We start from the raw sequence: 115,343 nt of genomic DNA, 5'->3' as shown, positions 1-115,343 counted from the left end.
AAAATAATGCTTATGTCAACAATAACGGGCGGTTGCCAATACGGAAATTACCCAAAAAACCCATATGAAGCGTTCTTTGACGTATTGAAAAACAGGAAAGAAAAAGTTGAAAAAACGTTTGAAGTTACTGTAAACATTGTATTTAGGGCTCATATCGGCTTAAATACCTATCCATTTAGAAACTAGGATTGAAACAGGCTCTTAAAAGTAAATCAAAAACGGGATATTGTTCTTAAATACCTATCCATTTAGAAACTAGGATTGAAACATCAATGCGGTAAGTACCTTATCTAACGGTACAAAGACTTAAATACCTATCCATTTAGAAACTAGGATTGAAACGTGCCGGCTGGCTTAATGCGCTTAAAATAGTCTATCTTAAATACCTATCCATTTAGAAACTAGGATTGAAACATGTTTTTGGATTAAGAAATTATAACTCAATTTTCGGCTTAAATACCTATCCATTTAGAAACTAGGATTGAAACAAACAGAACGATTCTTTTTCAAAAAGATTCGTTTATCTTAAATACCTATCCATTTAGAAACTAGGATTGAAACTCATTACAAGAACCGACACCTATAAATATGACGTTCTTAAATACCTATCCATTTAGAAACTAGGATTGAAACGAAGGATATCATTGATAAAAAATTTACCACATCCTCTTAAATACCTATCCATTTAGAAACTAGGATTGAAACTTACGCCCGAACACAACGTTACCATCCGCATCTACGCTTAAATACCTATCCATTTAGAAACTAGGATTGAAACAAGTATACGCAGCAGAACTTCATAGGCATACACTACGCTTAAATACCTATCCATTTAGAAACTAGGATTGAAACAACGAAAGCCCATAACTTAAAAGTGGCATTGGAGATCTTAAATACCTATCCATTTAGAAACTAGGATTGAAACTTATTATCTCCAATGTTCTTGATTTTAACAATCTCCCTTAAATACCTATCCATTTAGAAACTAGGATTGAAACCCACATCCTGTGGCTATATCCAGTTTTTTCCAAATTCTTAAATACCTATCCATTTAGAAACTAGGATTGAAACTTGATGGAATGGCTGACGCTAATTATGGACATACGTCTTAAATACCTATCCATTTAGAAACTAGGATTGAAACAAAGCAGCTACGGTCGTGGGGTCTACCACTATCATCTTAAATACCTATCCATTTAGAAACTAGGATTGAAACGTTATAACTAGATCACCTTTTGTATTCTCTATAAAGCTTAAATACCTATCCATTTAGAAACTAGGATTGAAACAGTAATCGATAAACTTATTACACCATTCATCTGGTGCTTAAATACCTATCCATTTAGAAACTAGGATTGAAACAGCGAAAGGGTCATAATACCCGACGAGCATAAAAAGCTTAAATACCTATCCATTTAGAAACTAGGATTGAAACTAAAAACTTTTTCTGAAACGCTATGCTTTGTTTTGCTTAAATACCTATCCATTTAGAAACTAGGATTGAAACTTTCCCTTCAGGTCTTGCAGGCTGCGTACCCTAACGCTTAAATACCTATCCATTTAGAAACTAGGATTGAAACACGAGAATAAACTTACTTTACAATCGTGCTTTTGAACTTAAATACCTATCCATTTAGAAACTAGGATTGAAACGAAAAAGCTTCTTCTGATGTCTTTGAAATAACCGGCTTAAATACCTATCCATTTAGAAACTAGGATTGAAACAGTAAGGCTTTGAAATCCCCCTCCGAATAGGTCACTCTTAAATACCTATCCATTTAGAAACTAGGATTGAAACATAATCGATTCGGCAGAGCCAACAACCGAGGAGTTGCTTAAATACCTATCCATTTAGAAACTAGGATTGAAACAAGGCAAAGATGAAAGAAACAACTACGAAGGTTTGGCTTAAATACCTATCCATTTAGAAACTAGGATTGAAACAAATATACGCAGCAGAACTTCATAGGCATACACTACTTAAATACCTATCCATTTAGAAACTAGGATTGAAACAGGAGACTGAGGAATATGTGAACGCACGTATTGAAGCTTAAATACCTATCCATTTAGAAACTAGGATTGAAACAAAAAGCAAATTAATTTCTGCATCATATTTTTAAGCTTAAATACCTATCCATTTAGAAACTAGGATTGAAACATTCTATCGATCATACCAATAGCTTCCTGAATGCCGCTTAAATACCTATCCATTTAGAAACTAGGATTGAAACTTGTAGGCCATTACCTTAAGATTGTACGCGGCCTTCTTAAATACCTATCCATTTAGAAACTAGGATTGAAACTTAATTGGTCGTAGACAAAACGTATTACCTTTAGCTTCTTAAATACCTATCCATTTAGAAACTAGGATTGAAACAGGTATGAATGTCAACGAAAAGGTATCCGGGTGGATCTTAAATACCTATCCATTTAGAAACTAGGATTGAAACACCCCCTCGAATATCTTTAGACGTTCCTCTGGCGTGCTTAAATACCTATCCATTTAGAAACTAGGATTGAAACCTATAAATGGATTTTCAGACAGAAAAGCGGTAAACGCTTAAATACCTATCCATTTAGAAACTAGGATTGAAACATGACCCTGGTCTTTTTGGTAATCAAGAACATTTTTCTTAAATACCTATCCATTTAGAAACTAGGATTGAAACATTTAATAGAGAGCATACCATGAAAACAGGATTAATCTTAAATACCTATCCATTTAGAAACTAGGATTGAAACGCTGATGCCTTGGCAATTGCGGTGAACAAGGTCAAACTTAAATACCTATCCATTTAGAAACTAGGATTGAAACTGAGATTGAAACCGGAGAGAAGGTCTTTTCCGAAACTTAAATACCTATCCATTTAGAAACTAGGATTGAAACTGGCTTGAAGCCTTTCTACCTCTTGGGACACAAGCGCTTAAATACCTATCCATTTAGAAACTAGGATTGAAACGTTGACGAAGGACATATGATTAGTAATGGAAATACACTTAAATACCTATCCATTTAGAAACTAGGATTGAAACGAGCAGTTTTGGCCATTTCCTCTATTTGACCCCAACTTAAATACCTATCCATTTAGAAACTAGGATTGAAACCCATTATGGTATACGCTATAATTTAATGAATCCAAATCTTAAATACCTATCCATTTAGAAACTAGGATTGAAACCTATAAATGGATTTTCAGACAGAAAAGCGGTAAACGCTTAAATACCTATCCATTTAGAAACTAGGATTGAAACCATCTACACCTTTGAGTATAGACCCTGTGGTAGGATCTTAAATACCTATCCATTTAGAAACTAGGATTGAAACTCACTTCCAATAGCTAGAGCAATACCTAACAATACACTTAAATACCTATCCATTTAGAAACTAGGATTGAAACACGGGGGTAAAAAACAAACAACCATGAGCATAGCAAGCTTAAATACCTATCCATTTAGAAACTAGGATTGAAACGCTGCATCAGCTATCATTGTTTGAATAAACATTAAACTTAAATACCTATCCATTTAGAAACTAGGATTGAAACAGGCCAAACCGGTTGCGGCAACCGCACCGCCAATAACTTAAATACCTATCCATTTAGAAACTAGGATTGAAACACCAAAGCATAGTAATTCAAAGCATTTCTATTTTTCTTAAATACCTATCCATTTAGAAACTAGGATTGAAACTTTTAAATTCGTCTATGGTTGTAATTCCGTCCGGGCTTAAATACCTATCCATTTAGAAACTAGGATTGAAACATATCAAAAATTATTTTTCCATCGAGAATAGATTCACTTAAATACCTATCCATTTAGAAACTAGGATTGAAACATGCTTTTCAGGTTTTTATAGTTCCCCGTAAGGTTACTTAAATACCTATCCATTTAGAAACTAGGATTGAAACTATGAAATCTTTAGGCTTGTCGATAATCTTGAAATCCTTAAATACCTATCCATTTAGAAACTAGGATTGAAACAATAAATAATTATACTAGGTAAACCTTTGGTAAGTACTTAAATACCTATCCATTTAGAAACTAGGATTGAAACAATTTCTCTATATATTCACTTAGTCCAGTAAGAATTCTTAAATACCTATCCATTTAGAAACTAGGATTGAAACAAAAAGTTCTTTGGCGACAATAAAATGTTCTGGGGCTTAAATACCTATCCATTTAGAAACTAGGATTGAAACAATGAACTACTTCAAGATATCGGATTATAATATATCTTAAATACCTATCCATTTAGAAACTAGGATTGAAACAGAATCTTATTGGCACAAGTCACGGTGACGGTGCTACTTAAATACCTATCCATTTAGAAACTAGGATTGAAACAGAATCTTATTGGCACAAGTCACGGTGACGGTGCTACTTAAATACCTATCCATTTAGAAACTAGGATTGAAACAACCTTTCATCGAAACACATCTTTGGGAAAAATGGTCTTAAATACCTATCCATTTAGAAACTAGGATTGAAACAAAAGTAATTTATTCATCTTTTGTTTGTTTTAGCTTCTTAAATACCTATCCATTTAGAAACTAGGATTGAAACACGATGGCAGGAACAGGGATAAACGCAAAGGCTTATGCTTAAATACCTATCCATTTAGAAACTAGGATTGAAACAGATATGAATTGACCATTAAGGGATTATTTTTTCCTACTTAAATACCTATCCATTTAGAAACTAGGATTGAAACAAATTTTTGTCCGGGTTTATGGTTATTAGGAAATAATCTTAAATACCTATCCATTTAGAAACTAGGATTGAAACTCGCAACGTGGCATACATCTACACGTTGCAACCAATCTTAAATACCTATCCATTTAGAAACTAGGATTGAAACCTAAACTTCCTTCCCCGCTGCTGTTTAAATTGGTTCTTAAATACCTATCCATTTAGAAACTAGGATTGAAACACAATTGACTTTCACCCAACATTAAAGCGGTTTTGCTTAAATACCTATCCATTTAGAAACTAGGATTGAAACTGCTTATCGCCGTATCTATAACGCGCACCAAATTGCCTTAAATACCTATCCATTTAGAAACTAGGATTGAAACTGGTATTGATTAGCGGTTTAGGGAAATAGGCCTGCACTTAAATACCTATCCATTTAGAAACTAGGATTGAAACACATATTGTGAGGATTCCATTTTATCCTTGCGCGACTCTTAAATACCTATCCATTTAGAAACTAGGATTGAAACCATCCACACCTTTGAGCATAGACCCTGTGGTAGGATCTTAAATACCTATCCATTTAGAAACTAGGATTGAAACTGGCCTGTTCCTCCATACCTACGTGGCATTCTGCCTTCTTAAATACCTATCCATTTAGAAACTAGGATTGAAACTGGAATGATAAATACGGGCAATATGATGGACTAAAGCTTAAATACCTATCCATTTAGAAACTAGGATTGAAACTTTTCTTAGCCAACTCTTCACCGTTCATAGCGGTACTTAAATACCTATCCATTTAGAAACTAGGATTGAAACGCCATTTCCTAGATTCTTAGTGTTAGACATTTAGGATTAATCCATTCCTTGTACAAGTCGCACCAAAGCTGGACAACACTTTATTCTAAAATGATTAATAAATATAATCCGGTAACGCTCTTTCTAGCCATGTAATTAAATCGATACAAATAAGACCATAAAAAGCCAAAAAATGAGTGCAAATTGAGTGCAAATAAAAAAGGCTCCAAAAGGAAAACTCTTGAAACCTCTATATTTACTGGTGGAGAATACCGGATTCGAACCGGTGACCTCTTGCCTGCCAGCCTTGAATTTCACATTCAACTAAATTCAGAATATTTTATATATTATTGATTTTCAATTATTTACAAAATATAATATTTTTTGAAATCATATGATTTCGTTTGATTTCAAGAAAAAGTGTGCAAAAAGTGTGCAATTTTTTTCCTAACTTCTTACAAGATTAGACCTTAAAATGGCCGTTGTAAGACTGACTTTAGATACTAGAAATAACTCCAAAAGGAAAGATGGTACTTTTCCTATTGCTCTTCGTGTTCATCATAGGAAAACTCGATTTATAGCTCTTGGTTTGTCTACTTCCATAAATGGATGGGATGATAGAAATGGTCGATTGAAAAAATCAGATCCCTCTAACAAATACAAAGATTACGATTCAATCGAAGACGAACTTCACGATAAATTGCATCTTGCCAAGAAAAAAATTAAAAGCTTTGGGAGTGATATTTCAAAAATCGATGTGGATTATCTTGTTAAGGAAATCAAGCTTTCTTGGGATAGTGTAATCGATACACCTGAAAGACATAGAATAAATAACGGAACAACGTTATTGGAGTGCGGAACCAAAATCATAAACAGAAAGCGACGGATGAACTCTCCCTCCACCGCCGAGTGGTATGATAGCTGTATAAAAAGGTTTTTAAAGTTCAATAACACCAAGGATATTCGGCTTGATGAGATAACTGTAAGCCTTCTGCAGGATTATGAAGTGGATTTTGTAGCTAGGGGAAATAAACCGGGCACGATCAATTCCTATATGAGAGGTATACGGGCACTTTATAACAAAGCCATCGAAGAGGATGAATTTGTACCCATGAGAAACCCTTTTTTAAAGTACAAAATACCTTCTAGTAAAACGACCAAAAAAAGAGCTACATCTAAAAACAACTTTTTGGAAATAAGAAATTTACGCTACCCCAAAGATTCTATCCTTTGGCATGCCAAAAATTATATTTTAATCATGTTTAACTGTAGAGGTATGAACTTAATAGATTTGGTCAAACTAAAATTGAAAAATATCGAAGGTGACAGGCTATATTACGGGAGAAGTAAAACAGGTGATCCGCTTTCGGTTAAAATAACTGTTGAACTTTCAGCGATTTTAGACCATTATACTTTAGGTAAGAATAAAGAGGATTATCTGTTTCCTATTAACTATGATGGAAGTACAGAGCATTATGAAAAATATAAATCTATTCGCAGACGTGTGAATGAACGGCTAAAAATCATTGCAAATGATGCAGGTATTGAAGAAAAATTTACTACCTATACGATACGTCACTCTTGGGCTACCATCGCCAAATACCTTGGTGTTTCGACAGAAGTTATACGCGAGGGGCTTGGTCATAATTCTATGCGTACCACCGAAGTTTACCTAAAAAGTTTTGAGAATAAAATTTTGGATGAAGCCAATGAATGGATTGTTGCCTAACATTGACACTGTCCCACTAAATGTGTGAGGTCTAGATTATTTATTAATGCTATCATTAATAAATTCAAGTTCTTCAGAAGTCAATAGTATTTTATTTTCTAAATTTTTATAACTAGTTATATTTTCGTAAAATGGCTTTTCAAGGTCTATTATTTCTGAGTTTTTTATTGATTTACTTTTATAGCTTTTGGTTATAAATAATTCCTGTCTGATATCAAAAGAATCAGTGTTTCCAGAATAACTTATAGTGCCTAATAACTGAGATTTGTAAGAGCTTAAATTATAAATACTGTTATTAATCTGTTTGAAGTTCAACTCCATAATTTGCCGTTGTGTCTGTCCGGTATATTTTGTCCGCTTTCTTTCGGAATATTCTTCGTATGAAAAATTATTATAATCAAGGATAAATTTGAGGTAAATAATAGCACCCTTTTCATCAAAAATCAATTCACTTTTGTTTAACGAAGCTATTTTTTCATTATTATCAAAAACGTCTGAGGTGAAAATAACTTTAGTGGAATTTTCGTTCTTAATTAACTTATCAATATAAATTTCATTACAATAATCCAAGAGATATAAAATATAGTAGTTTAGATGAAATGTTGGGACAAGGCTTTTATTTTCAATAAATCCTGCTTTTGACAGAGTAGAATCATTAGAGATTTTAGAATAATCTATTTCAACTAAACTAAATTCACTTTGCTTATTCAAGTTCTTTTTAAAATTGTATTTATAGTCTTTGTGCCACCATTTTAACTGCACTTGTATAAGTCTCGCCAATTTATTGTTTGTTCTATATACTTCCTTATAAGTACTCTCATTAGTTATTGCCAGAGTAGGGTAATATTTGCTATAATTCTCAAAGGTAGTTCTCAATTTTTTTTTCAAATCAAAATTAGTCACAATCACTTCGCTGAGTGTATTTTCTTTGGGAACTAAATAAATAGTATCAATAGTAGATAAATTTTCATATGATACCCTGCTCGAAGAATAGTTGATATGGCTAAAAGTCAACGAATCCTTTCTTAATTCAATTCTAACTTTTCCGCTAGCATTAGTAATTGAACCTTCATTTAGTTTCGGGTAAAAAACGTTTACTAAATCAAGACCTTCGCTAGTCTCGGAGTTTAATACTACCAAATCTTTTGTTTGGCTGAAAATTCCAAGATGAAAAGCAAAGGCTAAATAAAAAAAGAATTTCATCTTCATAACAATTTATTAATTTAATGACGGTGAATTATCGAAGTAATTCCCCGTCATTGTTAAACTAAACTGAAACTATTTGATTCCTAATTTGAATCCAGCCTCCATTTTGCCATCGCTTGTTACTTTGCCATTGATTTCAGCTGATTTAATCCAGCCCATCTCATAGCGCTTTTCTAAGGCTTCAACCTCAAAAATTTCCAAAACTTCGTTTTGCATATTACTAAAATTAATTATTAATAAAAAACCTTCTTTATGTAGGCATCAGCTTTTTCCTTTTTGTAAATGTTTAAGTCAATTGTTATCCTGTATTATATCAGTTTGCTTTCAATGGTCCTCTCGCCTTTAAATTAAACTTTAGTCGAGGTATTTATTATTCAATCTCACCATATGCTTCAAGGTCAGCCCTGTCCTTTGCCGATACCAAAGCTTTAGCCTTCCAACCCATCTCAAAACGCTTTTCAAGTTCTTCTACTTGAAAGTTAACTAGTACTTTGTTTTGTTGTTTCATTATATTTAGTTTTAACCGTTAATTAGATTTTTCACCTTAATTACAAACTTTTCAATCCTGAGTCATTTACCATTCGTTAATTGGCTTATCAGATAATTGGTAGTCACCACCGACCTTTTTTTCTTCCCCAACCCATTACAAATCTTTTTTCCAATTCTTCAATTTCAAATTGATTTACTATTTATCGTTCATAAATATTTCTTTTATTGTACTTAATTACTAACGTAAATGTAACTGCAGCCACTGCATAATCCTTGCAGTTACAATTTTTATATAAGTAATTTAGAAATTGTAGTCTTTACTGATTAGGATAATAGTTTCATTTTTGCAATTTGCTTCCGAATAGAACCAAAACAGAGCTTTATGATAAGCGAGTAGAACATTAGAGGGACGATTAATTCTCCGTATTTGATCAATGAAAATTCAGAACTAGGATCAAAAAGACTCCTTAAAAAGTTATAGGCATTTTTGGGAAAATCAAGCAAGGAATTAGGGTTTTCAATTAAGACATAATATAGAAATAGGCCTATAAAAACGAAACTCACAGAGCCATAGGCAAAGAGAAATACATCTTTGACCTTCCATTGAATACGTTTTCTAAGAAAAATGAATTTAAAAATATCCTTTACTTTATTAGCTGAATGAAAGAACAGATTCGGCTTATTCGTTAAGTCAGACAACACCCAATAGCCGTCACTCCTCAAAAAAGGGTTGAGATTAAATAAAGTGTATAAACAAACCGTAATTGCGACAAGTAATAATATGTTGTTTCCCAATAAAAAAGCTATTAGACATAAAATAGAACAAAAAACAAGTTCAAAATACATGCCCGATATGTTCACGATAATACGCTGTCTTTTGCTTAATCGCCAAATATCGGTGACATCTGCATAATAGACAGGAGTAAACAAATAAAATCCTCCACCGATACCGCCATGTTTAGCACCGTAATAACTGGCCGCAGTAGCATGTCCTAACTCGTGAAACGTGACACTTGAGGCCATTACAGAAAAAAAATAAATCATGCTATTCTGAAGATTAAATGACTCAAAAAGGCTATAATTAAAAAACAACAATGATGATATGATTGCTGTCGATAGACAAAGAATTAAAATCACATATTTTCTTTCGAATAAGAAGTGCAGTTTACTTGTAAGCTTATGAACGATCTTTTCTGGGAAAATGATAAAACTTAAATTCAAATAGGATGGTTTTTCATACCCTTTGATTTTTTCAGTCATACCTTCCAAAATACCATACATAGAAAGTTTTTCGTAGAGTAAGTCGTGAATTGTAACTACATTTATTTTTTCTCCAAAGGAATCAAAAAAAGATTGTGAAAGTTCATTTAAGGTCTTTTTACCATCTACCTGGCATAATAAATTGTACACTTTATTATTTATTTTTAAATAGTGTCGGTGTGTCCTATTGCTTAAAATAAATTCGTTTTCTGTGAGTCTGTTATATTCTACATCATCTGAAAGCACGGGTATTAAATCACTATAATTAGTTGACATTACATAATGCTTTAATGACAAATGCTGTCGTTATCGTTTTACTTTTATAAGGCTCTTGGGCTTTGGGTTTTATGAAATTAATAGCTTCCCAATAACCACTAGGGTGTTGATTTGTTTTGAGATAATCAATTGCCCTTACAACAGATTTGTGGTCTTTACTAAAAAATAACTTTAGAGACAGTAGGGCGAAAGCAGTTGTAAGGGCATCTGACTTACCGCTATCTAACATAGAAAAACCCCCATCCAGATTTTGTTCCTCTAAAATATATTCCAATCCTTTTTGAATATAAATCGAATGTTGCTCATCATATTCATTCAGCAATCTCAGACATACATAGGTACCATAAAAGTTACCATAGTACCATCTACTTTCCCAAAATCCTAAATGATTTTGATTTTCTAAAATGAACGATATTGCATTTTTAATTGTTGATTCATATTGAGTTGAATCATAGATGGAAAGCGCGTAAACAAAATTTGCGACCACTTCTACGTCTGGACCTTTTCCCCATTTTGTAGAGTTGAAATTTTCTTGTTTCTCTTGTAAAACATTTCTATTTTGTTTTGGCACAATCCAAGTTTCAATACCACCCGATTCCGTTACCCTATCAGATAAGGTTAAATCGATTGCATTTTGGCAGTAATTTGCTATATGCTTTCTATTACCTGACTTGATAAATAGTTGCATTATTTGCCCAAGGTCATCAATATCAGCAGCAATTTCTTTTACCTTGGGGAAATAGGACCAAGCTCCTATAGCATCTGGATTTCGTTGCCCAATTAAATAGTCACATTCAAAATCGAAAAAGTCAGCAACATTAACCTTATACTCCTTACAAACATCCATCAAACAATCATTTAACATAGCTCTCTGAAAAACGTCTGAGACGTGTACCTGGTCATAATTCTCAAAGCCTTCTTGATTACTTAAATACATGATATGCTTTAAATCAGAATAATTTTTCAAATAACAGTCTTTCAAATAATGAAGAGCATTCTTTACCATTTTGTTTTGAACATTATCGTAGTTAAAGAAGTTGTATAATCCATATTTGTTATCCTTTATTTCTATTCTTCTCTCAATCGTTTTAATATAACCCACGGTAATATCAAGATAACTTTCAATGGTCTGTTTCATTTCAAAAATCACTTCTTTCCATTCACTATCTCCTTTTAAATCTTCTATGATTTTAATAGCTTTTTTAAAGTATGATATTGATTGAGTCATGATTTTTGGTCCCATACCGTTAATAAAAAGTAGCTTGTTCAGGGTTCTAATGTCGCCCTTGTATTTGTCATGGTAATTCTCATTCCTCTGTTGATAAAGTGCCCAATTGAATTGTCCTTTTTCAAAATCTTCCTTAAAATCCTTAACATCGTCATATAATTGAAACCCAACTGAAAAATAGTAATGTGATTTTAACAAAAGCCGATATAGTTCATCATCTGCTTTATTCGAAAGCAGATATAAACAATCGATAGCCACCTTACCGAAAGCCGCTTTTTTATCAGCTAAATCCTCATATTCGGTCAAGCTTATATTTGAATCGTAATCAAGTTTTTTCTCAATTTTTACTGCTGTGAAATACTCTTGTCTTCTTTGATTCCAATATTTCCAAAAATCCGAGTCCTTCCCATAAACCGAAGTCAGCATTTTAATCGTTTCTTCTTGCAAAAGAGTTATCATTGGAAAATTGGCAAACTCTTTATCATCGATTAAGGAGTCGGTCAATAATGTGGAATGGTAATAAAAATAACCAGCTTTCGATAATTGATTTATTACTTCCGGGTTAATGTCTGTAAAATACTTAGCGAATAATCGCGGGTAGTTTTGATAAAAAACCGGTGAGCTATCTTCTTTTACTAACGAATTTATATCTATCATAAATTTAAAATTTTACAAAGAATTTAAAATTTAGTCGTCTTAATTTTATCAGTTTGGACAACCACTTATTGACGTTTTTAATGATTCCTTAAATCAGAAAAATTCCATTTTAGGCAAAAACAAAAGATATATTATCACAGTTTACAGTTAGAAATTCACTAATTGTAGCAACTTTGATTCAGATTAATCTGACTGCCCATCGTATTCAAAAACTTATTTTTGATCTGGAAGTTCACACTCGCATGCATCTTCTAGAAGTAACTCAAGCCTACGTCCCCAGCCCATTTCAAATCTTTTTTCAAGCTCCTCTATTTGAAAATTTTTTAATACTTCATTCTCTTTTTTCATAATTTTACGTTTACACTATTCCAATAATTTCCTTTTACGATTTGTATCGTTATCTCTAACGGTAATCTATTTTATATTCGCAAACATATTATCTCTCACTGCACTAACCTTGCAGTAGAGCTTTTTGTTAAATCTATCCATGAAAATCTACAAGATAAAATGTGCCAAAAAATCATTCTTTACGAGAGCTTCATTTGTAGTTTTATCAAAAAAATATACCCAAAAACATATATGAATTCTGACAAAAAAATTTACTTTAAATAACTTCCGTCAAAAATTTCAGTGGTTTCATTCTTGCTGACTATTAATACAGATATATTCACGGTAAACCGAAAATCATCGTAGTAATAATAAGTTTTTCGACTTCTGTCGTAACATATGCTCGCCTTATAATCCTTTAAACGATCTATCAAATTATAAACCAACCTTTCACTTATGTACATTCTTCTCGCAAGTTCCTTAGGGGAGCCTGTTTGCTCATCTTCAATAAGTAGGTGAAGTTGTTGTAGGCGCTCTAGATTTTTGATGGAAATAGACATAAATAAGCTGAGAATATTTAAGTTCGATTACGAAAATGCTCATTACTTATTTAGTATTCTATCAAAAAAAAACGCTATTTATAAATTGCAATCGTCATTTATAAATAGTGACTTTTATTTACCAATGTTTGAATTGATTTGGAATTATGTTTAACAAAAGGCTTTCCGCAGAAATCTAGGTTGTAAATAATTCCAAAAAATCATTCTATTTATAAAACACTGAAAATCATCTTTTTATATTTTATAGTTTTTTTTGACATTTATAGTGTTGGTTTCCCAAAGTGAGCTTTCCTCTTTTAATATACTTGGATATGAAGAAGAGAATAAATTCTATAGAAAAATTTGAGAAGCAAGTCTTGAATATTGAAGAACGGCACCTAGATATACAAAATACATGTGAACAAGTTGTAAGGCTTTCGAGTAAGTTTCTTTCAGAAAAGAAAACAGAGATTATCGCTTCCGGCTTTGACTCTATTGAGGAGGAAATAAAGTTTTTTAAGAATGATAAACAGGTAGTACTTACTTCACTACTTTATTATTCTGAAGTTTACGAAATAAATTCTAAGCTTTCATTATTGACCGATGATTACAAGCATAACTTTTTAAATGAAAAAATTGGTGTTATTAATAAATTCTTTCTAAAACATTTTGAGTTTATTCAATATGTAGAGACCGGAAGAAATTATTTAGACGAATTTTATTTTACTCGAGGCCATCTTGATTATTTAATATGTAAGAATCAAGAACTTGAAATATTAGATCCTAATTTTAATACACCTAAGGACAGGCTGTTAGCAAAGATTATGGCTAATAAAAAAATACTCTCTTTTTTACAAAATGAGCAGAAATTTTCTAGAAAGGTTTTGACGAATTCAAATAAAAATATAAAATGGACGTCTTCTAAAACCTCTTTGGTAGAGCTAATATATGCTTTGCACAGTGCAAGGGTAATAAACAATGGCAATATTGGGATTAAACAAATTACTCAAGCCTTACAATCCACCTTTAATATTAAAGTTGGTGATGTTTATAGAATTTATAATGAAATTAGGTCAAGAAAAAAGAGCAAAGCGAAGTTCTTGAACGAATTGGAAAGTGCTATTTTAAATTCGATGGATTCTCTAGAAGTCTAATATTCTCTGTCAAGTTCGTTAATAGTAAAAAACAGCATTCTTGAATAATCTTCTAACCAGTCAATGTCATGTTCTGCATTAATCTTAACATCAAGCAAATAAGGTTTTTCATGATTTTCAGTTGAAGATTGTAAGAGAGCAATAAGTTTCCCGCCATCTGATGGAGGTACTAAATAATCATTAAAACCAATAATGATATATGTGCTAGGATATTTAATTCCTGAAGAAAAATTTACAACAGGATCCATTTTCAATAAATCTTTGTAACTCTGCTCCTCTTTCACAGTTCCAAACTCAAATATATTATCAGAATCATCAAAATCTTTCATTGACTCGATTCTTATTGGATTCAATGACGGTAAAAATCCTGTAAATACTTTGTATAGGTCCGGTCTACTATTAACTGCCATTGCACCTGCAATACCACCTGCACTATTGACGTTTAGAGCCAGATTACCCTTATCTACAAAACTATTTTGCAATAAAAATTCGCTACAATTGATTAAGTCTTTCCATGAATTTTCCTTCAAAGATTTCATTCCTTGTTCGTGCCAATCAGGTCCTTTTTCACCCCCACCCCGTACATGTGCGGTAACATATATGTTTCCAGATTTTACAAAGTCCGCAATAGATGGATGAAACCAAGGTTTTTCCAGAAACCCATATGCCCCATAAGCTGTAATAATTGCTTTGGTATTATTAGTTTTTTTGAAATCCTTATTTTTTATAATACTTAAAGGAACTAACTCTCCATCATGTGATTCTACCTCAATAATCTCAGTAACAATATTGTCAAACTCTGGATATTCAGCGAGCATCCCTAGCTTATCTAAAATCAAAGTGTCTTCCTGTACCTTGTATCTAAAAGGGTTAGCAGACCAAGAAGATAGATTTACCCATAAATCACTTTGGTAGGGTGATCTGAAATCAAAAGAAATTTCTCCAGTCACTTTAGGAAGAGGAATCTTCTTTTTGAAACCGTCATCATTGGCTTTATATAATTTTTCAGATACACCATTATTGGATACAGAAAAATATATACCGCCTGATGTTACCTTAAAGTTTTGTAGTTGCTCGCCTCCTGAACTTTTATATATAACAATAGGATTCTTAAAGTCGGGGTTCTTTAGGTTTGTGTAGCACAATTCAAGGACATTATTATTTATTCTTTTATAATAATACTTGTGGTCTTTTTCTATTCCATAATCATATAATACTTGGTCTTGCTCTTGAAATAATAATTTCCAATTTAAATTATTACTAAAAAAATCATCTGCAGTTATGTAATAACAATCCCAGTGATTTGAAGCATTACCAATATAGGTAAACAAATAATTACTCTGTTCGGATCTAAAAACAGGAACCGGATAATATTCCTCACTGAAATTTAAATTATTTGATTTATTCTTAAAAATTGGAATAGTTTTGTGTTCATTAGAATTAGTGTTTACATATGCTGTATAGCTATTTCTATCGCTATTCTCATTGTTCAAATCTGGATATTTGATAAAAAGTATGGACTCATTGTCTGGAGACCAGATTATACCACCTGCCTTATTCGGTTTTGTATTAAGGATGGGGTTACCAACAATTTTACCAGTAGAGGTATCCAAAATAACGATTTCATTAAAAAAGACGTCTTCTTTGCCAAAAGCCAGGGCCAATTTTGACCCATCGTAAGATGGTTTATAATATTCTATATCATATGTTCCATCCTTGTAATTAATAGATTTGTATATGCTTTTTTCAGTATTTGTTAAGGTGGATTTTTTAATTAAATTTAATATGGGATTATCTCCTTCATATATATAGGTTAGAAAATAAACGTTACTATTTTCATCATATTTAAGATCATATGCGTAATCATATTCTCTATAATATAGGGACTCGTGGTGTTCTTTTAATTCTCCATATTTAGGGTTATTAAGAAAATATTGTTCAGCAATCGAATCCTGAATTGTAAACCAATTCTTAGATTCTTCACTTTTGAAGTTTTCAAGATTTGAAAAGTTATTAGTGTAAGTTATATCAAAATTTGTGATGCTTTCAACAATGTTGTTTGTCTCTGGATAGTCAAAGGTTTTTTGTTTTTCACAGTTGTAAAGAAAGACTATTATTAACAGAGAGAAATAGGGGTGTTTCATACTTCAAATATAAGAAACCCTATCAAATTGATAGGGCTAATTAATATACCATTAAGTGGACTATTTCTTTTTTCTAGGTGGTACAGGACTGGGAGGCCTTTTAGGCATTTTCTTAGGATCAATTGGGCCACCATCCCCACCTCCTTTAATCATTGATAAATTCGTAATTTCAGAATTTTCAAAATGTGTTTTCATTTGTTTCATAATTCAAGGTTTTTAATATTGTCAGTAATTTAATGATTTGAATTAAAATTTGATTCATTTAGATTCTGCAATTTATAAATTGCGAGATTTTATTCCTTTTAGAAACATATAAGGAGTCAAACCAATTTTTTCTTTTAATGCCCGCGTAAAAACATCTAAAGAATTAAATCCAAAATATTCTGCAAGAACGATATTTGATTTAGTGCCTATGAATTCAGGATTCTCCTTTAAAAAATTTATAGCGTACGTAATTCTTAAATCTTTGAGATAACTCGAAAAATTTTGTTCCTTAGTTACATTTACGATCCTACTTAGATAAGTACTGTTAGTATCAAGTATTTTCGAAAGCTTTTGCAAAGTCATTTCCTTATCCAAAAAGCCCTTTTTCTCTTCCCATTGCTCCAGACCAGTAGTTATATTATAATAAATATGTTCATCTAAATCTAAATCGTTTCGAATTATGTTATTCGATATTTTCGGTACTATTCTTTTTGATAATACAGATTTTAATCTAATTTCAATAATTCTATTTCTATAAATAAGAAGTGAGATAAGCACTAAGAAAGCTGCTAAAAGAAGGATAAGCCATTTTTTGAGGAGCTTTTCACGGTTTATTTTAACTTCCAATTCGGATTTAAGGTTTTGGAGTTTCGGTAAATCAAATTGTGATTTACCGATATTTCTGACATTTTTATACCTATTAAATTGGATACTATCGTAATGAATCAGTTTTTTTAAATATTCTAGTTCTCTTTCTTTATCATTTTGATTTATAGCATCCGATAGTAATGTTTGATATATATCCTTTACATTATCCAAGCTTTTTAATTCGCTTCCAATAATTGAATCTATTTTTTTAAAATAGGCAAGCTTACCTGTTTGGTTTTGTAATTTTTCCTCAATATTTCCCAAATAATAGTATATATCAGCCTTGGACATTTCGGGCATTGTTTCAACATATTTTTGCAGAGTGTCTCTAGCGACTAAAAATTTATTATCATAGTAATTTATTTGAGCTCTAAAAATGCTTAGGCTATTTAAAAGTTCCTTTTCATTTATTTTTTCTGCCAATATGATTGCATCTTTTGTGGTAGTCCTTGCAGAGTCTAAATATCCAATCTCCAAATATCCTTTTGCTAGATTTTCCATTGTGACCAATCTTGTATAGTCTGCACTTCTTATACTTTTATTATTATTTGCCAAATAGATAAGTGCTTCTTTATGTAGTTTTAATGCCTGTTTTTCTTCGCCATAACTAACTTTTATTGATGCTATACCATTCAGGCAATCAACTGTTTGCTCATAATTTTTAGTTATTTTGGATAAATCATATGACTTTATTAAATTGGAAAGACTAGAATCTATCTTCCCATTTTCGTAATAAATTAAGCCTTTCATATAATAAGCAGTGCCAGGCAATAAATAATTAATTTCCTTTTCTGAAATTGTTATTGCTGAATCGGCGTATATAATCGCTTTCTCATCCTCTTCGAAGAACATAAAATAGTAATACGCCCATGATAACTCCTCTAAATTATTTTCAGATTTAGCTTTTTTTAAATGAACATTTAGCACGTTTCTAATTGAATCAAAATCATTATTTGAAAACAACTTATCTTCTAAATCTCTAAGAGAATCATAACTTGAATTCATATCAAGAGAAACAGAGTCCTGTTTTGAGTATAGAAAAGAATTGTTCAAAACAACAAGTAAAACAATCAACACTCTTTTATATTTCATCGATGATTTTTTAACAAAAAACTATTGCTGAATATTTTCCCAAATATTTCTAGCTCCGTAAAATATTCTCCTTAAAAGTGATACTTCCTCAAGAATTATTTTTGCTTGGCCTAACATTTCCTGTCTAAATTCTATTTCCTTTCCAAAGGATGTGGTCAAATCTGGAATGGAAACATAAACGGAATAATAAACCTCTTCTCCCTTTTTAGGAGTTTCCGAAATGGCATTTACAGTCCCCCATAAATGTCCCCATTCGTGGAATGGATAATTATCTAGTTTTATAATAACTTTTTGACCTAGTCTAAGTTTTGCGGAATTCATAACTGGAACTTTACATTTTCCTATAAGCAAATTTCCACTCTCCGGTACTATAGTTATTATGTGCTCTCCTTCATTAACATTTTGGTGATTTTTCCAAATATCAAAAACCGTTACTTTTCCAGAAACAGGAGTCTTAAGTGTGTAAATATTCTCCCATTGCTCTATTTTGCTCTTTAATTCTTGTCTTGTTAGTTGTAGTTCAGAATTAAGGCTAGAACTATTTGAATAATTTTTATTTAATGATTCTTGACTGAGATTTTTTAGACTAAGTGTATCCGCTTTCAATACTTCTATCTGTTCTTCAATTTGACTTACATCATTTTTAGAGATAATTAACTGCTGTTCAAATTCATCCAATTCTTGTTTGGAAATAACTCCCTTTTTAAAAAGTCCGAGTTGTCTTTTATACTTTTCATTTGACAACCAATAATTTCGACTAGCCGAAACTGAACGTCCCTGTTTTATCTCTAGTTGTTTTTTCAATTTAAGAATTCTAGACTTTAAATTATCACTTGTAAGGCTGTCTTCTTTAAGGTTTAAAAACAATAAATATTCTTCAAACGCTTTTAAAAAACTTTGATAAGAATAGTGTATATCTGTCTCCAATTCAAGATTACTTGGGAATTCCTGAAACAATTTTTCTACAGTACTGAACAATACTATATCGTTTTGTAATTTTTCTTTTAAGTAGAAGATATCCTGATAATTTGACGAATTTTCTATTACTGCAAGAATTTCGTTTTCATGTACATTCTTTCCCGATTCAAAATTCTTATATACTAATCTTCCACTTTTTCTGCTAAACAAATCAATTGGAGGGTTCTCACTGGTTACAAGAATTTCTGCATCTAAAATTTCATTATATCTGAAGATTCCGGCAAAGACAAAAATCAGAAAGAAAAAAAGAAACGTAAACAATGTCCCCCACCTTAACATCCAACCGGGAGGACGACTTAAAAAAGAATCTTCAAAATTTTTGTAGTTAGATATTTTCAAAATAATCCATTTGATTTTGTACTAATTCCCAATATACTGACTTGTTCTTAATCAGCGATTTATGATTTCCTTCTTCGACTAATTTTCCGCTATCTAAAACTATAATATTGTCTGCATTTCTAATTGTAGATAACCTATGTGCAATTATGACCACAGTCTTGTTTTTATAAAAAGACTCTAAATTTTTGAGAATATTCGTTTCATTAATTGAATCCAAAGAACTGGTTGGTTCATCTAAAAAAAAATAATTTGGATTCTTATATATTGACCTTGCTATTAAAATTCTTTGCTTTTCGCCACCGCTCAAACGAATCCCATTATTACCAACTTTGGTTCTAAGTTTGTATGGAAGATTTTCAACAAAATCTTCGAGCATGGAATATTTAATAGCTTTTTTTAATTCTTTTAAGTTTGTTGGTTGTTCTGATTTTGATTCGGTAATATTTCTTTCGATGGTATCGTCAAAAAGCCTTCCTTCCTGTAAGACAACGCCGCAAAGTTGACGCCATTTTTTTATGCTTAAATCATTTAAACTATGATTACCTACATATATACTGCCCTCAGTTGGGGGATAAAAGTTCAATAAAAGCCTAAATAAGGTAGATTTCCCAGAACCGCTATGCCCTACAATCGCCGTCACCTTACCTCTTGGTATTGATAGGGAAACATTTTTTAAAGCATAAGGTGTTCCGGGTGGTCCATACCTAAAGGAAACATTTCTAAAGATAATAGAATCATGGTCTGCTTTTAAATCATTTTCCTTGTAAAATTCTTCAGGTTTCTCTTGGTATACCTCATATAATCTACTTGCAGATAGTTCAGCTTTTTGGTAATCCAATAAAAAACTCATCATATTATTCAATGGCACATTTAGTTGTCCTATTATAAATTGAATGGCTAGCATTACTCCTAAACTAAAAGTACCCTCAATTACTGAATATGCAGATACAAATACAATTACAATGTTCTTTAATTCATTTAAAATTTGTGCGCCATTCATCTGCATATGGCTTATTCGTAGATTCGAGGACGTTACCTTAAATAACTTCAATTGTGTTTCATACCATTCTTTTTTTCTTCTTTCTTGTGACCCATTGACTTTTATATCTTCTATTCCATAAATTAGTTCCAAAATTTTTGATTGGTTCTTAGCACTGGCTTTAAAATAGTCTTCATCTAAAAGAGCCTTCTTTTTCATAAATGACAACGACCACAACACATATACAAGAGAACCAAAGAAGAATACTCCAAATATTAATTTGCTGTAGAAAATAAGAACTAAACCGAAAAGAAATACGTTGAGTATGTCAAATAAAAAAGTTAAAGACCCATTGGTTAAAAATTCTTCTATTCTCTCATTATCATTAATTCTTTTAACTAAATCACCAACACCTCTTCTTGTAAAAAAAGAAACTGGCAAGAGTATAAGTTTTGTAAGGTAATCGGACATCATTCTAATATTGACACGCATCGAAATATGGAGAAGAATCCAATCCCTAAAAATCTCAATTAAGCCTTGAATTAATATCAGAAAAACTTGACAAATTAAAAGAATTTGAATGAATCCCAAATCCTCATACTCGATGCCATAATCAACAATACTTTGGGTAAAAAATGGCAAAGCAAGTTGAATAATTGAGGATACTAATAAACCTAATATTAATTGACTTAAAAGACCTTCAAAATTGAGAAAATGCCTTATTATTTGCAGTAAATATTTACCCTTTTTACCTACATTCTTATTAAGAAAATCATGTGTTGGCTCTAAAGTCATAACTACCCCTTTTTCGCCCTCGCTATTCCATTTTTTCTTAAACTCTAGAAAGTTTAAATCATATTTACCTCTGGCCGGGTCGGATACGTATACTTTAGACCTACCAATTTTATATACAGTAAGAAAGTGATTGCCCTCCCAGTGGACTATACATGGCAGGTTAACCTTAGTTTCCAAATCCTTCCAGGAGACAAAAAATGAAAAAGTTTCGAATCCAATTGTTTGGGCCGCCTCTTTAATTCCTGCAAGTGAAACTCCCTCTCTATCAATATGAGAATGTCTTCTTAAAGATTCTAAGGAAACCTCTTTTCCATAATATTTAGCAATAATTTTAAGACAGGTAGGCCCACAGTCCATAGAATCCAACTGTCTAAAATTTGGAAAAGACTTTCTTAACATTGGTTAATGGTTGGAATTAGCTTTCTAAATATATATCAAAATAGCAGACCTACAAGAATACTGCTATTTTTCGCACAAATCCTCGGTGTAATACACTAATTCAAAACTTCTAATAGATTTTTGTTTTATTTTATTTTGTTGAAATATCGAAACCCCATTCAATTCTTTCTTGACGGTGTTTATATTAATTTAAAATGTTAAAATTTCACCCAACTTGGGTGAAACTTGTGAAATTATTCCATCAGTATCAACCAAATTTGTATTGAAACCAAAGTATTTAAATTGATATGTAATATCCTCTAAAATTAACACTATGCCAACAAACATAATTACTTCGGAAGATTTAAATCTGTTCAAAGAAGAGCTTTTAGTAGAATTCAAGCAACTTCTTATAAAATATGAAAAGGTCACTATTGACAAATGGATAAAATCCAATGAAGTCATGCAGAAACTCGACATCAGCCCCGGAACACTGCAAAATTTCAGAATCAATGGCACTATTCCCTTTACAAAGCTAGGAGGGATAATTTTCTATGATGAAGAAAAAATCAATGAAATCCTAGAGAACAATGAAGTAGACTTTAAAAAAAGAGCGGCATGAAAATAGCAACATATAATATCCAAAACATTTTCTATCGGCATATTGACTTGGTCAATATGGAATACGAACAAAAATTCGAGCGTTGGAAAGACGAATTTGAAAGCTTGCTTGGGAAACAATACCGAAAAGATCAGGACTTTTTAAGAATGCGCGAATTAGCTTACTTAATGAGACTTCACAATTTAGCACGAGGAAGCACTAAAACCATAGAGTCTGATTTCTTTAACAAATCTGAATCCGTTTCTAAGACCGGTATAATTAGTGATGATTGGCAGGCGAAGGAAAACACATGCACTGTTCCTATTCCACTCAAAGCTTTGGCCAATAAAATCAAGGTCATTTCAGACAATAATCCCGAAGTTCTTTTGCTACAAGAGGTTGAAAGTAGAGCGTCTCTTATCAAACTGAACGAGTTAATCTATAAGGAGAAACTAGAACTAGGTTATAGAGAAATAATACATCTTGATGGAAATGGTGGAAATGGTTTAGGTATGGGTATTATGCTAAAGGATGGTTATCGAATCAGAGCTATACAATCGTTCTCTAGTGAAAGGGACATTGATGGAAGTTTCCTTTTCACAAATGACCTTCAATCCTATAAAGTGGAAACGCCTAAAGGTCAATTCATTTATATTCTATGTGTTCAACTCTCATCTGATTCAGTAAAAGAAAATATTGAGAAAAGAACCCGACAAGCAAAACTGGTTTCGGAGGAATATGAAAAATTACGACTAGAAGGAAACGATTATATTATGGTTCTAGGAACCTTAAATGCACCAAGGTACTCTAAGTCTATTTCTCCAATTTTTAATACGGATATGATAAACATTTCAGAATTATCAAATTTTGAGGCCGAACTGGATACCGGAATGGATACCGGATACTATAGAATGGGTGCATATCGAAAAGGGGTAAATGTTGAACAGCATGACTATTTACTTGCATCGCCTGGACTATTTTCGAAAGTAAGCGGGAGCGGAATGAACCGTAAAGCCATGTGGCCTACAAAAAGACCGATTTGGGAAACCTATGAATCAATTCAACAGGAAAGAGATTCGGCGAGCGAACATCCTTTATTATGGGTATCTCTCAATTTGAACCGATCAACCTCTGCGGCTAAACTTAGTGCATAAATATTTTATAATTTCACTAAACAAATAAGGATTTTTTATTTAAAGTAAGTCGTCAAAATCATATCATTTATTTACGTTTTGACGACTTCTAAATTGAAAATGATTTACTAATTACAATTTCGAATAACTTCAGATACCTCCTTATAGACTAAGACCACAATACTTTTGATATTACCTATAGCTTCAAACCATAGTTCTCTCATAACTCTTATTTAAATGGACATTAATATGGATAAAGCCAATGCCTTCCTGTTTTGGCTGTCATTTAAATAGTAGGACTCACTTGAATTGGACAAATACCCAAGCTCTAATAGAAGCGCAGGACAGTGCTCTTTTGTTTCCCTTAAAACCTGAAAATTGCCCTGTTTAGGTTTTCTAGTCTTAAAACCAAGGTCCTGATTTAGCTCATTCAAAATTATTTTCGCATACAACAGAGATAATTCATTACTATCATAGGTATAGATTTCTGCACCTTGTATGTTAGTATCATTTAAATGATTACAATGCAGCGAAATGAAAACATCAGGTTTTAGATGTTTGACGAGCTTGGTTCTATCAGTCAATGAAATCAAGGTATCCTTTCTCCTTGTCAAATAGATGTCATATTTGGATTCCAATAAACTTTTGTTCCAAGCTATCATATACCGGACAATGTCTAGAACAACATCCTTTTCCTGAAGCCCACCTTCGGAAACAGTACCTGAATCGCTTCCCCCATGCCCGGCATCAAGAACAACAACTTTGCGCCCTGTTTGTATGGTTTGCCCTATAGTTTTGTTGTTGCTTAGCATCAATCCACAAATAAGAACGACTATTCTTGCCTTCATCGATTCATGATTTTCAGATTCTTCATTGAGCAATATTCAACGAATCTTCCAAAACCATAAACTTCCATCAAAAATTAACGCTATTCCTAGTTAATTTTTAGGAATCCTTCGGCAAAAAGTTCATTCCACTTCTACATTTCATAATAATTAATCACAGGCCGGAATCGTTTCGACCTTAAAATTATCAGTTATGAGAAAAGCTAAAAGTCTAACGCTGGCAATGCTTTTAATGAGCCTTGCCAGTTACGCACAGGTCGGTGGAATCGAGGATTCCGTAAACGATGTATCGGATACTATCCGTGCCATCTTTCCCATTATCCTTGGGGTCATCTTTCTAATTGGTTTCCTATTTAATGCGGGTCACTTCTTTGGGGAGAACGCGGACCTCAAAAAAGGTATTACCAGGGTACTTGTATTTGTACTTATAGCAGGTGCCGTGGTCGGCATTTTTACCTACCTCATTTCAATAGTCGTGTAATGTAATGACCCGCATCGCGGGATTTGATTTAAAAAGACTATGAAAACATATGAGGTTTACCGGAATATTCGCAAAGGAGCATTGATATGGGGTCTGCCCATATCGCTCTTTGCCCTTTTGATTGTGTCTGTCGTAGCCTCGTTATTGGTCATCATCTTTTCTTTTAGCCTGATGATTGTCCTCTCACTGTTTATTTGGAATGCTTGCCTCTTTATCGGGCTCAACAAAATGAGCAGTAGTACCCGACTCTTAAATGTTCGAAGAGTATTCCCTAAAAGTATCAGCAATAAAAAAGATAATATCCTGAACCATGTCGAAAATCAATATCTCTAAATATCATCCGATAACGGACATCAAGGACCATTTGATATTCTCAAACAATGGGAATATCGTGGCCTGTTATCGTGTAGAACTTCCCGAAATCTATTCCCTTTCGGAAAAGGACTTTGAGGATATGCACGGCAATTGGTTTCAAGCTATCAAATCCTTACCCGTAGGTACCGTTGTACATAAACAGGACATCTACTTCAAGAGATCTTTCACTTCAGAAAACCTGCCCAATGATACCTTTCTTTCGAAGGCTACCCATGATTATTTCAAGGGACGGCAGCACATGGAACATCATGGATATCTGTTCTTTACCCTAACCAAGAATAAGCAGCTCAACAATCCGAAATATGTTAACCCTTTCAAAAAGGTGGATGCGAAAATCCCAGAGGTTTTACAAGAGAATCTGCAGCGCTTCAAAGCTGCGGTCAACGATTCGGTTTCTTTTATCAATAACGGGAGGAAGATTTCATTGATACCGCTCAAGAGCCATGAAATCATTTCGATGAGTTCGGACTACTTCAATGGCTATAATGACGGATTCGATACAGCAATCGAACTTGGAAAAAAGAACATCCAGATTGGAGAACACCATTTTGATGTACTGACCGTGAACAGCGAAAGTTGTTTCGGTGAAAAGGTACAGACCAGTAAGATCAACGAACGCTTTACGTCCGACGACTTTATCTTCCATCAAGGGTTCATCGACGGTCTTGGACTTTCCTTGAATGAAAGTCATATGGTCAACCAGATTATCTATCTGGACGATAAGCAAAAATGGCGCAAACTGTTGGACAAGAAAATCGAGGAACTGAACAAGAGCTCCAACTTCGGTTCACAAAACAAAGTGGTCCTGAAGAAAATCCAATACATCCAAGACCAGATTAACAATGATGATAGTTCCAGGATTATTCGTGGACACTTAAATGTTATCTACTGGCACAAGGATGAAAAACAGCTTGAAAAAATCGCATCCAAGATCAAGACCGAATTCAAGGAATTGGATATCGTTCCCTATTACCCAAGCAGCGAGGAACGAAAAAACTATTTTCTCAATAGTTATTGCTGTTTCTCGTCCAATTTTTCCAACGAGGACCTATATGTAACCGATTTGAAGCATGGACTTTGCATGCTGATCAACAACACGAATTATAAGTCGGACAAAACCGGTATCATCTTCAATGACCGGGAGCATAATATTCCCGTATTGAAAGATGTCTGGGATGAGAAGAAGAAACGAATCAAGGCTCGGAACTTTGCCATTTTCGCACCGACCGGGGAAGGAAAATCATTTCTGGCCAATAACATCCTTCGTCAGTATTTCGAAATGAACGTCCGTCTGGTCATCATCGATCTCGGGGGTTCATATACCAAGTTCGCTCAGTTATACCCTGAACAGTATACTGTACTGCGTTATGAAAGTGGTCAAAATCTCGGAATAAATCCATTTTTTATAACAAATGGTGACGATGTCACCCCTGAACGGTTGGAAGACCTATCCGTATTCCTGTTCGAGCTTATCGCATCGGACCTCAAAGTGACCAAGGCACAATCCGTATCCCTAAAAAAAATCCTTCAGCATTACTACAAAACCGTTTCCAATGCCCATTCGTTGGAGAGCTTTTACGGGTTTATCCGAAATAATCGGGAACAACTTTTGGAAATGTTGGGAATTGATAAGGCCTATTTCAATATTACCAACTTTTTGCACATCCTATCCGAATATGTGGAAGGTGGATTGTACAGTTTCCTCTTTGAGATGAGCGAAGACCAATCCTATAAAATTGAGGACAAAAGGCTCATCGTATTCGAACTGGACGAGGTAAAGGACAACAAAGAAATCCTGTCGGTAATGCTCAAGCTCATCAAGACCGCTATCCAACGGACTATTTGGAGGAACAAGGAAGAAAAGGGCATCATCCTTTTCGATGAGTTTGCCAAGCAACTCAAATTTCCCAATGTACTGGAGAGTGTGGAATTCTACTATCAGGCTATCCGAAAGCAAGAAGGTGCAATCGGCATCATTTTACAATCCATAAATCAATTACCGGACAATTCCACCTCCGCCAGTATCCTCGAAAACACCCAGGTTATTTATAGCCTGAACAACGAAAAAGGCTATGACGAGCTTATTAAGAGACTCAATCTTTCAAGCCACGACTTAAATCAGCTCAAATCCATTAAGAACGATTTGACAGGGGAGCGGAAGTATACCGAGATGTTCATCAAGATCGGTAAGGAAAGTAACATCTTTCGATTGGAAGTGCCGCCAGAAGTATTTGCGGCCTACCTCACCGACGGCTCCGACAACGAGACCATAATGGCCCTTTTTAAAAAGCATAGTGATATGGAATTGGCAATTAAAGAATTTTCACGGCTTAAAGCCGCATAGTCACAATAGAAAAAAGTTTAACAAGAAGTCAAGAATATTCGACTTCACAAAACCCAGAAATCATGAAAATTGGAATCAATAAAATAATACTAACCGCAATCTTAATCATAACAATGGGAGCTAATGGCTCCGCCCAAGGAATGCCTGTTTATGACAATATCAACTTTATCTCTTTTGCCAAACAACTGTTAGAGGCTGGAAAGCAGACCTCCAACATTATTAAGACGATGAAGTTTCTAAAAAAGCAAAAAGAGAACATTGAGAAAGTCAGTGCTGCCATTGAAAAGCTAAAAGCAGTGGAAGAGCTCATTCGAAACAACAAACGCCTGTATAATATGGTTCAAGGAGATTTAAGGGATATCCTTAACTCCCCCTATATACAAGCTGATGAAGTTACCCGAATATCGGACTCTTTCAATGCTATTTTGGACCAAGCCACAGAGGACTTGGAATTCATCAATGAAATCCTGTCCAGCGACCATTTGAAATTGACCGATGGGGAACGAATGAAAGCTATTCGAGCGCATCAACGGGAATCTCAGGAAATGGTATCCGAGATCGAGCGCAAGACACAAAGGTATCGCGACATCATCGCCTTCAGGGAGATGCAGGACAAAATCAACAATAGAAAAACGAACTATTAGAAAATGGAACTGATAATTTTCTTGGGTATTGGCCTTGAATATGTGGACGCGGTCTTTGAGACAATCAAAGGCACCGATTTCTCCACCTATACCATTCGTGGTATCAAGGTCTTGGCCGTGCTTTTCTTTTTGGTTAATATCCTGAAAAAATACAATGAGGGCCTCGCCAATAAAGAAGGGTATTCTTGGGGACTTTCGCCAGGGGATCTGGCAAAGAACTTTGTTATCGTACTGCTGGTCATTTTCTCGACCCAAATACTTGGTTTTTTCGATGGGATTTTGGTCGCTGTTGAAGGGCAGTATCGGGACACGGCACCCGCCCTAATTCCCTTGCAGCTAAAGGACATTCCCATTGAGGAAGATGTCGGGGCATTCGACGCGGCCAAAAAAGCTTGGGCCATGTTATACGAAGCATTGGTGACTCCGGTATTCGGGATAAAGATGTTCAGCTTTTTCATTGGCCTTGTACTTTGGATGATAGACCTATTTATCTATCCACTGTTCTTGGCAGAGCGGTACTTTCTCTTAGGCATTATGCAGGCCTTTTTTCCATTGGTCATCAGTTTGGCCGTTTTTGAAAAGTTCCGGTCAATGGCATACACCTTTTTCAAGCTATATGCGGCTGTCTATATGTTGGTGCCTGCATTCTTTCTGGTTAACATTTTCGTGAACCAACTCTATTCAGAAATCAATGCCAATTTCTGGACCAACCTTTGGGGAGGTCCGACCGGCAATACTACCATAAAGATATTAGTCGAGGCAGCTACCATCGGGTTTATAGTCTTTTTGAAATTCAAATTGTATAAGCGGGCAACCACATTTACACTTAGGCTTTTTACACAATAGGGTCATAGGCCCCTTAAAAAATAATAAAATGAAACTACCCTATAAAAATATATACGATGTACTGAAGCTGAACCGCTATATAACCATTGTGGTTACGGTTACCGCACTGCTATCCTCTGTTTTCTCGGGAGTTATGGTATTCAATATGTACCAAAAAGCCATGGATAGTGCCTTTGCCGTAAACACCGACGGTTCTATTATTCCGCTGAAGCTCGTATCCCAAAAGGAAAATCTTCAGGTCGAGGCATTGTCGCATCTGCAACTGTTCCATGAATACTTCTACGGAATCGATGACAGCAACTATGAAAGCAATCTTGAAAAGGCACTTTGGCTTGGAAACAGCACGGTCGACAATGTCTATCGCCAGAAAAAGGCCGATGGGGTCTATAATCGGATATTGCAATATTCTTTGGTCCAAAAAGTATTGAGTGTTGAATCACAAGTGGATTTAAGGGCCGAACCCTATCGCTTTAAAACTATAACCGTTTTTGAAATCAACAGAGGGTCTGTAATCGACCGCTATGAAATGGTCTCAACAGGTGGTCTTATTACCGTAGACCGAAACTATCCCAAGAACACACATGGATTGCTCATTACCGATTATTTCGAGAATTCCCTAAAGAAGATAAAAGAACAGGAGTGAATTGAACTTAAAAACGAGCTATGAAAATAGATAAAAAGAAAATTGTGTTTGCGGCGGTCATCGGAGTGGTCATCTTATTCATTATCGGTTATTCAGTTTTTATTTTGGGTGCGGATGATGAAAGTGCCAACGAACTCCAACAAACCTTAGTTCCCGAACTGGAAGAGGGCAAGAATATGTATTCTTCAAAAAAAGTTGCGGTGGATGCCATAAAAAATGAAAGGGAACGAATTGCCCCCAGTATTTATGACGAACGTTTCTTGGATGAATCGGGAATATACGATGAAGACCTTTTGGACAAAAAGAAACAGCGCATCGTGGATAGTATATATCGTATCGGTCGTATAGATTATTCACAGGATTCCGCAGCTTCGGGAAAACGAAAACCATTACGTAAAAAGCGAAGAAAGAAAAGTGAGGTCATCGATACAAAGGATACTATCTCGTCTCTAAAGGAGATGGGCTTGGAGCATCAATTGTTCTTTGCGGTCAGTCCCCAGGTTTTGGCGGATGGCACTGGCGAGTCTTTGATAGTCGAAATCGATGGGGAACAGACCATAAAGGTCAATGACCGACTTCAAATGCGTGTAACCCAAAACACGACCCTTCAAGGTTTGGAGATCAAAAAAAACACGCTGCTCTACGGAATCGTAAAGTTCCGGCCTAACCGGGTCATCCTGAATGTGGAAAATATAGAGGGAATTCCGCTGAAGCTAAAGGCCTATGATAATGCTGACGGATTGGAAGGCATTTACATACGAAACAGTTTCCGTGGCGATGTGTTCAACGAGGTCTTGGGCGATGCGATTGCAGAATTCAATATTCCAGGCGTTCCGGATGTTTCAGGGGCGGTCAATACTGGGGTAAGTGGAGTGAAAAAAGTGTTCCAACGCAATAATCGTAACGTCAGGGTTACGGTCAACAATAATTACAAACTCATTTTAAAACCGAAGCTATGAAAGCCCATAATGGGTGTTAATTCTAAAAAAATAATTATGAAAACAAGTACAGTAACAATTATGACTCTTATGACATTTCTTTCAAGTTTTGGTCAGAAGACAAAGAAACTTGATACCATTTATGCCAATGAAAAAATGAACCTGGCCCTTTTCTTCCCTGCGAACATCCGTCAGGGAATCGTCGGTGCAAATAACTTTGTCTTCAGTTACAATAGGGAGCGCGCTCAACCCTTGGGGCTTTTAAAGGCGACCAAAGGAAATCAAAGCAATCTTCTAGTAGTTACCATCGATGGTAAGGTATATTCATACATCGTCAAGTATGCCGATTCATTGAAGGAGCTTAACCGTTTTGTTTCCTTTTCAGAAAGTATCGGGCATGAGCATCAAAGGGAGTCTCTCGTCATTCGCGATACCGTAAAACTGGATTCCAATATGGTCGTACACAAACAATACCCAAAAGCGTTTTTGGTAGAATCATCAGAAGCAATGCTCAAACAACCGGAACGAAAGAATATTTTCAAGAGAAAAGAAGGTGTTTCATTGGCCATTAAGAATATGGTCTATTTCGAGGATTTGGTCTTTATGCAGTTCGAGATTAAGAACGAAACGGGCATTGATTTTGACATTGACTATCTGAAAGTAGCGATGGTCATCGGTAATGAGAAACGCAGAGCTTCCTATCAATCCGTACCGCTTAAGCCTCAATATGTTTATAAAATGCCTAAGAAAACAAGGCATGCGGAAACTTCCAGGTTTGTTTATGTACTACCGAAATTTACTTTGGGTGATAATGAAAAACTACAACTGAGCCTAAAAGAATTAAAAGGGAATCGGGAATTGATACTTAGAAGAAGATTATAAGTAAATCGAGTAGGATCAAAAATCGATTGCCAATTCTTCGTACTCCACCTTCTCGATGATGTCCGGTCTATCGCTATCGGCCTTATGCAGGTCTTTGCTGATGGGCCAAGTTTTAAATTCATAGTCCGGCAGATCGTTGTCCAAAATATCGATCAGGTCGTCTTTGTCATGGCCGTCCTCTAGCCAGTATTCGGCTTCGCTGTCCTCAAGAACCACCGGCCTTCTATAATCGCCATGTTTATTGCTAGGTTGATTATGTATTTCCTCGAACAGGGGGGTCGCCTTTTTCGTAAAAATGGAGAATGTGACCATTTTATCTTTGGTCACATTGTAAATACCTGCCATGTTCATCGGTTTATCCTCGGTTCTTCCAAAGTAGAAAGGAACCTTAAAAGGCTTTCCTTTGACTTTTACCGGGGTCGTATGCGGCTCGAAAAAACCATCTACGGGAATTATGCAGCGTTTGGTAAAAACATTGTTGCTGTACATATAATGATCGAAAACATCCTCAGATCTGAGATTTAATCCGCCATAGGCCACACGGTTTTTCTTAAAATATTCTTTGTAATCAGCACCTTCGGAGGTAGAAGGCATAATGCCCCATTTTGCAGGTATCATATGACCCTTTCGCTGTTGGGGAAGAATCCACATATTGGGGTGTGCCCAGCCGTTGGCATGATTGTATATAAGTTCGTATTCTTTTTCTTCCTGTTCCCCTAACAGTCTTTCAATTTCATAATAATCCTCTAGCTCTCTGACCTTTCTTGTAGCTCTCGTACTGTAGCACATAACAAATCGTGTTTATTTAAATTTCAATTTACTGAAAATTGTTAAAGTTTTAAAAGTATAAAAAATCATTAATAAATTTGGAATATTTCCATATTATAGGAATATATCCAATTTATGTTTGTCCACAATATTGTTTTCAGAAATAATGACCGATTTGCAATAACCACCCTTTTACGGGAGATAGGCGAAAATACCTTAAACCATAACTGTTGGAACAGGAAGCTCAACAAGCCAAGACGTCTGAATCAATTCTTTTTGGAGGCCAACGAGCACGGAACCAAGCTAAAATATAGATACCCCAAAAAAGGAGTTCATACCATTATGGAAGTCGATAAATATGAACTTCCCGAATGTGGATGGATTAGGGTAAAAGTCAAATGAAAAAGAACACAGATGTTAGGACCATTCATATTGGAATGCGAAAACTAGACTTGATCGAAGGGTTGACTATCAAGAAGTATTTACCGGAAGGAATACTAAAGAGGGTTCATACGGCCATGGATGATCAGGGAATGGAATGGACAGATGAAATAATCGAAGATTGTACTATGGTTATTTCTAATACTGGGCAGATTTCGATCATGCACAAATACGATGCCATACGATTTAAAGGCTTATTGCTCTTTTGTTTTATGGACGAACCCAAACATGATTATAGGTTTTCTTTTCCTTTAAAGCAGTTTCATATAGAATACTATACAAAAAGAAAATATTGAAAGTATTACTAGAACGATTTAACCACCTTTTTAAAACTCTTTACAAAAAGCGGATTTTGTAAAGAGTTTTGTTTTTTTGATGTGTATTCCAAAGAGGTTCATCTGTAATCAAAAACCATGTGCAAGAGGCGTAATGTAAAGAGTTATAAAAAACAGAGGTTGGGACTATCTTCAATAACAAAATATCGAGTCTTATCATTATATTCAACACATTACTGAACAGTATATCTTCTTCTTTGTATATCTAAAAAGTAGTCCTATTTTTACAAGAGCACCAACCAAAGACTTTCTTGAACGAAAAACAAACACGTATAGAATTAATTGATAACCACCTCAAAACAGCAGGATGGAATGTCAATGACTATACTCAGGTTGTTGAGGAATATTCGGTGATTTCGAAAGCAAAAGAACCTTCGCCAGATTATAATAATGCGTTTAGTGATTATGTTCTTTTGGGTAAAGACGGCAAGGCACTAGCTGTTCTAGAGGCAAAGAGAACTTCGAAAGATGCAGAATTAGGAAGAGAACAAGCAAAACAGTATTGCGAAAGAATTGAACAAGAAACAGGTGTTTTACCATTCTGTTTTTACACCAACGGATTGGACATCTACTTTTGGGATGTCAATAACTACCCTCCTAAAAAAATCATTGGGTTTCCTACTCGTGATGATTTAGAGCGTTACGATTTTATTAGAAAACGAAGAAAACCACTTGCAGCTGAATTAATCAATACTATCATAGCAGGAAGAGATTACCAAATACAAGCTATTCGCGCGGTAATGGAGGCCATTGAAAAGAAACGCACAAAGTTTCTTTTAGTTATGGCTACCGGAACAGGTAAAACCAGAACTTGTATCGCATTGACAGATGCATTAATGCGTGCCAGTTGGGCGGAGCGGGTTCTGTTTTTAGTAGACAGAATTGCATTGCGCGAGCAAGCACTTGAAGCATTCAGAGAGCATTTACCGAACGAGCCTACTTGGCCCAAACGTGGTGAAAAGTCTATTGCGACGGATAGAAGAATTTATGTTTCTACCTATCCTACTATGCTCAATATTGTAAAGGATGAAGAGAATTCCTTGTCTCCCCATTTTTTCGATTTAATTGTAATTGATGAAAGTCATCGTTCCGTATACAACACCTACCAAGAGGTGTTGAACTATTTCAATACAATTACATTAGGACTTACAGCGACTCCGACGGATGTCATCGATCACAATACTTTTCAACTGTTTGAATGCGAAAATGGCCTGCCAACCTTTGCTTATTCCTATGAAGAAGCGGTAAACAACATTCCACCCTATCTATGCAATTTTGAGGTGATGAAAATTCATACCAAATTTCAAGATGAAGGTATTAGTAAGCGTACGGTTTCTTTGGAAGACCAAAAGAAATTATTGCACGAAGGCCGTGATATTGAAGAAATCAACTACGAAGGTACACAGCTGGAGAAATCCGTGCGGAACCGAGGGACGAATGCGTTGATCGTTCGCGAGTTTATGGAAGAATCCATTAAAGACCCCAATGGAGTACTACCGGGTAAAAGCATCTTTTTCTGCCAATCGATTCAACAAGCGCGGCAAGTAGAAGAGATATTCGATAAGCTTTATCCAGAATATAACGGAGAACTGTCTAAAGTTTTAGTGTCCGATGACCCTAGAGTGTATGGTAAGGGAGGCTTGTTGGACCAATTCAAACTGAACAACATGCCCAGAGTGGCGATAAGTGTGGATATGCTTGATACGGGTATCGATATTCGCGAACTCGTTAATTTGGTCTTTGCGAAACCTGTATTCTCCTATACCAAGTTTTGGCAAATGATCGGGCGTGGTACGCGTTTGTTAGAACCTACCGATATGAAACCTTGGTGTGTTGAAAAAGACGTTTTTCGAATTCTGGACTGTTGGGATAACTTCGAATACTTTAAACTAAACCCGAAAGGGGTGGAGAATAAACCACAAGTACCTTTACCGGTTCGCTTTGCAAGTCTGCGTATTGATAAAATAGAACTTGCGCTAGAACTTGATGAAATTGACATCGCCTTGAAAGAAATTGAATTGTTCAGAACACAGCTAAAAAAATTACCTCAAGATTCTGTTGCAATCCAAGACGCGCAATCTGCCCTATTCAAGGCCAGAAAAGCCGAGTTTTGGGAAGGGCTGGATGCTAAAAGTTTTGAGTTTTTACGGAAAATTATTTTACCCTTGTTCCGAACGGTTTCGCAGGTGGTTTTTAAGGCTATGCGTTTTGAAAAAGATGTTTTGGAAACCTCTTTGGTGCATTTGGAAGATAATGCCGAACGGTTGGAAATTCTAAAGGAAAACATTCAGGAACAGGTGTCAATGCTGCCGCAATCCGTAAATACAGTAGCTAAACATACCTCCTATATCAATCAAGTTTTGTCAAACAAGTATTGGGCGATAGTCAACGATACCGAATTTGATATACTGTCCGAAAAACTGGCGCCCTTGATGCGCTATATCGACCGCCGCCCTGTGGGGAACGGAATGGATCAGTTAAATTTATCCGATATCGTAACCACCAAGGAGTTTATCGAATTCGGCCCACAGCACGAATCGGTCAGTATTTCGCGCTATCGCGAAATGGTGGAACAAAAGATTGCTGAAATACTCGACCGAAACCCCATCCTCCAAAAAATAAAAAATGGTGCGGATGTCTCTCCGGAAGAAGCAGACCAACTGGCCGAAGAACTGTATTTAGAAGATCCACATATTACCGAAGCCCTGTTACAAAAAGTATATAAAAATCAACGCGCCAGTTTCCTGCAATTTATAAAGCATATTTTGGGCATTGAAATACTGGAAAGTTTTGATGCCACCGTAAGTAAAAAAGTAGCCGATTTTATTCAGGAGCATACAACGCTGAGCACAAGACAAATTGAATTTTTAAACCTTTTACGGGATTATATCATCGAACGTGGCCAAATTCATAAACGTAATTTATTGGAAGCCCCGTTTACCGTTATCCATCCGAAAGGAATACAAGGTGTATTTAACCCAAAAGAAATTAAGGAAATCGTAACCCTAACCGAACAATTAGTAGCATAATGGAAAAGGATATAAGAAAACATTTGATAGAATTGGCAAGACTTCGTACCACTAGAAGTTATTCCCAAGTGAATGACGTGTTAATGCTTGGACTTGATTTCTCCAATGATTATCATCGTAGTTTGGTTGGTGAATGGTTAGGCAATATATCTGCTCATGAATTCGAAAAAGGAAGACCTTTGTTAAGTGCACTGGTAACACATAAAAATGGCCAAAGAGAGCAGGGCGATGGCTTTTATAAATTGTGTGCTGATTTGTTAGGGAAAAATTGGGAGGACCTAAAAAAAGATAAGGAATGGGAAAATGGGGTGATTGCCAAGTGCTATGAGTTTTGGCTAGATAAAGAAAACTTCAAAAATTTTGAAAACGATTTTAAATGAGCCTGTTACAACATAACCCGATAATCAAATCACAAATTCAAGAACTCTGGAACAAGTTCTGGAGTGGGGGTATCTCTAACCCTTTAACCGCTATTGAGCAGATTACTTATTTGCTCTTTATGAAGAAATTAGATGAAAACGATACTGATGCACAATCAAGGGCAGAATTTACAGGCGACCCTTTCACTTCCCGTTTTAAAGGAGAGTTTCAATTACCTAATAGTGACTTAAAAATTGAAAAGCAGCAATTACGTTGGAGTGAGTTTAAAAGATTGCCCGCAGAAGAAATGTTGCAAAGGGTACAACAATATGTTTTTCCATTTATAAAAACTTTGGATACAGATGATTCCCCATTTGTAAAACACATGCGGAATGCTGTCTTTATCATTCCTAAACCTTCTTTATTGGTTGAAGCTGTAAAGATTATTGATGAGATCTATGATGAGATGGAAAGAGATGCCTCTGAAAAAGGGCAAGATTTTCAGGATATCCAGGGGGATGTTTACGAATATTTATTGAGTGAAATTGCCAGCGCCGGTAAAAACGGACAGTTTAGAACTCCTCGCCATATTATAAAATTATTAGTAGAATTGGTTTCTCCAAAATTGGGTAACCGTATTGTAGACCCAGCCTGTGGTACAGGTGGTTTTTTATTGGATGCTTATCAATATCTAGTTACACAATTAGATAAAAAGAAAGGTTCTCGAGAGACCGATGAAGACGGATTTATACGATCTAGCAAGGCTTCTAGATTTAATGAGAAAACTAAAGAAATTTTAGATCAAAGCCTACAAGGCTATGATATTGACCAAACCATGGTGCGCTTAGGACTTATGAACTTGATGATGCACGGTATTGAAAGCCCACAAATAGATTATACCGATACACTGAGTAAAAGCTATAATGAAAGTAGCCAATACGATGTGGTCTTGGCCAACCCACCTTTTACTGGCAATATAGATAAAGGTGATATCAACGAAAGTTTGCAACTAGGTACAACGAAGACTGAACTGCTTTTTATTGAACGTATTTACCAAATGTTACGTATGGGTGGAACTGCCGGTATTGTTGTGCCCCAAGGCGTGCTTTTTGGAAGCGGAAAAGCATTTAAGGAAGCCCGTAAATTAATGATTGAAAAGAGTGAATTAAAAGCAGTCATAACGGCTCCTAGCGGTGTTTTTAAGCCCTATGCAGGTGTAAGTACAGCATTATTGATATTTACCAAAGGCGGTGAAACAGAAAATGTTTGGTTCTACGATATGCAAAGTGATGGTTATAGTTTAGATGACAAACGGGCCAAATTAGAAGGTTATGGAGACTTGCAAGATATTGTCATTAAATATAAGAGTGCAAAGCCGGTGTCTGAAAATGATAGGAAACGCAACTATTTTACCGTACCTAAAAAGGAAATTGTTTCAGAAGGCTACGACCTAAGTTTTTCACGTTATAAAGAAGAAGTATATGAAGAAATTGAATATGAAGAACCCGAGGTAATTTTAGAAAAACTGATGGGAGAAAATGGTTTGGAAGCTCAAATCTCTAAGAAGTTGAACGAATTGAAAGAGTTCTTTTAATGAATTATTCTAGCATAGTAGACTTAATAAACGATAAAATATCAGGCGAATGGGGCAAACCATCTGAAAAGGACAATGATGTTTTTGTAATTCGAACAACCAATTTCACAAATTCTGGTAAGATTAATTTTTCAGATATTGTTAAAAGAAATATAGACGAAAACAAGGTTTTTAAAAAACACCTTGTAGATGGTGATATTATCATTGAAAAATCTGGAGGCACTCCAAATAAACCAGTTGGTAGAGTAGTCTATTTTGAAGATCCAGCTAATGGAACATATTTGACAAATAATTTCACAGCTATTTTAAGACCTAACCCTAACAAAGCCTTTCCAAAATATCTCTTATATGCACTTTTAAATAATCATTTAAGAGGTAAAACTTTTAGATTTCAAAACAAAACAACTGGAATTGCTAATTTAAAACTAGATAATTACTTAAAAACTAAAATTTTCTTACCAAAATTAGAAGATCAAAAACGCATAGCGCAAGTCCTTACCGATTGTGAAGAACTCATTGCCAAACGCAAAGAAAGTATTGCTCTTTTAGATGAATTATTGAAGAGTACTTTTTTGGAGATGTTTGGAGATCCAGTTAAAAATGAAAAAGGGTGGAAAACAAAACGGCTTAATCGGTTTGGGAACTTTAAAAACGGGTTAAACTTTTCAAAGAATGAGAAAGGACACATTATTAAAAGTCTTGGAGTAAGCGAGTTCAAAAGTCTTTCTACTATTTATAAAACTGAGTCCTTACCAACAATTAGTGTATTTAAATATCCTTCTAAAGACTATTTTCTTAAAAATGGAGATTTGGTATTTGTTCGTTCTAACGGTAACAAAAAATTAGTTGGTAGGTGCATTGCGATTTATCCAAACGATGAAAATGTAACCTTTAGCGGGTTTTGTATAAGATTTAGGCTAAAATCTGAAAAATTGAATTCTATCTACTTGACTTATCTTTTTAAGAATGAAAATTTTAAAAACCGCATGCTTAGTAAAGGACGAGGCGCAAATATTACTAACCTAAACCAAACAATATTAGGCAACCTTGAAGTGGTATTACCACCTATTGATATGCAAAAGGACTTCGAGCTTAAAGTACATAAAATTGAAGATTTAATAAAACTACAAAAAGAACATTTAAAACAACTACAAAACCTTTACGGTCGTCTAGGTCAAGATGCTTTCAAAGGAGAGTTAGATTTGAGTAAGGTGGTTTTAAGGGAGGAGTTCTCCATAATAAAAGAAGTAAATAATATTCCTGAAGTTCACAAGTCCGAAGAACAATCCAAAATAGTGTACCAAGATAAAATTACTCTTCCTCCCATTACCGATGAGGAAGCGGAAGACATTAAATGGGAAAAGTTTGACCCAGACAAACCCCTGAAACTTAGAATAGAAGATGTCAGTTCAGAGTTTTTAGCAGGCCTTATAAAAGAACGTTTTAGAAAACATCATTTCTCAATGGAAATGTTGGTTAAGTGCTTTGAGGAAGAACATAAAATGGAAATAAGCTACTATTCCTCCGAACAGCTTAAAAAGAAACCATATCTGCATGAGCGCCAAGATTTAAAGAAATTTATTTTTTCTGCAATAACTTCGTCAAACCAATCTAATCTAAACCCATTTTTAAAATTAGAGCAGGTTTTTTATGATGCACAAAAAGAGAATTTCGATTTAAAACTAAGCGCAAGAGATTATAAGGTATTTAAAGAAAAAGATGCGTATCAGCGTTCTGGTATCTATTTTAAAATAGTTGAATGAGGATAAGGAGCATTGAAATATTAGGTAACTCATTTCGGAGCTTAAAACCAAATCAACGCTTTGAGTTTAATAACTCTAAGGATACAAAACAGCTTTCTACCAAGATTTTTGCAGGTTTAAATGGCAGTGGAAAATCTAATTTTCTTGAGCTCTTCTCTGAAGTCTTTTATTATTTAGAATTATACCATTTGCCTTCTGCTTCTGAAGAAGATAGACTAGGTAAAAGCTTTGGGTTTATTATTGAATATTATTTGCCATATGTTTCTGTGCAAACTGGTATTCATAATCAAGATGAAGAGCAATATTTAGTAAGGATTTCAAAAAAACTTGGAGAGCATCCAGAGTTTTCTTTACATTTCAATAAGGAAAAAGATTCTCGGAGAGTAGATTATACTGGGCCGGAAGGTGAAACAAAAGACATATTACCTAAAAAGGTAATCGCGTATACTTCTGGGCAAAATGAGTTATTGAGCAATCCATACCATAAGGTTCGATATCATTATTTTAAACAGTTAGAGGGTGATAAACAAAAAGGACCAAACCATAATCCCATGGAGAAAAACACCCTGTTTTTCATGGATTATGAATCAAATTTCTCGGTGTTTATTTGTAATATGCTGCTAGCTAAGAAGGTTAATCTTGACTACTATAAAAATATACTTGCCGTTGAAGGTCTCAACAATTTTAGAATTACCCTCAACCTTATTGATTATAAAAATAAAAATGTTGCCTTAGGTTATCGCCTGCAGAAAGAACTTCAAAGTTTAAAACTATGCGCAACAACGTACTATGAAGAAGAAAGTAAAACAGGTTTCATATCTAAAGTTATATTAGATTATAAAGTCAACCAAGCGACGATAGAAGCTTTTAAATTTCATTTCAAAAATGCTTTTGATCTATTCAAAGTCTTTTATGAATTTGACACACTCAATTTACACACGGTTCCTGTCATGACACGTAAATTGATAATGAATGCCCATAAGACTTTGAACTTATCAGACGAGATGCCAAAGGTTGACCCATCAAGTCTAATATTTAGAATAGAAAAAATAACTGTTGATAAGATTATTGATAGGGCAGAAAATGAAATTAAAGAAATATTTTACAAATCGCTTTCTGATGGGGAACATCAATTTAGTCAAGTAATTGGGTCCGTTTTAATGATGGAAGAACCAGGCTGCCTTTTTCTTTTTGATGAGCCAAATACACATTTTAACCCTATGTGGCGTGCGAAAATGATAAGTATTTTAAATAAAATTACCGGAGTAGAATTTGATAGTAATAAACGAGTTTCTCGAGTGAGGCAACAAGAAGTCATTTTAACTACACACTCCCCATTTGTTATTTCAGACAGTTTTAAAGAAAATGTTTACAAATTTGAAAATGGAATATTTACAAATCCTGAATTACAAACACATGGCAGTTCGATTACTTTTTTATTAGAGCTCATTTTCAACAGAGATATTTCAATTTCTGATTTTTCCAATGAAAAGTTGATTCAATTGAAAGAAAGCTTGCAAACTAAGGAAGACATAGCTAGAGTTAAAAGAAGCTTATTAGAATTCGGAGAGTCGATTGAGAAATTCGATGTGTATAGCTATTTAATGGAAAAAGAAGAAGAATTTAATAGTGATGACGATAACCTAATGCCACCACCAACCAATGATTTACAGTTACAATAAAATATCACATAAAATCACCGGTTTTCATAGGCATATTAGTTATGTTTTTGAGAAAATATTCAAACTAGATTTAGCAATCTATGATGAAGAAAAATTAATTCATCCTGATTTTAAAAAAATTGTCAGGGATTCTAAAAAGAGGTTAGAAGAGCCTCTTAAGAAAATAGTTGTGGTTTACTACTACCTTCCGTCATCAGCCAAAATACAGTTAAAAGACGCTTTTACTGTAAATAACGATATTAAATGCCTCACCGACAATAGTAAATATCTAGTGCCCTACGAAGCCTTACATCCGGCTATGGCAGATATACTTAAACCTTTTTTAACCTCTCTTTGGGATGAATATCCGCTTGTCAAAGCAATGGAAACTGATTTTGGTTCTGTTAAATCGCATTATAAGGATTTAATAAGTAAATCTATATATGGAGGATTTATCTGTCCTTTTTGTGGCTTAGAAAAGTTTGATCCTCCAGAGGATAAACATAGGGAAGCATACGATCATTATTTGGCAAAGGCAAAATATCCATTCATATCTATAAACTTCGATTTACTATTTCCTACATGTCATAAATGTAATTCAAAAGAAAAAAAAGACTTAGATGTTTTATACGATAACAAAGGAGTAAAGCGTAGGGCATACAACCCCTACGATGAAAAATTAACTCCAGATTCGCTGCATATTTCAATAATTAAGGAAGAACCATATGAAAAGTCCGATTTAAAAACCCTACTTAAAAGGGTAAAATGGCATCTAGAAATTAGAAGAAATGCTAAAATTGACCAAGAACTAGAAACTTGGTTAGATGTCTATCGTTTAAATGCGAAATATAAGTTTATAATCAAGCAATACGAAACGACATGGTTTGAAATTCTTGAAAAACGTTTTAAAAGAGCACTGGAGCGACATGAAGATTTTGAAACATTCAAAAAGGAAGAATTAAAAGAGGCTAAATACATGATTACCAATTCGACAGGGGGAATACTTAAGTACAGCTACTTTAAATTTCTTCTAGAATCAGAAAATATCGAAAAACGATTGTATCAGTGTGTTCGTAAAATCTCATAAACTTAATTAAGGATGAATTTGTACCAATTACAAAAGAACGAGCTAAAAGAAATAAAAAATATTCCTTTCAAATTAGAAAAGGACATTCAAAAATTGGTAGAAAACAACCTCTCTGCTCTTTTTGGTTTAGAATTTGTCAAATCAGAATTTCAATTAAATGGTCTTCGAGTAGACACACTAAGCTTCGATGAGCAAAGTAAATCCTTTACCATTATTGAATATAAGAAGGGGAAAAGCTATTCGGTTATTGACCAAGGTTACTCCTACCTATCACTTCTTTTAAACAACAAAGCAGATTTTATTCTCGAGTATCAAGAACAAACCAATAAATTACTAAAGAAGGGAGATGTTGATTGGAGCCAATCTAAGGTTATTTTTATCTCTCCTCAATTTACATTGTTTCAAAAACAAAGCATTGATTTTAAGGATTTACCCTTTGAATTATGGGAAATCAAAAAATATTCTAACAATACAATTGTTCTTAATCAACATAAGTCTTCAAGTCAAGCAAGTGTTAAGACAATCACCTCAAACGATGATATTACCAAACAAATTAATAAAGAAATTGTAGTTTATACTGAACAAGATCATCTTGATAAAGGTACAGATGAAACAAGAGAAATATATTCGCAATTAAGAGACCGTATTCTAGACCTTGGAGAAATTGATATGGTACCTACAAAGTTTTATATCGGATTCAAATTAAATAAGCGGGTCATCACTGATTTGGAAATTCAAAGAAAACAATTAAAAGTAAGAATTAACCTAAAGGCAAGCACATTAGATGACCCAAAAGGTTTATTTAGAGATGTTTCTGATGTTGGTCATTGGGGTATTGGTGATTACGAAGCAGCTATTAAATCAAATGATGATTTAGATTATCTGATGAGCCTTATTAAGCAATCATATCAATTTCAGACAAAGTAACTTCTATACGTACAGCATGCAGCTAACTAAGACCGACTTTATTCACTACCTGCAATGCCCAGAGAGCTTGTGGTTCAAGAAAAATAAACCAGAGGACTACCCAGAGGCTGAGCAATCCCTTTTTCTAAAAAAATTAACCGAAGAAGGTTATGAAGTAGAGGCCTACGCTGCAGCATTATTTGAAAATCCTGTTGATCTACCTGAGTTCTTATCAACCACGAAAACCAAAGAAGCATTAGCCCAATATGCTACGGTTTTTTTACAACCCTCTTTTAAAACAGAAACAGGCCTATACGCACGAATAGACATTTTGGAGAAATTAGAAAATGATACTTGGCATTTATATGAGGTAAAATCTTCATCTAAAGTAAGCCGTAGTAAAAACCATGATCACGTTTTTGACCTTTGTTTTCAAAAAAATGTATTAGAACAGAATGGGATATCAGTTGTCAGATGCAGCGTAATACATGTGAATAGCAACTATTTAAAGCAAGGCGAAATTAAGCCTAAAGAGTTTCTTGCAATAACAGAAGTAACTCAAGAAGTTGCAGAAGTTTATTCTACAAGTACATCTCAAATAAACGATGCAATAGACTTACTTTCTAAAGAATATTTAGAGTTGAAAAGCTGTTCTTGTCTTTGCAAGACAAGAACAAACCATTGTGATGCATTTTCGATTTTTAATCCCGGGGTTACAAGCCCTTCAATCTATGAGCTAAAGCGAATTTCAGAAAAAAAGATAACCAATCTAGTGATACAAAACGCACTAGGTTTCAAAACAATTCCCAAAGATTTTGAATTATCTACATATCAAAAACTACAATTAAAATCATTTGAGCAAGGAAAAGCCATAATTAATACAGAAGGAATACAGAATACATTGGCCAAACTTGAGTTTCCTTTGCACTTCTATGATTATGAGGCTTATGGTTCTGCAGTACCCAGACTGAATGGTACCAAACCTTTTGAACAGATTCCTTTTCAAGTAAGTATGCACACCCTATCTGAAAATGGGGAATTGACCCATTTTGAATATCTAGCCGATACTTTAGAGTTTCCATCAACTATGATAGAACAAATGGAACAATTTACGGACAAGCAGGGAACCTTTGTTTCATGGCATGCCTCATACGAAAATAGCGCGAACGACCGTATGATGGAATGGATGCCCAGGTTTAAAGAATATTTAACCTATATCAATAAGAATACCTTTGATTTAGAAAAGCTATTTCAAAAAGAATATGTTGATTATCGTTTTAAAGGGTCATCATCCATTAAAAAGATACTTCCTGTTTTGGTACCAGAATTAAGTTATGATACCCTTGAAGTAAAAGATGGAACCATGGCTATGGATACTTGGGGTAAGATTGCTTTTAATGATACTAACAAAGAAGAAAAAGAGCAAATACGCCAAGACCTTTTGGAATATTGTAAATTAGATTCTTTAGCGATGGTTGAAATTTTCAACTACTTAAAAACTTTATGATATAAGAAACGTTTGGGATTTTTATATGAAATAGAGTTCCACTTTTCATCTCCCATCATATTTTTCATATCTATCCAATATTGTTTTTCTGTCTTTTGATTGCTAACCACATAAAAGTCGGTTCCAAACAACACCCGATCTTTTATTTCAGGATTATTTAATATTTCAGATAATAGATTAAGATATTTGTTTTCATGGGTAGTATAGCTAATGTCCGTGTAAACATTATCAAACTCAATTATCATAGAACTTATTAAGCTAAACCATTCCGTATAGTGCCAATGCCTATATAGATTCGTAAGGTTTAAGAGATCCTTTTTTAAGTTAAGCCCAACAGTAGGGTTATTAAAAATTTCATTTGCTTCTTGCTCGCGATCTTTAGCCAAAAATTCGTCCCAATTTTCTGATCCTCCATAATGAGCCAAATTTATTTTTAAATTACTTAAATCTCGTTTAAGGCCTTCTTTGGAATAACCAAATAGCAATTGAAGATGTTGGTATTCTTCCAATTCTAGAAGACTTTTCAAATATTCTGGTATTAGTAAACAAGTATAGTTGAGTGGATGGGTAAAGTTGGCCTGAAAATCTATATTCCTAATTTGTTGTAATCGTAATTTTTCAGGGGGTTTGGGCTGGCCGTTCTCATCATTAGAAATTACTTCTTCAAAAATGGGATGTCTATCCCACTCCACTTTTTTATCGCCTCGATAAAAAATGGGTCCAACAGAACAATGGGTGGTTATAGGTATTTCGTTCTGCGCACAATATAACCAAAGGGGCAAAAGCTTTTTATCAAAAGGGTAATAACCCAAAGCAGGATAAATTTTTATGCCACATGCTCCATCATCTAAATATGTTTTTAAACGGCAATTTTCAAGTTTAATTTCGTCAGGGCTACTATCATCATATTTAAAGAATGGGTCAATTTCAGTTTGTTTCTCTATTCGCCTTGGGTCAACAAAAACAAAAGGAAGAAGAACATCTTTATTTTTACTAATGTTTTTTAAAGCTATTAATTCATCCATCTGTTTGAGATAGGAAACAGGAACTATATCGGCATCCATATATTCCATATCCATGGGCAGGACAACAAATTGAGTATTGGGAGGATATTGTTGGGTAAGTTTTGAAAAAATCCCACCTTGAGAGTTGTAATTAGCGTACCGCAAAAGATTTTCAAACCGAAGTAAATATTCTAGCCTATCCTTTCCAACTATTTTAATAAATCTACTTTTTAGCATTTTCCAAAGTCCATTTCGGACAAATTTAAAAGTAAGCGCAATTATAAAAAGTAATACTAAAATATTCCAAGTGCTTTCTATGGGATAGGTGATGTAATCAAACGGAACTAAGACGTACCCATAAATAATTTTGCCCGCAATGGTTTGAATAAATAGAGGTTTGATTGCTTGAAGAAAGTAATAAACAAAAGCTACCCAGGTTAATATTTTTATAAGCAATAAACCATATTTTAAAATTGGGTTTCTTTTAATTTCAATTCTATTTTGATAAGTACTCCATCGCTTATTTCTTTGGGTATAAGAGTAATGGCCCTCAGGTGGTTCGTAGTACTTTTTCAACTTACTAATCACCTTTGAAGTCTTCAACCATTTATAAACGGGTCCCGGGACAAATTGACGTGCCAAATGTTCGGGCACATGGTCTTTCGTAAAAATATGGGTGTGAGCGTTAATAAATCCTGATGAATGCTTTGATTTTGTGTTCATCTAGTTGTTTTGTGATTTTAGACTGGGTGCGACCTTTAATTTAATGTGGCATTCCAATTTAAATCCTTAAGTCGTTGGTAAAATTGAACAATAGAATCCGGTGATCTTGTTGACATAAATTCATCCTGTTTTGCAAACAATATGCTACGAAATTTGATGGTAAGCTTATTTCCTGATGAATTATTGACTTCAGCCGACCACCCTGCCCCAATTTTAGGAATGACAGAAGCTGGTGCAATTTCTAAGGATGCATTTTGCGTTCCCTTTTCTGAGGTGGTAAGATTCAACTCAACCGTAAATTCTGAGGGAACTAGTCCATTATACTTGGTAGTCTCTAAATTTCCTGCATGATTTAAAGCATTAATAATATCTTCAATTCCCTTTTTTAAAGTAATTGGCTCAGTTTGTTTAACATCATAGGCCTTGCAACTTGCCATAAAAATTATAAAACAAAAAATAATTGACTTCTTCATTTTGATATGTTTTGGTTATTAAACTAAAGATAAGAATGTTGTGTAATAAAAAAATAGCCACTTGTGGGTATTTTAGTTCATGTAAATGGTGTCTGACCTACTTAAAACCGATTATATTCTTCAGCATGAACCTCAAAAAGTTATATAAACACAGAAAGTAACATTCAACAATTCTATAAAAACAAGATAAGAATTCTTCATTTTCCTTTAGAATTAACTCCATTAAAATAGGAGATATTTGAGTTCAATTTTTCTATTAGAGCCTTTTTTATTTTCCACATTGAACAATACAACAGCATATTAAGAATATGACAACTCTTTACAAATTGCACCTTTTGTAAAGAGTGTACAATTTGATTTTTTGATACTATTCTTTTAGAACCTCTTTCACCTCCCGATGAATCTTCTCAAAATTCTCCTGAAGTTTTTCCTTTAAATTCCGTTCCGGTAATGGCAATTGCCTGATAAGTTTTGGTGTTTTAAACTTTACCTTTTTATCCTTTCCATCTGCCAAAACCACAAAAGCACCTTGTTGCAATCCATAGAAAACGTCGGCGCGAGTCTTTGCCACTTCACGCTCTCCCTTGGTGACACGAGTATCAAAGTTGAGGTTATAGCCTTTGTTCACACTCTTGGTCTCCTCCTTGACGATTTCAAAAAAACGTTCATAGTACTTGGCGGTGTCAGGGTCATTGGCCTTGCCGAAAAACTGATAGGACAGATTGGCCAAAATTGCCTTACTGGCCATAGGGCCATAAATCATGTCATTCTGGATCTTATCCTGCAATACATAGACCGTGGTAATATCGTAGCTACGTAAGGTAGCGGGTATACGGTGCATATTTAGCAATCGCAAAGTCGCCGCTTCTTCCATCAATAGAAAAGAAGGGTTACGATGGCGGACGCTCATCTGTTTCGTAATCGTATGGATGATGGTCGCGATAACCGGAGAAAGAGACGTTTCGATTTTCGGGTTATTCACAACCGAAACAACCGCCAAATTATCCTTGTGATTGATGTTCAGATCGACCTCATCTGCAGAAAGTGCCATAAAGATACGTTGGGTACTGATCTTTTTGAAAGCATTGGCCAAAGTACTCTTGACCCCAGCCGTCTGCCGTTCGGAATCCACACCACAGATAAAGGCATCCGCCATAGCTTTTGACGTGACATTGTCGGATAGGAACTCAATAAGTTGTGACGTATTTAGATGTTGATATAGGGCGATCAAATGGGGCAGGGTACAAAATTTTTCAAAATCGGTTTTCAAACGCCATATCATTCCCCCGACCAAGCCCTCCACGACATCATTAAAAAATCGGGTAGTGGCGTTCATATTGTTGTCCTTTTGTTCCAAGAGATTTTCCACCAATACCCTAGAAAGCTCGTTGACACTTTCCTCGTCGGGCAGGTATCTTGGCGCAATGGGATTGACCCTTGAATGAATGGTATCGAATGAAAGGATAAAGAAGGGAATATCACATTGACTGAATAAGGGGTAGGCCATTTCGGTGATCTCAAAATCCTTGTAGTCATAGATGACCCCACTAAAGTTCCACTGGCTAAAATGATTTAAAAGGGGATAGACTACGCTTTCTGTTTTGCCACTTCCCGCTGCTCCGATAATGGCAATACCCCTACGGATGTTTTCCAAAAGCAGTTTCCCTTTTGAGACTTGAAGCTTGACCCGGTACCTACCATTGGTATTCGATTCGCTCTCCTTGGGAAAGAATACATAAAAGAGAATATTGACAAACAACAAGGGCAAAGCAATGAGTAGCAGAACCAAAAGGAACTGCTTTTCATCTGGGGACTTTGACCAAACCCAAAACAATCCAAGCCCGATCCAAAGGATATTGATAAAGAACCCTTCCTTGATGAAACGGACCAAAAGAAAGCAAAGGCCGCTTCCAAAGAGAAGGGTTAATAACATCACACTACTAAAATTTAATTCTTCCATGGCTTTGATTTAAATTCCTATTGATCCCGATTCGATGGCCCGTTGCATTCCCCGTCTTAATCTGTGAAATACTTTTAGGGCCAACTGCACTTTATTCGTTGGAATGGCCGGAATGTGCATTCCCGATTTTGAAAGTAGTTTTAGGGCGAGGGCTTTTTCGTTGGTGGGCAGGTTTCCCAAGAGCATTCGAAACATAGCGGGATTTTTGATCAAGGTTTTCTTGGCGGTATAGGTTTCCACAAAGTTGCGGTCATAGCCAAAAACCCTATCAAAGGTCTTTTCGGCCTTTTCGAAGAACTGATCTCGATGAAAACCCCGTTGTACCTTCTTACCATGCATTTCAACTTCCGAAGCCTTGTACTTCGATCCAGGGGAAAGGCTAAAGGTATTGGTCACATCCTTGCGGCTAACGATGATATGTATGTGGGATTGATTGCCCTCTTTTTTCATTCCGGCCACAATCATCTGGCCATTAATCTGATAGGGTGCTGAAACTCTCAAAGAAGCGATTTCCTGTTCCAATTTTTTAATGTTTCCTTTCAATTCCCCACGGGCTACTTTTCGGATATTGTTCTTTAATTTGGCAATCTGTTTTCGGTAGGGGGCATTTTCCAGCACTTCTTTTTCAAAACCCCGATAGGTGCGTTCGTGTTCTATTTTGACGAAATATTTTATCTGATCGACTGTTACCAGTTTCTCTCTATAAAAGGATTTGGCGTAGTCCTTCATTAACTCTCTAGTATAGGTTTTTAAAGCTTCGGTATTATTCACAATTTTTTTGAGTTCGCGTTGGCTCGGACTGACCACGATCGAATAAAATTTGGGTTCGGTTTTTTTGAGTTTTGCGGTATTGGCATCGATTTCCGAAATGACTTTGTCTGGAGAAATCCGGTCTTCAGTTTGGTTAAAAAAATGTTTCTGATTTTCTTGTTCCAGACCTTCGTTTTCCTTTTCGAGATAGGTAACATAATCCGCTGCACTGTTCGAATAACTTTGACCTAGTTTCTGTGGTGTGATTGCTATATACATATGACTAATTTTTTAGACCCCTTTTGAATCGGGCGAGTTCTTCCCTAGTGATTTCCAATTTTAAAAAGTCCTTTCCAAAACGGTTACTGACCAGTTCGACCCGTTCCAAAACATACTTCAATCGGTCCCGAGTTTCGGATAATTTTTCATGGGTTCGGTCATGGTCGATTCTTGAAACTATGTTCTTTTCAGCTATGGATTTTTGTTCGGATTTAGTAACCTTTTTCGGTTCCAATAATTTGGGAGCGTACTTTTTGATTTCCTCTTTAAAGAGGGATTTCAGCATCGCCTCGATATTCATTATGGGAACGTTCTGAGACTTCTCGACGGACTTGATAATGGCGATTACGGCATCGATTCGCTTGCGGTTTTTCTTCTGTCCGGCAATTACGTCTTTGCCAAAGCGTTGGTGGGGAGAGTAGTTGTGCCACTCAAAAAAGTCCATCATTACGGTCAAGGTTTCTGCATGGGAGCGGGCTACCTTTTTAGAGAAAGCACGAAAGCGTACAACAACCTTTGCCCTTATGTTCAAAGCCAGATAGTCATACTTGTATTTGTTTTTCACTTTCATTTTACAACAAACTTTTTTAATGTTTTCAGGGCCTGCCGAATGTTTTGCAACAAACTTTTTACCTATTCCTAGACCGAATTAAGGCCTAAATCATCGATAATCATTTCATTTTCAATGCATTGAAAAAGAAATCAAACATTATAACACCGCTTTAGCGTGTTATCCTCTTGCTATTCCTTTTTCCCCCGAAGGGGTCAAAAAAAATACCTTTCCCTTAAGGTAAAGGCTCTTATAACTACCAGGCTTGAAACACGGTTTTTTAAGAATGAGAAAGATTCATTTTTAAGGAATCCATATTGAATATGGGAAAGCGTTGCATTTCCATAAAAGGAAAAGGGCAACTTTGACAAGTCGCCCCGATCGATAAAAACCTCCTTTCATTAGATAGTGAACATAAATTTGTAATTGTAAAGGTTATTGATGGCCTCCTCTTCCAAAATTTCTTGATAGTCCAAATGATTTTCTTGGGCGTACCTTTTCATTTCAGTACCGCATTTTAGTGTCACTTCTTTCTTGGATTGCTCCATCAATTTTTCCTGTGTATCTCCGTCCAGATTATTGAAATTCAGACGTACCGGTATATCTATATTGATGTCCATTGCGTTTAATCTTACATCAACCCGTTATCCGCAAAACTGTAGTAGTCGCCATTAGGTACCATAATCAAATGATCTAATACTTTAATGTCCAGAAGTTCGCCGGCCTTTTTAATTTTCTCCGTGATGTCCTTATCGGCCTGACTAGCTTTCAATGTTCCACTGGGATGATTATGGGTCAAAATGATCGCCACGGATAATGATTTTAAAACCACTGCGAACAAGATTCGTATATCTATTATTGTTGAGGTAATTCCACCTTTGGAAAGTTGATAGATACCCTTCACTTTATTGCTGTTGTTCAAGAGTATGACCTTAAAGGATTCATGTACTTGAATGGTCTGTTTGTCCCAATTTTCGAACAGCAAATCAGCAGCGTCTTTCGAGGAATTTATCTTTGTCCAAAAATGACAAGGGATGCGTTCTTTATAGCTTATTCGTATTTCGTTAACTTTGTCTTTCATTACGTATAATTTTAGGATTATGGGTATTAAAAAAGAGGGCAGAACTTTTGCGAGAGATGCCCTCTTTGATTTTAAACCGTTTGCGAATTAGGCTACTTTATTTTCAGAATTGGAACCCAATAACATGACTTCATTAATAACCACTTCGGTTATATAGCGCTTCTCGCCTTCCTTGGTTTCATAATTTCGAGTTGTTAATTTACCATCTATAGCAATTTGTTTGCCCTTGACGGCATACTTTTCCACGATTTCGGCTGTTTTGCCCCATGCTACGATATTGTGCCAGTCCGTACTTTGCACCTTCTCGCCTTTTCCGTTCTTGTAGTTCTCATTGGTGGCCAATGAAAATCGGATTACTTTTTTACCGCTTTCTAAAACCGTCATTTCGGGATTGTTTCCCACATTGCCGATTAACTGAACTTTGTTTTTAATGGTACTCATAATTGAAAAATTTAGAATTAATACTAAGAACTGCCCGACTATCGGTCAGCCTTTAAAATCGATTTACTTATTATATTTAGAGCGTTTTCCTCTTTTTTGTTTTTTAACTTTTGTTCTGTTTCATTTTTGAGGATTTGATATGATTTCATTATTTCCGTTTTCGATTTACTTCCCATAGAGCCGTCGCGTTACCTTTTTTTGTTGCCCCGGACTTTCAATATTCGGGGTTGGTAAGGCGTATAAATAAGAGCGAGGCACGAGCCTGGTTTATGCCGCTGTCCAAAAACGAATGTTGTTTATTTGCTATCAAAAAAAGGGGTAAGGTGGCGGGTCGTGAAGTACTTCGAACACCATACATATTGAAATTTCAAATCCTCTTGAAACAGAACAAAATGCAAACAAGGAAATTCCTATCCAGCGGACTTGATTTTGGATTTTTTGGAGATTTATTCGGTTAGCAAATTCTTCTTGGGTTTTCTAAAATTATTAAAGGAGGTACTTAAATCCATAATCGTGTCCAAGATTTTGGAGTGAAGCTTATTCACCGAAATGGAGTTTACGGAATGTAGGGGAATGTGCTGAACGGTAATTCAGAAGAAAGGTAGTATGCGCCCTATTGGGTTTTTGATTAACGCTTATCAACCTGAATACTACAAAAACCCAAGAGGATCCTGCGCAGATAAGTTATGGTAAGATTTGGGAAAAGAAATACTACGAAAGTCAGAAATTCAATATGTACAATCAAATACCAGTTTCCAATAGAAAATGATTAAGAATGATACTAAATGACTTTGCAAATGTTAAAGTTTGAAAATAAACAAGAAAGTGTGCAAAAAGTGTGCAATTTTTAAAACCAAAAAAGCCCTCACATCTGTGAAGGCCTGTATTTACTGGTGGAGAATACCGGATTCGAACCGGTGACCTCTTGCCTGCCAGCAAGGTAACATTTGTATTCAAATGGTTTAATATGGCCTATTTATAGGCTTTTCAAGAATATTTTTGTATATTTAAATACATTTAAAACCATAATAATACAATTTCTGCGTGCAATCTGCGTGCAAATGAAATCTACGGAAATGCCCACATACATTAAACTTTCTTTAGATACTAGGCGTAAAAATACCAAAAAATTCCCTTTAATTTTTCGTTTGACCCATAATCGAAAAACTACAAGCATTGCAACAGGGCATCAATTGGCTATTTCTGAATGGGATCAAAAGAGGCAAAAAATAAAAACTACCTATAAAGGAACGGACTCGCCGTCCCGTCTTAATAATTTGCTTCAGAAAAAAATGGCCCAAATGGTCGACATATTGACCAAGTGGGAAGACAAAGGAAAATTGAAATACATGAGTATTTCGGAACTCCGTAATCATTTGACTCAAAAAAACAACTCTACGACCTTTTATCAATTTACGGAACAACTAATAAAAGGCTTTATTGAATCAAATCGCATCGGGAATGCTAAAATATATCGATTTACTTTGAACGTAATCAAGAATTTTAGAAACGACAAAGATTTTACATTTGATGAGTTGAATTTAGATTTTCTAAATCGCTTTGAAAGATATCATTTGGCGAAGGGCAACAAGTTAGGTGGTCTAAGTGCTTATATGCGCACCATTCGATCCATTAACAACAAAGCTATCAAAGCTGGTATAGCCGACAAAGAGGGATATGCTTTTAATGACTACGTCATACGAAGCGGCAAACCCGAAAAACGAGCATTGACGATAGATGCTATTCGTAAAATTGCGGTATTGGAACTGGACGAAGACACCACTCTTTTCCGTGACAGGAATATTTTTATGATGAGCTTTCTACTCAATGGGATGTCCTTTGTTGATTTAGCACATTTGAAATTATCGAATATCATTGACGGCCGTATCCGATACACTAGACAAAAAACGGATGAACCCTACAATATCAAAATCCATGACGAATTAAAACCCCTTCTTGATTATTTCACAGAAGGAAAAAAGAAATCGGACTACATATTGGACATTGTCAAAGACGATAACCCCATAAAGCAATATGAAAAAATAGTTTGGGCAAGGGAACGCTATAATAAAAACCTCAAAAAAATAGCAAAAAAAGCGGGAATAGAAGAAAAAGTGACAAGCTATGCGGCTCGTCACACCTTCGCGTCAGGAGCGGATGATATGGGAATACCATTAACCGCCATCTCTCAAATGCTCGGACATAAACGTATTGGCACTACCCAAGCATATCTGGCTAATTTGAGAAAAAGCAAAATGGACGAGTACCAAGATGAAATTTTTGGTCAACTATCGGAAAAATAAGTCTATTAAAGTTTCGTAAATCAGGTTAAAATTCCATCAACATACTTCTTGGAACCGTTTTTCGTCCTACCCCAAATCTTACCATAACTTACCTGCGCGTGGATCCTGCGGAGTTTCTTTAGCGTCCCGACAGGTAAGCGTAAAGAAGAAACTCCGTAGGGCGCAAACCGAACTTGGCTCGGCACACCATCTCTTTTCTCTCCCTATCCACAAAAAGCATCCTTTAGGGTGCTAAATTCTTTGAACGAATTCCCTTTGGGATTCACATCGAAAGCCACTTGCCTTTATATTTTGAGTAATCGGTCAATTCATCCTTAAAGCCGTTGAACATTTCTTCTTCTCTAAAACTATTGCTTCCCAACATATTGCCAAGTGCGTATACACCTTTTCGAAGTAGATGCGCCTGTTTTCTGCTCACTTGCTTTTGGGAGATAGTAACCAAGGCTTCCTTCAACCCGTTCTGCATATGATCTTCCAATTGCTGCAATGGGAGATTCGGTCTTACCCCGTCCAATACGAAGAGATAGGCCGCCTTCTTATATTGCCCTGTCTCCACCAAATGACCCGCCCAAAGACTTTTCAGATTATTCCGTCCGGATGTCTCGATGTTTGCCAAGATTTTTGTTTGCCCGCCTAAAACCCTGTTCAAGTCGGTCGATGATTCCAGATAGGCCTGTGTTTTTGGTGAAATCGGAACGCTTACCGGATACTTGGAATATATCGAACCGATGCAAAGCCTATCCTCCCTTTTCTCAAAGTAGAAGCCTTTGGCATTGAAGAACTCTACATAATCCTTCGGAGATTTCTCGAAGGATATCTGCATGCGTTCTGCATATTTGTGATATGACTTCAAGCTCAACCATTCGAACCGTTGCCTGTATTTCTGTGCCATGGCCCCGTAAAGGTTCGGGAACATCAAGGGCAGGAATATCGCCGTCGGACTTGGGCTGATCTCTTTTTCTGTTCTGTCGTTCAAAAGTCCGTCCAATATTTTTTCGTTTTCCCTGATAAAGCTTGGGGAAGCGTAAAAGTCGATTTGCTTGGGCAACTGTATTTGGCCCAAGTTTAGTTTTACTTGATGTCGATGGGAATTCGAAAATCGGAGCATGCCCCTACCGTAATCGGTGCCGAGGCTTCGAACTAGCTCGAAAAGGATTTTTCGTTGGTTTGGCGTATCGAATAACCGCTTGTCGCTAGCCTGTATTATAAGTTCGGCCTTCCTTATTAATTGCTGTTCTTCCTTGACAGATTCCTTAACGGATAGCTTGTCCTTTACAATATCGTACTGTTCCTGTAGCATATTGCCCATTCTTCTGTTATCGATATACAGGTACTTTTTTAGAAATAGAAAACGTTCCGATCTTGTTATTTCCTTGACCAATGGTTTTACACTTAGCCTATCGATATGTTCGGAGAAAAGTAGTTTTCTTCCCGAATTTTGATAAGTCTCTTCATAGGCTTCCTTGATGCATTTTTGAAGCTCCAGTTTCAGCTGTTTACTTTCTGCATCCATCTCGGTGTTTTCGGTCTTGAACTTTTCGGGGTTCTTTCGGATTCCGATACGGGTCGCTATTTCTTTGGCCTTCAGGACATAGCCAGATTTGTCATAAATGGTAAAGTCAACTGCTTTTTCTTCCTCATCATAATCGACCTTGCAATCCAGTTTTTGATAGGATTCCAGAATGTCGGGCAGATGTTCGGGGTCTATCGTCTTGAATAGTTCGTAAGTGGTTTGCAGTTGTTTTTCCAGTCGTCTTTTGACCATCGGCAATAGTTTCGAGCTTTGGTTCTGCTCGAAGACCTTTTGCAGTTTTGGCCCGCTCAACTGTGGATGCACGGTATAGCCGTTGATGAACCTCGATTTGTATCCATCCTTTACTGCGACTCCATAGGATACTCCTAGCCTTCCATTTCGCTCGACCGTCTTTACCTCAATATGATGGTCTTTAAGGCGTTCTTCAAGTTCCTTAAAACTTCGCACCTTGTACTTCTGTATGGTGTTGTTTACGATGTCCTGTATATAGAACCTGACCCCGTTAATGTCCCGGTTCCGGAATTCGGGCATTTCGTATTTCGGAAGTTCCTTGGTCTGCTTTGTATCGGGAGATGGGGAAAGATCGAACTCTTTTTCGAGGTATTTCTGGGTCGCTATGCTCCTCCTGATATCATTGGAAAGGTTGATCTGCAAACAGTCTTCCTTGATGGTGGACGAGACGATATGCACATGCTCGTGTTTGGTATCGTGATGACGGATAACGACATAGGGCTGTTCGCCATAGCCCATGTGTTCCATATACTTTTTGGAGAGTTCAAAAAACTCCCTGTCGTTCAAGTTCTCGCCACGGGGAAGATTAAGTGAAATATGCGCATACCGTTTTTCGGAATCGTGCCGATTGCCAAGATGGTACAACACCCTACCGAAAAACTTCATGTTGGTATCCGTATCGGAATAGGTATTCTGAAAACCGAGTACGGTACTTTCTTCTTTGCCCAAGACATACTTCAGCACGCCCTGTACACTTTTCCGATAAAGTACCCTTGCTATCATTTTTGGTTTTTGGTGTTGATTGTTTCTATCAATTCGAGCATTAGTTGACTAGCTTTTTTGATTTCCCTTTCAAGGTTAGCGTTCGGGCTACGTATGTTCTTGTAGTTGGCAACCTTGACGAGTTGATTGATGTTGGTGCCTATCTTATTGATCTGGTAACTGAGGTTCGAGAAGCCATCGGGAATACGTTTTTCCTTTGTAGTTTTTCCGTTCAAAATGAGCTTTCTTAGAAAAGGGCCGACCGTTCCCCTTTTTCCAAAATCGAGATTATAGGATTGAAGGATGCTCTTCACTTTTTCCAGTTCCGTACCGTTGAACCTGAGCGTTATGGCATGCTCCCTTTTCTTGTCCCCGAGACGTTTTCTACCACCTTTGTTACTAGCCATTTATTAAACCGATTTTATCGTTTTTCACTTCGTCAGAAGTAGGCGTTTTTGCGGTGCGCAAAACATCACTTGCTATCCACCTACGTGGATAAATATAATACATGAAATTGAATTATAATAGTCTAATTATCAATATTTTAAGTCGTAAAACCATTTAAGACCAATAGAGACCATTTAAGACCAATCGAGTAAATTATCTGGTCTAATATGGAGTCAAAAAAACTACGGATTTTGGGAAATATCCAAAATATTTGTGGGTAGGGGGAGGAAAAGGCAAGCGGCTTTTTCGCCGCTTGGGTTTTTACGCGGTGACGAGGGGGTTCGAAAATCTGGAACGGAAAGGCCCCGAATGCGAACCGGCGAAGCGGTTCGTTCGGGAAGTCTTGGAGTGGAATATTTTTGAACTTCCGCAGGAACATGGCAGAACAAGTCGATGTCCTAATTAAAGGATATGTAATGATACTTTGGTTAAAGTAAACCCCATTTTTGAGGGTTTATTCTTCAAAGAAACATAATGAGAAAAAGTATGTACTGAAGATTTTCGAACTCCAGTTGAGGTAAGGGAAATTATTTGATATTGAAAGGCTCCATGGCATGCGCCTCAAGATAAGCGTTGATGGAATCCCGGTCGTAAAGGATATGCTTTTTTTCGGGTTGTGAATACCTTATCTGGCCTTCATCCCGCAATTTTTGAAGGGTGGTATCTGATTTTATTCTCAGTAAACGCTTCGCATCTTTTTTGTCGATCCATTTATCGACTGTGTTGGTTTCCAGTTGGGATCGGACATACTTGAACATCCTATCCAATAGGTTATCAAAAGCTTTTTCTTCGATGCAGATAACATTCATAGATCCCAATATAGCAAATGATTTTCGGTGTTTCCAAACTTGAAAACAGATGAAACTAAATGAAAAATAAATTCCTAATAATCACACTTAAAACAGGGTTTCGCGCTATAAAGAGGGAATCAGTACGATGTTTAGCATAGTAAATGCAGTAGGTATCACAAAATGTGATACCTCAAATCACTCCTCTTGGGCGGCTCTAAGATTTACTAAAACTGGCTTTAAAAGACATGGATTCGAGAAACTTAAAATAGTAATTTTCTTAAAAACTTTCGTTTTGGGTGCAGTTAAATCAACATCAAGTCTTATGAAACAAATTTATTTTGAACATTTTAGATTATCGTCAGTGTTTCGATAGCGTTACCCAAACTTTTATTAAAGCAAAAAAACAAATTCCGAAATTTTGTACCTTTGCAAAGCAGATGAAAGAAGCATTTCGCAAAATAGCATCCCTTTCGATGGCACTTATCGTGCTGTTCTCCACCATGTCCTTTTCGGTGGATATGCACTACTGTGGCGACCATTTGGTAGATTTCAGCATTTTCGATAGCGTGAACACCTGCATGATGAAGGCCGAAATGTCAAAATCCTCTAGCGAATGCGCCGTGATGGAGATGGAAATGGATTGCTGTTCAGACGTGGAAGTTGTTGTTGAAGGTCAAGACGATCTGAAAATATCCTTTGACCAACTTTCATTTGACCAACAACTGTTTGTTGCCTCTTTTATTTATTCCTACATAAACCTCTTTGAAGGGCTTGATGAAAACGTAGTTCCCTTTAGGGATTATTCGCCCCCACCGCTGATACGGGATGTCCAAATCCTAGATCAGACTTTCCTCATTTGATTTTTAAACTTTAGAAAATTAGCCCAACGGCAACCGCTGTATTGGGCAAAACCTGTTGTTCGTGTGTTTTCTATTCACACGGTTTCTAAATGTTTAATAATCAATTTCTATGCTGAACAAAGGCATCAAATTTCTTATCGAAAATAAGTTAGTCGCTGTACTCATGCTGCTTCTCTTTGTGGGGTGGGGTACCGTCAACGCACCATTCAATTGGGAAACTGGCATTCTGCCAAGCGACCCTGTTGCCGTTGATGCCATCCCAGATATTGGCGAGAACCAACAAATCGTTTTTACCAAATGGACAGGGCGTTCCCCGCAGGATATAGAGGACCAGATTTCCTATCCGTTGACCACTTCGTTATTGGGCATTCCGGGGGTCCGGACGATACGTAGTTCCTCCATGTTCGGCTTCTCCAGTATCTATATCATTTTTGAAGAAGATGTCGAATTCTATTGGAGCCGTAGCCGTATCCTCGAAAAACTTAACTCGCTTCCGACCAATTTGCTCCCCGACGGGGTTAATCCGGCTTTAGGCCCAGATGCCACAGGGTTGGGTCAAATTTACTGGTACACTTTGGAAGGCAGGGACAAGGATGGAAATGTAACCGGCGGATGGGATTTACAGGAGCTGAGAACCGTACAGGACTACTATGTAAAATACGCGCTGTCCGCTGCAAGTGGGGTTTCCGAGGTGGCTTCCATTGGAGGTTATGTACAGGAATATCAAATCGATGTGGATCCTGAATTGATGAAGCAGTACAACATAGGACTTCATCAGGTGGTCAATGCGGTAAAAAGCAGCAACCGTGATATTGGCGCACAGACCTTGGAAATCAATCAGGCCGAATATTTGGTAAGGGGTCTTGGCTATGTGGAATCCTTGGAGGACATTAAAAATGCGGTAGTAACCTCGGAAGATTATACTTCGATCCGTGTCAAGGATATTGCGAACGTTTCACTCGGGCCTGCGGTACGACGTGGTATTCTGGATAAGGAAGGAGCGGAAGTCGTAGGTGGCGTTGTGGTGGCCAGATATGGGGCAAACCCTTTGGAGGTCATCAACAATGTGAAAGAGAAGATAAAGGAACTTAGTTCGGGACTTCCATCCAAGGAACTGAGCGACGGAAGCATCTCACAATTGACCATCGTGCCTTTCTATGACCGTACCGAGCTGATAGAGGAAACCTTGGGTACGCTCAATGAGGCCTTGACCTTGGAGATTCTGATTACGATTTTGGTAATCGTCATCATGGTATTCAATCTTCGGGCCTCCGTCTTGATTTCCGGTCTTTTACCCGTGGCGGTTCTCATGGTTTTTATCGCCATGAAACTCTTCGGGGTAGATGCCAACATCGTGGCCCTTTCTGGCATCGCCATCGCTATTGGAACCATGGTAGACGTCGGGGTCATCCTTTCCGAAAATATTATTCGACACCTTGATGAAAACGATGATGGGCTTCCTATAAATACAGTTGTATATAACGCATCAGCGGAAGTGTCCGGAGCTATTCTTACGGCCGTGATGACCACCATTATCAGTTTTATCCCCGTGTTTACCATGATAGGGGCCGAGGGGAAATTATTTCGACCATTGGCATTTACCAAGACCTTTGCGTTGACGGCTTCCATCATCGTAGCTCTGTTTCTTATCCCGCCTTTTGCCGCCTTTTTGTTCAGAAAGAAACGAAGCAAAAGTATTATGGGCTATGTGTTCAGCGTATTACTTATTGTAGCAGGGCTTATCGCAGTGGTCTACGGTTATTGGTTAGGATTGGTGCTTATGGCCTTCGGAACAGTTCGTCCTTTAAAGAACGCTGAATTGGCCGGACGATTATTCGGGGGATTTTCCTTAACCGACAAACAGGCCACTTTTTTAAACATCGTTATTTCGGCAACCTCAATCGTATTCCTTTTGGCAACTTATTGGCGACCCTTGGGATTTGACCGCAGCATTTTTATGAACCTTGTTTTTGTGGGATTGATATGTTTTGGGCTGTTAGGGTTTTTCATCCTCTTTAGAAAAAATTATACAAGGATCCTTCGCTGGGCGTTGCGCAACAAACTATTGTTCCTTTCCATTCCAACGGCTATCGTTGTTTTTGGGGTACTTATTATGCAAAATACGGGTAAGGAATTTATGCCAGCACTCAATGAGGGTTCGTTTCTATTGATGCCGACATCCCTTCCCCATGCCGGAGTGGAAGAAAACAAGAGGGTACTACAGCAGTTGGATATGGCCGTTGCCAGCATCCCTGAAATTGAAACTGTGGTCGGCAAGGCCGGTCGAACGGAATCTGCGCTCGACCCCGCACCAATGTCCATGTACGAGAACATGATTCAGTACAAGTCCGAATACATGTTGAGCAAAGATGGAAAACGACAACGCTTCAAAGTTAACGAGGACGGACTTTTTGCCCTAAATGATGGGAATTTCATCCTGAACCCGAATACACAGCTTGACGATATTACATCCGAGTATAATGAGTCCGATATTGAATCGTTTTCGGAAATCGGTTTGGAGGATCTGGTTCCAGATTCCGGTGGGGAATACTACCGCAACTGGCGACCGGAGATACAGTCCCCCGATGATATCTGGAATGAAATCGTTCGGGTAACGAGATTGCCGGGAGTTACTTCCGCACCCAAATTACAGCCTATCGAAACCAGATTGGTCATGCTGCAAACAGGAATGCGTGCACCAATGGGCATTAAGGTCAAGGGTCAAGATTTAAAACAAATCGAAGCTTTTGGGCTTAAATTGGAAAATATTCTAAAAGAAGCTGAAGGTGTTAAGGATGAAGCGGTATTTGCCGATAGGATTGTTGGCAAACCTTATCTCTTGATCGATATTAATAGGGAAGCACTTGCCAGATACGGTATCCAAATCGAAGATGTACAACGGGTGCTTGAAGTGGCCGTTGGAGGGATGACCCTGACCCAGACCGTCGAGGGAAGGGAACGATATGGAGTCCGTGTTCGCTACCCACGTGAGCTAAGGGAGAATCCAACGGATATCAAGAACATCTATGTTCCTGTGGCCAAGGGCAGTCCGGTCCCATTGAGCGAACTGGTCAGCATCCGATATGAGAAGGGGCCGCAGGTCATCAAAAGTGAGGATACTTTCTTGGTGGGCTATGTGCTTTTTGATAAACTCGATGGTTTTGCGGAAGTAAATGTGGTAGAGAACGCCCAAGCCCTTATCCAACAAAAAATCGACAATGGCGAATTGGTAGTACCCAAAGGCATCAACTATCAATTTACGGGAACCTATGAAAATCAACTACGGGCTGAAAAAACCTTGTCCGTGGTCGTGCCCCTTGCCTTGGTCATCATCTTCCTGATTCTTTATTTCCAGTTTCGTTCCGTAGCGACCTCGTTCATGGTATTCACGGGAATCGCGGTCGCTTTTGCGGGAGGGTTTTTGATGATATGGTTTTACGGACAGGATTGGTTCCTCAACTTCAATTTCTTTGGGGAAAATCTTCGTGACCTGTTCCAGATGCATACCATCAATTTGAGTGTGGCCGTATGGGTAGGCTTTATCGCCCTTTTCGGAATTGCAACGGATGACGGGGTGGTCATGGCCACCTACCTGACCCAGACTTTTGACCGAAATAAACCCGATACCTTGGAAGCGGTTCGAGCTTCGGTCGTCGAAGCAGGGGAAAAACGAATACGCCCTTGCTTGATGACCACGGCAACAACTATTCTAGCATTGTTGCCGGTACTGACATCAACGGGAAGGGGAAGCGACATCATGATCCCCATGGCAATTCCCTCTTTTGGGGGTATGTTGATCGCCCTTATAACCCTGTTGGTCGTTCCGGTATTGTACAGTTGGAAAAGCGAATGGCAACTTAAAAGACAAAACGCATGAAAAGAATAGCGACAATAGCACTTGGGTTTTTATCGGTTTTGGCTGCAAATGCCCAGACCTTGGACTCCTATATCCAAGAGGCGGAAAACAACAATCCCGAGGTACAGGCCTTTGAAATCAAGTACAATATTGCGAAGGAAAAAATCGCTGAAGCGGATGCCCTGCCCAATACAGAGTTAAGTGCGGGTGTTTTCGTTAGCGAACCCGAAACAAGAACAGGCGCACAAAAGGCACGGTTTTCCATCAAACAAATGCTGCCTTGGTTCGGTACCATTACCGCTCGGGAGAATTATGCCAGCTCGTTGGCCGAAGTGGATTATCTGGATATCGCGATTACCAAACGAAAATTACGCCTGTCGGTGTCCCAATCCTATTATGCACTTTTCGCGATCAAGGAAAAACAAAAGGTTTTGGATGAAAATATCCAGCTCCTAAAAACCTATGAAAGATTGGCATTGACTTCCGTAGAAGTGGGCAAGGCATCGGCGGTGGATGTCCTTCGCCTTCAGATTCGCCAAAATGAACTGGAAGAAAACAAATTGGTCTTGGAACAAGAGTATCAAACAGAAAGGACAAGGTTCAATAAGCTGCTGAACAGGGAAGATTCCTTCGCTATCGAGCTTGTCGATTCTCTAACAATATATGAACCAACTGAAATTCAACAGTCCCGATTGGAAGTGCATCCCGAATTGGAGAAGTATGATAGGCTCTATGAATCCATAGCGCAATCGGAAATCCTGAACCAAAAAGAAGCCAATCCCAATCTCGGTTTTGGATTGGATTATATTCCCGTAGCCGATAGGGCCGGAATGAATTTCAGCGACAATGGTAAGGACATCTTGATGCCGATGGTGTCCTTGTCCGTTCCCATTTTCAACAATAAATACAAATCGAAAACCGTACAGAACGAATTGCGACAAGAGGAGATCAACGCCCAAAAAGAGAATCGAAAAAACCTATTGGAAACCTTTTTGAGCGATGCTATTAATAGTCGAGAAGCTGCACGGATCAAATACGAAACGCAGCTAAAGAATCTGGAACGGGCAAACGACGCCGAGGAAATCCTGATCAAGAATTATGAAACGGGAACCATAGACTTCAATGATGTGTTGGACATTCAGGAACTGCAACTGAAATTTCAGATGAACGGAATAGAGGCCGTCAAAAATTACTATGTCCAAATGAGCATCATAAACTATGTAACGAATCAATAAAAAACTGAATACAAATAACTGATTATCGATCTCTAATATAAATTCTAAAAATGAAAAAAATGAAACGAAATGTAACACTGACAATCGCAACAATAACACTGATCACTTTGGCTTCATGTGGGGAAACAAAGAATAAACAGGATGCCAAAATCAGTACTCCTGAAGAAATAGAAACCAAGAAGGAGAATACGGCTGAGATGGCAGATGCGTCCTTTTCGGATGGCATGACGGGCAAGGTTTTCCATAACTATCAACAGATCCGTATGGCCTTGGTCAATTCCGATGCTGGGGAAGTACAAACGGCCGCGGGAAATCTGGCGGAGAGTTTTTCAGAAGAACGGGAAGAAATGAAATCGATGGCAATGGCCATGGCCGAAGCCGATGATATTGAAAAGCAACGGGAGTTCTTTTCCCAATTTACCGAAAAGGTGGAGCCGATGTTCAAGGAATCGATTTCCGAAGGGGCAATCTACAAACAGTTTTGCCCAATGGCATTTGACGGTAAGGGCGGTTACTGGATTTCCAATGTGGAGGAAATAAAGAATCCATACTACGGGGATAAAATGTTGAAGTGTGGAAAGGTTACTGAAACCATAAAAAAGTAAAATATGAAACACACCTATCACATACACGGAATGACCTGCAACGGCTGTCGAAGCCATGTGGAGAAAACACTTTCCGAAGTGGAAGGTGTGACCCAAGTTTCTGTCGATTTGGGAAAATCGGAAGCTAACATTGAGATGGAAAAACATATCCCCATCGAAAAATTGCAGGAAGCCTTAAAGAATGATGGCGGTCAGTACAGCATCCATCAAAACGGGGAGCATCAGCACGAACATCAAAGCAAAAAAGAAGATACCTTCCAAGGAAAGGGAACGGGAACCTTCTATTGTCCGATGCATTGCGAAGGCGACAAAACCTATGACAAACCGGGCGATTGTCCCGTATGCGGAATGGATTTGGTCGAGGAACAAAATCTGTCCGTTTTATCTTCCGAACAATGGACATGCCCGATGCATCCCGAAGTGGTTAAGGACGAACCGGGAAGCTGCCCAATATGTGGTATGGATCTGGTGCCAATGCAACCCGACATTTCCGCAGAGGAGAAGACCTATAGAAAGTTACTTAAAAAGTTCTGGGTTGCCGCAGCGTTTACATTGCCGATCTTCCTGATCGCGATGAGTGAAATGATTACCAACAATCCGTTATACGATATCTTGGAACAGAAAAACTGGAATTGGATTCAGTTTGTACTATCGATTCCCGTGGTGTTCTACGCCACTTGGATGTTCTTCGAACGGGCCTGCCGCAGTATCAAAACGTGGAATCTAAATATGTTCACGCTTATCGGTATCGGTGCAGGGGTAGCTTGGCTATTCAGTGTGGTCGGTATGGTGTTCCCTGATATATTCCCATCAGAGTTCAAGACGGAATCAGGGGCAGTCCATGTCTATTTTGAGGCGGCTACCGTTATTCTGACCTTGGTACTGTTAGGCCAACTGTTGGAAGCCCGCGCTCACAGCAAGACCAACTCGGCGGTAAAGGAACTGCTGAAACTCGCCCCGAACAAAGCCGTTAAAATTGTCGATGGCGAAGAAGTGGAAGTATCCATTGACAAAATAGCATTGGGCGATATTCTAAAGGTAAAGCCGGGGGACAAAATTCCTGTGGATGGCATAGTGACCGAGGGGAGTACGTCCGTGGATGAATCGATGATTACGGGCGAACCTATTCCGGTCAATAAATCGGTAGATAATAAGGTCAGTAGCGGAACGATAAACGGAAACCAGTCTTTTTTGATGAAGGCGGAGAAAGTAGGTTCGGACACCTTGCTCTCGCAAATCATCCACATGGTAAACGATGCCAGCCGTAGCCGTGCACCCATACAAAACTTGGCCGATACGGTATCCGCATATTTTGTGCCCATTGTAGTACTGATCGCGATAATCACATTTATCGTTTGGGCAGTTTGGGGGCCTGATCCGGCCTACGTCTTTGCTTTGGTCAACGCCATCGCCGTACTCATCATCGCCTGCCCCTGTGCATTGGGATTGGCAACGCCGATGTCCGTAATGGTCGGTGTGGGCAAAGGAGCGCAGAACGGTGTACTCATCAAGAATGCCGAAGCCTTGGAAAAAATGAACAAGGTCAATACGCTTATCGTGGACAAAACGGGAACCATTACCGAAGGAAAACCCGCCGTAGAAAAGATAGGTGTGTTCGGCAACACCTATTCCGAGGAAGAGATATTGCAGTATATCGTCTCATTGAACAGCAATAGTGAGCATCCACTGGCGGAAGCGACCGTAAGCTATGGAAAGGAACAAAATACGGAAATCAAAAAGGTCGATGGATTCAGTGCGGTAACCGGAAAAGGTGTAGAGGGAAAAGTCGATGGCAAAAAGTTGGATTTGGGCAATCCTAAAATGATGGACTATGCCAATTCGACCATTTCGTCGGAAATGAAGGACGAGGCTAAAACCTACCAAAAACAGGGAAAGACGGTTTCGTATATCGCCATTGACGGAACGGTTTCGGGCTATGTTGTCATTGGGGACAAAATCAAGAAAACAAGTGCCAAGGCTATCAAGGAGTTACAGGAAAAAGGTATTGATGTGATTATGCTTACGGGCGATAATCATGATACGGCACAGGCCGTGGCCAGCGAACTGAACCTCGCCGATTTTAAGGCAGGAATGTTACCAGGGGACAAACTAAGGGAAGTCGAAAAACTTCAGGAAAGCGGTAAAGTGGTCGCAATGGCCGGCGATGGCATCAACGATGCCCCTGCATTGGCAAAAAGCGATGTGGGCATTGCCATGGGAACAGGTACAGATGTCGCCATCGAGAGCGCGGCGATTACTTTGGTAAAAGGCGATTTAAATGGCATCGTTAAAGCAAAAAACCTGAGCGATGCCGTAATGAGGAATATCAAGCAGAACCTGTTCTTCGCCCTTATTTATAACACTTTGGGCGTACCGATTGCCGCAGGGGTTCTTTATCCGTTTTTCGGAATTCTGCTTTCCCCTATGATAGCAGCCTTGGCCATGAGTTTCAGTTCCGTATCGGTCATAGCCAATGCCCTTAGATTACGGACAATATCAATTAAATAATTTAATGAACATAAAACCTAAAAAATGGAAAATTCAAAACAACATTCAAAAGACGGAAACTATAAGACATTCTTCATGATGCTTGCTTGCTCATTTGTAGCGATGTACATTACGATGCATTTAAACACGTATTCCTTAGACCATGTATTTTTTAGCTTGACCCGTTTCTATATGGTTTGCTTGGGCATCGCTGCAATGGCTGTGATAATGTGGTTCTTTATGCGCAAAATGTACAACGACAAAAAGAAGAATATAGGTATACTCGTAGGCAGTTTGGTTCTTTTCTTAGGTGCGTTAGGTTTAGTGAGAGTTCAAGCACCTATCGTTGGCGACGTGCTTTGGATGAAAGCGATGATACCGCATCACTCGATAGCTATATTGACAAGTGAACGCGCCGATATTCAAGATCCAGAGGTTAAGAAATTAGCTGAGGATATTATCAAAGCGCAACGTAAGGAAATTGAGGAAATGAAACAGATGATCGAACGTCTTGAAAACGAATAAAATTATGAACAAAAACATCATTTATATCGCTATTGCAGTACTGGTAGGGCTACTTTGTGGCTGGCTCATTTTTGGTAGTAATTCTAACGATGGAATGAACCCCGAACACGACCACACCCAAGAAATGGAATCGGGCGAAATGTGGACGTGTTCGATGCACCCCCAGATCATGCAGCCTGAACCGGGCGATTGCCCCATTTGTGGCATGGATTTGATTCCCGCGGAATCAAATGATGAGGGCATGGCCATGGGCCAGTTCAAAATGACAAAAAATGCTATGTCGTTGGCAGATATTAGGACTACGACCGTCGGTTCAGGTACTTCAAAAGATAACACCCTCAAACTTTCGGGAACCATAGAAGAAAATGAAAAAGCGGTCGCGACCCAGGCCTCTTATTTTGATGGCCGTATCGAGAAACTGTTTGTCAATTCCGAGGGCGAAGAAGTCCGAAATGGGGAGCAACTCGCTACACTTTATTCCCCCGAATTGGTTTCCGCGCAACAGGAATTGATCACCGCTGCCAGTCTAAAGGAATCGCAACCTGAATTATATAAAGCGGTACGAAACAAATTGAAGCTTTGGAAACTTTCCGAAAAACAGATCGGGCAGATTGAGGCACCGGGCAAGGTACAAGAGAATTTTCCGATTTATGCAAATGTTTCCGGCACGGTATCCGAGATTATGGTCGAGGCCGGGGACTATGTAAAAAAGGGTTCGCCCCTTTTTAAAATAGCCAATTTGGGAACCGTATGGGCCGTTTTCGATGCCTATGAAAATCAGGTTTCCCTTTTGAAGGAAGGGCAGAATATCGATATTGTTACCAAGTCCTATCCCGATAAAAAATTCAATGCCAAGATTTCTTTTATTGACCCAATACTCAATTCCTCCACAAGAACCATCGAAGTCCGTGCCGTTTTGAACAACCTAAACGGGCAATTAAAACCGGGAATGTTCGTAGCGGGTTCGTTGGCTTTGACATCAGATAAAAAGGATGACACCCTAGTAATTCCAGAAAGTGCCGTCCTATGGACCGGCGAACGTTCAGTAGTTTACGTCAAGACCGACCCCAACAGCCCTACTTTTGAGATGCGGGAAATTTCCATTGGAGATGCGGTTAACGGTGGCTACATCGTTCTTTCAGGCTTGGAATACGGCGATGAAATCGTGACCAATGGAACTTTTACCGTTGATGCCGCAGCGCAATTGAAGGGTAAAAAATCTATGATGAACGATGAAGGCGGAAAGACTATGACTGGGCATGAAGGGCATGAGGGGATTGAGTAAATGAAGGAAAAGCATTGTCCAAAAAGCCCCTTATGGGATTATACGAAAAGCTATTCTTTGCAATCCAGTTGCACTGGAAATCGGTTATCTTTGCACTATGAAATTTTTAGCGGTCATACTATCCCTTTATTTTTTGGCACTCAATGTAGTGCCTTGTGGAGATGATGGTCAAATTTCCGATTCGGTTACAACAGAGTTTCAAGTGGATTTCGACCAGAACCAAGAACACGGCGATTGTGAACTTTGCTCGCCTTTTTGTCAGTGCCATTGCTGTCATTCCCATACCCTTGTTTTTGGTTTGGATATTTTTAAACCTATCGAACCCACGATTGCCCAAGAATGTTTTTCCCATTTTGAAAGTGTCAGCGAAGACCTAGTGTTCTCCCTCTTTCAACCCCCACGGATTATTGGCTAATTACCTATGCGATCAAATGATCGTTCTCCTAAAAATTTAGTCAATTCAATTAAAATTAAAATGAATAAATACGGGATAAGCATATGGCTTATGCTTATGTTCTGTGTATTCAGTTATGCACAGAACACTTTGGAAATCAAGATTTTTACAGCAGAAGAAAAAGAGCCATTGCTTGGGGCGACCGTCTATATCGAAAGCCTGAATAAAGGGACAACGACAGATTTTGATGGTGTAGCCTTGTTAGAGGATGTGCCAGATGGCCCATACAATCTTCAAATCTCCTATTTGGGTTTTGAGACATTGCAAACCAATATCATTGTACCTACAAGTGTCGAATTGGTCTTTTATCTTAAGGAAGGTGCCAACGCCCTGGACGAAGTGGTAGTGCAGTCCACAAGAAGTACCCGTACCATAAAAAGAATACCGACCCGAATAGAGTTCATTGGGGTCGAGGAGTTGGGGGAAAAGGCTGTAATGAACCCAACGAACATTTCTATGGTACTGCGGGAAAGTACGGGAATCCAGATGCAGCAAACCTCATTGAGTAGTGCCAATACCAATATTCGGATCCAAGGATTGGACGGTCGTTATACCCAACTCCTAAGGGATGGATTTCCACTATACGGAGGTTTCTCAAGCGGATTGAGCATTTTACAAATACCGCCATTAGATCTGAGGCAGTTTGAAATCGTAAAGGGAAGTTCTTCCACTTTGTACGGTGGCGGTGCCATAGCCGGTTTGGTCAATATGGTATCCAAAACCCCGAATGAAGACCCAGAACTGGATATTATGCTAACACAGACCCAAGCCTTGGGAAGCACCGCCAACGTTTTCTATGGCGAACGAAAAGATAAATGGGGATGGACACTTTACGGCTCTGGTCATTTACAAAAAGTTTTTGACCCAGAGGATGATGGGTTCAGCAACTTACCTCGAACACGTTCCTTAAGTTTTAATCCCAAACTTTTCTATTACCCTTCCGGGAATACCACAATTTGGTTTGGAGTCAACGGAACCTATGATGATAGACAAGGTGGGGATATCACAAAAATTAAGGAGGGCGAGAACGGGATTCATCAATATACCGAAGAGAACCTGTCCAAACGGATTAGCACACAAGCTGTCTTCGAAACCAAGTTGGATTCGACCCAATCCATTTCGGTCAAGAACAGCATCTCTTTTTTTGACAGAAGTCTAGAAATACCTGATTTGTCATTCAAAGGAACACAATGGAACACTTTTACCGAAGCTTCCTATCAGAGACAGGGCCTAAAATCGGATTGGGTGTTGGGGGCCAACCTTTATACCACATCATTTGATGAATTGGATAATCCCTTGGAACGTGACCAGAATGATAATACTTATGGCCTTTTCGCAAATAGTATCCATGACCTTTCAGAGCGATGGATTCTTGAAACAGGCATACGCACCGATTATGCCGAGGATTGGGGATTTTTTCCTTTACCTAGAATCTCATTGTTGTATAAATCCAACACCAATTTTTCAAGCAGATTCGGTGGTGGTCTTGGCTATAAAATACCCGATATTTTTACGGAGGAGGCTGAATTCATCAATTTTAGGGATGTGCTTCCAATCGATAGGGAAAGCTTGAAAGCTGAACGATCCTATGGCCTTAACCTTGATTTCAATTACCGGACGAGACTTTCGGACGAAGTGGGCTTTTCCGTCAACCAATTGTTCTATTTGACTGCTATCAGAAACGGATTGTTGCTCAATTCTTTGGATAGTGGTTTGTTCCAGTTCGAAAATGCAGCCGGGGAAATATTGAGTAAGGGTGCGGAGACGAACATCAAATTTACCTATAAGGATTTTCGATGGTTCCTGAATTATGCCCTTATCGATACAAGATTAAACTATTTGCCGGGCAATCCCCAAAAACCTTTGACCGCTAAGCATAATGCTGGAAGCGTTTTGATGTACGAATCCGAAAAATGGCGTGTCGGTTATGAGACCTATTACACTGGAAAGCAATTGCTCTCCAATGGAACAGAAACTACTGATTTCGTTACCATGGGATTGTTGTTGATGCGTAACTTTAAGTGGGGAAGTACATTCATTAATTTTGAAAATTTCACGGACAGGAGGCAAAGCCGTTTCTCTCCTCTGGTACTGCCACCCCATGAAAACCCTACCTTTCCGGAAATCTATGCCCCAACGGATGGATTTATATTTAGTGTAGGCCTTATTTTGAAACCATTTGGAAACGAAGACAATGATTAATCAACGATACCATGATACAAGCAGATAAATTTATGGAAGAAAAAGGGGTGCGCCCTACAGCAATGCGTTTGTTGGTCTTCCAATTCTTGGCCAGGAGCAATGCTGCCAAAACCTTATCGGACATTGAAAACGCCTTTGCAAAGGCGGACAGGACAACACTATACAGAACCCTTAAGACCTTTGAGGACAAGGCCATTGTCCACCAGATAGATGATGGTACGGGAATGACGAAATATGCATTATGTGAAGAAGGTTGCAACTGTGAACTGGAGCGAGATCTGCACCTGCACTTTCACTGTGGCAATTGCGGTGAAACAGTGTGCCTGACCGAACAGAAAATTCCACATATCAACCTGCCGAAAGGCTTTGTGGCCGAAGATGCGAATTTAGTTTTAAAGGGAGTATGCGACAAGTGTAGCGGACAATAAATGCACTTCCGTTGCATTCTTATTTTTGCATTCTTGCAGTAATTATGAAAAAGAAAAAAGTAAACTTGCAGGACATAGACCCCAAAAAACATCAGGGCGAACATGCACACGATGACGGACATAACCACAGCAGTCCTAAAGAAATTTCAAATTTTAGAACCTATTTGCCAGCTATTTTCAGCTTTGTGATGCTGACAGTAGGGATTGCCGTCGATTACTTTGATGTATTTCCATTTTTCAAAGGATGGATCAGGATTGTATGGTACACGGTGGCCTATATTCCGGTTGGATTTCCCGTGATTAGGGAAGGTTGGAACAGTATCAAGAACGGAGATTTCTTTACCGAGTTCTTCTTGATGTCAATTGCTACTTTGGGTGCATTTGCCATAGGCGAATACCCCGAAGGTGTGGCAGTAATGCTATTTTATGCCGTGGGTGAACTGTTCCAAAGTGCAGCGGTTAATCGTGCGAAGGGAAACATTAAGGCTTTGTTGGACGCACGACCTGATGAAGCGTTGGTTTATCGTGATGGGAATTTTGTTGCGGTCAACCCCGAAACAGTCGAGATTGGAGAAAGGATACAGGTGCGTGTGGGCGAAAAAATTCCCTTGGACGGCATTTTGTTATCCGAAAAGGCATCGCTGAATACAGCCGCAATAACTGGTGAAAGCAAACCCGACACCATTGCAAAAGACGAAAAAGTTTTTGCTGGAAGCATCAACCTCAATGGTGTCATTGAAGTGGAAACCAATAAAAAATTTAAGGACAGTTCCATTGCCCGAATTCTGGATATGGTACAGAATGCGACTGCAAGAAAATCAAAGACAGAATTATTTATACGAAAGTTCGCAAGGATATATACACCAATCGTTGTGTACCTTGCCATTGGCCTGACCCTTCTGCCTTACTTTTTTGTGGACGACTATGTGTTCACGAATTGGCTCTACCGTGCCCTGATATTCCTAGTGATTTCCTGCCCCTGCGCATTGGTCATTTCCATTCCATTAGGATATTTCGGTGGACTTGGTGCGGCATCCCGAAATGGAATATTGTTTAAGGGTGCATCGTTTTTGGATGCCATGACCAAGGTAAATACGGTCGTAATGGACAAGACCGGAACCGTTACGAAAGGGGTTTTTAAAATCAAGGAAATCAATTCCATCACATTTGACGAAGCTGAGTTTATGAAATACCTGATGGCGATGGAAGAACAATCCACCCATCCCATTGCCAAGGCGATACTGGAATATAAAGCGGATGGTTTGGATTATAAGGCTACCGATGTTTCAGAGGTTGCCGGAAAGGGATTAAAGGGAACGGTCAACGGACAAACCGTTTTGGTGGGCAACAAGGCATTGATGACCTCGAAAAACATAGAGGTGCCCATGGAAACGGACAGTATCGTGGAATCCATTGTAATGGTTGCCATTGATGGGAAATTTGCAGGCTATGTGACCATTGCAGATGAACTTAAGGAAGATGCGCACCAGGCCATAAAACAAATTAGGGATGCGGGAATTACAAAAATCATAATGCTTTCTGGCGACAAAGATTCCATTACGCAGCAAGTCTCCAATGAACTAAATATTGATTGGGCGAAAGGCGGATTGTTGCCCGAGGACAAATTGAACGAAGTCGAAGAACTCAAAAAACAACCCAAAACAAAAGTTGCTTTTATAGGCGACGGCATCAATGATGCACCCGTATTGGCTGCGAGTGATGTGGGTATTGCGATGGGAGGTCTGGGCAGCGATGTGGCCATCGAAACTGCGGATGTAATTATCCAGACCGACCAACCGAGCAAGATTGCAAGGGCGATTAAAATTGGACGTTCAACGCGGAGTATCGTATGGCAGAATATCGGTCTGGCTTTCGGGGTAAAAATAATAGTGCTTATTCTGGGTGCAGGTGGCTTGGCAACGATGTGGGAAGCGGTTTTTGCAGATGTGGGCGTGGCGCTTTTGGCTATTTTCAACGCGGTTCGGTTGCAGCGGATGAAGTGGCAATAGACCACTAATATAAAAAGACCTTTGAAATTGCAGCCCTGTATAATGGTTGTTTTATGGACCACCTTCATTATAAAACTTAAATTATTGGTATTATCAACAAAATTTCAAGATACCTACCAGCACACATATTATGGCGTTACATGCAAGCTGAACGAAAATCACGATGGCAACAAAAATGAACGGAACAAAAAAGGAGCAGGAAAAGGCAATCCGCTACTACGATAAGATTTCGAAAATCTATGATTATATCTCAAATTGGTACTACAAAAACGCTAGAAAATATGCGATTGAGGAACTTGAATTAAAAAAAGGACAAACTGTATTGAACTTACCTTGCGGAACCGGAGTGAATTTCAAATATTTTCAGAGCTATCTGGAAAATTCGGGACTGATTATAGGAATTGACCTATCCGGCGGAATGCTCGACCAAGCAAAACGGAAAACCGAAAAAAACAGATGGACAAATATTGATCTGGAATTGTATAACGCAACCAAGATAGACCAAAATTGGCTTGTTAAATATTCGGAGCGAAAAGGACAAATTAAAATCGACGCCATTTTTTGCGACCTTGGACTTTCAGGATTACCAGAATGGCGGAACATAATCGATAACATGGTGTCAATGTTAAGCCCAAAGGGTAGAATCGTGATTTTGGACTGGTATCTTGAAAAACCAAGTTTAAGAGGCCAATTTGTCAAATGGATTGGAAAAGGAGAAGTGGACAGACCAATTTGGCAATATTTAAAAGACCAAAGTCTCGGATTTCAAAGTAGATGATTCTTTCAACCGTGGCGGTGTTTTCGTCGCTTCAGGAACAAAGCAGGATGGAAAAGCCAGCATGTAACATAGTATCCTCAGGAGTTTTTCGCGTCTTTCAATAAATTGACCCTCAATATTTTCTATAAAAGCATCCGTTCCGTGAATCACTTTTATTGATTCTGTCTATTTACTTAAATTATATAATTAATAGAAGTGTAAATTTTGTAGTATTTATTTTAGTGTTATACCTTTTTTCGGTATATTGCTCAAATAATTACTACAATGACGGTTGCCGAATACATTAAAAAACTCTTGTCCGTAGAGGAATATGCCTTCTCTATGGATGAGCTGTTGCAGGAAACCGACAAGGGGAAAACTGCAATTCTAAGGGAATTGGCTCGCCTTATAGAAAAGAAGGAAGTCTTTAACCTCCGGCAGAATTTCTATGTCATATTTACGCCAAGGTATTCCAATCTGGGAAAGTTGCCTATAAATCTCTATATCCATAAACTTTTTGTATTCCTCGAACGCAGCTACTATTTGGGTTTTTATAGTGCGGCAAAGGTCTATGGTGCAAGCCATCAACAAATTCAACGGGACTATGTAATGACACAAGCACCAAAACCTTTGGACATACAAAAACCGCCATTCGATATCCGATTTTTAACCACGTCGGCATGGCCGAAAAAAAACATCCTTTTCGAAAAGTCGGATGCCGGAGTTTATCAAATTTCAAGTCCCGCTTTAACGCTGCTCGACCTTGTTCATTATCAGAATAAATTAGGAGGACTTAATCGGATGCTTTCCACAATAGAAGAATTATTGGAAGCGGTTACCGCAGACGACTTGACCGATTTGTTGAACTGGTATAGCCAAAAAGCTACACTACAACGTTTGGGATTTTTAATTTCCGAAATAGATGCAGATAATAGTTTATGCGAACAGATTTTTGAAGACTTGGCAAAACAAAAAATATATCCCGTATTGTTACAGCCCAATTCAAAACAACGTCCGGGCGCAGTAGATAACAAATGGAAAGTCGATGTTAATCTAAAATTGGAGAGCGACTTATGATTCCAAAACCATACATAGCACAATGGCGCGAATATGCCCCATGGAAAGAATTTGCCCAGGTCGAACAAGATTTGGTCATTAGTAGAGCTTTGGTGGCAATTTTCTCAGATGATTTTTTAAATGAAAATCTAGCGTTTAGGGGCGGTACCGCATTGCACAAACTTTATCTTAATCCCGCACCACGATATTCTGAGGATATCGACCTAGTACAGATCAAAGAGGGGCCAATAAAACCAATTATGAAGCGTATCGGCGAAGTAATAGATTTCTTTGAACAAGATCGGCGAACCCAAGTAAAGGGCCATGGTGCAAAGATACTTTACCGCTTCACTTCGGAATATGAAGAAGAACCCCGAAGGCTAAAGCTGGAAATCAATTGCAAGGAACACTTCAATGTATTGCCTTGGGTAGAATTCCCATTTGAAGTAAAAAGTGAGTGGTTTTCAGGAAGTGCTTCCATCAGGACTTATAACATCAATGAATTACTAGGCACCAAATTGAGGGCATTATACCAACGTAGCAAAGGGCGAGACCTCTTCGATTTAGACTATGCCAGATTGCATCTGGAATTAGACCATGAACTAATTCTAAAATGCTTCAATGAATACATGTCTTTTTCCGTAGGCAAGCCGCCAAGCAAAAAGGAGTTCTTGTTGAATATTGAGGAAAAAGAAAAAGACCCAAATTTTATCGGGGATATGGAGGCTTTATTGAGGCCTGAAATCAAGTATGATCAAGAGGCTGCTTTTGGGTGGTTAAAATCCATATTAATAACGGAATTCTAAAGGAATCATATGATATATCTTGCCTGATTATGCTCAAACAATCTTTTTATTCCTTAAAAGCGAAAGAATTCATTTATTTTATTGACTTAGATGAGCCTCTAGTATGTTTTAATCTTATAAATACGAATCAACTTACATCACCTTTAATAGCACATTATCATACCTTCAAGAATGAGGAATATCCACTTTACAACGCTAACCCAGATAGTCTTTTAACAGATTTGGATTCAACGAAACTTGGGTTTGTTGGGCCAAGATTTCAATATGTTGCCTTATCGAACTGGGCAAGAAACGGCCTCAAAATTGGATTAGGCATCACCAACACTAAACTCTATTCAGATACGGATATTGAAAAAATTCATAGGATTGCAGAGCTTGAAATAGAATTTGAAAAAATAAGAAGATTGATTGATTCTAACCTCCCTAGTAGGTTCACTTGTTTATTTCTTGCCGAAGACAATATCGATGGTAGAACCATGCTCAAAAACATGTTTTCTAATCGAAAAAATTTCCGCATTGCACCAGTAGAAGTTGATTTTATCAAAGTGCACAAGGCAGACTCAAAGTGGATTGATGCCTATGAGCGCAATAAAAATATCCATTTAATAAAAAGTTATTGGAAAGGTGAAAATTATGATGCAAATCCACAATACGAATATTTGGTGGATGGTATTGTTAAGTTGAAAAAAGCTGAAGATCAAAAATATATTGTCGAGAACTTTGATACACGGCCGTATTACCACAAGTCTTGATTTAAAAGGTTCTGATGGTAGTACTTCCAATAAACCTGAATTACAGAAGTAAGTTCATATTTTAGATTTCGCCTACCCTTCCTTTTCCAATCAAACAGGTTCTTATGTATTCTTACCCAACTAGTAGATTTGCACAATACCAAGGCGACTTCTTTTGTTGATAGGTGTTTTTCCAATAGGCGGATTCTATGCAGAGGATATTCCATGAGAACAAGGTTTTATCGAAACCAATTGACTAAATTAAGGTCTTAATATAACCAAATACCATTATATTATTAGATGAAAAGCTAGGGCATAACATGCAAAACGAAGAGTTAGAAAATTATTTCAAGAGTGATAAATCCGAGTGGTATGCTACCAATGCCAAAGGGGAAAAGAAGTGGGACAAAAATAAGGTTGCTGAATTTTGGAGGCGTATCCGCGAGTATAAAATAGATAAAAAAGATTTCGAATTCATTGGATATGTCTTTCCCGAATTCGAGGAGGATTACTTTGCAAGAAAAAGGAATGATCCCAAAAAAAAAGATGTTAATTTTTGGAAGGAAGGTGAGCTTTCCGAATTTAAAGAATCTATTTATTTTGACTACTCTACTTTTTTAGGTTTCATAGATTTCAAATTTGTAGCCTTCTTTAATACCGCGAGTTTTTTGGGGGTCAAATTCTTATCTGAATCCAACTTTAATTTTGCATTATTTAAAGGAAGTGCCATTTTCAGTAGATGTGGGTTTTTTAATGATACTTTCTTTTATAAAACGACATTTAAGGATGAAACCTACTTTTATAGGTCTAGTTTTCAATCGGATGCCAACTTCATTGATACTAATTTTAAAAAGTGTGTTTTTAAAAGAATCATCGTTGGGGATAATGAAGTATTATTTGAAAACATAGAATCTACTCCCAATAATATTTTGATATTTATTGATTTTGCATTCAAAAACAATATCATGTTTAGGCAATGTAATATGAAGGCAATTTCATTTTATAAATGTGATATTCAAGACGCTGCTTTTTTAAACTGTAATTGGCAAGGTAATGACCGCATTATTCTAAGAGAAGAATTCTATTTAAGGGAAGCTAATATTTACCTTGACGATGATGTAAATTATAGCCTCGGTGACTTGGAATATAATTACCGCCAGTTAAAAAAGAACTTTGACAATAGTAAAAACTGGGAACTTTCAGGTTTTGCCTATGTAAGTGAAATGAAAATAAGGCAACAAAGCCTTTGGAATGAAAGAGATTATTTCCAATGGTTTATTTATTGGTTTTATGGTTTTTTTGGAGGGTATACACAGAGCTTCAAACGGCCTCTAGTAAGTCTGATTTGTTTAATTTGTACTTTTAGCATAATCTATTACTTTATAGATTTTAACCTATTGAAAGCAATCCAAAGAGGTGTTAAAGGAGCGATGCCATTTACAATTATTGATACACAAAACCCATTTAACGGCTATTGGTTAATCGCTCGTAATGTAGAGTTCCTAATCGGTGGTACCTTAATAACTTTCTTTGTGATGGCTCTTCGCAAAAGATTTAAGCAATAGGTAAATTAAGTTTGAAATTCCCCATTTGTATATTCGATTTCCTTGCTTCATCCAGGGATGTTTTTTTTAAGGCCGATATACTTGTTTGAAAGTTTTTTGCAGTAGTAAGTTGTCTTTGTCTTAATGCGATAATGTTGTTGATAAGATGTGTAACGTAGATTGTTAGGGCAATGTCTTTTTTATAATCAAGTGGTTTTGCATGGATTGTCCTTTCACTCTTGTTTTCAGTTAAAAAGCTTATGGATTCACTCATGTCAATTTCGAGTCCTTTTCCAGTTTTAGGGTCTTTAAAGGACATTGTATTAAAAAAAGGAACAACCCTCAATCCATGTTTGTAGGCATTAAGTTCATCCCGATTTTCGTTTATCTCCTTTCCAAAGAATTTTAAAGCTTCAGATATAGCATCAACACTCTCAACAATTTCTTTCTCATGTTCCGTTTCAAAGAGTCCATCATAAAAAATATAGCGAAGGGCAGTACAGCTTTTACCTCCGGTATAATTAACTTGGTCTTTTAAAATATCAAATCTGCTCTCCCTATTATTAACATATTCCCTGAGTTCAGAATAATATTGTTTCCCACTTGACAGGGTAGAAACAATTTCTTTGTCTCTAAGGTTTCCTTTTTTATCTGGTAACAAAGCAAATACTAACTCAAATAGAGTATCAACTGCCATCAAATAAGTCAGACGGACATCAATCTTTATTGCTCTCTTATAAGATTTTTCATCATAGCCAACGATATCTTTGCATAACTTTTCCATCGCTTTAGAACTTCTACTCAGAAGGAACTCATTATTTGATTGCTTATAATCAAAATAATTCACTTGAAAATGGTCATAAAACTGCTTAGCTGTGTACATAGCCCTTTAAAGAAAACACATTAAAAACCGCGTGCAATCTGCGTGCAACGCTAAATTAAAAAAGCTTCCAATTTCTTGGAAGCCCCGTCATACTTGGTGGAGAATACCGGAGTCGAACCGGTGACCTCTTGCCTGCCAGGCAAGCGCTCTAGCCAACTGAGCTAATCCCCCTTTTCACCGCGGCAAAGGAAATACTTTTTAACATGCTATCAAAATCCTGATTAGTCTTTCTTAGAACTCAAGATAAGTACCGGCACTGGAGCCGAAAACTCCGCTTTTAAAATTGTGCTCTTTTCCCATAGCTTCTTGAAAAAGCCTCGCTTACGTCTAAATACGCATAGTAAGTCGGGATGTTTCGACTGAAAATGTTCTAAAACACCTTGATATGTAGTGGCGTTCTCCGTAATCGTGAGCTGGGAGCTAATATCCATGAGGGCCGTATTTACCATTAAATCTTCATCGGAATAGCCTGGGGTCTTTACCAGCAATAGATTTACCTTGGCCCTGTGCTTATTGGTTATGGTAACCAATGGGTCTATGGTTCTCTTCCTTTTCAAAATACCCGATTTAAAGGCCACCAATACATTTTTAAAAGGAACGTACGTTGTTCCCCTCGGCACTACCAATGTGGGTATATCCGTTTGTTTTATTATTCTACCTGAAGTATATCCTAGAAACAATTCTTCCTGTATGTCATGACTTCTAGGAGCCAAAACTATTAAATCTATACCTAGCTCCTTATCTATTTCATTTAAGCCGTCTACGAGCTCCCCATTATAGGAAGCAATTTTAATATCAGTTTGTTTCGCATCAATTTGAGCGATTACCTCTTTTAAACGCTCTTTACTACTTTCCGCAATTTTCTCCGAAACGTTAGCAAGCGTGCCCGTTTTTGATTTTGCGTTGAAAACCTCCATCACAAAGACCTTCGCTCCAAAATCTGAAGCAAAATCTACAGCGTACTGTAAAGTGTGGTGCGCATCGGTAGAATTACCTATAGGAACTAGAATATTAGTCATAATACAATTGTTGATTATTCCCCTAAATTTACAATTAAAACAAATCCGTTTTATGATTCAACATGCAAAGATATCCGAAATTCCGGATATTCTTGAATTAACAACCGCTTGTAGATTGCATATGGAGTCCAAAGCCATATTTCAATGGACTACTACTTATCCCAGTAGCGCCCAATTCCTAGTCGATTGCAAACGTAATGAACTTTATGTTGTAAAGGAAGAAGGTAACCTTATTGGTTGCATCGTCATTTCTTCGGTGATGGACAAAGCGTACGAAAATGTAAAATGGCTAACCAAAAATAACAACATCTATATTCATAGACTTGCGGTGCACCCGTCTCAGCAAGGAAAAGGCTTTGCGCAAAGATTAATGAATTTTGCCGAAGAATATGCCCGTACCAACAATTATGTATCCGTTCGTTTAGATACCTTTGGCCAGAATAAACGAAATCAAAAATTTTATGAAACAAGGGGCTATCAAAAATTGGAGGCTATTTATTATCCAAATCAGAGCAAGTATCCCTTTTACTGTTACGAACTAGTTCTTTAATTTTATTTTTTGAAGACCGCCATCAACTTTAAATCGATAAACAAACTTGCCATTCCTGCAACCATAGCAGGGATTGCGGAACCTTTGCTATCAATAACGGATACTGCCATTGTGGGTAACATTCCCGTTGACGGTATTGAATCTTTGGCCGCAGCCGGAATCGTTGGTTCATTTCTTTCCATGTTGATATGGATTCTAGGACAGACCCGTAGTGCCATCTCCGCTATTATTTCCCAGTATCTGGGGGCGGGAAAATTAGCGGAAGTAAAAACATTGCCGGCACAAGCCATTTTTCTTAATATAGGGCTTAGCATTCTGATCCTACTTTCTACCATCTTTATTGTTGAAGAAATTTTTCAGCTTTTAAATGCCACTGGAAAAATTTTACAATACTGTATCAGCTATTATTCCATTAGGGTTTGGGGTTTTCCGTTGACACTTTTTGTATTTGCCGTCATGGGTATTTTCAGAGGGCTTCAAAATACGTTTTGGCCCATGGTCATTGCTATTACGGGGGCCGTTTTAAATGTAATCTTAGATGTAATTCTAGTCTACGGAATAGACGGTATAGTAGAACCGCTATATTTAGACGGTGCGGCCTACGCTAGTTTAATTGCCCAAGCGGTTATGGCCATCATGGCTTTTGTGCTGTTGCTTACTAAAACCGATATGAGTCTTAAACTTAAACTTCCCATCCATCCAGAACTGGGGCGCTTGGTGGTCATGAGCTTAAATCTCTTCGTTAGGGCCATTGCCTTGAATACCGCGCTCATCCTGGCCGTGAGGGAAGCTACCGCTCTGGGTGATGCCTATATTGGCGCCCACACCATAGCCATAAACATTTGGCTATTTTCCGCTTTCTTCATTGATGGTTATGGCGCTGCGGGCAATATTATGGGAGGAAGACTTTTGGGGGCCAAGGACTATAACGGATTGTGGTACCTGGCAAAGAAAATAACCCAGTACGGATTATGGGTAAGTCTAGTTTTAATGGTACTTGGGTTTGTATTTTATTATCCCATCGGTAGTCTCTTTTCCAAAGAAACACTTGTCCTAAATACCTTCTACACCATATTTTTTATCGTTATCCTTGGGCTTCCCATGAATACCTTGGCTTTTGTTTTAGATGGATTATTCAAAGGGTTGGGGGAAATGAAATACTTGAGAAATACACTACTGTCCGCAACGTTCTTAGGTTTTGTCCCTGCACTTTTTATAGGAAAATATCTTGGATGGGATTTAACGGGAATATGGATTTCTTTTACAATATGGATGCTGATAAGAGGGGGTGCACTGGTTTGGAAGTTCAGAAAAAAGTTTCGGCCCTTATTACAAAACACCTAATTTTGAAAAGGGTAAGGCCTATTTTAAATAGGTTACCGAACATACGGAATAACATCTTAATTTGAACATATGGGAACCGATAGGAAGAGTGGAAGTCTTTATACCAAAATAGATGGTAAGGTCGCTATCGTGGAGTTTGGACATCCGGCTAGTAATTCATTTACTTCTGAACTATTAGGTCGTCTAACGGCGGAACTAGATAAGCTTTCACAGCATAGTACCGTTTCAGTGATTCTTTTAAAATCGGAGGGGGATAGGGCCTTTTGCGCCGGGGCATCATTCGACGAACTTATGGCGGTCGCTACTTTGGAGGACGGGAAAACCTTTTTCAGCGGCTTCGCAAATGTCATCAATGCGATGCGTAATTGTTCTAAGGTCATTGTGGGGCGGGTTCAAGGCAAAACTGTTGGCGGCGGAGTAGGTCTAGCCGCTGCCTGTGATTATGTTTTTGCTACGGAAGCTTCTGCCATACGCCTTTCCGAACTCTCCATCGGTATTGCCCCATTGGTCATTGCACCGGCAGTAGAAAGAAAAATAGGTGTTGCAGCAATTTCTGAGCTGAGCCTTGCCCCTACGGAGTGGAAAAATGCTTACTGGGCCAAAGAAAAAGGGCTGTTTTCAAAAGTATTCGACGATATTAACGAAATGGATAAAGAATTAGATTTCTTTACACAGAAATTATCGGAATATAACCCAGAGGCGTTAACGGAGTTAAAAAAAGTGCTATGGAGAGATACATCCCATTGGGATAAACTACTTCTGGAACGCGCAGCTTTAACAGGCAAATTAGCGCTTTCCGATTTTACCATAAAAGCTATATCAAAGTTCAAGAAATAGTGCAATAACAGTTATCAATTTTCGTTCTAGTGTTAAATTTATTCATAATGGAGTTTTTCAATTTTTTAAACGGCGACCTTGTCTTTCCAATTTTGGCTTTGTTCGTTGTGGTTATCTATTTTGTAAATAGAGTAAGGACCCGCCGCAAGTTCAAGCGCTAAAAAAGATGTCCAAGAACAAAACTATGCTGTGGGTCATCTTTTATACTTTTCTCTTTCTTATAGGAGCATTCCTAGCTTATGGTGCATTTAACCAATTTCAGAAAACTCGAAATCTACTGGAAAAGGGAATAAAAACTACAGCTGTGGTTACAGAGTTCTCTACGCATCGGAGCGATAGTAGCACCATGTATACACCTGTTTTTGAGTTCACGGACAGGTCACAGAACAAACAAACGTTTAAAAGTGGTATAAGTTCTAGCCCTCCTGCTTATGAAATAGGAGAAAAAGTACAACTTATATATGATAGAACCAATCCAAAGAAAGCAAGGACCGTCTCTTTCTGGGGATTGTATCGATGGTCTGTTATCCTATTAATGATCGCGGCTCCTTTTCTAATTATTGGTGGCTCCTATTTATTATATAGCAGTAGCTAAGCATTATTATTTAAACACGGACCCTTATCTAAGAATTCCTACCTTTGCCAGCTAATTGTATCGTAATGTCAACTATTAGAATCACCAAACAATTCAATTTTGAAACGGGTCATGCCCTTTATGGCTACGACGGTAAATGTAGAAATGTACATGGCCATAGTTATAAGCTTTCTGTAACGGTAATAGGCACACCTATTACGGATACCGCCCATGTGAAATTAGGGATGGTCATAGATTTTGGTGATTTAAAGAAAATAGTCAAAGAGGAAATTGTAAATAAGTTTGATCACGCCACGGTCTTTAATAAAAACACACCTCATGTTGAATTGGCCAAGGAACTGACCGATAGGGGACATAACGTTATTTTAGCGGATTACCAGCCCACCAGTGAAAATATGGTCATAGATTTTGCAGCCAAAATAACGGCTCGCCTTCCAGAAAACATAAAGTTATTTTCCTTAAAATTACAGGAGACCGAAACCTCTTTTGCGGAGTGGTTTGCCAGCGATAACCAGTAAATGACTCGGGGGCGAGCCTACAATGTATTAAAAGGAAAGCTCATATTTTATTTGGACACAGTCGCCGGAACATGATAAATGTAGCTTTTCATACATAATCACTTTACGTAATAGAATAAAAAAATCGGAGCCACAAAAGCCCCGATTTTTTTAATTTCATCATATAATAAACATATGAGGCCTATGCTATCTCCTCTAGGATTTTAGAGGTTTCCAAATCGTTTTGTATGGCATCCCTTTGTTCTCTAATAATTTCCTTCACCCTATGAGGTATCATTGTTTCTGCCAACATTTCATTGTATTCTGAAATGGCAGATTTGTCTCCCCGTACAGCTTCCTCTAACATGGCTTCATCATTGTCTCCGGAGAAAAAAGCTTTTACGTCCATCCAGGTCCTATGAATACTTCCTTTTGCAGTGCCATCGTCGGCATTTTCGGTTTTAAGTTCTGGAACAGCATTGTGCAGTGTTTTTACGAACAGTCTTCGTTGGTCCGCTCGCTTTTCAAAATAAGCTTTGATTCCTATTTCCTTCGCATTTTCAGAAGCCTTTTCAAAGCCCTTTACGGAATCTTCGTTTTTCTCGATTATCGCTTTAATCTTGTTCTCAATTGTCTTAATATCGTTATTCATATGTCTAATTTTAATGCGGTAACTATATGCCTACCGTTTAGCTCTCATAATATATTGCTCAACTCATCATTTGTTTTGCTCTTTAGAAATGAAAGTTGACGCTTTTAATAGCACAAAAGACTATTCCGTTATATTTGTAAACTCGTATGACAACTTTAGAGCTAACCGGAGGAAAGAAAGTGTATTTTGCCAGTGATAATCACTTGGGAGCACCGACGATGGAGCAAAGCTATCCCAGAGAAAAAAAATTTGTCGCTTGGTTAGATGAGATAAAGGCAGATGCGGGTGCCATCTTTTTACTTGGTGATCTGTTTGATTTCTGGATGGAATATAAAACCGTAGTCCCTAAAGGTTTTACCCGTACACTAGGGAAGTTGGCCGAAATCTCAGATGCAGGTATTCCTATCTTTTATTTTGTTGGTAATCACGATCTTTGGATGAACGGTTATTTTGAAGAAGAATTGAATATTCCCGTTTTTCATAGGCCACAGCAGTACACCATTAACGGGATTTCTTTCTTTATAGGCCATGGAGATGGCCTTGGACCGCATGACAAAGGATATAAACGGATGAAAAAAGTATTTACCAATCCGGTTGCAAAATGGTTCTTTAGATGGTTACATCCGGATTTAGGTGTTAAACTTGCCCAGTACTTCTCTGTTAAGAACAAACTTATTTCTGGAGACGAGGACGCCAAGTTCCTTGGAGCAGATAAGGAATGGTTAGTACAATACGCCAAAAGAAAATTGGAAACACAACATTACGACCACTTCATTTTTGGACACCGGCATCTTCCTTTAGAAATCGATTTAAACGAAAAGTCCAAGTACACCAACTTAGGAGATTGGATCAATTACTATACCTATGCTGTATTTGATGGTGATAGCTTATCGCTTAGAGCATATAAGGGTAAAACGGAGTAGTTCATCATCTAAATTATTTGTAATCTTTTTCTTACAACATATTTTGAAGGTTTCACAACAATAATTTAGAAAGTAGCTAGGATGCATATATCTTTACAGTGTTATTAAGTTTTAGTGTTGATTCCAAATCTTCACAGTACCTACAAAAACCGATCTTAATGACCCAAATCTTAATTTACCTACATTACAAAATAGCCCTTCTCCCAAGAGGGGCTTTTTTGATTTGTATGATTAAATCTCCTTCTCGTGCTCGTCAATATCTTTCTGTAAATCCAATCTTCTAAAGGATGGAGATACGAAAGCGGTGACCCCTACGGTTAAAAGTGTCATGGCGCCTCCGAATACTACGGCCGTTACCGTTCCCATAAGTTTTGCGGTTACTCCACTTTCAAAAGCTCCCAATTCATTGGAAGAACCAACGAACATAGAATTTACCGAAGCTACCCTACCACGCATATTGTCTGGCGTTTTTAGTTGAAGTATGGTCTGGCGTATAATCATGGACACCCCATCTACCGCTCCGCTTAGGAACAGTGCAATAACAGATACCCAAAAATACGGGGATAAGCCAAAAACAATAATACATACTCCAAAACCTGCTACTGCCCAGAGTAGTTTTTTACCCGCATTTCGATGTAGTGGAAATCTAGTGGAACCTAACATGGTAATAGATGCCCCAACTGCCGGTGCCGCCCTTAAAATACCGAATCCTTCTGAACCCACTTGAAGGATATCTTGGGCAAAAACGGGTAATAATGCCACCGCACCACCAAAAAGAACGGCAATCATATCCAAGGTAAGGGCTCCAAAGACTGCTTTTGTTCTAAAGACAAACTGTAAGCCCTCCTTTAAACTTTGGAAAACCGGTTCTCCTATTTTTGCATTCAATATGGGTTTTTTAGGAATCTTTAATAGAAGTAATAAGGCCAGAATAGAAAACCCAAAGATGACACACATAGACCAATGTACCCCTATGAGGCTTATAGAAAACCCAGCTAATGCCGGACCCAGTACAGAGGCAAATTGCCATGTAGAACTACTCCACGTTGCGGCATTTGGGTAAATTCTTTTGGGCACTATTAAAGCGATCAAGGAAAAAATTGTAGGGCCTAAAAAAGCCCTGACCAAACCACCTATAAATACCAAAAAATAGATGCCGTATAAAATGTTCTTTGTCTCCATTTCAGATTCCATGCTTGGTAAACTCAGCATAAAAAGACCAAAACTAACTACAGAAAAACCAAGAATGCATTTGATCAAAAGATTTCGTTTTTCCTTTTGGTCCACAATATGACCTGCAAACAAGGCCATACCCACCGCCGGGATAACCTCCATTAACCCTATGATACCTAATGACAAGGGGTCTTTGGTCATGGAATACACTTGCCATTCTATAACAATAAACTGCATAGACCAAGCAAAAACCATTGCAAAACGTACTCCTAAAAATATATTGAATTCCTTGAAACGTAATGCGGCATACGGGTCTATTTCTTTGCTCATCTGCTAAATAGTAATTTCAATTCTATTTTGCTCTGGGTCCAGGACAACGCTCTCATAATAACCATCTCCCGTCGTTCTGGGTTCTCCGGCTACTGTATAACCATCCGTTCTCAGTTTTTCCGTCAAAGAATCTACTTTTTCCTTAGAACCTACAGCAATTGCAAAGTGACTTATCCCTATATGTTCTTGGGCAGGATTAGCAAGCCCAAGTATTTCCGGTTTCTGCATCAATTCTAATCTAGCACCCTCTTTAAAACTTATGAAATACGAAGAGAAGTTCTTTGTGGGGTTGTGGTATCTATCTCCCGCAGTGGCCCCGAAATATTTTTCGTAGAAACTACGTGTCTTCTCCAAATCCGTTACCCAAATGGCCAAGTGTTCTATCTTCATTTAATATCCCTTAGCTTTAATTGAAGGCTCACATTTCCCTGCCACTCATTCTCATCAATTGAGAATACTGCGCTGAAAGGTTTTCTGCTCGTTACCAGGTTTAGCTTATCCCCAAGATTAAAGCCTATACCCCCAATTTTATGACTATCGTACTGGGTAACCGAAAGTTTTAAATGCGCTTCATCTTGTCCTACGCCTTTTGCGTAACCTGTATCCACCAAATTTTCCGCCATAAAAACCGGGCTCATATTCCCCGGTCCAAAAGGGGCGAACTGGTTAAGAATACGCAATAATTTTGGGGTAATGTCCTTTAATGTTATTACGGCGTCCACCGAGATTTCCGGAGTCAGTAACTGCGGGTCAATAGTCTCTTTGACCACTTTTTCAAATTGATGTTTAAAATTTTGATATTGGTTCGCTGACAATGTTAGGCCTGCGGCGTATTTATGTCCTCCAAACTGTTCTATATAGTCCGAACAACCTTCCAAGGCATTATAAACATCAAAGCCTTTAACGGAACGTGCAGATGCGGCCAACTTATCACCACTTTTGGTAAATACCAATGTAGGCCTGTAATACGTTTCCGTTAGGCGCGATGCTACGATGCCTATAACTCCCTTATGCCAAGTATCTTTATACACTACGGAAGTGAATCCCTCTTGCTCCTCGTTTCTTTGAATTTGGACCAATGCTTCTTGGGTAATTTCTTGGTCCAACCCTCTCCTGTCCGTATTAAATTTTTCAATCTCGGCAGCAAACTTCGAGGCTTTGTTTAAATCTGTTTCTACGAGCAGATTAACGGCATGTTGGCCATGTTTCATTCTTCCGGCCGCATTAATTCTTGGAGCAATGATGAAGACCACATCTGTAATGGTTAGCGTGGCCTTGTTTATTTGGTCTATAATGGCCTTAAAACCTATACGAGGTTGTTCGTTGATGACCTTTAGACCGTAATAGGCCAAAATTCTATTTTCCCCAGTTATTGGTACAATATCCGCCCCTATTGCAGTCGCCACTAGATCAAGATATTGGGTAATGTCGTAAATGGTTTCTCCCCTACGCGAACCCAAGGCCTGAATTAATTTAAAACCCACGCCACAACCGCATAATTCGTCATACGGATAGCTGCAATCTTCTCTTTTCGGGTCCAAAACGGCCACCGCATCCGGTAAATTTTTACCAGGCCTGTGGTGATCACAAATTATAAAATCAATTTCCTTTTCTTTTGCATAAGCCACCTTTTCAATGGCTTTTACGCCACAATCCAAGGCTATAATAAGCGAGAAACCGTTATCCTCGGCAAAATCGATACCCTTATAGGAAACGCCATAACCCTCATCATAACGGTCGGGAATATACGTTGCCACATTGGGATAGTAACTTAACAAATAGGAAGACACCAAAGCAACAGCCGTTGTTCCATCTACATCATAATCTCCAAAAACCAAAATGTTCTCGTTATTGGCAATGGCGGTGGCTATTCTTTCTACTGCGACATCCATGTCCTTCATCAAGAACGGGTCATGTAGATCTTCTAATTGGGGTCTAAAAAAGTTTTTGGCTTCCTCGTAAGTGCTAATTCCTCTTTGTAACAATAGCTGCGCTACCAATGTATCCACACGAAGCTCTTTGGCCAATTGGTCAATAGCTTCGGAATCTGGTTTTGGTTTAATGGTCCAGCGCATTCTGTAAGTGCAAGTTCAAGTATCAAGTGCAAGTCCATTTATGCAAAAGCCGACTCAACACTTTATTTTTTATTTTTAATTATTGTTGCAATAATTCGAATAAGTTGTTCTACTTCATCAAGTAAGTTATCCCTTTTACTAGTAATACCGTATTCAACTTTATGTAAGATTTTCAGGTTTACTCTTGATTCTTTTAGTTCTTTAAGACAAATGCTTGCTTTATTAATGTAATCTCTTTTAGTATTCGTTCCTTGAGCCTCACCAAAATTTAAGGCAGAACTACCACCAGACCTTAATAATTGATTTCCATAATACTGCCCCGTCATATCAGAAGGCAAATCTTTACAAAATATAACAATAGCTCCCGCAAAATCAACAAGTCTATCTTCTAAATCAAATTTTTTATCCGTCATATTTTGAATTTGAACTTGATACTTGCGCTTGAACTTTTTTACTTGTTATGAAACACGGTTTTAATCTCCAACTCGGCAAACCGTCTGAACATTTCCATGACCCCACAATATTTCTCTACGGATAAATCTACTGCACGTTGTAATTTGTCCTCTTTTAGGTTACTTCCATGAAAATGGTACTCGATTTCTACTTTATAATAATACTTCGGATGCTCATCGGTAAGATTGGCAATGGTTTCGATATGAAATTCATCGACCTCTAGCTTCATTTTCTTGATGAGTCCTGCAATATCCAATCCTGAACAACCCGCTAAAGAAGAAAGCATGAGCGCTTTTGGCCGCAGCCCACTACTATCCCCACCATCTTCTGTGGCGATATCTATCTTTACATGATGTCCAGAAGGATTATTGCTCTCAAAAGCCATATTTCCTAACCATTTGGTGCTGATATGATTTGTTGTACCCATAATTTTTTGTTTCTTGTAGATTACAAAAATACAATTATCTAACTAGAAAACTTCTCGATGCTAAGCAACGGAACAAGAGGTTTTCGTATAATAAAATCTTTATATGCCCTTAGTAAAACCGCTTGACCCTAGTCACAGCCCAGAAACTGCAGAATTGGCCAAATTTTTTAACGAAACGCTTGGTTTCTGCCCAAATTCTATACTTACCATGCAACATAGACCGGCCATCTCCAAGGCATTTATAAACCTTAATATGGCAGTAATGGCCAATGAAGGTCGTGTAACTTCGGCCTTAAAACGGATGATCGCCTGGGTAAGTAGTAATGCTACGGGTTGCCGCTATTGTCAGGCGCATGCCATACGTGCTGCTGAGCGTTATGGTGCAGAACAGGAGCAACTGGATAATATTTGGGAGTACCGTACTCACCCCGCTTTTTCCGAAGCGGAACGTGCCGCTCTGGATTTTTCTTTACAGGCATCACAAGTACCCAACGCCGTTGATGCGGAGATTAAAGCCCGACTCTATACACATTGGGACGAAGGCGAAATTGTAGAAATGCTCGGGGTAATATCACTCTTTGGATATCTTAACCGATGGAACGACAGCCAAGGAACGGATATTGAAGAAGGTGCCGTAGATAGTGCCAACCAATATTTGGGCAAACATGGTTGGGAGAAAGGGAAACATGACGGTTCTCGTTATTAGATAACTGGACTTTTAGATAAAAAAATAAAACCCTGCCGATTGGCGGGGTTTTTCTTTTAAAATGCCATACTGGAAATTATTCCCCTATTGGATTAGAATTGACTCACTAATTTTGAATGTACATGATATAGACCTGAGAACAAGAATTTAAAACAGACAAAAAAGCTTCTTTTTTTAGCGTTTAGAATTGTTTTGTTTTTTCGGATGTAATGGAAGTTAAATTTTATTATCGTCTTTTCTTCATGTTACACGGAGATATCATGAGATACACGAAATTCGAATAAATATAATTTTAGGTTATGGAGGTATATTATATACTGGTAGGAATAGCACTTTTATTGCATGTGATGGATATAAAGAAATTACTTAGACTATTGTTTTATCGTTTTGCCTATCCTAAAGCAACTTTAAAAGAGATTGGGAAAATTGAAAGAAAAAGGACCTCTTTAATAACTAAGGTCATGCATAAAATTGTAAGACATGAATCCAGAAATTAAAATACTACCAAACTTCACAGGTAAATATCTTTACAAATCAATTCGTTTATTGGTTTTTTGGGTCATCCTCCCTATCGTAATACCCTCTATTATATTGCTACTTTTCTTTCCTGAAAGAGTGTTGGAAATTAGAAGTATTTTTAGATAATAACGCTTTTTGTAAGGACGAGAATTTTTCAATAAAGTAAACCGAACAGGTATAAAGGGATACTATTTAAATTCCCTATTTCAATATCGTCTCGCACCACATAAGCATTTTTTAATCCTTTAATCTGATTTGTGGATTTTCCTTTGCCTCCAATTTCAAATATGTACTTTCTATCAATTAAAAAATCTCCTTTTTCGGCTAAGTGAATTTCACGATCATTTAAGTTCTTGAACTGATTGGCAAAAAAGGTTTCTCTTATAGTGCCAATTTCTTGAATATGCCTACTCAAAGCGCTTATTAAATTAGTGTTATTTAGATATATTTTTTCAGGTTTGGTAAATGCCCCTATTCCTTTGGTTGGTTTAAACAGTTCTATAACCAAATCCGCCCTTTCTAGCAACTTTATTGAATTCAACAAAAAATCCCTTGACATACCCAAACGCTCACTAAGTTTTGAAACATTAGGAGAAAAGGGTGCCGATTGCGCTATGGCTACTAGCAACTTTTTTATTCTTCTGCTATCGGAATAGGGTATGTTTTCAATAGCGTTGAAGTCTATTTCCAATATTAGATTAATGGTTTGTAGCAATTTTTGCAAATAGTTATTTGTTCCTTCTAAGAAATAAGGATAACAACCATAATCCAAATAAGCCTTAAAATCTTTAAGAGGATGCTGCAAGTCTTCTTTTACTTTTTTGGCTATATTATGGTGCTCTTCAAGTAATTCTTGCAAGCTTACTTTTGGCAAATGATAACCCTTTGTAAAAAGAATAAATTCCCTAAATGAAAGTTCTTTTAAGTGATAATTTACAACTCTTCTACTTAAATCTGATTCACCTTTATAAATTTCCAGCATTGATGACGAAGTGAATACTGTTTTGAGTTTAGGGAATTGATCGTAAACCAATTTTAGTTCTCTGGACCACTGAGGATATTTATGTACTTCGTCCAAGAAAAGATGTGTCCCGCCTTGAAGCACAAATTCCTTTGCAAGTTCTATTAAGGTATGGTCTATAAAGTAAAGATTGTCTAAGGAAACATAAAGCGGTACCGCTTCTTTGGTTAAATTAAATTTTATATGTTGAATTAATAGCGTTGTTTTACCCGAACCTCTAGCCCCTTTAATTGCAATGAGCCTATCGCTCCAGTCTATTGTTGTTAGAAGATAGCGTTGTTTACTACTAACATGTTCCAAAAGTTGCTCCTGAGTTGAGAATAATTCGTCCATTTAGGTGAAATTTACTACTCAAATATAAAAAATTGTCTTTTCATATCGACAAAAATTTAATAAAATGTCTTTTTCTGTAGACAAAAATTACAAAAAATGTCTTTTTTTGTCGACAATTTCATTTTCTACAGTACTAGCTAAAAGAAAATTAATTATACCGTTTCAGCTAGAATTGCACGCACTAGTGCCCTTAACTCTCCCACAACCTCATCTTCAAACCAGGGGTTTTTACGTATCCAAAAACGGTTCACAGGGGAAGGGTGGGGCAGCAGAAAATATTTAGGTAGAAACTCTTGAAAGGACCGCACGTTTTCGGTCAAATTTCTTTTAGCGGTTTCCTTTAAATATTGGCCCTGAGCATACTTCCCGATCAAAAGTATTAACTGTACATTTTTAAATTGCTCCCAAACCAAATTGTGCCAAAGCGGAGCACATTCCTTTCTCGGAGGTAAATCTCCTGTTTTGGCCTTACCTGGAAAACAAAAACCCATTGGTAGCACCGCAAAGTTATCTGGATTATAAAATAGTTCTGCTGTTACGCCCAACCATTCTCGTAATTTTCTTCCGCTAGGATCGTCCCAAGCCTTATTATGGTCATGCGCCTTCTTCCCGGGAGCCTGACTCACCAATATAATTTTTGAATTCTTGTTTCCAGCTATAATAGGTCTAGGCTCTAATGGAAGGTGTGGCGCACATACCTGACAAGCTCTAATTTCTGAGAGTAATTCTTTCATATACTTTTTCTAAAAAGTCACAAAATTCTTTAATAACCAAATCGTTAACATACCCCAAAATGTTCCCGTGGCCATACTTAAGATTGCCAGTACAATAGCATGTGGCATCCATTTGATATTATAGGCGGCCGTAACCGCCGGGGCCGTGGCAATACCTCCCACATTGGCCATACTGGCAATGGGCACCCAGGCCATATTCACGTTCAGTAATTTGGCAATTAGTAACATAAATATAAAATGACCAACAAGCCAAACGGTTAAGAAACCAAGAAACGGAACATTAAAGCCCAAAGTGGCCAACTGCAGTTTTAATCCCAAAACGGCCATCACGATAATAATTAAAATACCTCCTGCTCTTAAAGCGAATTTAAAATTCCATCGCGATATAAAATTACTTAGTGCCAAACCTACGAACGAAAGCAATACTACTTTGACTACAAAACTGTCCAGCAAAAAATTGGACAATACTACAAATCCAAGAAGTATGCAGGTGCTTAGCCACGGATTCAATTTTGCGCCTTTTTCTGCACGAATATTTTCTGGAATGGCGATGTCGGATATCTTGAACCATGAATTGAGCTTATCACTTTTCTTGATACCTTGAAACATGAGAATGGTCCAAACGTTCACCAGAATATTATCCATTACCAAAACCGTAAGGAAAATATTCTCAGGGCATTCTACAAGTTCTTTTAAAACCAACTGACTGGTGCTGCCACCAATCCAACTGCCAACAATAGGCGGTATTCCCATCCAATAGTCTTCCAACACCATGGTTTTTGAAATAAGTTCCGTATCGGAAAACGCCCACATTAACAGCACGGGAAACACGGCAATAAATAATGAACCAGAGGCAAATACTACTATAGGTTTTAGACCAATTGCCTTTAGCTGACCTAGGGACAAACTACTCATGACCGCAATAATGGCCAAGGGAATGAAATAGTCTTTACTAAAATTATGGATACTTGCCTGAGAATAGTCGGCATTCAAAATATACGAGACGATAGCAGGAATAATATAGGCCAAAAGAATTGCAGGCACCCAATCAAACAAGGATTTAACATGCTTGTTCTCCCATCGGTCTAGATAATAAACGGCTATGACCGTAAATGTAGAGATAATCCAAGGTGCTAACATGGGTTCAATGTAAGAAACTATTTCTTGCCCCCGACAACAATAACGATTTCTCCTTTCGGTGATTTTTCAGTGTAGTGCTTTAATACTTCTTCAGCCGTTCCCCTAACCGTCTCTTCGTATAATTTAGTGAGCTCTCTAGAGACGGAAATAGGTCTGTCCGCTCCAAAATACTCCACAAAATTGGTCAAGGTTTTCACCAACTTATGGGGCGATTCGTAAAAAATAATGGTTCTCGTTTCTTCCGCCAACAGCTTCAACCGGGTTTGCCTGCCTTTTTTTACGGGCAAGAATCCTTCAAAAACAAACTTATCGTTTGGCAGCCCGCTATTGACCAAGGCGGGTACAAAAGCTGTTGCTCCTGGCAAACATTCTACGGCAATGTCATTTTCCAAACAAGCTCGGGTCAATAAAAAACCTGGGTCAGAAATCGCAGGTGTGCCCGCGTCGGAAATAAGCGCCAAGTTGGCTCCTCCTTTTAATTTAGTGATAAGATTAGTTATACTTCTATGTTCATTGTGCATATGATGACTATGCATTGGGGTGCCAATCTCAAAATGTTGTAATAGCTTTCCGCTGGTTCGGGTATCTTCAGCAAGTATGAGGTCTACTTCTTTTAAAATACGAATGGCCCTAAGGGTCATATCCTCAAGATTACCAATAGGCGTTGGAACTAAGTATAATTTTCCCATAGCACAAAGTTAAGGCCTTACTTGCTTTCCTGTAAAATATGAAATTATAACTGCGCAAAAAGCGATGACCGCAAACATGTGCTGACCATCACTCACCATATAATGGGCAAAAAAAGCTAAGACCACATCATAAAAAAATCCTGCATAGGCCCATTCTTTAAGCCATTTGGAAAAATTACCCCAAATAGCGATTAAACCCAATATTTTAGCGATAGCCAATGGATAAATCAGATAGGTAGGGTACCCCATGTTCTCAAAAAATCCCACGATCATTTCATGATTGAAGAAATAATTGAAAACCGAGAAGCACATAATAGCCGTTAGGACCGCAGTAGCCGAATAGTACAGGATTTTTGTTGTTTTCATATACTTTGTATTGATTGTTGTCTTTGCATTGGTGAAACAAAAAAACCCAACAATTTTGTCGGGCTCTATTCTAAATCTTGACTGCGTATTAAGCGAATCTTCGTTCTATCAATTCCATAAAACGTAACTCGTACTCTTCTTTTCCTTCCCAATTATTATAGTCCGGTTTTACCATATTCTTTATGAACGCAATAGAACGCTCTTCTGTATCAATTGTATTTAACTGAGATAACACCCTATTGTAATCTTCCGTACTATCATTAAAAAGATGTTTCACGAAAGCTAATCTGTTGTTAAGGTCAACTTTTAAATCTTTATTTCCAAGTCGGTCGTTCAAGGACTTGGGGGTTTCTTGGGTAGCTTCAAGAGTTTCCTTAGAAGGCATAAACAACTCTTTATCGTTCTTGATTAAATCTGGCTTTCCCATGAACTCGCTAAGCACTTCCTCCAAGTTATCCGAACTTGGCATTTCTGAAACCATATCCTTAATCGTATCCATCCCCGGAGTCATAATGTCTTCTTCGTGTGGATTATTTTCCGGTACTGAGGCGTTGGCATTGAGAACGGCGCCGGCCATTTGTTCAAATTTTTCCGCAATAACACTTTTGGAAACATCAACCTGTATATCGTTAAGCTCTTCCTCAATAAATTTGAGTACGGCTATTTTTTCGTATAATTTTTTGGCCGCCTCATAGAGTTCCGTGATTTCATTTATATCCCGAGAGGTGATAATGTCCGTTGACATTTTTACCAATTCCTGTTTTAACTTTCTTTTCATCTAACACTTTTTATCTGCTACTGGCGGTTAGTATCAGTAACCACTTTTATCTTTTTTATATGATATCGTATTCAGGAGAACTTTGCAGCATACAAATTAGTCTATTCCCGAATAATTATACCCCTTTTTCAAATAACTTTAGCATTCCATAATCTAGAACGAAAAAACAGCTTATTTTAGTTCAAGAGACTTTTTAAAAATTCACTGTTTGTTTTTTTATGTCTCTTTTTGCACATAACTTCGTTTAAATTTAGAACGACAACTATACGGTCCTTTGAATTTCTGCCTTGTTCCGCATCAAAATAAACGGTAGAAAATTCAACGGTGATTTTCTAATTTAGTCTCTAAAATTACAAAATGTTTCTCGAAAATACGGTTAACCATAAGGAACAGTTCGGTTGGATAGAGGTTATCGCCGGATCCATGTTTTCTGGTAAGACCGAGGAATTGATAAGACGTTTAAAACGGGCAAAGTTCGCTAAACTCAACGTAGAGATTTTTAAACCCATGGTAGACACCCGGTATGATGATGAGATGGTGGTGTCCCACGATGCTAACGAAATACGTTCTACACCGGTTCCTGCCGCAGCCAATATTCGAATACTGGCCGATACCTGTGATGTCATTGGAATAGACGAAGCCCAATTCTTTGACGATGAGATTGTGACAGTCTGTAACGATTTGGCGAATAAAGGCATCCGCGTGATTGTCGCCGGGCTGGATATGGATTTTAAAGGAAACCCTTTTGGCCCCATGCCCGCGCTGATGGCAACTGCAGAATATGTGACCAAAGTACATGCTATTTGTACCAGAACAGGAAATTTAGCTAACTACAGCTTTAGAAAGTCCAATAACAACAAATTAGTAATGCTCGGCGAAACAGAAGAGTACGAGCCCTTGAGTAGGGGGGCGTTCTATAAAGCTATGCTTAAGGAAAAGGTAAAGGATATGAACGTAGCCTCAGAAGAGGTGAAAGCTTCTAAAAAAGATTCCAATGTCTAATTACGGAGAAACCGTTCTAGAAATAGACCTAAAAGCTTTAGCTCATAACTACGTCTATTTACGTTCCAGATTAATGCGGGAAACTAAATTTTTGGCCGTAGTAAAGGCTTTTGGTTATGGCAGTGCCGTCGAAAGAATTGCGCTAAAACTTCAAGATTTAGAAGTTGATTATTTTGCCGTAGCTTATGTAAATGAGGGCGCAGCCTTGCGCAATGCTGGTATAACCAAACCCATATTGGTACTGCATCCTCAACCTATTAACTTTAAAACAGTTATAGCGTGTTGCTTGGAACCAAGTATTTATTCTCCAAAAGTCTTAAAAGAATTCTTAGAGATCGCTAAAGAGGAAAATCAGAAAGATTACCCGGTACATCTAAAATTCAATACGGGGTTAAACCGGTTGGGCTTTTGGGAAAATGATGTGGATTTTATTGCACAACAACTCCATAGGCGTTCAGAAATAAGCGTGGTATCCATTTTTTCGCATCTTGCGGCATCAGAAGATCTGAACGAGAGATCATTTACAATTAAACAGATTGAAAATTTTAAGAGTATTGCTCTAGAACTCAATAATAAACTAGGGTATGAGCCTTTTCGGCATCTATTGAATACCTCTGGCATTATTAATTATTCCGAGGCACAATTTGAAATGGTTAGGAGCGGTATTGGCCTTTACGGTTATGGAAACGAACCAAAAATAGACTCGGAATTAAAACCAGTAGCAACACTTAAGACGGTCATTTCACAAATTCATAGAATAGAGCCAAATGAAAGTGTTGGATACAATAGAGCCTATACATCAAAAGATTATAGGGCCATAGCCACACTACCCTTGGGACATGCAGACGGTATTGGCCGCCAATACGGTAACGGAAAAACATATGTTCTAGTTAAAGGTAAAAAAGCCTTTATCGTAGGTAATGTCTGTATGGATATGATTATGATAGATATTACGGATATCGATTGTGAGGAAGGTGATGAAGTCATAGTCTTTGGACCTCAATTATCCGCGCAAAACTTTGCGGAAAAAGCGAATACTATCTCTTACGAGCTGCTAACAGCTATATCTCCGCGTGTAAAGCGAGTAGTATTGGACTAAATTTCAAGAATTAACGTTTTTTTAAGAATCCGTTTTTTTTCTTACATTGCACTCACTTAATAATAACCATTTTTAAAACACTAAATCATGTTAAAAGAATTCAAAAATTTTATAATGACAGGAAATGTCATTGATTTTGCGGTTGCTGTTATTCTTGCAGGAGCAGTTGGCCTAGTTGTGAACGGCTTCGTTGCCGATATTGTAATGCCTGTTGTTGGTCATTTCGCGGGAGGAATTGACTTTTCAGAAATGAAAATTGTTTTGGACGAGGCAATTGTCGCCGCAGATGGTAGTGTAACTACTCCAGAAAATGCAATCCGTTGGGGTGCTTGGGTAAACACTATAGTTAACTTGATTATCGTAGGTTTCGTAATGTTCATGATTGTAAAAGCTTACAACAAAACAAAAACGCCACCAGCCCCAGAAGCACCGGCAGGACCAACTGCTGAAGAACTTCTCATGGAAATTAGAGACGCTCTGAAAAAGTAAATAGGTATATCCTGAAATGTTTTCGGGACAAGCCGCTGCACTGCAGCTAACTTTAAACCGTCATTATCGTTTCGCAAACGATGATGACGGTTCTTTTTTAGCCCCTAACCTATAGAAAGTGCGCGCCATAAGTGTTATTTGATCTATCTGGTCGAGCCTTCGTTCTATTAAATTTGTTTTAAATATAACTTTTTGTTATATTTTAATGATTCTATTTTATTTCACTTGTACAACTCCCATGAATACCTATTTTTGCCCTTTAATTTAATATGTTCAGATGAAAGTAGCAGTAGTAGGCGCCACAGGAATGGTTGGCGAGGTAATGTTGAAAGTATTGGCGGAACGAAATTTTCCGATAACGGAGTTATTATTGGTTGCTTCGGAACGTTCCGTGGGCAAAAAATTAGCCTACAAAGAAAAGGAATATACCATTATCGGTTTGGCGGATGCCGTAGCCGCTAGACCGGATATCGCAATTTTTTCTGCCGGTGGCGATACTTCTCTAGTGTGGGCTCCAAAATTTGCAGAAGCTGGTACCACGGTCATCGATAACTCCTCGGCATGGCGTATGGACCCCACTAAAAAACTGGTAGTACCCGAAATAAATGCTGCTGAACTCACCAAAACGGACAAGATTATTGCCAACCCCAACTGTTCTACCATACAATTGGTCATGGCCTTGGCACCGCTTCACGAGAAGTATAAAATGAAGCGCGTGGTAATTTCTACCTACCAGTCTGTTTCGGGAACCGGCGTAAAAGCGGTACAACAATTAGAGAACGAGATAGCTGGTGTTCAGGGAGAAATGGCCTATCCTTATCCCATTGGTCGCAACGCGCTACCCCATTGCGATGTGTTTATGGAAAACGGGTATACCAAAGAGGAAATGAAACTGGCACGGGAACCTCAAAAAATATTGGATGATAGAAGCTTTTCCATCTCTGCCACCGCAGTACGTATTCCTACTTCTGGCGGTCACTCTGAATCCGTTAATGTAGAATTCTTGAATGATTTTCAACTCAACGACGTTCGTCAATTGTTGAACGAAACCCCTGGCGTTACGGTTCAGGATAACCCGGATACCAATACCTACCCCATGCCCATATACGCCCATGATAAGGATGAGGTTTTTGTGGGTCGTATCCGTAGGGACGAGACACAACGCAACACGTTAAATATGTGGATCGTTGCGGACAACCTTAGAAAGGGAGCTGCTACGAACGCTGTGCAAATAGCAGAGTATTTGGTAGCGCATGAATTGGTATGATTATAATCTACAAAACAGTGTTAAAACCTTCAGAACATCCCTGTCCCGAAGGTTTTTTTATGCTATTTTTAGTGCGACTAATTTCTAAGAAAGATGAAAAATTTAATCCCCTGTTTTTTGACAGCCGCATTGCTTGCCGCCTGTACTAACGAAGCTAAAAGAGAACCCATCGCTGTGAACTACCCGACCACTAAGAAAGTTGATACCATAGATACGTATTTCGGAACCGATGTTCAGGACCCCTATCGCTGGCTTGAAGATGACCGCAGTGCGGAGACCGAGGCTTGGGTAAAGGAACAGAACAGCACAACCTTTGGTTTCTTGGATAATATTCCGTTCAGAGATGATTTAAAAGACCGATTGTCTAAATTATGGAATTATGAAAAATTGGGTTCTCCCTTTAAAGAAGGAGATTATACGTATTTCTACAAGAACGACGGTCTACAAAACCAATACGTAGTCTACAGACAAAAAGGTGACGAGGAACCTGAAATATTCCTGAATCCTAATACATTTTCCGAAGATGGTACTACCTCTTTGGCAGGGTTACGTTTTACCAAGGACGGCTCCTTGGCTACCTATCTTATTTCCGAGGGTGGAAGCGACTGGCGTAAGGCTATCGTAATAGACACGGAAACCAGGGAAATTGTCGAAGACACGTTGGTTGATATTAAGTTCAGCGGAATTTCTTGGCGTGGCAAGGAGGGTTTTTATTATTCCAGTTATGATAAGCCAAAAGGAAGCGAATTATCTGCCAAAACGGACCAGCACAAAGTATATTACCACAAACTAGGAACCCCCCAGAAAGAAGACGAACTGGTTTACGGAGGTAAGCCTTTGGAAAAGCACCGCTATGTTGGTGCCAGTGTTACCGAGGATGATAGATTTCTCATTATATCCGCTTCCGTTTCAACATCGGGAAATAAACTTTTTATACAGGATTTGGAAGATCCTAACGGACTTTTAATTCCAATGGTAGAGGACACCGATTCCGACAATTACATCATAGATAATGTAGGTCCTAAACTGTATGTAGTCACCAACAGAAATGCTCCTAATCAAAAAATTGTGACCGTGGACGCCGTAAATCCAAGTCACGAGAATTGGGTAGATTTTATTGCCGAAACAGAAAACGTATTAAGCCCTAATACGGGTGGCGGTTATTTCTTCGCAGAATATATGGTCGATGCTATTTCAAAAGTACTGCAATATGACTACGACGGAAAACTTGTGAGAGAAGTAAAACTCCCCGGAGTTGGTAGCGCAAGTGGTTTTGGCGGTAAAAAAGAAGACAAGGAATTCTATTTTTCTTTTACTAACTATAATACCCCTGGTTCCTCCTATAAATACAATGTAGAAACTGGTGAATACGAACAATATTGGAAGCCAGAAATAGATTTTAATCCCGCCGATTATGAATCTACACAGGTCTTTTATACCTCAAAGGATGGGACTAAAGTACCCATGATTATTACGCATAAAAAAGGATTGGTGTTAAATGGTAAAAATCCTACCATCCTATATGGTTATGGTGGCTTTAATATAAGTTTAACGCCTTCGTTCAGTATTGTAAATGCGGTTTGGATGGAGCAAGGTGGTGTCTATGCCGTGCCTAATCTTAGAGGTGGTGGAGAATACGGTAAAAAATGGCATGACGCTGGGATTAAAACCAAGAAGCAGAACGTGTTCGATGATTTTATAGCTGCTGCGGAATACCTTATCGCAAAGAACTATACTTCTAGCGAATATTTAGCTATTAGAGGAGGTTCCAACGGTGGACTTTTAGTCGGTGCCACAATGACGCAAAGACCGGACTTAATGCAAGTTGCCTTACCGGCCGTTGGGGTTATGGACATGCTTCGCTATCATACCTTCACAGCAGGCGCTGGATGGGCCTATGATTATGGTACTGCAGAGGAGACCGAGGAAATGTTCAACTATCTCAAAGGATATTCGCCGGTACACAATGTAAAGGAAGGTGTGTCTTACCCTGCGACCTTAGTCACCACAGGAGATCATGACGACCGTGTGGTCCCTGCCCACAGTTTCAAATTTGCTGCGGAACTACAGGAAAAACAGGCCGGGGAGGCCCCAACCCTTATCCGTATAGAGACCAATGCTGGTCATGGTGCGGGAACACCTGTGAGTAAAACCATAGAACAGTACGCCGATATATTTGGATTTACACTTTATAATATGGGCTATAGCGAACTCCCCAATCAGGCGGTATTAAAGGAATTTAAGGATTAATAGGAATACATCAATAAATTACAAGAAAATCCGTTCGTAATAGTAACGGATTTTTCCATTTAAAACCAATACAGAGTATATCCCCATGCTGCGAATAGAAAACGTCTCTTACACCTATGATGAATTGCCCGTTCTCGAAAACATCCATCTTAGAATACAACGTAGGGAACATGTTGCCATTATCGGTGAAAGTGGCTGCGGGAAAAGCACCTTGTTGAAAATTATTTATGGTCTAATGGATTTAGAACAGGGAGCTGTCTTTTGGGAAGACAAGCCAGTCCTTGGTCCGGCCTTTCATTTGGTTCCCGGAGCGTCCTTCATGAAATACTTGTCACAGGACTTTGATTTGATGCCCTTTACCACGGTTGCTGAAAATATTAGCCAATACCTCTCTGTATTCTACCCCAAAGAACTAAAAGCGCGTACGGCGGAACTTCTGGAAATGATAGAACTCACTGAATTTGCCCATAAAAAGGTAAATACATTAAGTGGCGGACAACAACAAAGAGTGGCCTTGGCGAGGGTACTGGCACAGAAGCCTGATATACTACTGCTAGACGAGCCCTTTGGACATATAGACAATTTTTTGAAAAACAGTTTAAGAAGAAGTATTTTTATGTATTTAAAAGAAAACGGAATTACCTGTATCGTTGCCACCCACGATTTTAATGATGTTCTTCCTTTTACCGATCGTGTTTTCGTCTTGCGCGACAAGACCATAATTGCCAAAGGAAAACCAATGGAGCTGTATAAAAATCCTAAAGACCTTTATATCGCGTCCCTTTTTGGAGAAGCTACGAGCATTGCTATAGACGTGCTTAAATCCTATGGAAACACCAAGAGAAGAATAATAGTCTATGCGCACGAGTTCCGCGTTTCAGAAGTCTCAGGTATTCCGACAACGGTAAAAACATCCTATCCAATGGGCAACTATTATCTGGTACAAGGACTCATGGATAATGGTGAGAACGTTTTTTTTAATGCTGAAAGCGATTTACCTGCCGAAAAAAAGGTATTTCTTAATGTTTCCATTGAAACAATCAATCAACGTATACAACAACCTTCTGTTCTGTAATTTTCTGATTATTAATATTTTATATGCCATTGAGCAAAAATAATAGAGCTTTCGTCGAAATAAGTGATTTCCCACAAACTATTTTTAGGTCTAGTACGTTATACCATTTGAAATTTTAAAGTCATTAGTTATGAAACGTTTACATTTGGCACTTACCCTTATCGTATTTGTATTGTTACTTCTTCCTGTTTTTATAAAATAGACAGTATAATAGACACCATCACAAGTAAGGTCACCTAGTGATTTCCTACTTTTGCTACAAGACAAACCGTATTGGACAATAGTAGCATCTTACAAGAACTGCAATTTAAGGCTATTCGCAGTAGTGGCCCTGGCGGCCAGCATGCCAATAAAGTCTCTTCTAAAGTTGAATTGGTTTTTGATATCGCCCATTCTAAAGGGCTATCGGAAGCGGAGAAGAATCGTCTTTTTTTTAAACTCAAATCAAAACTTTCTAAAGAGAACGTACTTACGCTACAGTGCGACGAATCTCGTAGCCAACACAAAAACAAGGATTTAGTTATTAAACGCTTTTTTGAACTTTTAAAAAGAGCATTGCTAGTGCCTAAAAAGAGAAAGCGTACCAAACCCTCCAAAGGTGCTATTGAAAAGCGACTACAGGCAAAAAAGAGAGCGGCACTTAAAAAAGTTAACCGCTCCAAACCAAGATTAGATTAATTACGCACCTTTTTACATGTTCTCCGTATCGTAGAAAAACTGAGCGCGTTGTATTTTACCATTGGCCACCTCGTAAACACATAGTTCATCCATTTTTACGCGACCGCCCTGCTTAAAGGTAACATCACTACTCATGGGCACTACAAAATGATTTGCCGCAACTGTTGGTTCTCCAACATCGCCTCCATGCATTTCCTCAATATTATCGGACCATTGTTTAAATCCTTCTAAAATATTAGCCTTGCCTTTTGTCACTTGCTCACCCATGGACCAATTATGCATTTCAATGCTTACGGCATCATCTGCATACATATCATACGCCTCGTCATATTTGCCTTCACGGCACAGACGAACTAATTTGTTGGCTACATCTTGTGTTGTCATGATTATCTGTTTTTATTGATTAATTCCATTCAATATAGGAAATGTCCATCGCTTTTTAGACCAAAATAACGTTAAAATAAAATAGTAGTTACCTGATATTGAGTATCGTGGATGTACTTTGATTGAACTGAATCGTGTCTCCCGTTTGTTTGCCCAACAGCAGTTTACCAATGGGAGTGCCTGGAGAAATACAAAATAGTGATACCTCTTTGTACGTGAGCGCTCCGGCAGAAATAGCAATGTAGTACGACTGTTTATCCGTGACAACAACAGCGCCCAAACCCGCACGATTATGTTCTGTAGTGGTAGCCACTTTTTGTAATGTTCCGTGCATTTGTTCTGCCTCGGCAAGCTGTGTTCCCAACTTCTCACGCTCTAACTGCAACATGGCCCGGCCAGTCTCGTGCTTGTCCCCGGCACTACTCTTTGTCTCGGAAGTAAGCGCTGTCTCAATTTCCTTCATCTGATGCTGCAACCTCTCTAAGCGACCCTTAACAAAGTCATGACAATGATTAAAAGCTTGTTGTTTTAGTTCTAGAAGTGGTATTTTATTCTTCAACGTGGTAGAGGTCTGCCAATTTATAGACCAAGAAATTAACCATTTTTTCGCTGTCCTCACCATTGGTCATCAATCTTTTAATATCCGACCTGTTCTCTGCCTTAAAATAAGAAAGGTCTCCTGTTCTGTCCTCACTGAAAATGTTCCATGACTTTAGACCTTCTAGCATGGCCCTGTGGGCTTTAAACCTTTTTGAAATAGCCTCCTTTTTAATTTTGAAGGACTTACTCGATGATTCTTTTTCGGCAACGTTTTCTGTGACCAACTTATATTGGGCGGCGATGCGTGCATCCGCTTTCTCTGCTTCGGTAATAATCTTAAAATATGCTCTAGAGACAAGGGACTGGTAACGCTTTTCAAACAAGGCTTCATAATTAGCGACCTCTGTTTCCTCTGGGGCTATAATATTATCCTCGGTACTAGCGTAAAGCACGGCATTTTCATTCCCTGAAGAATTTTTGAAAGAATCTTTCCATGCCTGGGACTGAATCATCTCTTTCCAGACCCTATTATACTCCTTTTGGTATTTGCTCTGCGTTACCCCGCAGCTTAAAAAAAGAAGACTAACGGTAACGCCCCCTGTCCACATGATATAATTTTTCTTCATACAGTATTCAACTATGTTCTATGAATTGAATAGAATAGGCTGTAGGAAGCTCTGCTAATAAGGTTTGGGTGTAATTATTCTATCTTTTGTAGGACAGGCAATATATAAAGAATTATTAAAGCTCGCAGCACTTCTAGACAAGAATACCATAAAACGGATGAACGGACTTAAACTTCCTAGAAAATATGCGCTAGTTGCCTGCCTGTAGTAGTCCCTATGGCAATGCCCATGCCTCCTAAACGTATTCCGCAAGCGGTATTAGCACCTATTTGCCTCACAATGGGTTTCTTTTGGGAACCCACTCCCATAATACCGCTCCATTGCTGTGCTATTTCAAACGGAGTATTAGGAAGTATGACTGTTCTTAAAAGTTCTTCCAATTTATTGAGTACTAATGGTGTGTTTCCGAATTGAGTTGTTTCCTCTGCTTTAAAATCCAGATTTCTACCTCCTCCCAGTAAAATTCTATTGTCAATATTCCGGAAATAATAATATCCCTCCTGCAAATGGAAAGTGCCTTCAATAGAAAGATTCTTTATTGGTGCTGTAATAATGATTTGCGCTCTAGCAGGCAATACGTTTTCCTCTAGAAGACTATTCGCAAAACCATTGGTGGCGATAAGTAATTTTTTTGTATTAAACTCAAATAGGTTCGTTTTAACGGATACTCCTTGACCATTTTCCACGAAGTCTTCTACGATAATTGAATTCAATACCTGAATATTGGATTTCTGAGCAAGACCTACCAGAGATAGCATCATCTTCCCCGTATCTATCTGGCTCTCTAAGGCATGGGAAATGTACTGCCGCTGTATGCCATTGAATCCAAAACTATTCTCAGATACTCTAAAAACAGTTTCTTTAAAAATTGGTGCCAAAAGCTCATTTGCCTTACCGATATTCTCCATACAGTGCTGATAGCTTTTAGCATCTTGCTTTAAAAATAGTTCATGACCCCCATGTTGTTCGTACCCTATTGCCTTATCTCCTAATAGTTTTCTCAGCGAATGTATACCGTTCCACCTATCTGAAACCAAAGCTGCCAACTCCTCTTCCGAATGTGTTCTTAAATCAGCTAAGATTTCCGAAATACTCCCAAAACATGCAAAACCTGCATTTTTTGTACTTGCCCCTTGAGGCAAAATTCCTTTTTCCAAAACTAAAATTTTAGCCTTTGGATAGCGTGCTCTAAGTTCTAATGCACAATTTAATCCAACGATACCACTGCCCACAATGGTAAAGTCGGTATTCGAAATCCAAGATTTACGCTCCCAGTAGCTAAGGTTCATCCTACGAAATTATGTATTTCATTCTTTAACAAATCCTCTAACGAATTAAACCTTCTTATCCTTTCTTATTTTAATCTAGGAATTTAATGTCCCCACAATTAATTTCAAGGTCGTTGATTTTATAGAAAAGCGTATTTTCCTGTAACTCAAAGCCAGCTCGGACAACACCATTTACGCCCTTATCCGATAGCGCTACATGATAAAAAAGAAAAGACTCCCTTGGCAGTATAGTTTTTACCTTGTTAGAAGGGGATTTCCAGTTTTCATTTAAATAGGATTCCAAATCCAATCCGTAATTGGATAAGGATTCGTTTTCAAAGGTCATTTCCAGATTAGGCACATAAAAATAGAAGTTTACTTGTGGCGACGAAGGTATTGTGAACGCATCATTTGGCAGATGAAGCGCTAATTTTAATTTACGATTCGTCTTATTGGTTATTCGCGACCAAAAAATCACGAAAGTATAGGGTTTCCCATCCGATGCTATATATTTTTGTCCTCCTTTTGGGTAGCTGTTCTGAATAGTGATGTTCTTATTTTCATACGCAAACTCGGTATGGAACTGCTGTGCCCATGTCATAGAAGAGAGTAAACATATGATAATGGAGAATTTCATTGTTACAGTAGTTTAATTTTCAGTTGTTATCCGTTCTACCTAGCGTTTTTAAGACCTTATTTAATGAGCTCACCTCATAAAAAACACGTCCAAAAAATTAAAAGCTTAAGATACTTTTTTTATTTCGATTTAATAGTAAAGGTGCTTTCGCCTATACCTAATGTAACTGCCTATCGGGTAAATCACAGGCTCAAAAAAATAGGCGATTTTGAAAAAGATTACTACTTTCGCACAGGACGGTAACGAGGATTCCAAGGTAAGCTTTACCCCCTGTAAAGAAAATACGCATCCAGCGAATCCAGACGTCTAATTTCTTAAACAACGAGTGCTAATGTCTACCCACGATAATATTAAATTTTCACTGGCATAGGGAAAAGAAAACAACAAACTATGTCGCTCTATTTAATCATACTTCTTATTTCACTTGCCGGACCTCTAGCTTTAAGTTTTGAGAAAAATCTTAGACTTTACAGGCGTTGGAAATACCTGATTCCCGCTATTTTAATAACACTGTTGATTTTTGTGGTTTGGGACATCATCTTTACCCATTTGGGTTATTGGTTCTTTAATCCCATCTATAATTCCGGGATTTATATCAATAAATTACCTTTGGAAGAATACCTTTTCTTCATAGTCATCCCTTATGCCTGTGCGTTTTCGTTCTATGCCATTCGCTTTCATTTTCCTAATTTCAAGTTTAGTCTCCTGTGGACAAAAATTTTAACGCTAACAATCTCCATTTTTTCAGTCATAACCGCACTGCTCCATACGAATCTGACCTACACATTGGTTGTCTTCCTTGTTCTGCCTGCCGTTCTTTTATTCAGCTATTACTTTGCAAGAAACGTTGTTCAACATTATCTAGCGATATATCCCATATTGCTTATCCCGTTTTTTATCATAAACGGCATATTAACTGGAACAGGAATTGAACAAGCCGTGTTTGACTATAACCCGGAAGTGATTTTGGGAATTCATATTTTTTCCATTCCTTTCGAGGATATGTTCTATAATTTTTCTTTGCTTCTATTGCCTTTGGCATTAACGCATATCTTTGAAACGAAATCTAAATGAGTCGGACACTCACATACTTGATACAAGAAGGGCTTCCGATTACTTTTATAGTATTCTACAGTGTTGGCCTGGCATTGTACCTGACACCGCCAACCCATAATCTTTTTATACAAATTACGCCGTACACCCTGGTCTTGGTAGCTGTGGCCATCTTTTCCCATCATAAGGAATGGAGTCCGAAAGTAGTCTCGGTTTTAGCAGGTATTTTCCTATTGAGTTTTATAACTGAAGTTATCGGGGTGGCCACTGGTAAATTATTCGGCACCTATGTCTATGGTGAGGGACTAGGTTTTAAAATTGCCGATGTGCCCTTGATAATTGGTCTTAATTGGACCTTCTTAACCTACGCTTCCAACAGTATTGTATCTAAATATACCTCCAAGAACATTCCTGTTATCGTAGGTGCTGCCTTACTCATGGTACTTTATGATATTTTACTTGAAAAAGTTGCGCCTTTAATGGATATGTGGTCGTTTTCCAGAAACGATCCACCAGTAAGTAACTACGTTGTCTGGTTTCTGATGGCCTTGGTGTTTAATTGGGCCGTTCAAAAATTCAATATCGATACGCAGAATAGACCTGCTCGCTGGTTGTTCTTTATACAAATCGGCTTTTTTGTAATTATCGCTATCTATAACGAATATTAAAGTATGATACGAGCCAATCATAATAATTTCGTTGTAAAATTCTCCAAATACTATACAAAGGTATTAATCGGCTTTTTTTTCAGCAGCATTAAGTATATAGGACATTACGAAGACAAAGGACTCCCCATGCTCTTAATCGGTAACCATTTCTCTTTCTATGATGGCTTTATTCAAATCTTGTTGAATCTTAAGGTTTTTAAGCGGAAGTTCCATTTTATGATGTTAGAAAAAGAGCTGCGTAAAAATATGATCTTAACTAAAATTGGCGCATGTTCCATCAGCAAAGGGAAACGTTCTAGCCTTGCCAGTCTAGATTATGCTGTTGAGTTATTAGAAGACAAAGAGAATCTTTTTCTGTTTTTTCCGCAGGGGAAAATTAACAGTATTTACACGCGTGAATTTAAATTTGAAAAGGGCCTACTTTCCCATATTCTGGATAATGCCAAGAACGATTTTCAATTGGTGTTCAACGTAAACCTCATTCATTACGGAACAAAGCTTAGGCCAGATATCCACGTTTACTATGAAACCCAAACAGTAGATGCGGATACCACGGCGGAAGCTGTAGAACGTGCTTTCAATGACTTTGCTAAAACCTGTTTCCTAAAACAAGGTGCCGCATGATAATGTTCCTGTGTGTTTTTATGATAAGCCTAGTAATTGTACGGTTATTAATCGCCGCTACGAACTATTTTTCGTTCGCTTATTTACCCGTTGTGGCCAACGTAACGGGAGCGCCTTTCGTTTCCATACTAATACCTGCCCGGAATGAAGAGGAAAACATTGGGGTGCTACTAAAACAGCTATCACAACTAAAATACGGTAAGCTAGAAATTATCGTCTATAACGACCATTCCACCGATAATACAGAAAGTATCGTCACCCAATGGATTGCAAAGCAAGCCCCAATTAAGATAATGAACGGAGTAGAACTTCCACAAGGTTGGCTGGGAAAGAATTATGCGTGCCACCAGCTCGCAGGGCAAGCTAAAGGAGATATCCTACTCTTTTTGGACGCAGACGTAAGTGTAAACAAAGATATCATTGAACGTAGTATAAGTCACCTTCAAAAGCACAAGTTGCATCTGTTATCGATATTCCCAAGGCAAATTTTCAAATCTTTTGGAGAAAAGATTTCGGTACCGCTTTTGAACTATATTTTACTAAGCTTACTTCCGCTTTTTCTTATTCGAAAATCCAAGAGCGTCATCTTTTCGGCCGCAAACGGACAGTTTATGATGTTTAAAGCTAACACCTATAAAACCTTATGGCCACACGAAAGTTTTAAGTCCCATAGAGTAGAGGATATTGCTATTATAAGAATGTTCAAAGAAAAAGGCCTTGCGAGCGATACGCGCTTAGGGGATAACGATATTTCTTGCCGAATGTACGGTAGCCTAGATACCGCCATTGTAGGTTTCACCAAAAACATCTTTCAGTTCTTTGGAGACAGCAAATTGGTCACTGTCTGTTTTGGACTGGTAACCACTTTAGGGCCATTTTTAATCTATTTTTATCTGGGCGCAGGATGGCTTGTTGCCTATGTAGTGGGTACACTATCCATTCGATTATTTGTAAGTTTGGCCAGCAAACAACCTGTAGTTCAAAACATTTTATTGGCCATACCCCAACATCTGGTGTTTCTTTTCATTATAATTAAAGGACTTATAAATAATAAACAGCGAAAAATACTATGGAAAGGTCGCAACATATTGCAAGACTAGGGCTGGTGATGTTGACTTTGTTGCTTTCATCGCAATGGGGTTTGTCTCAAAACGCTTATCGCGATTCCATTTACAAGGCCTATTCCCGTGGGAAAATGGACAAGTGGTATGCAATAATGGAGACTTGTGAGAAAAATGTAAACCCGGGTAATGTAGCCCAACAATTAGAGCTACTCAGTTATTATTACGGTTACACGGCTTGGCTGATAGGCGCTGAAAAATATGATACGGCAGAACGTTATATTGAAAAATCGGAGGATATCATTGAGGCTCTACTAGAAGATTCCCCAGAAAATGCTACCCTTTTGGCCTATAAAGGAGCTTATATTGCTTTTACTATCGGCATCACAAAACTAAAGGCAATATATCTAGGCCCTAGAAGTATGAAATTCATTAACAGATCCTTAGAGTTAGACCCGGAAAATATTCAGGGAAATATTGAGAAGGGCAACTCCATGTACTACCGCCCGTCTGCATTTGGAGGTGATAAAGCCGAAGCAATTGACTATTACATTAAGGCGGTAGAAAGTTTTGAAAAACAGGGGTTGGTGGTCAATAATTGGATGTACATTAACACCATGACGGCCCTAGGTCAAGCCTACGAAGCAACCGACCAAATTCAATTGGCCAAATTATGTTATGAGAAAATCATTCGGATATTTCCAAACTTTATGTGGGTTGAAGATGAACTCTACCCGGATTTGTTGAAGCGTCATAATCTAAAATAGGCTATTGCTATTCGTATGAAGCCTTACTTGTACAAAATAGGACCAATATGCTTAAATCTAATATTGCTCGTTGGGTTTGCTTCAAGGCCATTGGCGGCCAATGCTCAAACTAAGACGGATGACTTCGTAAATCTAAATAAGATTCCTCCACGCATTATAAGGGCCTGTTGTGCTTTTGGCTATGATTTAAAATTGTGGGGTGTACCCTTTGTAAAAATTGATCAGGTCATTAGCATAGCTGAATTGGAAGACCACCATTACATGAGTAAAAAAAGCGAGGGCACGGGCACTATTTACACCCGTAGAGGTGGTTTTATTGATGTAGGCCACCTAAGAGATCAGATAGATTGGACCCGTTATTTGCACACCCTAATTCTAGAAAGTAAAGGAAAAGGTGATTTAGCCATACCCTTACGTAAGGAGGCCGGGCGTAAGACTTTACACTTGAACATTCCTACAACGTTGGATGCTGATGATTGTATTTTACTAGCGGGGAAAATTGCGTACGACTTTTCCCTATGGCATGAAATTTCTACCTGGTACGGGGCATCCACCCTGCCCTTTATGCCCGAAAAATTCTCCAGCTTTTCGGTAGAGGATGTCTATTCTAACCTACTTGGTATTCATGTAGGCATGAAAACCTTGCGCACCAAAGGATCTTTTAACGAAACAGCGACAAAGCTCATCTCAGCTACTCTAGATAGTCTAGATGTGGTGAAAACCGCACAGGAGACGTATGATGCTTACAACGCTATTCATAACCAATGGTACACGAACAAAAAACGAATACCCCACGTTGCGATAACGTTGAAGCGCGATGTTGATGTGCTAAAGTCTAGTCGTCCTTGGATAGTTCCCGATTACGCCAGTACCTTTGGTGATGCCGTTATTTTAGATGTTCCCCAAGTGGATAGCAAGGACAAGCTACTTACCACTTACTATACGTTTACCATAGCTACCAATCACCGTATTCCTATGGAAACATTGTTCCCAAATCGTCAAAGTAACCTCATTGACCAGGATGACTTTTCTATATTGCTGAATGCTATCAGTAAAGACTGGGAAGAGATGGAACCGCCCATGGTGATAGAAAAAGAATAAAAAACCTCACTGTACTGAGCTGATATAAGGAGACAAGGCGCAGAGCTAGCGAAGGCGCAGATAGCTAATTCTTATTTGAGATACGATAACGTTATTTATCAAATCCATTACGCAATACCTCATCGTCCTGCTTTAATTGCTCTAGAAAATCTAACATATTATCCGCTATCAACCGAATTCTGGTTTCATCTTCTCCGAAAGCAATGATCTGTCCGGATGTTCCTTTACTCCCAGGCGCATAGTCTATGGCGATAAAATTACCGCCTCCGGTACTGTAAAAAGGAACCCAATAGGGGTTGGTATAAATGCCAATAGTTTTTCTCCCATCGGGATGATTATTTCCGGTTAAATCCGCAAGCATCCAATTGGGGTCATTGTAGATTATTTTCCAGTTCTTCCATTCCTGTACTATTTCTTCAGCGGTTAAAAACCCCGTGTTTTCGATTCCCCCGTGTAATTCAAACAGCACTTTTAGCTCTTTTGGAAACGTATAGTTTGCTAAGGATTCAAATTCCTTAAAAACACTCTGATTATTTTTTGGTGGGTTTGGCTTCAAGTTTCTTTGACCGATATATTCGGCAAAGGTTTTCTTTAAACTTCCCGCATCTAGATCTGCCCCCGACGTGTTACTATACTTTTGAATATAGCGTTGTTTTTCCTTGGTAATCTTTACTTCGTTATATTGTTGAGGCGCATTTTTATAGAGATAGGCCCCCATATTCTCGTAGGGTCTTTCATCTATTAACATTCCAGAATTTACCCATTTTTGAGAAAATTGTCCTTTTCCTAAGATGAGCATAAACTGCGGATCGGGATTTAGTTCTGGTTGCTTTTTAAACTGACCGTTCTCTTTATATTCTGCTAGTCTTTCGTATTGCTTTTTAAAGATAATATCCATCCATAGCGCAAAATTACCACCATCCTCAAAATGCATTGGGACTATATGCTTATTGGATACATAAGCGAACCCTTTGTAAGGAAGCCCTTGCGCCTTTGGCGTTAAGAAAAATAGTTTAAGTACGCTATCTCCTAAATGATGGGCTAATTTTTCCAATAAGGTATCCCTAAAACCCATGGTGTCATACGACTTGTAATTTCTTGCTGTAGCGTTTTTATGGTGGGAATAGTCTTTGTAATAGGGCCCTGGTAGCTGGGACAAGGAAATGGAATTAAAATGAATATCTGAATAATTTACCTTTTTCAGTTCTTTAGTGTAAGGGATACGCTGCATGCTCATTTTATTAAGGCAGGATGTGGTTAAGATTATTAAGGTGAGTATGGTCCAGTATTTCATTTTAACATCTCTAGCTTTATCCAAGATACTCAAATATAAGGGTACGCAAGTGATAAATTAAAGCACAGATTCCATTTTGTTTTAGGGATTGTAGTGGCATCCTTTTTTGTGCCTCGCTTTTATTTTGTACAAAAAAGATACAGCGG

The 115,343-nt window shown here is 37.8% G+C and carries 102 protein-coding genes, 1 tRNA gene, 1 pseudogene and 1 CRISPR repeat array; of the genes and pseudogenes, 58 read left to right on the top strand and 46 right to left on the bottom strand.

Annotated elements, in window-relative coordinates:
- Positions 1-158: 158 nt before the first annotated feature.
- Positions 159-5,517: direct repeats of the CRISPR family, unit length 37 nt; unit sequence CTTAAATACCTATCCATTTAGAAACTAGGATTGAAAC.
- Positions 5,518-5,971: 454 nt separating this feature from the next.
- Entirely contained in the window at positions 5,972-7,225 is a 1,254-nt protein-coding gene (locus EJ994_RS14190; protein ID WP_126593084.1) for a site-specific integrase, read from the top strand.
- 36 nt (positions 7,226-7,261) lie between these two features.
- Here the strand turns inward: EJ994_RS14190 and EJ994_RS14185 are convergent, their stop codons facing one another.
- The 7 genes from EJ994_RS14185 to EJ994_RS14170 form a co-directional block, all read right to left on the bottom strand.
- Positions 7,262-8,428: a hypothetical protein gene (locus EJ994_RS14185; protein WP_126593083.1), complete on the bottom strand. Its 1,167-nt coding sequence runs from the start codon at positions 8,426-8,428 to the stop codon at positions 7,262-7,264.
- Positions 8,429-8,503: 75 nt separating this feature from the next.
- On the bottom strand, positions 8,504-8,647 hold the full coding sequence (locus tag EJ994_RS17475; RefSeq protein ID WP_164721476.1) for a hypothetical protein: 144 nt from the start codon (positions 8,645-8,647) through the stop codon (positions 8,504-8,506).
- A gap of 154 nt (positions 8,648-8,801) precedes the next feature.
- On the bottom strand, positions 8,802-8,939 hold the full coding sequence (locus EJ994_RS17470) for a hypothetical protein (protein WP_164721475.1): 138 nt from the start codon (positions 8,937-8,939) through the stop codon (positions 8,802-8,804).
- A 305-nt stretch (positions 8,940-9,244) separates the two neighbouring features.
- Positions 9,245-10,456 carry a peptidase, M50 family protein gene (locus EJ994_RS14180; RefSeq protein ID WP_126593082.1) on the bottom strand — a complete coding sequence of 404 codons (1,212 nt, stop codon included), beginning with the start codon at positions 10,454-10,456 and terminating at the stop codon, positions 9,245-9,247.
- Positions 10,446-12,341: a prenyltransferase/squalene oxidase repeat-containing protein gene (locus EJ994_RS14175; protein ID WP_126593081.1), complete on the bottom strand. Its 1,896-nt coding sequence runs from the start codon at positions 12,339-12,341 to the stop codon at positions 10,446-10,448. The genes EJ994_RS14180 and EJ994_RS14175 overlap by 11 nt, the downstream gene beginning before the upstream one ends.
- Positions 12,342-12,554: 213 nt before the next feature.
- Complete coding sequence (locus EJ994_RS17735; protein WP_262707415.1) at positions 12,555-12,689, bottom strand: hypothetical protein; 135 nt, start codon at positions 12,687-12,689, stop codon at positions 12,555-12,557.
- A gap of 251 nt (positions 12,690-12,940) precedes the next feature.
- The gene (locus EJ994_RS14170) at positions 12,941-13,228 is read right to left on the bottom strand and encodes an HTH domain-containing protein (protein WP_126593080.1); all 288 of its coding nucleotides are present in this window, start codon (positions 13,226-13,228) and stop codon (positions 12,941-12,943) included.
- Positions 13,229-13,539: 311 nt separating this feature from the next.
- Here EJ994_RS14170 and EJ994_RS14165 point away from each other — a divergent pair, with 311 nt between their 5' ends.
- Entirely contained in the window at positions 13,540-14,361 is an 822-nt protein-coding gene (locus tag EJ994_RS14165; protein WP_126593079.1) for an RteC domain-containing protein, read from the top strand.
- Here the strand turns inward: EJ994_RS14165 and EJ994_RS14160 are convergent.
- The 5 genes from EJ994_RS14160 to EJ994_RS14145 form a co-directional block, all read right to left on the bottom strand.
- A complete protein-coding gene (locus EJ994_RS14160) occupies positions 14,358-16,505 on the bottom strand; it encodes a prolyl oligopeptidase family serine peptidase (protein ID WP_126593078.1) in 2,148 nt (715 codons plus the stop codon). The two genes, EJ994_RS14165 and EJ994_RS14160, sit on opposite strands and share 4 nt — an antisense overlap.
- Positions 16,506-16,565: 60 nt before the next feature.
- Positions 16,566-16,709: a hypothetical protein gene (locus EJ994_RS17465; RefSeq protein ID WP_164721474.1), complete on the bottom strand. Its 144-nt coding sequence runs from the start codon at positions 16,707-16,709 to the stop codon at positions 16,566-16,568.
- Between the two features lie 72 nt (positions 16,710-16,781).
- Positions 16,782-18,449, bottom strand: coding sequence for a hypothetical protein (locus tag EJ994_RS14155; RefSeq protein ID WP_126593077.1), 1,668 nt, complete (start codon positions 18,447-18,449; stop codon positions 16,782-16,784).
- A gap of 21 nt (positions 18,450-18,470) precedes the next feature.
- Entirely contained in the window at positions 18,471-19,766 is a 1,296-nt protein-coding gene (locus tag EJ994_RS14150; protein ID WP_126593076.1) for an HlyD family secretion protein, read from the bottom strand.
- Complete coding sequence (locus tag EJ994_RS14145; protein WP_126593075.1) at positions 19,753-21,939, bottom strand: peptidase domain-containing ABC transporter; 2,187 nt, start codon at positions 21,937-21,939, stop codon at positions 19,753-19,755. Before EJ994_RS14145 ends, EJ994_RS14150 begins: the two co-directional genes overlap by 14 nt.
- Positions 21,940-22,252: 313 nt before the next feature.
- Here EJ994_RS14145 and EJ994_RS14140 point away from each other — a divergent pair, with 313 nt between their 5' ends.
- Positions 22,253-22,540: a helix-turn-helix domain-containing protein gene (locus tag EJ994_RS14140; RefSeq protein WP_126593074.1), complete on the top strand. Its 288-nt coding sequence runs from the start codon at positions 22,253-22,255 to the stop codon at positions 22,538-22,540.
- A complete protein-coding gene (locus EJ994_RS14135) occupies positions 22,537-23,673 on the top strand; it encodes a hypothetical protein (RefSeq protein ID WP_126593073.1) in 1,137 nt (378 codons plus the stop codon). The genes EJ994_RS14140 and EJ994_RS14135 overlap by 4 nt, the downstream gene beginning before the upstream one ends.
- A 212-nt stretch (positions 23,674-23,885) precedes the next feature.
- Here EJ994_RS14135 and EJ994_RS14130 read toward each other — a convergent pair whose 3' ends face one another.
- Complete coding sequence (locus tag EJ994_RS14130) at positions 23,886-24,500, bottom strand: N-acetylmuramoyl-L-alanine amidase (RefSeq protein ID WP_126593072.1); 615 nt, start codon at positions 24,498-24,500, stop codon at positions 23,886-23,888.
- Positions 24,501-24,690: 190 nt separating this feature from the next.
- Between EJ994_RS14130 and EJ994_RS14125 the strand changes: the two genes are divergently transcribed.
- From EJ994_RS14125 to EJ994_RS14090, 7 genes are all read left to right on the top strand, one after another.
- Positions 24,691-24,978 carry a hypothetical protein gene (locus tag EJ994_RS14125; protein ID WP_126593071.1) on the top strand — a complete coding sequence of 96 codons (288 nt, stop codon included), beginning with the start codon at positions 24,691-24,693 and terminating at the stop codon, positions 24,976-24,978.
- A gap of 310 nt (positions 24,979-25,288) precedes the next feature.
- A complete protein-coding gene (locus EJ994_RS14115) occupies positions 25,289-27,697 on the top strand; it encodes a TraG family conjugative transposon ATPase (protein WP_126593069.1) in 2,409 nt (802 codons plus the stop codon).
- Positions 27,698-27,759: 62 nt separating this feature from the next.
- On the top strand, positions 27,760-28,341 hold the full coding sequence (locus EJ994_RS14110; protein WP_241240793.1) for a conjugal transfer protein: 582 nt from the start codon (positions 27,760-27,762) through the stop codon (positions 28,339-28,341).
- 3 nt (positions 28,342-28,344) lie between these two features.
- Complete coding sequence (locus tag EJ994_RS14105) at positions 28,345-29,187, top strand: hypothetical protein (RefSeq protein ID WP_126593068.1); 843 nt, start codon at positions 28,345-28,347, stop codon at positions 29,185-29,187.
- Between the two features lie 28 nt (positions 29,188-29,215).
- Positions 29,216-29,830, top strand: coding sequence for a conjugal transfer protein TraK (locus EJ994_RS14100; RefSeq protein WP_126593067.1), 615 nt, complete (start codon positions 29,216-29,218; stop codon positions 29,828-29,830).
- 20 nt (positions 29,831-29,850) lie between these two features.
- Complete coding sequence (gene traM, locus EJ994_RS14095) at positions 29,851-30,789, top strand: conjugative transposon protein TraM (protein WP_126593066.1); 939 nt, start codon at positions 29,851-29,853, stop codon at positions 30,787-30,789.
- A gap of 36 nt (positions 30,790-30,825) precedes the next feature.
- Complete coding sequence (locus tag EJ994_RS14090; protein ID WP_164721473.1) at positions 30,826-31,650, top strand: DUF4138 domain-containing protein; 825 nt, start codon at positions 30,826-30,828, stop codon at positions 31,648-31,650.
- 15 nt (positions 31,651-31,665) lie between these two features.
- Here the strand turns inward: EJ994_RS14090 and EJ994_RS14085 are convergent, their stop codons facing one another.
- On the bottom strand, positions 31,666-32,439 hold the full coding sequence (locus EJ994_RS14085; protein ID WP_126593064.1) for an SOS response-associated peptidase: 774 nt from the start codon (positions 32,437-32,439) through the stop codon (positions 31,666-31,668).
- 114 nt (positions 32,440-32,553) lie between these two features.
- Between EJ994_RS14085 and EJ994_RS14080 the strand changes: the two genes are divergently transcribed.
- The 10 genes from EJ994_RS14080 to EJ994_RS14035 all read left to right on the top strand — a co-directional run bounded on the left by EJ994_RS14080 (position 32,554) and on the right by EJ994_RS14035 (position 45,101).
- The gene (locus EJ994_RS14080) at positions 32,554-32,820 is read left to right on the top strand and encodes a hypothetical protein (RefSeq protein WP_126593063.1); all 267 of its coding nucleotides are present in this window, start codon (positions 32,554-32,556) and stop codon (positions 32,818-32,820) included.
- Positions 32,817-33,155 (top strand): hypothetical protein, encoded by a 339-nt coding sequence (locus tag EJ994_RS14075; protein ID WP_126593062.1) that lies wholly within the window; start codon positions 32,817-32,819, stop codon positions 33,153-33,155. The genes EJ994_RS14080 and EJ994_RS14075 overlap by 4 nt, the downstream gene beginning before the upstream one ends.
- Positions 33,156-33,445: 290 nt before the next feature.
- A complete protein-coding gene (locus tag EJ994_RS14070; protein WP_126593061.1) occupies positions 33,446-36,223 on the top strand; it encodes a DEAD/DEAH box helicase family protein in 2,778 nt (925 codons plus the stop codon).
- Positions 36,223-36,603 (top strand): hypothetical protein, encoded by a 381-nt coding sequence (locus tag EJ994_RS14065; protein WP_126593060.1) that lies wholly within the window; start codon positions 36,223-36,225, stop codon positions 36,601-36,603. The genes EJ994_RS14070 and EJ994_RS14065 overlap by 1 nt, the downstream gene beginning before the upstream one ends.
- Positions 36,600-38,177 (top strand): type I restriction-modification system subunit M, encoded by a 1,578-nt coding sequence (locus EJ994_RS14060; RefSeq protein ID WP_206507144.1) that lies wholly within the window; start codon positions 36,600-36,602, stop codon positions 38,175-38,177. The genes EJ994_RS14065 and EJ994_RS14060 overlap by 4 nt, the downstream gene beginning before the upstream one ends.
- Positions 38,177-39,940, top strand: a complete 1,764-nt coding sequence (locus EJ994_RS14055) for a restriction endonuclease subunit S (protein ID WP_126593059.1) — start codon at positions 38,177-38,179, stop codon at positions 39,938-39,940. The genes EJ994_RS14060 and EJ994_RS14055 overlap by 1 nt, the downstream gene beginning before the upstream one ends.
- Complete coding sequence (locus EJ994_RS14050) at positions 39,937-41,622, top strand: restriction system-associated AAA family ATPase (RefSeq protein WP_126593058.1); 1,686 nt, start codon at positions 39,937-39,939, stop codon at positions 41,620-41,622. The genes EJ994_RS14055 and EJ994_RS14050 overlap by 4 nt, the downstream gene beginning before the upstream one ends.
- The gene (locus EJ994_RS14045) at positions 41,603-42,688 is read left to right on the top strand and encodes a hypothetical protein (RefSeq protein WP_126593057.1); all 1,086 of its coding nucleotides are present in this window, start codon (positions 41,603-41,605) and stop codon (positions 42,686-42,688) included. Before EJ994_RS14050 ends, EJ994_RS14045 begins: the two co-directional genes overlap by 20 nt.
- Before the next feature lie 12 nt (positions 42,689-42,700).
- Complete coding sequence (locus tag EJ994_RS14040; protein ID WP_126593056.1) at positions 42,701-43,615, top strand: DUF5655 domain-containing protein; 915 nt, start codon at positions 42,701-42,703, stop codon at positions 43,613-43,615.
- A gap of 16 nt (positions 43,616-43,631) precedes the next feature.
- Positions 43,632-45,101 (top strand): DUF2779 domain-containing protein, encoded by a 1,470-nt coding sequence (locus EJ994_RS14035; RefSeq protein ID WP_126593055.1) that lies wholly within the window; start codon positions 43,632-43,634, stop codon positions 45,099-45,101.
- On the opposite strand, the gene EJ994_RS14030 is transcribed toward EJ994_RS14035, so the two are convergent.
- From EJ994_RS14030 to EJ994_RS13995, 8 genes are all read right to left on the bottom strand, one after another.
- Entirely contained in the window at positions 45,083-46,681 is a 1,599-nt protein-coding gene (locus tag EJ994_RS14030; RefSeq protein ID WP_164721472.1) for an amidohydrolase family protein, read from the bottom strand. The two genes, EJ994_RS14035 and EJ994_RS14030, sit on opposite strands and share 19 nt — an antisense overlap.
- A gap of 182 nt (positions 46,682-46,863) precedes the next feature.
- The gene (locus tag EJ994_RS14025) at positions 46,864-47,301 is read right to left on the bottom strand and encodes a hypothetical protein (RefSeq protein WP_126593053.1); all 438 of its coding nucleotides are present in this window, start codon (positions 47,299-47,301) and stop codon (positions 46,864-46,866) included.
- Positions 47,302-47,668: 367 nt separating this feature from the next.
- Positions 47,669-49,261: a type IV secretory system conjugative DNA transfer family protein gene (locus tag EJ994_RS14020; protein ID WP_126593052.1), complete on the bottom strand. Its 1,593-nt coding sequence runs from the start codon at positions 49,259-49,261 to the stop codon at positions 47,669-47,671.
- Positions 49,262-49,270: 9 nt separating this feature from the next.
- The gene (mobB, locus tag EJ994_RS14015; protein ID WP_126593051.1) at positions 49,271-50,290 is read right to left on the bottom strand and encodes a MobB family relaxase; all 1,020 of its coding nucleotides are present in this window, start codon (positions 50,288-50,290) and stop codon (positions 49,271-49,273) included.
- 4 nt (positions 50,291-50,294) lie between these two features.
- Positions 50,295-50,861 (bottom strand): BfmA/BtgA family mobilization protein, encoded by a 567-nt coding sequence (locus EJ994_RS14010; RefSeq protein ID WP_126593050.1) that lies wholly within the window; start codon positions 50,859-50,861, stop codon positions 50,295-50,297.
- Positions 50,862-51,241: 380 nt separating this feature from the next.
- Positions 51,242-51,460 (bottom strand): hypothetical protein, encoded by a 219-nt coding sequence (locus EJ994_RS14005; protein WP_126593049.1) that lies wholly within the window; start codon positions 51,458-51,460, stop codon positions 51,242-51,244.
- A gap of 11 nt (positions 51,461-51,471) precedes the next feature.
- Positions 51,472-51,921 carry a RadC family protein gene (locus tag EJ994_RS14000; RefSeq protein WP_126593048.1) on the bottom strand — a complete coding sequence of 150 codons (450 nt, stop codon included), beginning with the start codon at positions 51,919-51,921 and terminating at the stop codon, positions 51,472-51,474.
- Between the two features lie 87 nt (positions 51,922-52,008).
- Positions 52,009-52,362: a single-stranded DNA-binding protein gene (locus EJ994_RS13995; protein WP_126593047.1), complete on the bottom strand. Its 354-nt coding sequence runs from the start codon at positions 52,360-52,362 to the stop codon at positions 52,009-52,011.
- Positions 52,363-53,423: 1,061 nt separating this feature from the next.
- On the opposite strand from EJ994_RS13995, the gene EJ994_RS13990 reads away from it, so the two are divergent.
- Positions 53,424-54,665: a site-specific integrase gene (locus tag EJ994_RS13990; RefSeq protein WP_126593046.1), complete on the top strand. Its 1,242-nt coding sequence runs from the start codon at positions 53,424-53,426 to the stop codon at positions 54,663-54,665.
- Positions 54,666-54,927: 262 nt separating this feature from the next.
- Here EJ994_RS13990 and EJ994_RS13985 read toward each other — a convergent pair whose 3' ends face one another.
- The 3 genes from EJ994_RS13985 to EJ994_RS13975 all read right to left on the bottom strand — a co-directional run bounded on the left by EJ994_RS13985 (position 54,928) and on the right by EJ994_RS13975 (position 58,448).
- Entirely contained in the window at positions 54,928-57,213 is a 2,286-nt protein-coding gene (locus EJ994_RS13985; RefSeq protein WP_126593045.1) for a relaxase/mobilization nuclease domain-containing protein, read from the bottom strand.
- Positions 57,210-57,599 carry a plasmid mobilization relaxosome protein MobC gene (gene mobC, locus EJ994_RS13980; RefSeq protein WP_126593044.1) on the bottom strand — a complete coding sequence of 130 codons (390 nt, stop codon included), beginning with the start codon at positions 57,597-57,599 and terminating at the stop codon, positions 57,210-57,212. Before mobC ends, EJ994_RS13985 begins: the two co-directional genes overlap by 4 nt.
- A 567-nt stretch (positions 57,600-58,166) precedes the next feature.
- On the bottom strand, positions 58,167-58,448 hold the full coding sequence (locus EJ994_RS13975; RefSeq protein ID WP_126593043.1) for a helix-turn-helix domain-containing protein: 282 nt from the start codon (positions 58,446-58,448) through the stop codon (positions 58,167-58,169).
- A gap of 419 nt (positions 58,449-58,867) precedes the next feature.
- Between EJ994_RS13975 and EJ994_RS13970 the strand changes: the two genes are divergently transcribed.
- The 16 genes and pseudogenes from EJ994_RS13970 (at position 58,868) to EJ994_RS13895 (ending at position 79,291) form a co-directional block, all read left to right on the top strand.
- The gene (locus EJ994_RS13970) at positions 58,868-59,290 is read left to right on the top strand and encodes an HYC_CC_PP family protein (RefSeq protein WP_126593735.1); all 423 of its coding nucleotides are present in this window, start codon (positions 58,868-58,870) and stop codon (positions 59,288-59,290) included.
- Positions 59,291-59,399: 109 nt separating this feature from the next.
- On the top strand, positions 59,400-63,167 hold the full coding sequence (locus tag EJ994_RS13965; RefSeq protein ID WP_126593042.1) for an efflux RND transporter permease subunit: 3,768 nt from the start codon (positions 59,400-59,402) through the stop codon (positions 63,165-63,167).
- Positions 63,164-64,381, top strand: a complete 1,218-nt coding sequence (locus tag EJ994_RS13960) for a TolC family protein (protein WP_126593041.1) — start codon at positions 63,164-63,166, stop codon at positions 64,379-64,381. Before EJ994_RS13965 ends, EJ994_RS13960 begins: the two co-directional genes overlap by 4 nt.
- Positions 64,382-64,440: 59 nt before the next feature.
- Entirely contained in the window at positions 64,441-64,986 is a 546-nt protein-coding gene (locus EJ994_RS13955) for a DUF3347 domain-containing protein (RefSeq protein ID WP_126593040.1), read from the top strand.
- 3 nt (positions 64,987-64,989) lie between these two features.
- On the top strand, positions 64,990-67,494 hold the full coding sequence (locus EJ994_RS13950) for a heavy metal translocating P-type ATPase (RefSeq protein ID WP_126593039.1): 2,505 nt from the start codon (positions 64,990-64,992) through the stop codon (positions 67,492-67,494).
- A 24-nt stretch (positions 67,495-67,518) separates the two neighbouring features.
- Positions 67,519-67,998 carry a DUF305 domain-containing protein gene (locus tag EJ994_RS13945; RefSeq protein WP_126593038.1) on the top strand — a complete coding sequence of 160 codons (480 nt, stop codon included), beginning with the start codon at positions 67,519-67,521 and terminating at the stop codon, positions 67,996-67,998.
- A gap of 4 nt (positions 67,999-68,002) precedes the next feature.
- A pseudogene (locus tag EJ994_RS13940) lies at positions 68,003-69,280 on the top strand (efflux RND transporter periplasmic adaptor subunit); the annotation flags it as partial.
- Between the two features lie 100 nt (positions 69,281-69,380).
- Entirely contained in the window at positions 69,381-69,698 is a 318-nt protein-coding gene (locus EJ994_RS13935; protein ID WP_126593036.1) for a DUF6660 family protein, read from the top strand.
- A gap of 60 nt (positions 69,699-69,758) precedes the next feature.
- Entirely contained in the window at positions 69,759-71,939 is a 2,181-nt protein-coding gene (locus EJ994_RS13930; RefSeq protein WP_164721471.1) for a TonB-dependent receptor, read from the top strand.
- Between the two features lie 11 nt (positions 71,940-71,950).
- The gene (locus EJ994_RS13925; protein WP_126593035.1) at positions 71,951-72,367 is read left to right on the top strand and encodes a Fur family transcriptional regulator; all 417 of its coding nucleotides are present in this window, start codon (positions 71,951-71,953) and stop codon (positions 72,365-72,367) included.
- A 44-nt stretch (positions 72,368-72,411) separates the two neighbouring features.
- A complete protein-coding gene (locus EJ994_RS13920) occupies positions 72,412-74,376 on the top strand; it encodes a heavy metal translocating P-type ATPase (RefSeq protein WP_126593034.1) in 1,965 nt (654 codons plus the stop codon).
- A 163-nt stretch (positions 74,377-74,539) separates the two neighbouring features.
- Complete coding sequence (locus tag EJ994_RS13915; RefSeq protein WP_241240791.1) at positions 74,540-75,154, top strand: class I SAM-dependent methyltransferase; 615 nt, start codon at positions 74,540-74,542, stop codon at positions 75,152-75,154.
- Positions 75,155-75,418: 264 nt separating this feature from the next.
- A complete protein-coding gene (locus tag EJ994_RS13910; RefSeq protein ID WP_126593033.1) occupies positions 75,419-76,210 on the top strand; it encodes a type IV toxin-antitoxin system AbiEi family antitoxin in 792 nt (263 codons plus the stop codon).
- On the top strand, positions 76,207-76,995 hold the full coding sequence (locus EJ994_RS13905) for a nucleotidyl transferase AbiEii/AbiGii toxin family protein (RefSeq protein WP_126593032.1): 789 nt from the start codon (positions 76,207-76,209) through the stop codon (positions 76,993-76,995). The genes EJ994_RS13910 and EJ994_RS13905 overlap by 4 nt, the downstream gene beginning before the upstream one ends.
- A 29-nt stretch (positions 76,996-77,024) precedes the next feature.
- Positions 77,025-77,747 (top strand): DUF2441 domain-containing protein, encoded by a 723-nt coding sequence (locus tag EJ994_RS13900; RefSeq protein WP_126593031.1) that lies wholly within the window; start codon positions 77,025-77,027, stop codon positions 77,745-77,747.
- A 299-nt stretch (positions 77,748-78,046) separates the two neighbouring features.
- The gene (locus tag EJ994_RS13895; protein ID WP_126593030.1) at positions 78,047-79,291 is read left to right on the top strand and encodes a hypothetical protein; all 1,245 of its coding nucleotides are present in this window, start codon (positions 78,047-78,049) and stop codon (positions 79,289-79,291) included.
- Here the strand turns inward: EJ994_RS13895 and EJ994_RS13890 are convergent.
- From EJ994_RS13890 to EJ994_RS13880, 3 genes are all read right to left on the bottom strand, one after another.
- Positions 79,281-80,054, bottom strand: a complete 774-nt coding sequence (locus tag EJ994_RS13890; RefSeq protein WP_126593029.1) for a hypothetical protein — start codon at positions 80,052-80,054, stop codon at positions 79,281-79,283. The two genes, EJ994_RS13895 and EJ994_RS13890, sit on opposite strands and share 11 nt — an antisense overlap.
- 193 nt (positions 80,055-80,247) lie before the next feature.
- Positions 80,248-80,324, bottom strand: a tRNA-Ala gene (locus EJ994_RS13885).
- Positions 80,325-80,374: 50 nt separating this feature from the next.
- A complete protein-coding gene (locus EJ994_RS13880) occupies positions 80,375-81,172 on the bottom strand; it encodes a universal stress protein (protein ID WP_126593028.1) in 798 nt (265 codons plus the stop codon).
- Positions 81,173-81,224: 52 nt separating this feature from the next.
- On the opposite strand from EJ994_RS13880, the gene EJ994_RS13875 reads away from it, so the two are divergent.
- The 5 genes from EJ994_RS13875 to EJ994_RS13855 all read left to right on the top strand — a co-directional run bounded on the left by EJ994_RS13875 (position 81,225) and on the right by EJ994_RS13855 (position 85,016).
- Complete coding sequence (locus EJ994_RS13875; protein ID WP_126593027.1) at positions 81,225-81,722, top strand: GNAT family N-acetyltransferase; 498 nt, start codon at positions 81,225-81,227, stop codon at positions 81,720-81,722.
- Positions 81,723-81,731: 9 nt separating this feature from the next.
- The gene (locus EJ994_RS13870) at positions 81,732-83,066 is read left to right on the top strand and encodes an MATE family efflux transporter (RefSeq protein WP_126593026.1); all 1,335 of its coding nucleotides are present in this window, start codon (positions 81,732-81,734) and stop codon (positions 83,064-83,066) included.
- Between the two features lie 69 nt (positions 83,067-83,135).
- Positions 83,136-83,903 carry an enoyl-CoA hydratase/isomerase family protein gene (locus tag EJ994_RS13865; protein WP_126593025.1) on the top strand — a complete coding sequence of 256 codons (768 nt, stop codon included), beginning with the start codon at positions 83,136-83,138 and terminating at the stop codon, positions 83,901-83,903.
- A gap of 166 nt (positions 83,904-84,069) precedes the next feature.
- Entirely contained in the window at positions 84,070-84,498 is a 429-nt protein-coding gene (locus tag EJ994_RS13860; protein WP_126593024.1) for a DUF3592 domain-containing protein, read from the top strand.
- Positions 84,499-84,563: 65 nt separating this feature from the next.
- Positions 84,564-85,016 carry a 6-pyruvoyl trahydropterin synthase family protein gene (locus EJ994_RS13855; RefSeq protein ID WP_099573810.1) on the top strand — a complete coding sequence of 151 codons (453 nt, stop codon included), beginning with the start codon at positions 84,564-84,566 and terminating at the stop codon, positions 85,014-85,016.
- Between the two features lie 181 nt (positions 85,017-85,197).
- On the opposite strand, the gene EJ994_RS13850 is transcribed toward EJ994_RS13855, so the two are convergent.
- Entirely contained in the window at positions 85,198-85,647 is a 450-nt protein-coding gene (locus EJ994_RS13850; protein WP_126593023.1) for a ferritin-like domain-containing protein, read from the bottom strand.
- Between the two features lie 146 nt (positions 85,648-85,793).
- On the opposite strand from EJ994_RS13850, the gene EJ994_RS13845 reads away from it, so the two are divergent.
- Positions 85,794-86,570 (top strand): UDP-2,3-diacylglucosamine diphosphatase, encoded by a 777-nt coding sequence (locus EJ994_RS13845; protein ID WP_126593022.1) that lies wholly within the window; start codon positions 85,794-85,796, stop codon positions 86,568-86,570.
- A 231-nt stretch (positions 86,571-86,801) separates the two neighbouring features.
- On the opposite strand, the gene EJ994_RS13840 is transcribed toward EJ994_RS13845, so the two are convergent.
- The 5 genes from EJ994_RS13840 to EJ994_RS13820 all read right to left on the bottom strand — a co-directional run bounded on the left by EJ994_RS13840 (position 86,802) and on the right by EJ994_RS13820 (position 91,028).
- Positions 86,802-88,073 carry an MFS transporter gene (locus EJ994_RS13840; RefSeq protein ID WP_126593021.1) on the bottom strand — a complete coding sequence of 424 codons (1,272 nt, stop codon included), beginning with the start codon at positions 88,071-88,073 and terminating at the stop codon, positions 86,802-86,804.
- Positions 88,074-88,076: 3 nt separating this feature from the next.
- Complete coding sequence (locus tag EJ994_RS13835; RefSeq protein ID WP_126593020.1) at positions 88,077-88,463, bottom strand: VOC family protein; 387 nt, start codon at positions 88,461-88,463, stop codon at positions 88,077-88,079.
- Positions 88,460-90,148, bottom strand: a complete 1,689-nt coding sequence (gene recJ / locus EJ994_RS13830) for a single-stranded-DNA-specific exonuclease RecJ (RefSeq protein WP_126593019.1) — start codon at positions 90,146-90,148, stop codon at positions 88,460-88,462. The genes EJ994_RS13835 and recJ overlap by 4 nt, the downstream gene beginning before the upstream one ends.
- A gap of 62 nt (positions 90,149-90,210) precedes the next feature.
- Positions 90,211-90,561, bottom strand: coding sequence for a four helix bundle protein (locus tag EJ994_RS13825; RefSeq protein WP_099573804.1), 351 nt, complete (start codon positions 90,559-90,561; stop codon positions 90,211-90,213).
- A gap of 38 nt (positions 90,562-90,599) precedes the next feature.
- The gene (locus EJ994_RS13820; RefSeq protein ID WP_126593018.1) at positions 90,600-91,028 is read right to left on the bottom strand and encodes an OsmC family protein; all 429 of its coding nucleotides are present in this window, start codon (positions 91,026-91,028) and stop codon (positions 90,600-90,602) included.
- A 103-nt stretch (positions 91,029-91,131) separates the two neighbouring features.
- On the opposite strand from EJ994_RS13820, the gene EJ994_RS13815 reads away from it, so the two are divergent.
- Complete coding sequence (locus EJ994_RS13815) at positions 91,132-91,734, top strand: carboxymuconolactone decarboxylase family protein (protein ID WP_099573802.1); 603 nt, start codon at positions 91,132-91,134, stop codon at positions 91,732-91,734.
- Positions 91,735-92,407: 673 nt separating this feature from the next.
- On the opposite strand, the gene EJ994_RS13810 is transcribed toward EJ994_RS13815, so the two are convergent.
- From EJ994_RS13810 to EJ994_RS13785, 6 genes are all read right to left on the bottom strand, one after another.
- A complete protein-coding gene (locus EJ994_RS13810; protein WP_126593017.1) occupies positions 92,408-93,607 on the bottom strand; it encodes an ATP-binding protein in 1,200 nt (399 codons plus the stop codon).
- Positions 93,608-93,759: 152 nt separating this feature from the next.
- Positions 93,760-94,341: a uracil-DNA glycosylase family protein gene (locus EJ994_RS13805; RefSeq protein ID WP_126593016.1), complete on the bottom strand. Its 582-nt coding sequence runs from the start codon at positions 94,339-94,341 to the stop codon at positions 93,760-93,762.
- Positions 94,342-94,350: 9 nt separating this feature from the next.
- Entirely contained in the window at positions 94,351-95,481 is a 1,131-nt protein-coding gene (locus EJ994_RS13800) for a DUF819 family protein (protein ID WP_126593015.1), read from the bottom strand.
- Positions 95,482-95,498: 17 nt separating this feature from the next.
- Positions 95,499-96,170, bottom strand: coding sequence for a 16S rRNA (cytidine(1402)-2'-O)-methyltransferase (gene rsmI, locus EJ994_RS13795; RefSeq protein WP_126593014.1), 672 nt, complete (start codon positions 96,168-96,170; stop codon positions 95,499-95,501).
- A 9-nt stretch (positions 96,171-96,179) separates the two neighbouring features.
- Positions 96,180-96,536, bottom strand: coding sequence for a DoxX family protein (locus EJ994_RS13790; protein WP_126593013.1), 357 nt, complete (start codon positions 96,534-96,536; stop codon positions 96,180-96,182).
- Positions 96,537-96,624: 88 nt separating this feature from the next.
- Positions 96,625-97,314, bottom strand: coding sequence for a hypothetical protein (locus EJ994_RS13785; protein WP_126593012.1), 690 nt, complete (start codon positions 97,312-97,314; stop codon positions 96,625-96,627).
- 357 nt (positions 97,315-97,671) lie between these two features.
- Here EJ994_RS13785 and EJ994_RS13780 point away from each other — a divergent pair, with 357 nt between their 5' ends.
- The 7 genes from EJ994_RS13780 to arfB all read left to right on the top strand — a co-directional run bounded on the left by EJ994_RS13780 (position 97,672) and on the right by arfB (position 105,174).
- Positions 97,672-98,316, top strand: a complete 645-nt coding sequence (locus EJ994_RS13780) for a thymidine kinase (RefSeq protein WP_099573797.1) — start codon at positions 97,672-97,674, stop codon at positions 98,314-98,316.
- Complete coding sequence (gene alr, locus EJ994_RS13775; protein ID WP_126593011.1) at positions 98,309-99,415, top strand: alanine racemase; 1,107 nt, start codon at positions 98,309-98,311, stop codon at positions 99,413-99,415. The genes EJ994_RS13780 and alr overlap by 8 nt, the downstream gene beginning before the upstream one ends.
- An 87-nt stretch (positions 99,416-99,502) precedes the next feature.
- Positions 99,503-99,904, top strand: a complete 402-nt coding sequence (gene mscL / locus EJ994_RS13770) for a large conductance mechanosensitive channel protein MscL (protein WP_126593010.1) — start codon at positions 99,503-99,505, stop codon at positions 99,902-99,904.
- Between the two features lie 277 nt (positions 99,905-100,181).
- Entirely contained in the window at positions 100,182-101,171 is a 990-nt protein-coding gene (locus EJ994_RS13765) for an aspartate-semialdehyde dehydrogenase (protein WP_126593009.1), read from the top strand.
- 93 nt (positions 101,172-101,264) lie between these two features.
- Positions 101,265-103,421, top strand: coding sequence for a prolyl oligopeptidase family serine peptidase (locus EJ994_RS13760; protein ID WP_126593008.1), 2,157 nt, complete (start codon positions 101,265-101,267; stop codon positions 103,419-103,421).
- Between the two features lie 85 nt (positions 103,422-103,506).
- Positions 103,507-104,496: an ABC transporter ATP-binding protein gene (locus EJ994_RS13755; RefSeq protein WP_126593007.1), complete on the top strand. Its 990-nt coding sequence runs from the start codon at positions 103,507-103,509 to the stop codon at positions 104,494-104,496.
- Positions 104,497-104,769: 273 nt separating this feature from the next.
- Positions 104,770-105,174, top strand: a complete 405-nt coding sequence (gene arfB, locus EJ994_RS13750) for an alternative ribosome rescue aminoacyl-tRNA hydrolase ArfB (protein ID WP_126593006.1) — start codon at positions 104,770-104,772, stop codon at positions 105,172-105,174.
- Positions 105,175-105,186: 12 nt separating this feature from the next.
- Here the strand turns inward: arfB and EJ994_RS13745 are convergent, their stop codons facing one another.
- From EJ994_RS13745 to EJ994_RS13725, 5 genes are all read right to left on the bottom strand, one after another.
- Entirely contained in the window at positions 105,187-105,558 is a 372-nt protein-coding gene (locus EJ994_RS13745) for a nuclear transport factor 2 family protein (RefSeq protein ID WP_126593005.1), read from the bottom strand.
- Positions 105,559-105,646: 88 nt separating this feature from the next.
- Positions 105,647-106,117, bottom strand: a complete 471-nt coding sequence (locus tag EJ994_RS13740) for a GreA/GreB family elongation factor (protein WP_241240790.1) — start codon at positions 106,115-106,117, stop codon at positions 105,647-105,649.
- Positions 106,107-106,724: a hypothetical protein gene (locus EJ994_RS13735; protein ID WP_126593004.1), complete on the bottom strand. Its 618-nt coding sequence runs from the start codon at positions 106,722-106,724 to the stop codon at positions 106,107-106,109. The genes EJ994_RS13740 and EJ994_RS13735 overlap by 11 nt, the downstream gene beginning before the upstream one ends.
- Positions 106,725-106,900: 176 nt before the next feature.
- Positions 106,901-108,013 carry an NAD(P)/FAD-dependent oxidoreductase gene (locus tag EJ994_RS13730; RefSeq protein WP_126593003.1) on the bottom strand — a complete coding sequence of 371 codons (1,113 nt, stop codon included), beginning with the start codon at positions 108,011-108,013 and terminating at the stop codon, positions 106,901-106,903.
- Between the two features lie 70 nt (positions 108,014-108,083).
- Positions 108,084-108,629 carry a hypothetical protein gene (locus EJ994_RS13725; protein WP_126593002.1) on the bottom strand — a complete coding sequence of 182 codons (546 nt, stop codon included), beginning with the start codon at positions 108,627-108,629 and terminating at the stop codon, positions 108,084-108,086.
- A gap of 390 nt (positions 108,630-109,019) precedes the next feature.
- Here EJ994_RS13725 and EJ994_RS13720 point away from each other — a divergent pair, with 390 nt between their 5' ends.
- Genes EJ994_RS13720 through EJ994_RS13695 form a run of 6 tightly spaced genes read left to right on the top strand, consistent with a single transcriptional unit; the run spans position 109,020 to position 113,903 of the window.
- Complete coding sequence (locus EJ994_RS13720; protein WP_126593001.1) at positions 109,020-109,703, top strand: lycopene cyclase domain-containing protein; 684 nt, start codon at positions 109,020-109,022, stop codon at positions 109,701-109,703.
- Positions 109,700-110,350 (top strand): carotenoid biosynthesis protein, encoded by a 651-nt coding sequence (locus tag EJ994_RS13715; RefSeq protein WP_126593000.1) that lies wholly within the window; start codon positions 109,700-109,702, stop codon positions 110,348-110,350. The genes EJ994_RS13720 and EJ994_RS13715 overlap by 4 nt, the downstream gene beginning before the upstream one ends.
- Positions 110,351-110,353: 3 nt before the next feature.
- Positions 110,354-110,974, top strand: a complete 621-nt coding sequence (locus EJ994_RS13710; protein WP_126592999.1) for a 1-acyl-sn-glycerol-3-phosphate acyltransferase — start codon at positions 110,354-110,356, stop codon at positions 110,972-110,974.
- Positions 110,971-112,074 (top strand): glycosyltransferase, encoded by a 1,104-nt coding sequence (locus EJ994_RS13705; protein WP_126592998.1) that lies wholly within the window; start codon positions 110,971-110,973, stop codon positions 112,072-112,074. Before EJ994_RS13710 ends, EJ994_RS13705 begins: the two co-directional genes overlap by 4 nt.
- Positions 112,044-112,802 carry a tetratricopeptide repeat protein gene (locus EJ994_RS13700; RefSeq protein WP_126592997.1) on the top strand — a complete coding sequence of 253 codons (759 nt, stop codon included), beginning with the start codon at positions 112,044-112,046 and terminating at the stop codon, positions 112,800-112,802. The genes EJ994_RS13705 and EJ994_RS13700 overlap by 31 nt, the downstream gene beginning before the upstream one ends.
- Positions 112,803-112,817: 15 nt before the next feature.
- Positions 112,818-113,903: a DUF4056 domain-containing protein gene (locus EJ994_RS13695; RefSeq protein WP_126592996.1), complete on the top strand. Its 1,086-nt coding sequence runs from the start codon at positions 112,818-112,820 to the stop codon at positions 113,901-113,903.
- A 91-nt stretch (positions 113,904-113,994) separates the two neighbouring features.
- Here EJ994_RS13695 and EJ994_RS13690 read toward each other — a convergent pair whose 3' ends face one another.
- Entirely contained in the window at positions 113,995-115,221 is a 1,227-nt protein-coding gene (locus tag EJ994_RS13690) for an SMI1/KNR4 family protein (RefSeq protein WP_126592995.1), read from the bottom strand.
- Positions 115,222-115,343 lie beyond the last annotated feature (122 nt).

The sequence above is a fragment of the Maribacter sp. MJ134 genome, from assembly GCF_003970695.1.
Lineage (GTDB): Bacteria > Bacteroidota > Bacteroidia > Flavobacteriales > Flavobacteriaceae > Maribacter.
This window is presented reverse-complemented; position numbering and strand designations above follow the sequence as displayed.

Excerpts from the sequence above, each read along its gene's own strand:
- EJ994_RS13765 (WP_126593009.1), top strand. The coding sequence starts at position 100,182 with ATGAAAGTAGCAGTAGTAGGCGCCACAGGAATGGTTGGCGAGGTAATG.
- EJ994_RS14045 (WP_126593057.1), top strand. The coding sequence starts at position 41,603 with ATGATTTACAGTTACAATAAAATATCACATAAAATCACCGGTTTTCAT.
- EJ994_RS14050 (WP_126593058.1), top strand. The coding sequence starts at position 39,937 with ATGAGGATAAGGAGCATTGAAATATTAGGTAACTCATTTCGGAGCTTA.
- traM (WP_126593066.1), top strand. The coding sequence starts at position 29,851 with ATGAAAATAGATAAAAAGAAAATTGTGTTTGCGGCGGTCATCGGAGTG.
- EJ994_RS13855 (WP_099573810.1), top strand. The coding sequence starts at position 84,564 with ATGTCAACTATTAGAATCACCAAACAATTCAATTTTGAAACGGGTCAT.
- EJ994_RS17735 (WP_262707415.1), bottom strand. The coding sequence starts at position 12,689 with ATGAAAAAAGAGAATGAAGTATTAAAAAATTTTCAAATAGAGGAGCTT.
- EJ994_RS13815 (WP_099573802.1), top strand. The coding sequence starts at position 91,132 with ATGCCCTTAGTAAAACCGCTTGACCCTAGTCACAGCCCAGAAACTGCA.
- EJ994_RS14000 (WP_126593048.1), bottom strand. The coding sequence starts at position 51,921 with ATGAAAGACAAAGTTAACGAAATACGAATAAGCTATAAAGAACGCATC.
- mobC (WP_126593044.1), bottom strand. The coding sequence starts at position 57,599 with ATGGCTAGTAACAAAGGTGGTAGAAAACGTCTCGGGGACAAGAAAAGG.
- EJ994_RS13955 (WP_126593040.1), top strand. The coding sequence starts at position 64,441 with ATGAAACGAAATGTAACACTGACAATCGCAACAATAACACTGATCACT.
- EJ994_RS13880 (WP_126593028.1), bottom strand. The coding sequence starts at position 81,172 with ATGACTAATATTCTAGTTCCTATAGGTAATTCTACCGATGCGCACCAC.
- EJ994_RS14005 (WP_126593049.1), bottom strand. The coding sequence starts at position 51,460 with ATGGACATCAATATAGATATACCGGTACGTCTGAATTTCAATAATCTG.
- EJ994_RS13695 (WP_126592996.1), top strand. The coding sequence starts at position 112,818 with ATGAAGCCTTACTTGTACAAAATAGGACCAATATGCTTAAATCTAATA.
- EJ994_RS13945 (WP_126593038.1), top strand. The coding sequence starts at position 67,519 with ATGGAAAATTCAAAACAACATTCAAAAGACGGAAACTATAAGACATTC.
- EJ994_RS13825 (WP_099573804.1), bottom strand. The coding sequence starts at position 90,561 with ATGACGGATAAAAAATTTGATTTAGAAGATAGACTTGTTGATTTTGCG.
- EJ994_RS13920 (WP_126593034.1), top strand. The coding sequence starts at position 72,412 with ATGAAAAAGAAAAAAGTAAACTTGCAGGACATAGACCCCAAAAAACAT.
- EJ994_RS14145 (WP_126593075.1), bottom strand. The coding sequence starts at position 21,939 with ATGTTAAGAAAGTCTTTTCCAAATTTTAGACAGTTGGATTCTATGGAC.
- EJ994_RS13925 (WP_126593035.1), top strand. The coding sequence starts at position 71,951 with ATGATACAAGCAGATAAATTTATGGAAGAAAAAGGGGTGCGCCCTACA.
- EJ994_RS13985 (WP_126593045.1), bottom strand. The coding sequence starts at position 57,213 with ATGATAGCAAGGGTACTTTATCGGAAAAGTGTACAGGGCGTGCTGAAG.
- EJ994_RS14085 (WP_126593064.1), bottom strand. The coding sequence starts at position 32,439 with ATGTGCTACAGTACGAGAGCTACAAGAAAGGTCAGAGAGCTAGAGGAT.
- alr (WP_126593011.1), top strand. The coding sequence starts at position 98,309 with ATGTCTAATTACGGAGAAACCGTTCTAGAAATAGACCTAAAAGCTTTA.
- EJ994_RS13990 (WP_126593046.1), top strand. The coding sequence starts at position 53,424 with ATGAAATCTACGGAAATGCCCACATACATTAAACTTTCTTTAGATACT.
- EJ994_RS14020 (WP_126593052.1), bottom strand. The coding sequence starts at position 49,261 with ATGGAAGAATTAAATTTTAGTAGTGTGATGTTATTAACCCTTCTCTTT.
- EJ994_RS14115 (WP_126593069.1), top strand. The coding sequence starts at position 25,289 with ATGTCGAAAATCAATATCTCTAAATATCATCCGATAACGGACATCAAG.
- EJ994_RS13995 (WP_126593047.1), bottom strand. The coding sequence starts at position 52,362 with ATGAGTACCATTAAAAACAAAGTTCAGTTAATCGGCAATGTGGGAAAC.
- EJ994_RS13865 (WP_126593025.1), top strand. The coding sequence starts at position 83,136 with ATGGGAACCGATAGGAAGAGTGGAAGTCTTTATACCAAAATAGATGGT.
- EJ994_RS17475 (WP_164721476.1), bottom strand. The coding sequence starts at position 8,647 with ATGCAAAACGAAGTTTTGGAAATTTTTGAGGTTGAAGCCTTAGAAAAG.
- EJ994_RS13890 (WP_126593029.1), bottom strand. The coding sequence starts at position 80,054 with ATGGAAAAGTTATGCAAAGATATCGTTGGCTATGATGAAAAATCTTAT.
- EJ994_RS14135 (WP_126593073.1), top strand. The coding sequence starts at position 22,537 with ATGAAAATAGCAACATATAATATCCAAAACATTTTCTATCGGCATATT.
- EJ994_RS13760 (WP_126593008.1), top strand. The coding sequence starts at position 101,265 with ATGAAAAATTTAATCCCCTGTTTTTTGACAGCCGCATTGCTTGCCGCC.
- EJ994_RS13820 (WP_126593018.1), bottom strand. The coding sequence starts at position 91,028 with ATGGGTACAACAAATCATATCAGCACCAAATGGTTAGGAAATATGGCT.
- EJ994_RS14170 (WP_126593080.1), bottom strand. The coding sequence starts at position 13,228 with ATGTCTATTTCCATCAAAAATCTAGAGCGCCTACAACAACTTCACCTA.
- EJ994_RS13930 (WP_164721471.1), top strand. The coding sequence starts at position 69,759 with ATGAATAAATACGGGATAAGCATATGGCTTATGCTTATGTTCTGTGTA.
- EJ994_RS14010 (WP_126593050.1), bottom strand. The coding sequence starts at position 50,861 with ATGAAAGTGAAAAACAAATACAAGTATGACTATCTGGCTTTGAACATA.
- EJ994_RS13805 (WP_126593016.1), bottom strand. The coding sequence starts at position 94,341 with ATGAAAGAATTACTCTCAGAAATTAGAGCTTGTCAGGTATGTGCGCCA.
- EJ994_RS13705 (WP_126592998.1), top strand. The coding sequence starts at position 110,971 with ATGATAATGTTCCTGTGTGTTTTTATGATAAGCCTAGTAATTGTACGG.
- EJ994_RS13975 (WP_126593043.1), bottom strand. The coding sequence starts at position 58,448 with ATGAATGTTATCTGCATCGAAGAAAAAGCTTTTGATAACCTATTGGAT.
- EJ994_RS14060 (WP_206507144.1), top strand. The coding sequence starts at position 36,600 with ATGAGCCTGTTACAACATAACCCGATAATCAAATCACAAATTCAAGAA.
- EJ994_RS13935 (WP_126593036.1), top strand. The coding sequence starts at position 69,381 with ATGAAATTTTTAGCGGTCATACTATCCCTTTATTTTTTGGCACTCAAT.
- EJ994_RS13915 (WP_241240791.1), top strand. The coding sequence starts at position 74,540 with ATGGCAACAAAAATGAACGGAACAAAAAAGGAGCAGGAAAAGGCAATC.
- EJ994_RS13720 (WP_126593001.1), top strand. The coding sequence starts at position 109,020 with ATGTCGCTCTATTTAATCATACTTCTTATTTCACTTGCCGGACCTCTA.
- EJ994_RS13840 (WP_126593021.1), bottom strand. The coding sequence starts at position 88,073 with ATGAGCAAAGAAATAGACCCGTATGCCGCATTACGTTTCAAGGAATTC.
- rsmI (WP_126593014.1), bottom strand. The coding sequence starts at position 96,170 with ATGGGAAAATTATACTTAGTTCCAACGCCTATTGGTAATCTTGAGGAT.
- mscL (WP_126593010.1), top strand. The coding sequence starts at position 99,503 with ATGTTAAAAGAATTCAAAAATTTTATAATGACAGGAAATGTCATTGAT.
- EJ994_RS14105 (WP_126593068.1), top strand. The coding sequence starts at position 28,345 with ATGGAACTGATAATTTTCTTGGGTATTGGCCTTGAATATGTGGACGCG.
- recJ (WP_126593019.1), bottom strand. The coding sequence starts at position 90,148 with ATGCGCTGGACCATTAAACCAAAACCAGATTCCGAAGCTATTGACCAA.
- EJ994_RS14155 (WP_126593077.1), bottom strand. The coding sequence starts at position 18,449 with ATGAAATATAAAAGAGTGTTGATTGTTTTACTTGTTGTTTTGAACAAT.
- EJ994_RS13785 (WP_126593012.1), bottom strand. The coding sequence starts at position 97,314 with ATGAAAAGAAAGTTAAAACAGGAATTGGTAAAAATGTCAACGGACATT.
- EJ994_RS14035 (WP_126593055.1), top strand. The coding sequence starts at position 43,632 with ATGCAGCTAACTAAGACCGACTTTATTCACTACCTGCAATGCCCAGAG.
- EJ994_RS14040 (WP_126593056.1), top strand. The coding sequence starts at position 42,701 with ATGAATTTGTACCAATTACAAAAGAACGAGCTAAAAGAAATAAAAAAT.
- EJ994_RS14100 (WP_126593067.1), top strand. The coding sequence starts at position 29,216 with ATGAAACTACCCTATAAAAATATATACGATGTACTGAAGCTGAACCGC.
- EJ994_RS14065 (WP_126593060.1), top strand. The coding sequence starts at position 36,223 with ATGGAAAAGGATATAAGAAAACATTTGATAGAATTGGCAAGACTTCGT.
- EJ994_RS13725 (WP_126593002.1), bottom strand. The coding sequence starts at position 108,629 with ATGAAATTCTCCATTATCATATGTTTACTCTCTTCTATGACATGGGCA.
- EJ994_RS13700 (WP_126592997.1), top strand. The coding sequence starts at position 112,044 with ATGGAAAGGTCGCAACATATTGCAAGACTAGGGCTGGTGATGTTGACT.
- EJ994_RS17470 (WP_164721475.1), bottom strand. The coding sequence starts at position 8,939 with ATGAAACAACAAAACAAAGTACTAGTTAACTTTCAAGTAGAAGAACTT.
- EJ994_RS13710 (WP_126592999.1), top strand. The coding sequence starts at position 110,354 with ATGATACGAGCCAATCATAATAATTTCGTTGTAAAATTCTCCAAATAC.
- EJ994_RS13895 (WP_126593030.1), top strand. The coding sequence starts at position 78,047 with ATGCAAAACGAAGAGTTAGAAAATTATTTCAAGAGTGATAAATCCGAG.
- EJ994_RS13835 (WP_126593020.1), bottom strand. The coding sequence starts at position 88,463 with ATGAAGATAGAACACTTGGCCATTTGGGTAACGGATTTGGAGAAGACA.
- EJ994_RS13755 (WP_126593007.1), top strand. The coding sequence starts at position 103,507 with ATGCTGCGAATAGAAAACGTCTCTTACACCTATGATGAATTGCCCGTT.
- EJ994_RS13845 (WP_126593022.1), top strand. The coding sequence starts at position 85,794 with ATGACAACTTTAGAGCTAACCGGAGGAAAGAAAGTGTATTTTGCCAGT.
- EJ994_RS13970 (WP_126593735.1), top strand. The coding sequence starts at position 58,868 with ATGAAAGAAGCATTTCGCAAAATAGCATCCCTTTCGATGGCACTTATC.
- EJ994_RS13780 (WP_099573797.1), top strand. The coding sequence starts at position 97,672 with ATGTTTCTCGAAAATACGGTTAACCATAAGGAACAGTTCGGTTGGATA.
- EJ994_RS13790 (WP_126593013.1), bottom strand. The coding sequence starts at position 96,536 with ATGAAAACAACAAAAATCCTGTACTATTCGGCTACTGCGGTCCTAACG.
- EJ994_RS13860 (WP_126593024.1), top strand. The coding sequence starts at position 84,070 with ATGTCCAAGAACAAAACTATGCTGTGGGTCATCTTTTATACTTTTCTC.
- EJ994_RS13745 (WP_126593005.1), bottom strand. The coding sequence starts at position 105,558 with ATGACAACACAAGATGTAGCCAACAAATTAGTTCGTCTGTGCCGTGAA.
- EJ994_RS13715 (WP_126593000.1), top strand. The coding sequence starts at position 109,700 with ATGAGTCGGACACTCACATACTTGATACAAGAAGGGCTTCCGATTACT.
- EJ994_RS14190 (WP_126593084.1), top strand. The coding sequence starts at position 5,972 with ATGGCCGTTGTAAGACTGACTTTAGATACTAGAAATAACTCCAAAAGG.
- EJ994_RS17465 (WP_164721474.1), bottom strand. The coding sequence starts at position 16,709 with ATGAAACAAATGAAAACACATTTTGAAAATTCTGAAATTACGAATTTA.
- EJ994_RS13875 (WP_126593027.1), top strand. The coding sequence starts at position 81,225 with ATGATTCAACATGCAAAGATATCCGAAATTCCGGATATTCTTGAATTA.
- EJ994_RS14165 (WP_126593079.1), top strand. The coding sequence starts at position 13,540 with ATGAAGAAGAGAATAAATTCTATAGAAAAATTTGAGAAGCAAGTCTTG.
- EJ994_RS14140 (WP_126593074.1), top strand. The coding sequence starts at position 22,253 with ATGCCAACAAACATAATTACTTCGGAAGATTTAAATCTGTTCAAAGAA.
- mobB (WP_126593051.1), bottom strand. The coding sequence starts at position 50,290 with ATGTATATAGCAATCACACCACAGAAACTAGGTCAAAGTTATTCGAAC.
- EJ994_RS13910 (WP_126593033.1), top strand. The coding sequence starts at position 75,419 with ATGACGGTTGCCGAATACATTAAAAAACTCTTGTCCGTAGAGGAATAT.
- EJ994_RS14055 (WP_126593059.1), top strand. The coding sequence starts at position 38,177 with ATGAATTATTCTAGCATAGTAGACTTAATAAACGATAAAATATCAGGC.
- EJ994_RS13810 (WP_126593017.1), bottom strand. The coding sequence starts at position 93,607 with ATGGACGAATTATTCTCAACTCAGGAGCAACTTTTGGAACATGTTAGT.
- EJ994_RS14125 (WP_126593071.1), top strand. The coding sequence starts at position 24,691 with ATGAGAAAAGCTAAAAGTCTAACGCTGGCAATGCTTTTAATGAGCCTT.
- EJ994_RS14075 (WP_126593062.1), top strand. The coding sequence starts at position 32,817 with ATGAAAAAGAACACAGATGTTAGGACCATTCATATTGGAATGCGAAAA.
- EJ994_RS13800 (WP_126593015.1), bottom strand. The coding sequence starts at position 95,481 with ATGTTAGCACCTTGGATTATCTCTACATTTACGGTCATAGCCGTTTAT.
- EJ994_RS13735 (WP_126593004.1), bottom strand. The coding sequence starts at position 106,724 with ATGAAGAAAAATTATATCATGTGGACAGGGGGCGTTACCGTTAGTCTT.
- EJ994_RS14080 (WP_126593063.1), top strand. The coding sequence starts at position 32,554 with ATGTTTGTCCACAATATTGTTTTCAGAAATAATGACCGATTTGCAATA.
- EJ994_RS13960 (WP_126593041.1), top strand. The coding sequence starts at position 63,164 with ATGAAAAGAATAGCGACAATAGCACTTGGGTTTTTATCGGTTTTGGCT.
- EJ994_RS14025 (WP_126593053.1), bottom strand. The coding sequence starts at position 47,301 with ATGAAGAAGTCAATTATTTTTTGTTTTATAATTTTTATGGCAAGTTGC.
- EJ994_RS14185 (WP_126593083.1), bottom strand. The coding sequence starts at position 8,428 with ATGAAATTCTTTTTTTATTTAGCCTTTGCTTTTCATCTTGGAATTTTC.
- EJ994_RS13850 (WP_126593023.1), bottom strand. The coding sequence starts at position 85,647 with ATGAATAACGATATTAAGACAATTGAGAACAAGATTAAAGCGATAATC.
- EJ994_RS14180 (WP_126593082.1), bottom strand. The coding sequence starts at position 10,456 with ATGTCAACTAATTATAGTGATTTAATACCCGTGCTTTCAGATGATGTA.
- EJ994_RS14130 (WP_126593072.1), bottom strand. The coding sequence starts at position 24,500 with ATGAAGGCAAGAATAGTCGTTCTTATTTGTGGATTGATGCTAAGCAAC.
- EJ994_RS14175 (WP_126593081.1), bottom strand. The coding sequence starts at position 12,341 with ATGATAGATATAAATTCGTTAGTAAAAGAAGATAGCTCACCGGTTTTT.
- EJ994_RS14090 (WP_164721473.1), top strand. The coding sequence starts at position 30,826 with ATGAAAACAAGTACAGTAACAATTATGACTCTTATGACATTTCTTTCA.
- EJ994_RS14160 (WP_126593078.1), bottom strand. The coding sequence starts at position 16,505 with ATGAAACACCCCTATTTCTCTCTGTTAATAATAGTCTTTCTTTACAAC.
- EJ994_RS13730 (WP_126593003.1), bottom strand. The coding sequence starts at position 108,013 with ATGAACCTTAGCTACTGGGAGCGTAAATCTTGGATTTCGAATACCGAC.
- EJ994_RS13905 (WP_126593032.1), top strand. The coding sequence starts at position 76,207 with ATGATTCCAAAACCATACATAGCACAATGGCGCGAATATGCCCCATGG.
- EJ994_RS13900 (WP_126593031.1), top strand. The coding sequence starts at position 77,025 with ATGCTCAAACAATCTTTTTATTCCTTAAAAGCGAAAGAATTCATTTAT.
- EJ994_RS13965 (WP_126593042.1), top strand. The coding sequence starts at position 59,400 with ATGCTGAACAAAGGCATCAAATTTCTTATCGAAAATAAGTTAGTCGCT.
- EJ994_RS14110 (WP_241240793.1), top strand. The coding sequence starts at position 27,760 with ATGAAAATTGGAATCAATAAAATAATACTAACCGCAATCTTAATCATA.
- EJ994_RS13950 (WP_126593039.1), top strand. The coding sequence starts at position 64,990 with ATGAAACACACCTATCACATACACGGAATGACCTGCAACGGCTGTCGA.